The organism is Micromonospora lutea (genome assembly GCF_016863535.1).
Lineage (GTDB): Bacteria > Actinomycetota > Actinomycetes > Mycobacteriales > Micromonosporaceae > Micromonospora > Micromonospora lutea.
Genome location: NZ_BOPB01000003.1, coordinates 56,543 through 171,590, shown reverse-complemented (window position 1 = coordinate 171,590; position 115,048 = coordinate 56,543). Strand labels below are relative to the sequence as shown.

The window sequence follows — 115,048 nt, the reverse complement described above, 5'->3', positions numbered from 1 at the left end:
CGTCGGCCTTGAGGTCAGCCAGCGTCCGGCCCGCGAGTTCCTGCCGCCAGGCCAGGTCGGCCCGGCGCATCGCACCGGAGACGAGACACACCTCGCGGTAGTCCACGTCCGGCCGGCCACCGGGCCCCGCGCGCAGGATCTGCTCGCACCGAAACAGCGGGTCCGATCCCTCGATGGCGACCACGATGTCCAACAGGGAGATGGCGGCCGGCCCACGGGCCAACGAGAAGCCGCCGCGCCGGCCGGGCGTGGACGCCAGGATCCCGGCGCGCACGAGACTCTGCAGCTGCTTGTTCAGGTACGCCGGCGGCAGCTGATAGAACTCTGCCAGCCGCGCGGTCGACACACCGCGCTCCGCGCCCAGCCAGGTGAGGTTCAGACAGGTGTGGATCGCCCACTCGACACCCTGACCCAAACGCATATCAGGATGTTACATGTCCAGGTTAAGGTCTGGCAACGCGTCGACCTCACAGCCGGCGAGGGCCGGTGTCGGGGCGTGGCACGGCGGCGGTGCCGATCCGGACGGAGGCGTGCAGCACGGACAGGCCGTCAGGGCGGGCGAGCACCGGGTTCAGCGCCAGTGCCCGTACCCGGGGCTGGTCGTCGGCGAGGCGACCGACCCGCAGCAGCAGATCGGCCAGGGCGGTGCGGTCCACCGGCGCGGCCCCGCGATGGCCACGCAGCAACGGCGCGGCCCGGGGCGCGTCGACCAACTCGGCGGCGTCCCGGTCGGTCAACGGCACCGCCCGCCACGCCCGATCGCCGAGCAGCTCCGTGGCCACCCCACCGAGCCCGAACCCGACCACCGGCCCGAACGCCGGATCCTCGACGAGCTCCACGACACACGCCACCCCGGGCGGCACCATCGGCTGCACCAGGACGTCCGCCCCGAAGGCCACCGTCAGCTCCGTACCGGCGCGGCGCACGGCCGCGGCGTCCGGCAGGTCGAGGCGGACCGCACCGAGGTCGAGGCGATGCCGCAGCCCCGGTGCCGCAGCCTTGAGCGCCACCGGAAACCCGAGCCGGGTGGCCGCCTCGACGGCTTCGTCGACCGAGGCGGCCGGCACCGACTCGACCACGTCGATGCCGTACGCGGCCAGCAACGCCTCCGCGTCGGTGTCCTCCCCCCGCAGCGCCGCCTGCGCCGCCGTCGGGTCGACGTCGGACAGCTCCGGCAGGATTCCGGTGGGCCGGCGTAGCCACTGCGCGTACGCGGTGACCCGGGCCAGTGCCCGAACCGCCTCCTCCACGCTCGGATACGAGGGCACCCCGGCCGGGGCACGACCGACGAGGAAGGTGGCCACCGCCGGCTTGCCGCCGGACAGCGCTGCGGGCAGGGCGGCGCTGAAGTCGGCCTCGGTGCCGGTGAACTGGCCGGGCAGCGGCGGGGCGAAGAGCGCCACCAGCGCGTCGACCGACTCGTCGGCGGCGGTGGCGGCGAGCGCGTCGGCGAACTCGGCGGCGCTGGCCCTCGGCCCGACGTCACGCGGGTAGCCGTCGGCGACGGTGAGACCCTGGGCCGCACAGGCGGTGGCCGCGAGCCCGGTCAGCGCCGAGGAGTTGCCGACCACGCCGATCCGGTTGCCGGCCGGCAGCGGTTGGTTGGCCAGCAGCACACCGGCGTCGAGCAACTCGCCGACGGTGTCCACCCGGATCACCCCGGACTGGGCGAACAAGGCGCTGACGGCGGTGGCATCCGGGCCGGTGGCGTCACCCACCCCCGGCGGGCGGGCCGGTGAGGCCAACGCCACCACCGGCTTGTCCCGGCCGATGCGCCGGGCCAGCCGGGCGAACTTGCGCGGGTTGCCGAAGGTCTCCAGGTACAACATGATCACGTCGGTGCCGGGATCGTCCTGCCAGTACTGCAGAAGGTCGTTACCAGAGACGTCAGCCCGGTTGCCTGCCGAGACGAAGCTGGACAGGCCGAGCCCTCGCCGATCCGCCTCCGCCAGCAGCGCCACGCCGAACACGCCGGACTGGCTGAAGATGCCGACCCGGCCCGGCACCGGCAGTCGCGGGGCGAGGGTGGCGTTGAGGCGTACCGACGGGTCGGTGTTGGCCACCCCCAGGCAGTTCGGGCCGATCACCCGCATGCCCGCGGCGTGGGCCGCGCGGACGAGGGCACGCTGCGCGGCGGCGCCCTCGACGCCCGCCTCGGCGAAGCCGGCCGAGATCACGACCAGGCCGTGCACCCCGGCCGCCGCGGCGTCAGCGACCACCGCCCCGGCGGCCTCCGGAGGCACCGCCACCACCGCCAGGTCGACCGGCAGCCCGGCATCGGCCGCCGACGGGTACGCGGGCAACCCGGCCACCCGCGCGGCGCTCGGGTGCACCGGCACCACCGACCCGGTGAACCCGCCGTCACGCAGGTGCCCGAGCACTGCCGCGCCGACCCCCTGGCCGGTGGCGCTGGCACCGTAGACGGCGACGCCACGCGGGGCGAGCAGCCGGGCGATGGACCGCGCCTCGGTGCGGTGTTCCCGCCCGCGCTGCACCTCCAGGGTCGCCTCGGTCGGCGCGATCGGGAAACTCAGGTGCACCACCCCGTCGGCGAACTGACGCTGGATCTGGTACCCGAAGTCAGCGAAAACCCGCAGCATCTGACCGTTGCTCGGCAACACCTCGGCCACGAAGTTGACGATCCCGGCCCGGCGGGCGGCGTCCGCGAGGTGCTCCATCAGCACCGAGCCGATGCCCCGCCCCTGGTACGCGTCCTCGACGACGAAGGCCACCTCGGCATCGGGTGACTGCGGACCGAGCCGCTCGTAGCGGCCGACGGCGACGATCCGGTCGCCGGCCAGCACCACGAACGCCTCCCGGTCGTGATGGTCGACGTTGACGAAGCGGTGCAGGTCCCGCTCCGGAATCCGCGGGTACGGCGAGAAGTAACGCAGGTAGCGGGTGCGCTCGGAGAACCGGGAATGCATCGCCACGATCGCGGGGGCGTCGGATGGCTCGATGGGTCGCAACTGGACCGTACTGCCGTCGCTGAGCAACACGTCCACGGTTTGTTCTGCTGTGCTCACCTCGGACGGACCTCCCCGGCCGGCTCAGTCAGTCGCGCGGATCGTGCGGATCGAGGCCGAGCAGCGGGAAGACCGCCTTCCGGGTCGCCGCGATCGCCCGGTCCACCGCGCTCGGCTCCCCCGTGGGCTGCCACGGTTCGTACCCCGGGTCGACGTCGTCAGTCATCCGCAGCGGCACGTCGAAACCGGGCCGGCGCGCCATGGCCAGTTCCCGCCAGGCCGGCGGGGTCAGCGTCGCCGGTTCCAGCGGCGCGCCGGTGGCCACCGCCAGCAGATGCGTCCAGGCCCGGGGCACCACCTCGACCAGTGCGTACCCGCCACCACCGGTGGCCACCCAGCGGCCGTCGCACAACTCGTCGGCGAGCGCCCGCAACGCCAGGTAGGTGGCGCGCTGCCCGTCCACGGACAGGTGCAGGTCGGCGAGTGGGTCGACGCGGTGGGCGTCCGCCCCGCACTGGGTGAACAGAAGTTGCGGGCGGAACGCCCGCAACACCGACGGCACGACCGCGTGGAAGGCCCGCTGCCAACCGGCGTCCTCGACCCCGGGGGGCAACGCGATGTTGACCGCGGTGCCCGCGGCGTTCGGACCGCCGGTCTCGTCCGGGAAGCCGGTGCCGGGGAAGAGGGCCAGCGGAGTCTCGTGCAGGCTGACGGTGAGTACCCGTGGGTCGTCCCAGAAGATCTGCTGCACCCCGTCGCCGTGGTGCACGTCGACGTCGACGTAGGCGATGCGCTCGGCGCCCAGGTCGAGCAGCCGGGCGATGGCCACCGCCGGGTCGTTGTAGACGCAGAACCCGGCGGCTCGGGCGGGCATCGCGTGGTGCAGGCCGCCGGCGACGTTGACCGCCCGGCGGGCCGTGCCTCGCCACACCGCCTCGGCGGCGATCACGCTCGCCCCGGTGACCAGCGCGCTGGACTCGTGCATCCCGTCGAAAACCGGGTTGTCCGAAGTGCCCAGACCGAACCCGGCGAAGAGCGGGTCGCGCGGCGCGATCCGCACCGCGTCCAGGTAGCGCGGATCGTGCACCCGGGTGAGCAGGTCGTCGTCGGCGGGCGTCGGCGGCAGCAGCCGCACCCCGGCCCGTTCCAGGATGCCGAGTTCCCGCGCGAGCGCGATGGTCAACTCCACCCGGACCGGATCCAGCGGGTGGTCACCGAGGTCGTAGGCGAGCAGCGAGGGGTCCCAGACCACCACCGTGTCGTCGGACATCCACCCATGGTCGCACGAGGACCGACTGGCGGCCCGCCCACCAGGCCGGATGCCGGCCAGGCACCGGGCCGCTCACGCGTCGGACCGGTCAGGCTCGGGGCCGGTGGCCACCGGCCGGTCCGGGTCGGCGACCCAGTGGCTCCATGATCCGACGTAGAGCGCGGCGTCCGCCCGGCCGGCGAGATGCAGCGCGAGCACCGCCTGGGCCGCGGTCACCCCCGAGCCGCAGTACGCAGCGACCGGAGCCTCGCCGGTCACGCCGACAGCGGCGAAGCGGTCCCGCAACGCCTCGACGGTCGGGAACCGGCCCTCGGTGACGTACTCGGGTGCGGGCAGGTTTACCGCGCCGGGGATGTGACCGGCAACGGGGTCGATCGGCTCGTGCTCGCCCCGATAGCGGGGCGCGGCCCGCACGTCGATCAGGACGCCGTCACCGGCCGCCAGTCGGGCGGCGTCCGCCGCGTCCAGCACCGGGAGCGCCCCCGGGCGGACCGTCACGTCGCCCTGCGCCACGACGGGCGGGTCGATGCTCACCGGCAGGCCGGCCGCCGTCCAGGCCGGGAAACCGCCGTGCAGCAGCCGGACGGATCGGTGCCCCGCCCAGCGCAGCGTCCACCAGGCCCGGGCCGCCGACATCCCGTCACCGCCGTCGTACACCACCACGGGGTGACCGGCCCGCACGCCGGCCGCCCGCAGTGCCGCCTCCAACTCGGCCGGATCGGGAAGCGGATGGCGCCCGGCCGGGCCGGGAGCGCCGCACAGCGCGGTGTCCAGGTCAACGTAAGCCGCGCCCGGCAGGTGCCCCTTCCGGTAGTCGTCCCGGCCGGGCGGCCCGGCCAGGCGCCAGCGGACATCGAGCAGGGTCGGCGGGTCGATGGCGTCGAGTTCGGCGGCGAGCCGCTCGGCTTCAACCAAAAGATCATCAGTAGCGGACATGGCCTTCAGTCAACACCATGAGTGACATTGCCGACGGCTCGGAGACAGACGTCGGGGGTGCGGCAGGGTACCATCGGCCTCTGGAGGGCCGCTGACACCATGAAGTCTCACGACCTGGTCGATACGACCGAAATGTACTTGCGTACGATCCTCGAACTTGAGGAAGAGGGTGTGCCTCCCCTGCGCGCCCGGATCGCAGAACGGTTGCGCCAGAGCGGCCCGACGGTCAGCCAAACCGTCGCCCGGATGGAACGCGACGGCCTGCTCACGGTCGAAGGTGACCGGCACCTGAGCCTCACCGAGCGGGGGCGCAGCACCGCCGTCTCAGTGATGCGCAAACACCGCCTCGCCGAGCTGCTGCTGGTCAACGTGATCGGAATGCCCTACGAGGAGGCCCACGAAGAGGCCTGCCGCTGGGAGCACGTGATGAGCGACGCGGTCGAGAAGCGGGTCTACGACCTGCTCAACCGGCCCACCCGGTCGCCGTACGGCAACCCGATCCCGGGCCTGGAGGAGTTGGGCTCACCCGGTCATCCCGAGCCCGAGCCGACCGACGGCGAGCGCAACCTGGCCTTCCCCGGCCTCACCGGCCCAGTCGTCGTACGCCGGATCTGCGAGAGCGTGCAGACCGACGCCGAGGTGCTCCGGCAACTGCACGCGGCCGGTGTCGACCCGGGTGCCACGGTGACCGTGGCGCAGGAGCGCGACGCGGTGTCGATCGACCGCTCCGGCGAGAGCGTCCGGCTGCCCCGCGAGATCGCCTCCCGGGTCTTCGTCGCCGCCGCCTGACCACCGAGGGACCGCGCCTGGTGCGGTCCCTCAACTCACGTACGGGCAGTGGCGACAGCCCCGGCCGCAGCAGGTGCCGCGGCGGGCGAGGAATCCGGCGGTGAGGACGAACAGTCCGCTGTCCGGGTCAAGGTAGCCGGCGTCGCCCGCGGCCAGCGCGGCGGCGTGCACGGCGAGGATGCGCTGCCGGCCGGGGTGGTCGAGCGACAACCGCGACGGGTGCGGCTCGGTCAGAGGCCGTGCCGCCCGAGGTCGTCCTTCTCCGCTCATCCCGGGCAGTCTAGATTTCCCCCGAATGGTGTCCGTCCGCACTGGCCCCGCCCATCGACGGGACAGCGGATGACGTCGATGAAGGAGACAGCATGGCGCAGTACGCAGTCCTCATCTTCTCGCCGGCGCCGGCCGACCCGATGGACCTCACCCCCGACTACCTCGCCCTGCTGGAGCGGTACCCCGCGCAGGTCACGGAGTTGGGTGGGCGGATCGTCACGGGCTTCGCGCTGCAACCGAGCACCACCGCCACCGCGGTACGTGGCGACCTCGTCACCGACGGCCCGTTCATCGAGGCCAAGGAGGTCGTCGCCGGATTCTTCGTCCTGGAAGCGCCCGACCTGGACACCGCGGTACGGATCGCCAAGCTGAACCCGGCCACCATTCACGGCGGGGTGGAGGTCCGTCCGCTGTTCACGCCGCCCGTCGAGTGAGCGGCGGCGAGCGCAGCACCGTGCCGGCCACAACCGCCGAGGTCGAACGGGCAGTGGCGGAGGCGCACCGCCACGAATGGGCCTTGGTGCTCGCCGCCACGGCCCGCGTCGCAGGTGACTTCGACCTCGCCGAGGAAAGCGTCCAGGAGGCGTACCTGGCGGCGCTCGGCGCGTGGGCCCGAGACGGCGTACCGGACCGACCCGGTGCCTGGCTCACCGCGACGGCCCGACGAAAGGCCCTCGACGTGCTGCGCCGCCGGCAGGTGCTCCGCGCGAAACTGCCCCTGCTGCTCGAACCGGACGCCACCGAACCAGACGTCCCGGACGAGATCGCCGTGCCGGACGACCGGCCGCGGCTGGTCTTCACCTGCTGCCATCCGGCGCTTGCCCGGGAAGCCCAGGTGGCGCTCACTCTGCGCCTGGTCTGCGGGGTCAGCACCGGCGACATCGCTCACGTCTTCCTGGTTTCCGAACCGACGATGGCGGCACGCATCACCCGAGCCAAGAAGAAGATCACCGCCGCCCGGATTCCCTACCGGATCCCCGAAGCCGCCGAACTGCCCGAACGGCTGGACTCGGCGCTCGCCGTCGTACACCTGCTCTACACCACCGGACACACCGCGCCCGCCGGCGGCGACCTGGTCCACGCCGACCTGGTCGACCGGGCGCTGCACCTGGCCCGGATGCTGGCCAGCCTGATGCCCGACGAGCCGGAGGTACGCGGACTGCTCGCGCTGCTGCTGCTCACCGACGCCCGGCGGGCCACCCGCACCGACACCGACGGCCGGCTGGTGCGACTGGAGGACCAGGACCGTTCCCGATGGGACCGGGACGCCATCGCCGAGGGCCGCCGCCTGGTCCTCGGCGCGTTCCGCACCGGACGGCCCGGCCGGTACGCGTTGCAGGCCGCCATCGCATCGCTGCACGCCCTCGCGCCCCGCTACGAGGCGACCGACTGGCCGCAGATCGTCCGGCTCTACGACGCCCTGCTGGACCGCTGGCCGTCACCGGTGGTCGCGTTGAACCGGACCGTGGCGGTGTCGATGGTGGACGGACCGACCGTGGCGCTGGCCGAGGTCGACGCTCTCGCCCAGGACCCGCGACTGGCCGGCTATCACTACCTGCCGGCGATCCGAGCCGACCTGCTGCACCGGCTCGGCCGCGACACCGAGGCGGCGCAGGCCTACCGGACCGCGATCGACCTGGTCGACAACGACGCCGAACGCGACTTCCTCGCCACCCGCCTGGGCGAACTCACCCGCTGACCGCCAGCCCCGGGGGCCGGAAGGTCGCCCGGTAGTCGCGGGGGCTGACGCCGACGAGTTGCCGGAAGCACGTTCGGAAGGCGGTCGGCGAGGTGAACCCGACCAGTTCGCCGATCCGCTCGACCGGCTGGTCGCTGCGTTCCAGCAGGTGCTGGGCCCGACGGACCCGGTGCCGGCTGAGCCACCGCATCGGCGTGGTGCCGGTCTGCTCGCGGAAGTGCCGGCTCAACGACCTCGGACTCATCGTCGCGTACGCGGCGATCTCGGCCAGGGTCAGCGGGCGGTGCAGGTTCTCGGTCAACCACTCCAGCAGCGACGCCAGGTTGTGCCCGGCCGGTGCGGGTGGCTCGTACGCGATGAACTGCGCCTGCCCCCCGGCCCGTTCCAGCGGCATCACGCAGCTACGGGCGGTCTCGGCGGCGACGGCCGCACCGTGGTCGCGGCGTACCACGTGCAGGCAGAGGTCGAGCCCGGCGGCCGCACCGGCCGAGGTGAACACCGACTCGTCCTCGACGAACAGCACCTCCGGGTCGACCACGACAGTCGGGTACCGGCGGGCCAACTCGGACGCGGCCGCCCAGTGGGTGGTGGCCCGCCGGCCGTCGAGCCGACCGGCAGCGGCCAGCACGAAGGCACCGGTGCAGATCGAGAGCAGTCGGGCCGGGCTGCCGGCCAGCGCCGCGCGGAGCGGCTCCGGCAGCGGCGTGTCCAGGTCGGCCATCCCCGGCACCACCACCGTGTCCGCCTCGGTGAGCAGAGACAGGTCGTACGGCACCCGCAGCCCGAGCGCGCCGGCCCGGACCTCGTCGGTCGCCCCGCAGACCCGAACCTGGTACGCGGCACCGCCGTCGGCCAGCCGGGCGCGGCCGAACACCTCGACCGGCACAGACAGGTCGAACGGGACCACACCGTCGTACGCGACAACCACCACCCGGTGCATCCGCCCATTCTGGCGAGAACCCGTCGGTCGATGGCTCGCCGGCCCCTGCTCGACACCGCCGCCGGCACCTAGATTCACCGCTCATGAACATCGTCGTGCCGCTGCTCATCGGCGTCCTCTACGTCTGCCTCAACTCGTTGATCCGGGAACCGCACCGCCGCCGCTTCAACGCCATCATGATCGCGGGGGCGGGCGCGGCGTACCTCAGCGGTGGAGGGCTCGGTGCGTGGGAGTTCCCGTTCGTGGCCGTGCTGGCCTACGTGGCCTTCCGGGGGCTGGAGTCGTGGCGGTGGATCGGCGTCGGCTGGCTGCTGCACACCGGCTGGGACATCGTGCACCACCTGAAGGGCAACCCGATCATCCCGTTCGCCCACGATTCGTCGTTCGGCTGCGCGATCTGCGACCCGGTCATCGCCCTGTGGTGCCTCACCGGTGGCTGGTCGGTGCGGGACCTGCCCCGCCTGCTGTCGGCACCGCCCGTCGTCGCTACCCGAACCAGGTGATCCCCTGCCCGGGACGTGGATCACACGTGGACCACAGCAATGCGCTGGTCCTTCGGCCGGTCCGGCTCCTCGACGAGTCGGCACAGGTCGTCCGGGTCGCTGGTCAGCAACACCACGGGACGCGTCAACTCCAGGGCCGTCGCGGCCACCACCGCATCGATGGCGCACCGATGCCCCGACAGGCCAGTTGCGCCGAGAAGTTCGCCCGCACGACGACCGAGTTCCGCACTCACCGGCTGCACGGTGATCCGAAACAACACCCGGTGCACGGGAGCGTCGCGAGGGCCGCCTCGCAGCACTTCGGTCAGGGCCAGCGCGCTGGCGATCACTTTGGCGCGGCGTTCGTGGGCGGTCTGCAGGTCCCCGACACGCACCAGGGTGACGGAGTGCCCCGAGGGCGCTACCTTCTGGCATGGACTGCTACGTGTGCCGCAGCGAGGAACGGTTCGACACTCTGCCGCCGCGGGAACGCGTTGACGCCGACCAGCACTGGCGGGTGGCGCACGCGTTCGACAGCCGGCTGCCCGGCTGGCTGGTGCTCGTACCCCGCCGGCACGTCACGTCGATCGCCGAACTGACCGACGCCGAGGCGGCCAGCCTCGGCACCTGGCAGGTCCGGCTCTCCCGGGCGCTGACCGCCGTCACCGGTTGTGTGAAGACCTACGTGATGCAGTACGCCGAACAAGCCGGCTTCGCGCACGTCCATTTTCACGTGGTTCCGCGCCTGGCGGACATCCCACTCGATCACCGTGGCCCGCGCGCCTTCGCCTACCTCCACGCGCCACCCGACGAACGTGTCCCCGAGTACGACATGGACGCCGTCGCCGTCGAGGTGCGCGCACACCTCACTACCGAATCCACCCCATGAAGCGCGGTGCAGCACACCAACCGGCACCTCACGCGCTCAGCAATAAGCGGACTAGAAGAATCTTGGTACGGAAGCGCCCTTGGGAGGGCAGTTTCGGTCCATGATCTCAACGAACGACAGAGCCCCGGGCGGTGATCGCCCGGGGCTTGTCGCTTTCGTCAGCTGCAGCCGCTGGTGGAGCCGCAGCCCTCGCAGACGTAGCAGCTACCGGCCGGGCGCATCTTCGTACCGCAGGTGAAGCAGAGCGGTGCGTCGGCGGCCTTGCCGATCACGGCCTCCAGCAGCTCGGTGCTGGAACCGACCGACGGTGCCGGCTTGACGGCGGCGACGTCGGCGAGTTCCTGAGCCGGCTGGGCGACCGGGCCGGGCTTCGGCTCCTCCGGCTTGCTCTCCACCGGGGCGGAGGCGGCCATCGCGGTCAGGTCGGTGCCGTTCGCCTCGGCCTCGGCCTCGGCGGCGAGCTGGGCGGCCCGCTCCTTGGCGGTGAAGATGCCCAACTCGGCACGACGCTCGTAGGGCAGGAAGTCCAACGCCAGGCGACGGAAGATGTAGTCCATCACCGAGGCGGCCATCCGCACGTCCGGGTCGTCGGTCATGCCGGCCGGCTCGAAGCGCATGTTGGTGAACTTGCTGACGAACGTCTCCAGCGGCACGCCGTACTGCAGGCCGATGGAGATGGCCACCGAGAAGGCGTCCATCACCCCGGCCAGGGTGGAACCCTGCTTCGACATCTTGAGGAAGACCTCGCCGAGACCGTCGTCCGGGTACGACGAGGCGGTGAGGTAGCCCTCGGCCCCGCCCACCGAGAAGGAGATGGTCTCCGACGGGCGCTTCTTCGGCAGCCGCTTGCGCACCGGGCGGTACTCGACGACCTTCTCCACCACCGGCGCGACGGCAGTGGCGGTCGTCTCCGGTTCGGCGGCCTTCTTCTTCGCCGCCGAGAGCGGCTGGCCGACCTTGCAGTTGTCCCGGTAGATGGCCAGCGCCTTGAGACCGAGCTTCCAGCCCTCGAAGTAGATCTTCTCGACGTCCTCGACGGTGGCCTGCTCCGGCATGTTCACCGTCTTGGAGATGGCGCCAGAGATGAACGGCTGGACCGCCGCCATCATCCGCACGTGACCCATCGGCGCGATGGAACGCTCCCCCATGGCGCAGTCGAAGACCGGGTAGTGCTCCGGCTTGAGGCCGGGAGCGTCCACCACGTGACCCTGGTCGGCGATGTGCTCGACGATCGCCTCGACCTGCTCCTCCGGGTAGCCGAGGGAGCGCAGGGCGCGCGGCACGGTCTGGTTGACGATCTGCATCGAGCCGCCGCCGACCAGCTTCTTGAACTTGACCAGCGCCAGGTCCGGCTCGACACCGGTGGTGTCGCAGTCCATCATCAAGCCGATAGTCCCAGTAGGTGCGAGTACTGCGGCTTGGGAATTGCGCCAGCCGAACTTGTCACCGATCTTGTTGCCTTGGGTCCACTGCTTGGTGGCCTCCCGCTGGATCGCGGTCGCCACGGTGCCGGCCGGCTTGATCTCGTCGTTCGCAGCGGCGTGCTTGCGCATCACCCGCTTGTGCGGCTCGGCGTTGCGGGCGTAGCCGTCGTACGCGCCGACGACACCGGCCAGCTCGGCCGAACGACGGTACGCCGTGCCGGTCATCAGCGAGGTGATCGCCGCAGCGACCGAGCGTCCCTGGTCCGAGTCGTACGGCAGGCCGGAGGCCATCAGCAGGGCACCCAGGTTGGCGTACCCGATGCCGAGCTGCCGGTACGCCCGGGTGGTCTCACCGATCTTCTCGGTCGGGAAGTCGGCGAAGCAGATCGAGATGTCCATCGCGGTGATGACGAACTCGACGCTCTTGACGAACTTCTCCACCTCGAAGCCACCGTCGGCGCGGAGGAACTTCATCAGGTTCAGCGAGGCCAGATTGCACGAGGAGTTGTCCAGGTGCAGGTACTCCGAGCAGTTTCGGACAACGACGCCATTGGCAATGTACGAGTGGTTGCGCGGCTCGGACAGGTTATACGTGGTCTCGACGCCGTCGAACTCGCGCTTCACCAGCGTCGCAGTCTGGTCCGTGCGGTAGAAGCGGTGCTCTCGCAGCCAGCCAGCGAGCCGCTCCGCCTTACGCGGGTGGGTGAACCCGATCGCGGCGACGAAGGTGGGGATGTTCGCTCCGGAAATCCGGAGATCGTAGAGCTGCCCGCCCGTGTACTCCCGTGACTCGCCCTGCACCGTGGTGTAGCTGAACCCGGTATCCCCCGGCCGACGGGTCGCGTAGATCCGACTGCCAACCCCGAAGCAGCTCAGCATCCGCTGCACGTCGCGAAGCAGCTCGATGGAGACCGAGCCGAGTCCGACGTAGCGGGTGGCGTTCGCAGTCTCGCCGGCACAGCCATCCGCGTCGAACAAGCCCCGGAGGAACTCCGCCTGAATCTCCACTGGGGCTTCCAGAACGGCCGCCGGGATCCGCTTATCGGCGGCCTTGCCGGTGCTGACCCCGAGCCCGCCCAGAAAGTCCACCACCGCTGCCCGACCGGCGCGCAGCTGGACGGTGCCGTTCGGCTGCTCTGACGGCTTCGGCGTGAACCCAAGGATCTCTGCGAGTTGCGCCTGGTGCCGGGGCAGGACCGCATCCCGGTCCTCGCTGCTGTAGATCCAGGTGGCGACCGGGTTGTCACCACGTGTCTGACTCCCGAGGCGCAGGCAGCCGTCACCGGTGAGCCAGCCCAACAGGTGAGCGAAATCCTCGGTCCACTTCTCCGGCAGCCGGGACTCCCGCTGCCACTTGGTGGCCACGACATCGCCTGGGGTAACCGACGTGCCGGGTCGCATGGCGAACGCGCGGGAAGCGGCTACCGCCGGGGTGGGTAGGTTGAGCGGCAGGATCCGATCCTCGCTGGTCAACTCCCGCGCCTCAACGTAGCCGCGGTTGGTGGTCCAGATCCGGTGGTTCGGCGTGCAGCGCAGTACCATGCCGTTGCTGAACTCCAAGCGCAGGATCTCATTCGTACCCGTGATCATCAATGCTTCGGGAGTGGTCAGCTCAATCCGATCGGCGGGTGCCTCGGGGTTGGTCGCGTCGTGGGTGTAAACACCGAACGTCTCCCCAAGTCGCGCCCGGTCGATCAGTGCGTCGAACCGGATGAGGCCCTTGTCGGTGTGTACGAGCGTGTCTGCGGTGAAGCACGGGTTCGACGCGGTGATCCGGCCGGTTTCCGGGCAGGTGTGCCAGTCGTTGATGGTGTCGTCGTACTGCAGGCCGGGGTCGGCGCACTCCCAGGCGGCCTGGGAGATGGTGCGGAACAGCTTCTTCGCGTCGACGGTGTCGATCACCGAGCCGTCGAGCCGGCCACGCAGGTCGAACGGGCCGTCGTTCTCCACCGCCGACATGAACTCGTCGGAGACCCGGACCGAGTTGTTGGCGTTCTGATACTGAACGCTGACGATGTCGGAACCGCCCAGGTCCATGTCGAACCCGGCGTCGCGCAGCGCGCGGATCTTGTCTTCCTCGCGGGCCTTGGTGATCACGAACTCTTCGATGTCGGGGTGGTCGACGTCGAGGATGACCATCTTGGCCGCGCGCCGGGTGGCACCGCCGGACTTGATGGTGCCGGCGGACGCGTCCGCGCCGCGCATGAAGCTGACCGGGCCGGAGGCGGTGCCGCCCGAGGAGAGCAGTTCCCGGGAGGAGCGGATCCGGGACAGGTTGACCCCGGAGCCGGAGCCGCCCTTGAAGATCAGCCCCTCCTCCTTGTACCAGTCCAGGATGGAGTCCATCGAGTCGTCAACGGAGAGGATGAAACAGTTGTGCACCCGCAGGTTGCCGGCGAGGAACTCGCCGCTCTCGGTCTGGATGTCGTAGACCTCCATCGAGCCGAGCGGCTCGATCCGGTCGATCTCCAGCCGCTTCACATCGGCGGCGGGCCGGCCCGGCTTGGCGAAGCTGGCTTCGAGCTTGGCCATCTTCTCCGCGCCGACGAAACCGATGTGGGTGGCGAACAGGTCCCGGTCACCGTCGTTCTGGATCCGGACGGACCAGCAGCCCTTGCGGTCCGGGCGCGGGTCGGCCTTGAACGACACCCGGGAGAAGATCCCGAAGCGCAGCAGCAGGCTCTGCACGCCGCGGATCAGTTCTTCCGAGATCATGTCCACCGCGACGAGCGTCGACCGCTCGCGCGCCGCGACGTAGCCCTCGGCCTGGAAAATGCTGCGCAGGTACGCCGCGACGACCGGCAACGGCGCAGTGAAGAGCCGCTCCGGCACCTCCATCTCGGTGCCACGGGTCAGCAGGTCCCACTTCTGCACGAACGGGCGCAGGTGCTCGCCGTAGAGGCGGGTACGCCGGCAGTCGAGGTTCTCGTCCTGGGTGGTCACCGGGCGTTCCTTGCGGTGCGCGTCGGGGAAGACCTCGTCCAGGGTGGTGGTGACCCAGTCCAGCTCGTCGTCGTCGACGGTCATCGCCTCGATCGTCAACGACCGGTTGGTGCCGTGGTCGTACTGGCCGACGAACCCATCGAACTGGAGCCATCCGGCGAGCGCGGCCTCGCGGATCTCCCGCAGGTCCAGTTCGCTCTCGCCGTAGGCGTACGTGCGGTGCCAGTCGAGCTTGTCGCCGGGATTGAGGGTGCCGGCCTCGACCCAGTGTCCGGTGCCGGGGCCAGTGCTCTTCCACACCACGTGGTCGGGCGTGACGTCGAGCGTGTAGCCCGCCTTGGTGTGCAGCCGGAGGACCTCGCGCACCCCGTTGGCCTTGACGGCGACGATGCTGGTCAGACCGTTGGCGTCGTACACCTTGGTCCCGACGGCGTTCTCCTCGACCAGCTTGCCGATCGGCACCAGCCCGGCCGGCGTGCTGACCAGGGAGTCGTACGGGAGACACGCGCTGACCTGCTGCGGCGAGGGCGTGCCGACGTTGAACCAGACCGGGGAGTTGAAGCTGAACACCTGGTGCAGCAGCATCCAGGTCAGCTCGTGGGCGAAGACCTCGGCGTCGGCCGGGGAGGCGAAGTAGCCGTACTCCTCACCGGCGGTGCGGTAGGTGGTGACCACCCGGTCGATCAGCTGCTTGAGCGACCACTCCCGTTCCGGGGTTCCCACCGCCCCCCGGAAGTACTTGGTGGTCACGATGTTGGCCGCGTTGACGCTCCAACTCTCCGGGTATTCCACCCCGCGCTGCTCGAAGTTGATCGAGCCGTCCCGCCAGTTCGTCATCACGACGTCGCGGCGTTCCCAGGCGACCTCGTCGTACGGGTGCACGCCCTCGGTCGTCCAGACCCGCTCGATCTTGAGCCCCGCGCCTGCCTTGCTTCGTGACCTGCTTGTCGTCACACCATCCCCCGGCATCTCATCCGCCCCCTCGTCCGCGCGGGTCCGCCGCGCGATCCGACTGTCACTGGTACTGCTCAGACATTCACTGCGCGCCGGCCGGCTCGGCTCCGGCACCGTCGCGGGCGCGCGCGGCTGCTCTCAGCGTCTCGATCTCCCGCTCGAAGTCGGCGAGTGAGTCGAACGACCGGTAGACGCTGGCGAACCGCAGATAGGCGACCTCGTCCAGGTCCCGCAGCGGGCCCAGGATGGCCAGCCCCACCTCGTGGCTGGGAATCTCGGCGGCCCCCTTGGCCCGGACGGTCTCCTCGACCCGCTGCGCCAGCAGCGCGATCGAATCCTCGTCGACCGGCCGGCCCTGGCACGCCTTGCGCACCCCGCCGATGATCTTCGTCCGGCTGAACGGCTCGGTCACACCGCTGCGCTTGACCACGGCGAGCACCGCCTCCTCGACGGTGGTGAACCGCTTGCCGCACTCGGGACAGGCCCGCCGTCGCCGGATCAGCTGGCCGTCGTCGGCCTCCCGCGAGTCGACCACCCGGGAGTCGGCGTGCCGGCAGTACGGACACCGCATCGCGCGACCTCCTTGATCGACCAGGGTCCAGCCGACCCACTCCCGGGCACGCCTCAGCAAGCCGGACCCATCCCCGCAGGATGGCCCCGGCTCGGCGGTGCGGGAGTGCGGTCGGTAGTCGAACCCAACCTGTAGGCAACTTACGCCCATGTGACTACTACATCTAGGGGTTGACCGTATGTCGCTGACGATCCGGGGTCAAGTTGGCCGGCGTGTCCGGCGCGTCACGGTGAACCTCACCGGCACCAGCATGGTTTCGCAACCGGAGAGCCCAACGCGGACCGGCGGCGCGGGTTACCACCCACCGGTCGCCGCGCCGACAATTCCTTTCGACTCGAACAGTCGTACTATTTGTCAGGCAGGCCGGAGGAGGTGCTGGATTTCCGCGCCAACACGCCACAACAGGTCGTACAGATGTTTGAAAAAGACCGATCTCACCTATACGGTCATGAACAGCCGGAGGCGACCATGGTCGACCCACCGGTCAACAGATCACCGTGCGCACCACGAGCCGCCGAGGCACTCAGCGCCGACCAGGGAGGACGGACGTGACCGAGGACCGGGCCAACCGGCCACAGAGCCCGCAGCAGAGCATCGAGGCGGGTCCCCAGGCCGCCCGACGCCGCAGCGTCGCCCGCGCCCGTTCCGGCCAGCCGGCGGTGCGCCCGGTGACCTCGGTGGTCAGCGGCTTCCCCGAACCGGCCACGGTAGATCTGACCGCTCGACAGCGGCGCATCCTGGACTTCATCCGCACCTGGGTCGAGCGCCACGGTTACCCGCCGAGCGTGCGCGAGATCGGTGAGGCGGTCGGGTTGGTTTCCCCCTCCAGCGTCGCCTACCAGCTGAAAGAGCTGGAGAAGAAGGGCTTTCTGCGGCGCGACCCGAACCGGCCGCGCGCGGTCGACGTCCGTTCTCCGAGCGACGTGGACGACGAGCTCAGCCGCTCTCAGCGGCCCACCCCGGCCTATGTGCCGATGCTCGGCCGCATCGCCGCCGGTGGGCCGATCCTCGCCGAGCAGTCGATGGAGGAGGTCTTCCCACTCCCCCGCGAGCTGGTCGGCGAGGGCGAGGTCTTCATGCTTCAGGTCAAGGGTGACTCGATGCTCGACGCGGCGATCTGCGACGGCGACTGGGTGGTCGTCCGGCAGCAGCCGACCGCGGATTCCGGTGAGATCGTCGCCGCCATGCTCGACGGCGAGGCGACCGTGAAGACCTATCGCCGCCGTGACGGCCACGTCTGGCTGATGCCGCAGAATCCGGCTTTCGATCCGATCCCCGGCGACGACGCCACCATCATGGGCCGGGTGGTGGCGGTGCTACGCCGCATCTGACCCGGCCGATCCAGGACCGGTGCTGACCCGAGGTCGGTACCGGTCGCCAGGTCAGTACCGGTCGCCCCGGTAACCGTAGTTGCCGCCACGCACCTGGCCGTGCGGCTCGCCGTCGTCCTCCCGGTAGCGACCGGAACGTCGCCCCCGGTAGTCGGGCTCGGCCGGGCCACCCCGTCGAGGTGGCTCCGCGCGGCCGCTCCCGCCCGGCTGTCCGCCGGCGCGTCCACCGCCGCCGCCGTAGACACCGCCACCGGAACGTCCGCCGCCGCTGGCCGGTCGACCGCCGCCGGGCCTGCCGTAGACGGGGGCACCCTCGCCGGGCCGGCCACCGCCGTACACACCACCACCGCCGCCCTGACCTGGGCGGGCACCGTTGCCGCCGTAGACACCGCCCGGGCGGGCGCCACCACCGGGCCGTTCGCCGGCCGGCGAGCCGCCGTAGACGCCATTGCCCGACGCCCCGCCGTACACCCCGCCCCGGCCCGGCGCCGGGCCGTTTCCGTCGCCTTTGCGGCCCGGAGCATCGGCGTCATCGTCACCGTCGCGCTTCCGGCCGCTGGGTGCCGGACGCTTGCGGGCGCGCAGGATGCCGAAGATGCCCGCGCCGACCAGCAGGGCTCCGATCACACCGACCCCGGCGATCAGGTACATGATGTCGGTCGGGGTCAATCCGTCGAGGAACGACTGCCCGGATTTCCGCGCGGCGTCAGGGTCGTTGGCCAGGGCCTTCGGACCCTCCGTGGAGGGGGTGTAGCTGAGGATGTTGACAGGGTCGTCATCCTCCAGATGGCCGGCGTCGGAAACGGTCAGGAACGTCTTGCCGTCGGTCGAGTAGGCGATCGCCTCGCCGAACGGGTCGGCCAGGGCGGTGACCCGAGGCGTGGCGGTGGTGATGGCGCCGACGATGTCGCCGTTCTGGACGTCGTACTCGAAGGCGTCGGCGTAGGTACGCAGGACCACCCGCGAACCGTCCAGGGATCGGGCCGCACCGGTGATCGCGACTCGACCGAAGGTGCTCAACGGGTTCTCGGTGTCTGTCCTCGGCAGTTCGACGTCGCCGAGCTTCTTCATCGGCACCGGCTCGGTGTCGCCGGTCTTGAGCGGCCCGTCCGGGGTGAAGATCTCGGCCTTGCCGGCGGTGACCTTGGTAATGATCAACGGCATCTTGTCGTCGCCGATCAGCAGCGCCTCGGCGTCGCGCGGCTTGCCGTCCGGGTAGGACAGCCGGTGCAGCTTCGGTTGGCTGCCACCGCCGACCGGCATGCTCCAGACCGCCACCTGCTTGCGACGCTCACGGCTGGTCACGTTGTCGCCGGTGTCGGCGATCCACAGCGTCTTACCGTCCGGTGAGACGGCGAGATCCTCGGTGTCGTACGGTCCACCGCCGGAGTAGGGGACCTCGCGAACGACCTGGCAGTCCTTGTTGAGGTAGAAGACGCGCTTACGGTCGTCCCGCTCGCTGCTGTCATTGATGACGATGTAGCCGTTCTTGGTCACCACCAGGCCGGAAAGTTCACGCAGCCGCGGGTCGGTGATCGAGCACTGCTTCTTACCCGCCGCCATGACCGGAGGCCCCATGACGGCGGCCGGAGGGGCCGCCGCCACGGGAGATGCTGCCTTGGCGGGCGTCGAGCCGGGCGCGACGAGCGCGGCACCGGCGACCGCCACGGTGGCCCCGACCAGGCCGAGGGCAGCCGTGACGGAGGAAACAGTGCGGAGCATGAAAGAAGTGTCGCATGCCGCAGGTTTCCTTCGGGTGACGCGGCAGTCCGGTCACGACTGACGGTCACCCGGCGGTACGGACCGCCTGCGCTGTGTCGTGGTACGGGGCCAGTTCGGCCGCGAGTGCCTCGTTGACCCGTACGTGCAGCATCGTCCCCTCCGGTAGGTGGGCGGTGCTGAGCACCTCGCCCTGCCGGTGCAGCCGGGCCACCAGGTCGCCCCGGTCGTACGGCAGCACCACGCGTACCTCGACCGCCGGGCGGGGCAACCGCCGCTCGATCGTCTCACGGAGGTCGTCGAGGCCCCGGCCGCTGTGCGCGGAGACGAAGACCGCCTCGGGCCAGAGACGCTTGAGTCGGAGCAGGGTCTCCTCGTCGGCAGCGTCGATCTTGTTGACGACGAGCAGCTCTGGCAGCCGGTCGGCGCCGACCTCACCCAGCACTTCGCGGACGGCCCGGACCTGCTCCTCCGGATCGGGGTGTGCGCCGTCGACCACGTGCACGACCAGATCCGCCTCGGCGACCTCTTCCAACGTCGACCGGAACGCCTCGACGATCTGGTGCGGCAGGTGCCGGACGAAACCCACCGTGTCGCTGAGGGTGTAGACCCGCCCGTCGGAGGTGGTGGACCGGCGGGTGGTCGGGTCGAGCGTGGCGAACAGCGCGTCCTCCACCAGCACACCCGCCCCGGTCAGGCGGTTGAGCAGGCTGGACTTTCCGGCGTTGGTGTAGCCGGCGATCGCCACCGCGGGCACCGCGTTGCGGGTACGGCGGGCGCGCTTGGTCTCGCGTACCTTCCGCATGGCCTTGATCTCCCGACGGAGGCGGGAGATCCGATGGCGGATGCGCCGCCGGTCGGTTTCCAGCTTGGTCTCACCTGGGCCACGCACGCCCACGCCACCGCCGGCGCCGCCACCCCGGCCGGACCCGCCGGTCTGCCGGGACAGCGTCTCACCCCAACCGCGCAGCCGGGGCAGAAGGTATTCCAGCTGGGCCAGTTCGACCTGCGCCCGGCCCTCCTTGCTCTTGGCGTGCTGAGCGAAGATGTCGAGGATCAGCGCGGTGCGGTCGACCACCTTGACCTTGGTGCGCTGCTCCAGGTTGCGTAGCTGGGACGGGGACAGCTCACCGTCGCAGATGACCGTGTCGGCACCGGCGGAGAGCACCACCGCGCCGAGGTCGTCGACCTTGCCGCGACCGATGTAGGTCGCCGGGTCGGGACGGTTGCGCCGCTGGATGAGCCCTTCGAGCACCTGCGACCCGGCGGTTTCCGCCAGCGCGGCCAGCTCGGTGAGGGAGTTCTCCGCGTCGGCCTGGGTGCCCTCGGTCCAGACGCCGACGAGGACCACCCGCTCCAGCCGGAGCTGCCGGTATTCGACCTCGGTGACGTCGGTCAGCTCGGTGGAGAGGCCGGGGACCCGTCGCAGCGCCTGCCGTTCAGAGAGCTCGTACTCGCCGGTGGTGGTGTCGAGCTCGTCGTCGGGGATGGGAACGTAGGTCTCCTGGTCTCGCAAGCGATCTCTCCTGTCCGTTCTGTGCACGTACCGAGCAATCCTGACATGTGTCAACGCCCGCTGCACCTGGTATATGCCCACCTGCGAACCGACGGGGAGTGGGGGCGGCTACCGGCTGCCCGCAGCGGGCGGGTAGAAATGCGGACGAGCCGTTCAGCGCCGACGGAGGGACCTGCGTGGCCACCACCCGACTGCCCAGTGCCGGATTCTCGATCACCATCCGGATCGCCGTGCCCGCCGATGCCTCCTCGATCGGCCGACTCACCACCTCGGTCGGTGAGGCCGGCGCGGTCGTCACCGCGCTGGACGTGGTCGATTCCGACCCGACCTGTGTGATCGTCGACCTGACCTGCGACACCGCCGACGCCAGCCACGCCGACCAGGTGGTGATCGCGCTCCGGGCGCTCGACGGTGTCGACGTGCGCAAGGTTTCCGACCGCACTTTCCTCCTGCACCTCGGCGGCAAGATCGAGGTGAGTCCGAAGGTCGCTCTGCGGAACCGGGACGAGCTTTCTCGCGCGTACACCCCGGGGGTGGCCCGGGTCTGCCAGGCGATCGCCGACAACCCCGCCGACGCCCGCCGGCTGACCATAAAGCGCAACACGGTCGCGGTGGTCAGCGACGGCTCGGCGGTGCTGGGGCTGGGCAACCTCGGTCCCGCCGCCTCGCTGCCGGTGATGGAGGGCAAGGCGGCGCTGTTCAAGCGCTTCGGCGGGGTGGACGCCTGGCCGGTGGTGCTCGACACGCAGGACGCCGACGAGATCGTCGCGATCGTCAAGGCGATCGCCCCTGCGTACGGCGGGATCAACCTGGAGGACATCGCGGCACCGCGTTGCTTCGAGATCGAGGCCCGGTTACGCGAGGCGCTGGACATTCCGGTCTTCCACGACGATCAGCACGGCACCGCCATCTGCGTGCTGGCCGCACTGACCAACGCGCTGCGCGTCGTGGGCAAGCAGTTGGCGGACGTGCGGGTCGTGGTTTCCGGGTGCGGCGCGGCAGGCACCGCGATCATGAAGCTGCTGCTGCGCCAGGGCGTCGGTGACATCGTCGCGTACGACCGGAAGGGCGCCCTGCACCGTGGCCAGGCCGACCTCAACCCGGCGTGGCGGTGGCTGGCCGAGAACACCAACCGGGACGGCTACTCGGGTGACCTGCCAGGTGCGTTGGCCGGTGCCGACGTCTTCATCGGGGTGAGCGCCCCGAATCTGCTCAGCGGCGACGACATCGCCACGATGGCGAAGGACGCCATCGTGTTCGCGCTGGCGAACCCGGACCCGGAGGTCGACCCGCGGGAGGCTCGCCAGCACGCCGCGGTCGTCGCCACCGGCCGCTCGGACCAACCGAACCAGATCAACAACGTGCTCGCCTTCCCCGGTGTCTTCCGCGGCATGCTCGACGCGCACGCCGAGGAGTTCACCGAGGAGATGGCGATCGCCGCCGCCCAGGCCATCGCGGACGTGGTGGGCGAGGACAAGATCAACCCGACGGTCATCGTGCCCAGCGTCTTCGACGTCCGGGTGGCTCCGGCGGTCGCTGCGGCCGTACGGGCTGCCGCCCAGAACCCGACCCCGCCGCCCGCCGCCGACCCGGGCCCGGCCGACCTCCCCGAGATCGCCGCCTCCGCCTCCGCCACCCCCTGATCCTCCCCGCACCCAACTGGGTGGGGTGGGTCAGGGGCGCAGGGCCGGGAGGGTGAGCTGACCGGTGGCCACGAGGACGGCGGGGCCGGAGAGCCAGCAGGAGTTGGGCGTGACGGTCACGGTGAGACGGCCGCCGGGGACGTCCACGGCGACAGTGCCGGTCTCCCGGTCGATGTCGCGCAGCGCCACGGCGGCGACGGCGCAGGCGCCGGTGCCGCAGGACAGCGTCTCGGCGGAGCCGCGCTCGTAGACGCGCATCAGCGCGTGCGCGTCGACACCGGCAACTGGCGCCCCGGCGGTGGTGAACTCGACGTTCACCCCGTTGGGGAAGACCGTCGGGTCGACGTCAGGGGCCCGGGTCAGGTCCAGCCCGGCCAGGTCCAGCCCGGCGGGTACCGGGCAGACCAGGTGAGGGTTGCCGACGTCGACCGCCGTGCCGGGCAGGGTCAGCCCGCCCAGGGCGGCAGCGGAGGCGGCGTACAGCCGGGGGCGCTGCATCTCGACGGCGATGGCGTCGCCCTCGACCGTCGCCCGCACCAGGCCGGCCCGGGTGGCCACCGGCAGGGCGGAGTCGGCCGGTACGGCCAACCCCATCTCCACCAGGTACCGGACGAAGACCCGGGCACCGTTGCCGCACATCTCGGCGAAGGAGCCGTCGGAGTTCCAGTAGTCCATGAACCACTCGGCCTCACCGGCCAGGTCGGCGCCGTCGGCGTGCTTCGCGGCGCGGACCACCCGCAGCACGCCGTCCCCGCCGAGGCCACGTCGCCGGTCGCAGATCGTCGCCACCAGCTCCGACGTCAGGTCGAGCACGCCATCCGGGTCCGGCAGGATCACGAAGTCGTTGCCGGTGCCGTGCCCCTTGGTGAACTCCACTCCCCCATCATCGCGCAGTCTCACCGAGAATCCGCACGGCGGCCCCGACCACACCCGGGTCAGCCGAGTCGAGCCAGTGCACGCGCGGATCACGCCGGAACCAGGAACGTTGGCGACGGACGAAGCGTCGGGTCGCGCGGATCGTCTCGTCGTGCGCCTCGGTCTCGGTCAGCTCCCCGCTCAGGAAACGCAGCACCTGCTGGTAGCCGAGCGCCCGGCTCGCGGTACGCCCCTGCGACAGGCCGCGCCCGACCAGTTCCCGGGTCTCCGCGACCAGCCCGTCGGCCCACATCCGATCCACCCGGACCGCGATCCGCTCGTCGAGCAGGGCAGTGTCCAGGTCCACACCGATCTGCACCGCCGGGTAGTAGGGCGTGGGCTCCGGCAGCGCCGCGGTGAACGGCTTACCGGTCAGCTCGATCACCTCCAGCGCACGCACGATCCGACGGCCGTTGCCCGGCAGGATGCCGGCCGCCGCGGTCGGGTCGGCCTCGCGCAGTCGCGCGTACAGCGGCGCCGGCCCGAGCACCGCCAACTCGCTTTCCAGGCGCTGCCGCAGCGCGGGATCGGTGCCGGGAAACTCGAACTGCTCCAGCACCGCCCGGACGTAGAGCCCGGACCCACCGACCAGCAGTGGTACTCGGCCCCGGGCGAGGATGTCGTCGACCGCCTCCCGGGCCAGCCGCTGGTACTCCGCGACGCTGGCCGGCTCGGTGACCTCCCAGATGTCGAGCAGGTGATGCGGCACGCCGTCGCGTTCCGCAGCGGTGAGCTTCGCCGTACCGATGTCCATGCCCCGGTAGAGCTGCATCGAGTCGGCGTTGACCACCTCGCCGTCGAGCGCGTGCGCAAGCGCGATGCTCAGGGCGGATTTGCCCGCCGCCGTCGGCCCGACCACCGCGACCACGACGCCCGGGATGCTCACGGCCGCTCCCAGCTCGCCACGAGGTAGCCCACTCCGTAGGGCGCGGCGTGGTAGCGCAGCTCACCGCGCCACGGGCCGCCCGCCGCCCGCGCCGCACCGGCGAGCACCTGCCACGGCGCCCGCCCCGCGACCCGGAGCTGCGCCGACAGGCCCGGGTCCAGGCCGAGCAGGGCGTCGAGGTCCGCGTCGGCCAGGGCCCGCGCGACCGTCTCGTCGTACGCCTCGGCGCGCGGATCGGAGTACCCGGGTGCCTTCTCACCCCGGCAGGCCGAGCCGTCCCCCATCACCAGCAGCGCCCACGGCTCGTGCGAACCGAGCCGGGCACCGAGGTCGGCACAGGTCTCGACCGGGTCGTCCGCCCCCACCGTCTTCATCCGCCAGGTCATGCCGCCGGTCCCGGCCACCGAACGCCGGCCGAGCAGCCAGGCGCCGACCAGCAGGCTGAGCGGGAGGTGATCGGTGCCCACCAGCCCGTCGGGGTGGTTCCCCAGGCGTACCTCCAGTGGCATTCCCCAGGGGGCGAAGCTGCCCCGGAACGGAAAATCGAGATCGGCCCTGTGATCGCCGGCGCCGATCACCAGGACGCTCTGCGCTCCCGAGTCGAGCAATCGGGCGACGGCGACGTCACAGGCGGTGCGCAGATCGTCCAGCTCGGACGCGGCGGCACCGGCGATCTCGGGAACGAGTAGCGGCGGATGGGGGCAGACGGCGGCGGCGACCAGTGGCACCAGGCAACCGTAGCGGCCTGCCTACCGCCGCGTGCCGCGCCACCCGACGGGACAAACCGCGCGTACGTTGGGTCGTACGGGCCAACGCGGCACGCCGCTCGGATGGTGCAGACCGCCCCTAGGACACCGTATGGTCACGGTCGGCGATAGGCGCTCGACGCGGACCGGGGCGCACCTGTGACAATGCCCGGAGAAACTTGGCTGCGCCGTGGCGGCATCCGGGAGACTGCTCCCTGGTGCCGGGAGAACGAGGATGGGCACATGAGCGACTGGACTGCCTTCGGACGGGTGGACGCGGACGGCACCGTTTACGTCAAGACCGCCGAGGGCGAGCGGGTGGTCGGATCCTGGCAGGCAGGGGCACCGGAGGAAGGACTGGCACACTTCGCACGCCGCTTCGCCGACGTCGTGACCGAGGTGGACCTGACCGAGGCACGGCTCAAGTCCGGGGCGGCGGACGCCAACCATTCGCTCGCCACCATCCGGCGGATCCGCGCCTCCCTCGCCGAGGCTCACGTCGTCGGTGACATCGATGCCCTGGCGACCCGGCTCGACAAGCTCGCCACCGTGGCCGAGGAGAAGGCCGGCGAGGCGCGGGCAGCGAAGGAAGCCGCCCGCGTCGAGGCTCTCGCCCGCAAGACCGCTCTGGTGGAGGAGGCCGAGAAGCTGGCGGCCGAGTCGACGGGCTGGAAGACCGCCGGGGATCGGCTCAAGGAAATCCTCGACGAGTGGAAGACCATCCGGGGGGTCGACAAGAAGACTGACGGCGAGCTGTGGAAGCGCTTCGCCGCCGCACGCGACGGCTTCACCCGCCGCCGAGGTGCCCACTTCGCCTCACTGGACGCGCAGCGCAAGCAGGCGCAGACGGTCAAGGAGGAGTTGGTCGCGGAGGCCGAGAAGATCGCCGAGTCTACCGACTGGGCGGCGACGGCCAACCAGCTCAAGGACCTGATGACCCAGTGGAAGGCGGCGCCGCGCGCTTCGAAGGAGGCCGAGCAGCGGCTCTGGGAACGGTTCCGCGCCGCCCAGGACGCCTTCTTCAGCCGGCGTAGTGAGGTCTTCTCCGCCCGCGACAACGAGCAGCGCGCCAACCTGGAGCGCAAGCAGGCGCTGCTCGCCGAGGCCGAGGCGCTCGACATCGACGGCGACCCGAAGGGCGCCCAGGCGAAGCTGCGGGAGATCCAGGCGCAGTGGCACGAGGCCGGCCGGGTGCCGCGCGAGGCGGCCGCCGGTCTGGAACGCCGGCTGCGCGCGGTCGACGAGAAGGTCCGCGAGGTGATGGACTCGGCGTGGCGGCGCACCAGCCGGGAGGACAACCCGCTGTTGGCTCAGATGCGTTCGCAGGTCGCGGAGGCTGAGGAGCGGTTGGCCCGGGCGCAGGCTGCCGGCGACGCCCGGCGGATCAAGGAGGCCGAGCAGGCGCTCGCCTCGAAGCGCCAGTTCCTCCAGTTGGCCGAGCAGGCCGGCTGACCTGTCTGGCCGATGCCCCCGGTTCTCCCTCACAGGAGGCCGGGGGCATCGCCATTTTCGCAGGTCCCGGCGATGTTAGCGTACGACATTTACATCGACGTGGATCTGTGGTTACCTGGGAAAGCGCTTGCCCTCTCGTCGGGTGAGGCGCGGGAGCCAATCCGACCGATTCAGCAACGGCAGGGCGCATCCTGCGACCGCCACGGCCTCGCTGCCGCCGGGCACGGCAGCCCACCGTCGTGGCGCACCCCTCTGCCGACCGCACCAGGTGACACATGCGGGCGTCCGCCACGGGCACGCCATCCGCGGTGGCCGCCCACGTCATGGGCGGGCCTTCCTCGCCGGTCCCACGGTGCGCCGACCCGCCACCTGATCCGTCCCACTTACCGATGAGGAGAACGACCGTGCTTGCAGACGTCAAGCCGCGCCTGGCCCGACGGCTGGCGGTGCTGGCCGCGACGGCCGTCGCGCTGCCCGCCGCCGCCGTCGCGGTGACCGTCACCCCGGCCGCCGCAGCCACCGTCGACACCGGTGCCTACTACGTGTTCGTCAACCGCCACAGCGGCAAGGCCATGGACCTCTGGAACTGGTCCACCGCCGACGGCGGAGAGATCCGGCAGTTCACCCGCCTCGACGGCAACAACCAGCAGTTCCAGTTCGTCGACGTGGGCAGCGGCTACTACCAGCTGCGCAACCGGCACTCCGGCAAGGTCGTGACGGTGCCCAACTCGAACGACGGGGTGCAGATCACCCAGGTCACCGCGAGCAACGACACGAAGCAGCACTGGGCGCTGCGCGACTCCGCCAACGGCGACGTGCGGTTCATCAACCGGCACAGCGGCAAGGCGCTCGACCTGTGGGAGTGGTCCACCGCCGACGGCGGGATGATCTCGCAGTACGCCGACCTGGACGGCACCAACCAACGGTGGCAGTTGGTTCGGCTGGGCGGCGGCACCACTCCCCCACCCAACCCCGCCCCGCAGACCGGCCTGGTCGGCTGGGCCACCCAGAACGGCGGCACCACCGGCGGCGGCAACGCCGGCACCACCACGGTCACCAGCGCCTCGGCGCTGACCAGCGCGCTCAACTCCAGCAGCGCGGCGGTGATTCGGGTCTCCGGCACCATCAACTGCTCGGGAATGCTGCGGGTCCGCTCGAACAAGACGATCCTCGGCAACTCCGGCGCCACGATCGCCGGCTGCGGATTCACCATCAACGGTGACCGCAACGTGATCATCCGGAACCTGACCTTCCGGAACTGGAGCGACGACGCGATCAATGTGGAGCAGTCGGCCACCAACATCTGGATCGACCACAACACCTTCACCGCCGGATACGACGGCGCGGTCGACATCAAGCGCGGTTCCGACTTCATCACCGTGTCCTGGAACCGCGTCTACGGTCACGACAAGACGATGCTGCTCGGGCACAGCGACGACAACGCAAGCCAGGACGTCGGGCGGCTGCGGGTGTCGTACCACCACAACTGGTTCGACGGCAGCAACCAGCGCAACCCGCGGGTCCGCTTCGGCAACCCGGTGCACGTCTACAACAACTACTACAGCAACGTGCGCGGCTACGGCGTGGCGTCCACGATGAACGCCGGGGTGCTGGTCGAGGGCAACTACTTCGAGAACACTCCCGACCCGTACCACCTGGGTGAGGGCAGCTCCGGGCCGGGCTCACTGGTGGCCCGCAACAACCACTTCGTCAACTCCGGTGGCGGGCAGACCGGCGGCAGCGTGGCCGGCATCCCCTACTCGTACACCCTGGACAGCGCGAGCAGCGTCAAGTCGATCGTGACGGGCGGCGCGGGCGCCGGTCGGATCTCGGTCTGACCGCGCGGTAAGGGCCTGTGTCGAAGTCCTCGGTCGAGCCGAGGCGGCGCCCGGTCGGTGCCGGCCAGGCGGCGCGCGAGCCCGCCGACAGGCCGGCCCCGGACTTCGACACAGGGCCCCGGGCTGCGTGGGCGCGGCCCGCATTCGGGGCCCGCCGGGTGTGGGTGGTGGACCCTTTGCTCTGCTTCACTCCACGCAATGGTTTGCCGCCTCACCCATTGCTTGGGTTGAAGCAGAGCAAAGGACGCCAAGTGGTGGGTGGTTTGCCCGGCCCGACACGCCGCCGGACAGCAGCACTCGGAGCCTGCGGGTCTCGTGGGTCAGGGTTGTCGGGCCAGGCCGACGATGGTGGCCAGGCGTGCGACGTCGGCCGCTGCCGGTCCGCGTTGGACGACCTGGGCGAGGAGAGTACGGGCGACCGGACGGCCACGGGCCTCGGCGGGCGCGATCCGGTCGGTTGTCCTCTCGACCGACGTGACCGCCGAACCTGCGGGCGCTCAAGCCGGAAGAACGGCCCGACCTGACTCAGTGCGTGACGGTACAGCCGGTGGTCGGCGCGGGCGTCGCGGCCGGGACGCCGAGCGTGGGCAGCCCGAGCAACACCCCTGGGGTACGCGGTGACCGCCCGGCCTCGGCCGCGTCACCGGCCCGGGTACGCCGGTGCGACAGCGGCTCGCCGTCGGCGTTGAGGTGGTGCGGCGCGGCGTAGGTGACCGTGGTGTGCACGATGTCGCCCGGCCGGATCGCTCCGGCGAACGAGCCGGCGTCGCCGGGCTGGCCGTTCGCTGCGGCTGCGCCCGTCGCGAAGTGCACCAGGCGGCCGTCGCGGGCCCGACCCGACATCCGGCCGGTCCGCTCGTCCTTGCGGCCCTCGCCGACGGCGACCAGCACTTCGACCGGCTTTCCGACGAGCTTCTTGTTCTCCGCCCAGGTGATCTCCTCGACGCAGGCGATCAGCCGCTCGTAGCGCTCCTGCACGACCTGCTTGGGCAGCTGACCGTCCATCGTCGCGGCCGGGGTGCCGGGGCGCTTCGAGTACTGGAAGGTGAAGGCGGAGGAGAATCTTGCCGCGCGGACCACGTCCAGGGTGCGCTCGAAGTCGGCCTCGGTCTCGCCGGGGAAACCGACGATGATGTCGGTGGTGATCGCCGCGTCTGGCATCGCCGCGCGGACCTTCTCGATGATCCCGAGATACCGGTCCGACCGGTACGACCGGCGCATCGCGCGCAGCACGTCGTCCGAGCCGGACTGCAACGGCATGTGCAGCGAGGGGCAGACGTTCGGCGTCTCCGCCATCGCCGCGATCACGTCGTCGGTGAAGTCCTTCGGGTGCGGGCTGGTGAACCGGACCCGCTCCAGCCCGTCGATCTCGCCGCAGGCGCGCAGCAACTTGCCGAAGGCGTACCGGTCGCCGAACTCGACGCCGTATGAGTTGACGTTCTGCCCGAGCAGGGTCACCTCCAGCACGCCCTCGTCGACGAGCGCGCGGACCTCGCTGAGGATGTCGCCGGGTCGGCGGTCCTTCTCCTTGCCGCGCAGCGACGGCACGATGCAGAAGGTGCAGGTGTTGTTGCAGCCCACCGAGATCGACACCCAGCCGGCGTACGTCGACTCGCGGCGGGTCGGCAGGGTCGACGGGAAGACGTCGAGGGCTTCGAGGATCTCCACCTCGGCCGCGGTGTTGTGCCGGGCGCGCTCCAGCAGCACCGGCAGCGAGCCGATGTTGTGGGTGCCGAACACCACGTCCACCCAGGGTGCCCGGCGGACGATGTCGCCGCGGTCCTTCTGGGCCAGGCAACCGCCGACGGCGATTTGCATCCCCGGGTGCCGGTTCTTGACCGGACGCAGGTGACCGAGGTTGCCGTACAGTCGGTTGTCCGCGTTCTCGCGGACCGCGCAGGTGTTGAACACCACCACGTCGGGGGTGTCGTCGGCCTCACCGGCGCGGACGTACCCCGCCTGCTCCAGCAGGCCGGAAATGCGCTCGGAGTCGTGCACGTTCATCTGGCAGCCGTAGGTGCGCACCTGGTAGGTGCGCGGGCCGCTCGCCGCTGCGGTAGTCATGACGTGCACAGCGTAGCCGGGTCCGGAAATCCGACGGAACGAGGAGAAGCCATGTGCCGCAGCATCAAGACCCTCCGTGAGCCGTACACCCCCGAGGTCACCGACGCGGACGTGCGAGCCGCGGCGTTGCAGTACGTCCGCAAGATCTCCGGATTCCGGGCACCGGCCGCGCACAACGCCGAGGCGTTCGACGCCGCGGTGGCCGCGGTGGCCACTGCCACCCGTACCCTGCTCGACGACCTGGTCGTGCGCGGCGGCACGCGACCGTCCGCCGCGTCGTAGGACGCCTCAGGCGGCGGCGAGGGCGGGGTTGACCGAGTCGGGGGCCCAGCGGGAGCGGTGGCAGCGCGACCAGCCTCGGCAACGCGGATCAGCCTCGGTGCAGAGCCGCCGGTCGCTGAGCACCTCGCCGTCGTCGGTCTCCCGGACGTCGAAGTGCACCGGGCGGATGCTGCCGTCGGGAGCGACCAGCAGGTGCCGGGTCTCGTCGAGCGTGTCGTCACGCAGCAGGCAGTTGCGGCCGAGCAGCCGGGCCAGCGCCGCGATGCTGGGCAGTTCGGGCAGTTCGTCAGGCACCCCGTAGCAGTCCACGATCGTGGCGAACTCCCCCGGCGCCTGCCAGACGTCGCAGACCACCGCGTACGCCGGCAGTCGGAGTGGATCCGCCACCGCCAGCGGCATCACCACCCGACCGAGCGCATCGGCCAGCGCCGGGTAGACCTCCACCGGTCGTACCTGGTCGATTCTCCAGTTCCACAGCTCGGTCATGCCGTCTCCTCGCTGTGCTCGTCCCTACTGGCCTCCGGATCGGGCCTTACCGACGATGGTGCGGGGCATTTGCCCCCAGGAGTGGGCAAGTTACCGGTCTGTGACCATTCTGGCCTAAATTTCCCCGAGCATCATCGCTCTGGGTAGCAGGAAGATGACAGTTTATCGGGTATGGTGCGCGCACCCACGCAGCGGCACGCGCGCTCGAACGTCGGATCAGCGCAGCACGATCCGGTGCTCGCCCCCGGGCAGCAGCTCACCGATCACCGGAGCACCCGGAATCTCACCGGCCACCAGCAGCCCACCAGAGGTCTGCGCGTCAGCCAGCAACAGCCGGTCCGGCTCGGCCGCCGCACCGAAATCGGTCCACGGCGTCACCCACTCCAGGTTGCGGCGGGAACCGCCGCTGACGTAGCCGTCGCGGACCGCCTCACGGGCACCGGCCAGGTACGGCACCCGAGCGACGTCGATCGCCACGGTCACCCGGCTCGCCCGAGCGAGCTTCGCCGCGTGACCGAGCAGCCCGAAGCCGGTCACATCGGTGCCGCAGCGCACACCGGCCGCCACCGCCGCCTGGGCGGCGTCCCGGTTCAGGGTGGTCATCGCCGCCACCGCCTCCGGGAAACTCTCGCCGGTGCTCTTGTGGCGGGTGTTGAGCACACCGACGCCGAGCGGTTTGGTCAACGACAGCGGCAGCCCGGGCCGCCCGGCGTCCAGGGTGATCAACTCTTCCGGCCGGACCAACCCGGTGACGGCCAGGCCGTACTTCGGACCGTCATCGTCGACGCTGTGCCCGCCGGCCAGATGGCAGCCCGCCGCGCGCGCCACGTCCAAGCCGCCGCGCAGCACCTCCCGCGCCAACTCCAGTGGCAACGCTTCCCGGGGCCAGCAGAGCAGGTTGAGCGCGACCAGCGGGTTGCCGCCCATCGCGTACACGTCGGACAGGGCGTTGGTGGCGGCGATCCGACCCCAGTCGTACGCGTCGTCGACCACCGGTGTGAAGAAGTCGGCGGTGGTGACCAGGCCGGTGCGCTCGTCCAACCGGACCACCGCGGCGTCGTCGCCGTGGTCGAGCCCGACCAACAGCTCGGCGGTGCCGGCAGCGGGCCCGAGACCGGCGACCATCGCCTCCAGTTCACCGGGCGGGATCTTGCAGGCACATCCGCCGCCCCGGGCGTACCGGGTCAGCCGCACAGGCTCGGTCACCCCCTCATGATCTCCATCCCGAGGGCGGGACGCCAGCCGGACGAGTCAGGTTCGGACGCCGGAGTCGGATCGTCGATGGTGTTACCGCTCCGTGACCATCTCGGTTGTGTTCTGCCACGTCACCCCGCTTACAGTGGCCGCTACCGGGGGTCGACCGACTCCCGACAGCGACGAGGAGGACAGGCCACGTGGCGACGGGCGAACCGCTCATCGTGCTGGACTCGGTCAACAAATGGTTCGGGCCGTTGCACGTACTGGACGACGTCTCGCTGTCGGTGGGGCGGGGCGAGGTGGTCGTGGTGATCGGCCCGTCCGGCTCCGGCAAGTCGACGCTGTGCCGCACCATCAACCGGCTGGAGCCGATCAATTCCGGCACCATCACCTTCAACGGTCGGACGCTGCCGGCCGAGGGCAAGGCGCTGGCCAAGCTGCGCAGCGAGGTCGGCATGGTGTTCCAGTCGTTCAACCTCTTCGCGCACAAGACGATCCTGGAGAACGTCACCCTCGGTCCGATCAAGGTCCGCAAGGACAAGCCGGCGGCGGCCCGCGAGCGGGGTCTGGCCCTGCTCGACCGGGTCGGCATCGCCAACCAGGCCGACAAGTACCCGGCCCAGCTCTCCGGCGGCCAGCAGCAGCGCGCCGCGATCGCCCGGGCGCTGGCCATGCAGCCCAAGGCGATGCTCTTCGACGAGCCGACCAGCGCGCTCGACCCGGAGATGGTCGGCGAGGTGCTGGACGTGATGACCTCCCTCGCCCGCGACGGCATGACGATGGTCGTGGTCACCCACGAGATGGGTTTCGCGCGGCACGCAGCCAACCGGGTCATCTTCATGGCCGACGGCAAACTCGTCGAAGATGCCGCTCCGACGGAGTTCTTCGCGAACCCGCGCAGCGAGCGTGCCAAGGACTTTCTCTCCAAAATCCTCACCCACTAGGCGTCCGGTAGTGGAGCGGGCCGTGACCCGGCCGGCTCCAGTCGAAGAAGGAGAACAGGTATGCGTATGAAGCGGATGGCGGCGATCGCCGCCGTTGCCGGCCTCGCGGTCGCGATGGCCGCTTGTGGCGGGGACAGCGACGAGGGCGGTTCCGGCACGGGCGCCAGCGGCATCGTCGGCAAGGCCGAGAACCAGAAGAAGCTGGTCATCGGCGTCAAGGCCGACCAGCCGGGCCTGGGTCTGCAGACCGGCAGCCAGTACGAGGGCTTCGACATCGAGCTCGCGAAGATCATCGCGAAGGGTCTCGGCGTCGAGGAGGGCAACATCGAGTGGAAGACCACCGTGTCGGCCAACCGTGAGCCCTTCATCGAGCAGGGCACCGTCGACTTGGTGCTGGCCACCTACACCATCAACGACGAGCGTAAGCAGAAGGTCGGCTTCGCCGGCCCGTACTACCTCGCCGGCCAGGACCTGCTGGTGCGCGCCGACTCCGACATCACCGGGCCGGAATCGCTGGAGGGCAAGACGGTCTGCTCGGCGACCGGCTCGACTCCGGCCAAGCGGATCCAGGAGGATTACCCGAAGGCCCGGCTGCAGCAGTTCGACGCGTACTCGAAGTGCCTGCCGCTGCTGGAGAACGGCCAGGTCGACGCGGTGACGACCGACGACATCATCCTGGCCGGTTACGCCGCGCAGGACCAGTACGCCGGTAAGTTCAAGGTCGTCGGCAAGACCTTCTCGGACGAGCCGTACGGCATCGGCATCAGCAAGAACGACACCGCCGGCTGCGAGAAGGTCAACGAGATCCTCAAGGCCGCGGCCGAGGACGGCAGCTACAAGGCCGCCTGGGATGCCACCCTGGGCAAGAGCGGCACCCCCGCGCCCGAGCTGGACACCACCAAGCTGACCCACTGCGGCGCAGCCTGACCGGCACCGGAGCCGGCACCCCGTGCGGGTGCCGGCTCCGGCCTGTCACCGGCCGCCGCCCCGTGCCCCGGGAGCCGAAGCATGCACGTATTCACTGATCCGGACAACTTCGACGCGTACGTTTCGGGTTTCCTCTGGATCCTCAAGCTGACCGGTGCGTCCGCGGTCTGCGCGCTGGTGATCGGCGTACTGCTGGCCGCGATGCGGGTCTCCCCCGTACCCGTGCTGCGCGGCTTCGGCGCGGCCTGGGTCAACATCTTCCGCAACACCCCGCTGACGCTTGTCATCTTCTTCTGCTACTTCGGCCTCTACGCCACCCTCGGCCTGAGCCTGTCGCAGGACCTGGACCTCAACATCTACTGGCTCGGTGTCATCGGCCTGTCGACGTACACCGCCGCCTTCGTCTGCGAGGCGGTGCGCTCCGGTATCAACACGGTGCCGACCGGTCAGGCCGAGGCGGCCCGGGCGATCGGGCTCTCCTTCGCGCAGACCCTGCGGATCGTGGTACTGCCGCAGGCGGCACGGTCGGTGATCGCGCCGCTTGGCAGCGTCCTGATCGCCCTGTGCAAGAACGCCACCATCGTCGGCACCATCGGGTTGCTGGAGTCCTCGAACATCATGAAGGACTTGATCAACTCCAACGGTGACGCCGTCATCGTGATCTTCCTGGTCTTCGCCGGCACGTTCGCCGCACTGCTCATCCCCACCGGCTACTTCTTCGGCTGGCTGGCCAACCGTCTGGCGGTGAAACGCTGATGAGCACCAGCAACGTCCTCTACGACCACCCCGGCCCCCGGGCCAAGGTCCGCAACGCGGTGCTGAGCGTCCTCTTCGGCATCGCGCTGCTCGGCCTGCTCTACTGGATCTACACCAAGTTCGACCAGGCGAACCAGTGGGAGCCTCGGCTCTGGGAGCCGTTCACCCGGTCGACCACCTGGACCCAGTTCATCCTGCCGGGCCTGTGGGCCACCCTGAAGGCAGCCGGCGTCGGCATGGTGCTGTCACTCGCCTTCGGCATCGTCTTCGCTTTTGGCCGGCTCTCCGACCGGTGGTGGATCAGCGTGCCGGCCGGCGTGGTGGTGGAGTTCTTCCGCGCCGTACCGCTGCTGCTGATGATCTTCTTCATCTTCTACGGCGTGCCGTTCCTCATCAAAGGACCGGTGACCGCCTTCTGGGCCGTGGTGATCGGCCTGACCCTCTACAACGGCTCGGTGCTGGCCGAGGCATTCCGGGCCGGCATCCGGGCCGTGCCCGGCGGGCAGTCCGAGGCGGCGTACGCGGTCGGTATGCGCAAGAACCAGGTCATGCGGCTGATCCTGCTCCCGCAGGCGGCCCGGGCCATGCTGCCGATCATCGTCAGCCAACTGGTGGTGCTGCTCAAGGACACCGCGCTCGGCTACATCGTGGCCTACCCGGAGCTGCTCCAGCGCGGCGTCAACGACCTCGCCGCGAACTACGGCAACATCATCGCCGCCGCGATGGTGATCGCGGTCATCTACATCGTCCTCAACTCGCTGCTCACCTGGTTCGCCGGCTGGCTGGACCGGCGCACCCGCGTCCGGGCCTTCCGGATGCCGAGGCAGACCGGGCCGGTCGCCGCCGCCGATGCCACGCCCGGCGGCGACGGCACCGCCGTGGAACCGCAGGGCTGACCCGATGGCACGCGGGCGGCGCCGGCCAGGTTGGCCGGCGCCGCCCGCGTCTCCGCCGTTGCACCCCTCGCCGGTTCGTGCGCCAGTGCCCGATGAACGGCGTCGCCGGCTCGGACCGGGCGATGTTAAGAAGGGGCCCCTGCTATGCACGAGACGTTAAGCAGGGGCCCTTCCTTACTGCCTCAGCGGGCGATCTCGGTGACGCGGGACTCGCGGACCACCGTCACCCGGATCTGACCCGGGTAGGTCAGCTCCTCCTCGATCTGCTTGGCCACGTCCCGGGCCAGCACCGCCGCGCCGATGTCGTCGACGTCGTCGGGCTTGACCATCACCCGGATCTCCCGGCCCGCCTGCATGGCGAAGACCTTCTCCACCCCGAGCTTGCCGGCGGCGATCTCCTCGATCCGCTCCAGCCGCTTGACGTACGCCTCCAGGCTCTCCCGCCGTGCCCCCGGCCGCCCGCCCGAACAGGCGTCCGAGGCCTGGGTCAGCACCGCCTCAACGGTCTGCGGCGGCACCTCGTTGTGATGCGCCTCGATGGCGTGGACCACGTCCTCGCTCTCGCCGTACTTGCGGGCCACGTCCGCACCGATGATGGCGTGGCTGCCCTCCACCTCATGGGTGAGCGCCTTACCGATGTCGTGCAGGAACGCCGACCGCTTGATCAGCGGCACGTCCAGGCGCAGTTCCGCAGCCATGATCCCGGCGATGTGCGCGGTCTCCACCAGATGCTTGAGCACGTTCTGCCCGTACGACGTGCGGTAACGCAACCGGCCCAGCAGGGTCACCAGCTCCGGGTGGATCTCGGTGATGCCGACCTCCACCAGGGCATCCTCGGCGGCCCGGTGGCAGAGCTGGTCCACCTCCTGGCGGGCCAGCTCGTGCACCTCCTCGATCCGGTGCGGGTGGATCCGGCCGTCCAGCACCAGCTTCTCCAGGGTCAACCGCCCCACCTCCCGGCGTACCGGGTCGAAGCAGGAGAGCAGCACCGCCTCGGGGGTGTCGTCGATGATCAGGTTGACCCCGGTGACCGATTCGAAGGCCCGGATGTTGCGGCCCTCCCGGCCGATGATCCGCCCCTTCATCTCGTCGCCCGGGAGGTGCAGCACACTGACCACGCTCTCGGCGGTCTGCTCGCTCGCCACCCGCTGGATGGCGTCGACCACGATGTGTCGGGCCCGCTGCTCGGCGGTGGACCTCGCGTCGGACTCGATGTCCCGGACCAGCAGGGCGGCCTCCCGCTTCGCCTGGCCCTCGATCGCCTCGACCAGCTCGGCCCGCGCGGCGTCGGCGGTCAACTCGGCGACCCGCTCCAACTCACGTCGCCGCTGATTTTCCGCCTCGGCGAGCTCCGCCTCCCGCTCGACCAACGCCGCCTCACGGGCGGCCAGCGCGGCGGTCGCCGCCGTGAGCTGGCGTTCCCGTTCCGCGAGCCGCTCCACCTCCTCGGTGTGCAGCCGCTCCCGCTCGTCCATCCGGGTAGCCCGCCGCTCCACCTCGGCGGCCTGCTCACGGGTGGTCGCGGCGAGCACCGCCACCTCCCGTTCGCCGCTGCGCCGAGCCGCGGCACGCAACTGCTCGGCATCCGCCTCGGCCTGCTTGTGCGCCCGTTCGAGTACCGTGTCCGCCTCGGCGCGGGCGTCGTCGAGCACCCGGCGGGCCTCCGCCCGGGCCGCCTTCGCCTCGGCCTTGGCCGCCGCCGCCTCGGCGCGGGCCGCCGCTGCTGCGGACTTCGCCACATCGATGGTGCTGTTGACTTCGTCAGCGGCGGTACGCAGCGCGGCCAGCGACTGCTCCTGCCGGTCCTTCTCCGCGACGTACGCGGGATCCTCCGGTGCCGGACGCGTCAGCAGACCCCGCACCACCCGCAACCCGACGACGACCGCGCCGAGCACCACGAGGGTCAGCACCAGCACGGCGGTCAGGATCACGACATCGAAGGCGCTCATACGGCGGCCCCGCCCGGCCCGGCACCGACCACGGTGGCACCGGCGGTCGCCTGGTGATCAGCGGACGATCCCGAACCCTGCTCGCCGTCGTCGGTGCCCTCCGACGTCGCCGCGCCGGGAACGCCGCTCCCCCCGCTCATGCCGGCGCTCCGTTCCGCGCGCCCCTACCGGACAGCACCGAACGGAGCCTCAAGGTCGGCTCGCTCCGCTCGATCCGCTCGCTCATGCCGGGACCCCGGTGAACCTGTGCCGCCTCGCCATGGCGCGCCTCCCCTGAACCGTCGCGCCGCAACAGCGTGCCGGGTGGGCATGCTCCTGCGACTCTGGACGCCCGACCGGAGCGCATGGCCGTGGGTTGGCTTCCTCCGCCGACGTCCTGACAGCCGTCGGCGGGCCGGGTGCAGTGTCACGCGAGCCCGGACCGGCCTGTCCGAAGCTGACGTACGCGGCCGATGGTGCCGGCCAAAGTGATGCTGTTCTGTTACGGGATCTATGTTGTGCGCTTAGCCTGCGCTGGGTCGGGCAATGTGAGCCTTTATGGCGAGGCTAGGTCCCAACCGGCCTCCGGTCAAGAACAGATGATCAAACCACCCAGACGGAGGGAAGTTGAATCGTCACCCTCCGCCAATGAATACTCGGACGCCAGCGGGCAAAAAAGACGAACAATCAGCGCCGAAGTGACACATCCGGGCTGGTCAGTCGACAGGGGCCCATGGCGCACGGAGCCGAGCTCGCACGGTCAGGACGCGGCACCCGCCGCCCCGACGATCTGCTCAGCGGTCGATCTCGCCCTCGGCGTCGGCGAGGGCGTCGGCGTCGATCTGCTCGGCGAACTCGGCCGCCTCGGCGCTCTGCGCGGCGATCGCGTCCTTCACCGCACGGATCGCGACACCGGCCGGGTAACCCTTCCGGGCCAGCATGCCGACCAGCCGCCGGAACACCGCGTCCGGCTCGCCTCGGGCGGTACGCAGCTTTCGGTCCACCAGCGCGCGGGCGGTCTCCGCCTCGGTGGTCTCGTCCAACTCGTCCAACGCCTCGCTGGCCGTGTCACCATCCACGCCCCGCTGGCGCAGCTCGTTGGCAAGTGCCCGGCGGGCCAACCCACGGCCGGCGTGCCGACTGCTCACCCAGGCCCGGGCGAACGCAGCGTCGTCGATGATGCCAACCTCGTCGTACCGGTCGAGAACCTGGTTCGCGGTTTCCTCGGAGATGCCCCGCCGAGCCAGGGCGGTGGCCAACTCGGCACGGGTACGCGGACGCACCGCGAGCTGCCGCAGACAGATTTCCCGGGCCACCTCGGCCTCCTCGCGAGGCGCGGATGCCGGGTCACCCGGGTCGGAGGCGTTCCCGGAGGCGCGGCGGCCTCGGCGGGGGCGCGGTGTGGTGTCACCCGCACGGGGCGGGCTGGCATCCCAGCCTCGCCCCGTGCGGGCACGTCGTCCTGCCATGGGTCTTCGATCAGAAGTCGACCGGCGGCAGCTCCGGGCCGCCAGCGGCGTCGCCCGCGCCGGCCCCGACGCCGAGCTTCTCCAGGATCCTCTTCTCGATCTCGGCGGCCACGTCCGGGTTCTCCCGGAGGAACTCGCGGGCCTTCTCCTTGCCCTGGCCGAGCTGGTCGCCCTCGTAGGTGTACCAGGCGCCGGACTTGCGGATGATCGACTGCTCGACGCCGACGTCGATCAGTGAGCCCTCACGGGAGATGCCCTTGCCGTACATGATGTCGAACTCGGCTTGTTTGAACGGGGCGCTGACCTTGTTCTTCACGACCTTCACCCGGGTGCGGTTACCGACCACATCGGTGCCGTCCTTCAGACTCTCGATGCGCCGCACGTCGAGCCGGACCGAAGCGTAGAACTTCAACGCCCGGCCACCAGTCGTGGTCTCGGGACTGTTGTGCACCATGACGCCGTCGACGAAGTAGTTGTGGTTGCCCTCGACCTCGATGTCGAACCGGTTCATCGATCGAGTCTTCGGCTTGACCCGGACATCGATGACCCGTGCGGGCACCGGCATCAGCTCCGCCGGGACGAACTGCGGCTCGACGGCGCACTGGCCCCGGAAGCGCGGCAGCAGCTTGGCCTCCATCGCCACCGGAACGTAGGGAGCAACCAGCTCCTGGAACCTCGCCGAGGACTCCGTGGTGAAGATGATCGACGCCGTCTGCCGAGTGCCCCGGGAGACCAACTTCACGTCCATGCCGTACGCGTCACGCAGATGCTCCACCAAACGGTCGCGGCTGCCCTCCGCCATCGCCTCGACGCAGATCTCGATCCGACCGGAGCCGCCGGCCGTACGCTCCTGCAGGCCCTTGGAGCGGACGGTGAAGCAGCCATCGTCCATGTACCACACGGCGAGAGCGAGCGGGGTCAACGCCTTGAGGTAATCCCAGCTGAGGTGCTTCTTGCCGTCGCCGAGGTAGACCGCGCGGCGCAGCTCATCCAGCTCCGGCAGCGGGGTGAAGTCGACGAACGCCGCACCTCGTGCGTCGGTACGCCGAGAGTGGCCGATGTTGCCCAGCAGCGAGATCTTCCAGTCGAGGTAGTCGACCTGCTGTGCACCGTGGCCGAGACGGAAGCGGACACCGGAGCGATCCTGACGGTTCGGCGACAGGGCACCGTCGCCCATCAGCGAGCCGAGCACGACCTGCCACTGCTGCTCACTGAGGCGGCGTGACTCGGCGAGCATCACCCGGTCACCGGCGATCAATTCGCCCGCTTCCCGCCAGCCGCCCGGAGTGCGCACCAGGTGGTTGGGGGTGGCTGCGAACTGCGCCCGCCCGTTGCCGCCCGACTTGGCGACGGTGAACTGGAGGAACTGCTCTGCCGGACCGTTGTTGAACCAGTTGGTGATCCGCTTCGGCTCCACCCGGTCGGTGTCCGGGTTGTAGGCGAGAACCTCGACGTCCATCCGCTGGTTGACGATCTTGCCGATCTTCTCCTGCGTGCCGTCGGCCAGGGTGACCCTGGTCGAGTACGACATGCAGCCGAACATCACCCCGATCTTCTCGCGGAGCTGGTTGATGAAGATCGCGGTGGTGCCGGTGTTGTTGAGCACACCGGTGATCTTCCGCAGCGCCTGGCTCATCAGCCGGGCCTGCAGACCGACGTGGCTGTCGCCCATCTCGCCCTCGATCTCGGCGCGCGGCACCAACGCGGCGACCGAGTCGATCACGATGATGTCGATCGCGCCGGAGCGGACCAGCATGTCCGCGATCTCCAGCGCCTGCTCGCCGGTGTCCGGCTGGGAAACCAGCAGGGCGTCGGTGTCGACGCCGAGGGCCCTGGCGTACTCCGGATCGAGCGCGTGCTCGGCGTCGATGAAGGCGGCGATGCCGCCGGCCCGCTGGGCGTTGGCCACCGCGTGCAGCGCGACCGTGGTGTTGTGGGACAGCACTCCGTTCGCCAGGAAGCTGTGCGTTCCCGGGAGCATCACGTCGAAGGTGGGTTGGGTGCCCGCGTCGGCAACCTCGACGACCTTCTCGTAGGTGTAGGCGGAGGTCGCCAGGTGCCTGAGGTGCGCCAGAATTGCCTGACCCGACACCGACAGGCGGTCCGCGCGCCGATCACCCCACTCCACGATCTTCATCAGGCGGCTGCGGGAACAGGCCAGCTCGGTGTCCGCGCGGAAGAGGTCGCCAGCGGCCCGGTCGAACGCCCGGTCACCTCCGCAGTCGTCGCGAAGGTCCCGGATGAGGCCCTTGAGATGAGGGATGTTCTCGAACTGGGCGTCGCGGCTACTGAGCCGGAAGCAGCGCTCGACCTGCGCGCGACGCCGGGCGGAGCGGAACCCGACCTCGTTGACGAACCGGTGCGCGACCGACGGATTGACCGTCACGGTCCAGTAGTCGCGCTGATATTTCTCGTTCCACTTCGCGGAGACGGTGTTGGGGATGTTGAGCCCGTAGAGCAGCAGCTGAACCTCACGGGCCAGTTGCTCGGAGGCGGTGCCGAGCCCGATCGTGGAACTTTCGTCGATCCACCCGTCGCCCTCGAACAGCGCCGACAGGAAAGCGCGTTGCATCTTGTGACCGGCGGTACGCACCCGGTAGGGCACGCTCTTGCCGTGCGCAGTCACGTAGTCGAGGCCGTATTCCTCGGAAAGGCGCTTGCGGAACGCCCCACCCGAGACGACGAACTCCCTGTTGTCGTAGTTGCGGACGTCGACACCGAACGTCTGTTCCATGAGGCGGCAGTACTCACCGCTCACCTCGGGATCCCAGTTGGTGAACCGGACGCTGTGCTGATAACTCAGCGAGCCCTCGGCAACGAGATAGCCCAGGAGCACGGCCTCGTCCTCGGACAGACCGTCGCCGTGAGCGGCCTCCGATGCGCCGAAGGTGGCCGATACCAGGTAGTCACCAGGTTGAATGTTCCCGACCGTCCGCCAGGCGATGAATCCGCGCTCGGTGATCACCCGCAGTGGGTGGTTCTTCGTCGCCGTCACGGTCCGCCCGGAACGCAGCCTGAGCTTGGTCACCGGTTTGCGGTTGTTGTGCGTCAACGCCGCGACAGGTTCGAGCTCGCCACGCTCGTTGACCATCCGCACACCGAGTTCGCGGATGTCAGTGACCCGGCTGGTGCAACTTGCCGGCTGACCGCACCGCGCAAAAAGCTCCTCGACAGTCTCGAGGCCCCGGTCCGTCCAGACGTGCGTGTCAGCGGTGAGGCACTTACCGCTGCTCTCCGGGCCGTACACCTCGACGACCCGGCCGCGGGGCAGACCACCCACGCCGAGCGCGACGTCGAGCGCGATGGAGCCGGTCGGAATGACCGAGGTCTGGATGACCGGCCGATCCCCCAGCCGCATCACCGAGCCCTTGCCGAACTGCTTGTCGATCTGAGCGAGAGCAAGGTCGAGCGCCTTCTCCCGGTCAGGACCTGCCGCCATCGTTGCCACCCCTGCCTTCGCCGGCGTCTTTCCTGAGCTTCGCGTCACGCGGGACACGCTAGGCGCTGGGTCCGACAGAAAACCAGCCGACCGGCCGTGGCCTGTGGACGAGCACCTCGCTGTGGACAATAGCCGAACAGGTGTACGACTCGGCAAGAGACACGCGGAAGTAACGAATCGGCTGCTCAGCGTAGCCGGGCAGGCACCCGGTCGGGATAGGCGGCGACCACGGCACGCCACACCACATGCGTCTCCACGCCGGCCGCGAGGGCCTGCTCGATGGTCCGGCCGCCGAGTTCCGACAGCACCTGGTCGCGGGCGATGCTCGCCGCGTACGCCGGCCCGAACGCCTCGCCCAGGCGCGTCCAGAAGTCGGTCAGCCGCACGTGATCAGTCCTCCCTGTCCGGTGCACCCACCGGCACCGGACGCAACGCTAGCGCCAGCAGGGGCGCCACCGCGACCGCGGCGAGCAGGGTCAGCACCGGATAGCCCGCCAGTTGCATGACAAACCCGCTCAGCGCCCCCGCCAGCGCTCCGGCCAGCCCCATGAGCAGGTCGGACAGCCCTTGCGCGCTGGGGCGCACCGCGTCCGGCACCGACTCCGACAGCAGGGTGGAACCGGCCACCATGGTCGCCGACCAGCCGAGCCCGAGCAGGATGAGCCCGATGGTGAGCCGGGGAGTGTGGTGCCCGGCGGTGCCGGCGACCGCACAGGCGGCCAGCAGCGTCCCGATCCCGCCGAGGATGACCGGGCGTCGGCCGAACCGGTCGGCGAGCCAACCGACCACCGGTGCCAGCGCGTACATGCCGGCGATGTGCAGGCTGAGCACCAGCCCGACCACCGGCAGCACCTCGTCGACCGGGTAGTACTCCCGGAGGTGCACCGGGGTCATCGCCATCACCGCCACCATCACCAGGTGACCCACGGCCACGGCGGCGACGCCGAGCCGGGCGGCCGGTCGGGCGCGTACCACCGACCAGGCGGCGCCCATGCCCTTGCCGCGCCGGGCCGACGGTGCCGCGACCGGCGCGGTCGCCGCCGGAGCCGTGGCCGCCGGAGCGAGCGCAGACGCGGCCGGCGCGGGATCGGGCGTCGCCGAGACCGACGTGGCCTCGCCCGCTCGGCCCGCCGCCAGCCGGCGCGCGGTGAGCAGCGGATCGGGCCGCAACCACAGCAGCAGTACGCCGGCGGCGAGCACGAACGCGACGGCGCTGAACGCGAACGGGCCGGACAGCGCCGGCAACCCCCAGCCGCTCGTGGTGCGGTCGGCGAGCGCGGCGAAGTTCGGCGCGGCCACCGCGCCGATGGTGGTGGCCCAGACGATCAGCGACAGCTGCCGGGCGCGCCGGTCCGGTTCGGCGAGGTCCACAGCGGCGTAACGGGCTTGGAGGTTGGCGGCGGAGCCCCCGCCGAAGAGAAGCATGCCGAGGAAGAGCAGCGGAACCCAGCGGGTCGCCGCGGCGACCACGACGAGCGCCCCGCCGAGCGCCCCTACCACGTACGCAAAGGCCAGGCCGGGGCGGCGACCGTACCCGGCGATGATCCGGGTGACCGGCACAGCGAGCAGGGCGGCACCGATCACGGCGGCGCTCTGTGCCAGGCCGGCCACGGCGGTGCCGGCGATCTCGGCGGCGAGCAGGGCGCCGACCGCGATGCCGATGGTCACCCCGATGCCGCCGACGATCTGGGTGGTGAAGAGCAGCCGGAGGGTGCGCCGCTGGATCGGCGCGACCTCCGGATGCGCCGCCGGCGAGGGCGTCAGGTCAGTGGCCAACGGGAGGCTCCTTGGTAAGGGGTGGCCATCCTTTCGCACCCGACCGGTCGCCGGCAGCCCGGTTTTCGTCACAGCCCCAGGCCGCGACCGATGATCTCCTTCATGATCTCCGTGGTGCCGCCGTAGATGGTCTGCACCCGGCTGTCCAGCCAGGCCCGCGCCACCGGGTACTCCAGCATGAAGCCGTAGCCGCCGTGCAACTGCACGCACCGGTCGGCGACCCGGTTCTGCAATTCGGTGGTCCACCACTTGGCCTTGGCCGCGTCGGTCACCGACAGCCGTCCGGCGTTGAACTCGGCGACGCAGTGGTTGACGAAGGTCCGCGCGATGGTGACCTCGGTGTCCAGTTCGGCGAGGAGGAACCGGTTGTGCTGGAACTTTCCGATCGGCCGGCCGAAGGCTTCCCGGGTGCGTGCGTGGTCGAGGGTGAGCGCGAGCAGCCGTTCCGCGGCGGCGACCGCGGCGACCGCGATGCTGAGCCGTTCCCGGGGCAGGTTCGCCATCAGGTGGTAGAAGCCGTGGTTCTCGGTGCCGATGAGGTTGGTGGCCGGCACCCGGCAGTCGTCGAAGAAGAGTTCCGCGGTGTCGTTGGCCTTCAACCCGACCTTGGCCAGCCGGCGGCCCCGGGTGAAGCCGTCGGTGCCGGTCTCCACCGCGATCAGGCTCACCCCGTGGGCGCCCTCGTCGGCGGTACGGGCCACCACGATCACCAGGTCGGCCATCTCGCCATTGGTGATGAACGTCTTCTGCCCGTTGAGCACGAAGTTGTCCCCGTCCCGGACGGCCGTGGTGCGGACGCCGGCCAGGTCGGAGCCGGCCCCGGGTTCGCTCATCGCGATGGCGGTGACCAGGTCGCCGGAGCAGAAGCCGGGCAGCCAGCGTTTGCGCTGCTCCTCGGTGGTCAGCTCGGTGAGGTACGGCGCGACCACGTCGTTGTGCAGGCCGAAGCCGAGGCCGGAGCAGCCCGAGTTGACGATCTCCTCGACGAGGACGGCGTTGTACCGGAAGTCCCGCTGTCCGCCGCCGCCGTACTCGGGGTCGACGTCCATGCCGAGCAGGCCGGCGGCACCGGCGGTGCGCCACACCTCACGGTCGACGATGCCGTCGGCCTCCCAGCGGTCGTGGTGCGGTACGGCTTCGCGGACGAGGAACCGTCGGCACAGGTCACGGAACTCGTCGTGGTCTGACTCGTAGAGGTGCTGCTGCATGGCGGCAAGTGTGGCACCGCCTCGGCGGGGGCGTCAGCCGGCGAGGGCGCGAGCCACGACGGTCAGGTCGGCGACCAGCCCGTCGTACGCGACGTCCTGGTTGTCGGCGCGCAGCACGGCGGACGGGTGGATAGTGGCGAGCAGTTGCGCCGATGGCGCGTCGGTGGTGGCTCCGGCGCTGTCCACCGGCACCCGCTGGAAGTCCTCCGGGTGTTGTGCGGCAGCCGGCCAGGGCAGCAGTTCGCCGCGCTGGCGGGTGACCCGGAAGGTCGGGCCGAGCAGCGCCTTCGCGGCGGTCGCGCCGAGCACCACGATCACCTCCGGGTTGAGCTGGGCGAACTCGGCGACCAGCCAGGGTCGGCAGGCGGTGATGTGCACCCGGTCCGGGGTCTGGTGGATGCGCCGCTTGCCGCGTAGCTCGAACCGGAAGTGCTTGACCGCGTTGGTGAGGTAGATGTGTTTCGGGTCCAGTCCGGCGTCGTCGACCGCCTTGCGCAGCAGTCGTCCGGCGGGGCCGACGAAGGGCAGTCCTTTCTGGTCCTCCATGTCACCGGGCTGCTCGCCGACGAAGACCACCCGGGCGCTGGCGTCGCCCCGGCCGAAGACGGTCTGCGTGGCATCCCGGTGCAGCTCGCAGCCCCGACAGTCGGTGGCGGCGACGCGCAGCTCGTCGAGCGTGTCGGCCTGCGGCGGAATGAACTGCTGGGCACCTGGTGCGGTCTCGGCCATGGCGACTGTTATATACCCGTTGAAAGCAGGATGCCCGAGTAGGGTGCTGCCGTGCCGGAGTGGTCGACCCGGGGGTCGACCATGTCTGTCGCGGCCCTGTCGAGCTAAGAGCGGCAACGGATCGCAGTGACCGACCGCCACCGCGGTGGGCCGATGCCGCACGCCATCCACTGACCGGCCCGCCGACGGCGACAAACGCGAGGGCGTACGCGGCTCAGCTCGACAGGTCGATCCGATAATCCAAACTCACCCTGTCGGCAGGGATCGTAATGTCGGCGACCTCCACCACCCGATCCCCGACGTACGTCTGGCGGGTGATGACAACGACCGGCACTCCACCGGGAATCTTGAGCGCCTCCGTTTCATCTGCCACCGGCATTCTCGCCCGCACCTGTTCCCGAACGGAGGTGATCGTGTACCCGAGGCTGTGTAGCTGGGACGTGTTTCCGCCTGGCCATGGTTCGTTGGCCGGGTCGGCAACCGGCGTTCCGGCCACCATCTCCAGCAGGAGGTAGGAGGTCGACATCTGTTGCGGTACGCCGTGAGCGCGGAAGACGAAGCGCCGCTCCAGCAGAGACGTCCCCGGCTGTACTCCGAAGAGTTCAGCTGTCGCGTCGGTGGCGGGCACCTCACGGAACTTCTTGTCCAGGGTGTACGCCGACCATCCGATCCGCTGATCGGCGGTGAAGGAGGTGCCCAACTCACCTGAGCGAACCTGGTCCAGTTCCTTGCGGTAGCGGTCGGAGCCGAGACGGCGCACGGGCATTACCGGACGCGCGTACGTCCCCCGGCCCATCTCGGTGACCACCAGTCCTTCAGCCCGCAGGAGGGCCAGTGCCTCCCGGACCGTTCCCCGCGCCACCGAAAACTCGGCCATCAGGGTCGATTCGCTGGGAAGTAGTGAGCCAGGCGGGATCGCGCCGGCCATGATCCGGCGGCGCAGTTCATCTGCCACCAGCCGATACCGGCGGGGCTCCGGGTGCGGGGCAGGCACGCTCGCCACCGTACCGCCGATCCCCCGGAGACTCCTCCTCCTCGCCGCGCGGGTGGCAAGCCTGTCTAGACAGGTTGCCTAGACATGTCTATCGTTGTGAGACAACCGGCACAGAACGTGACCTAGGGGTAGGTGCCTGTGCCGGTTGCCCTACGGACCCAGGGAGGCATCCGTGTCCCAGTGGAAGTGGTTCCACCGCCCAGCCGAACCGATCGATGTCGTGCAGCCGGCGACCAGGTACGGCCGACAGGACGGGCAGCCTCGCCCCCCGGTGGCACAGGACGGCCCGGCGCAGGCGCTGCGTAAACATGGGCGGTCGAGCAGAGCGGCATCGGGGCGCTCACGCTTCGCGCTCTGTCGGCGCGAGGGGAGGAGGCGCGGTGGCGCTGCCTCGGATCCGGCCTGAGGTTCCCTTCCGTGTCCAACTCGCCTGGTCGGTCATCGACGCCCATCACGTCACGGTCTGCTCACGGTGTCGGCCGGCCTCGGTCTGCCCCAGCCTCGCCGACGCGGCAGCGGTCATCAACGCCTGGCGCACCTCGGTCGGGAGATCTGTTGTGGCTGACCCGAGCGGCAAGCCCGCAGTTCCACCGACCCATCCGATTCCGGGTGATCAGGGAGCTTGATCTGAGCACCTACGACGGCTGGATCTGGTTGGAGGGATACCAAATCGACGACCGGGGCGACGCGATCGCTCGTCGCGCGGTCTTCGTCTGGTTGCAGGGCCTTCGGAAACTCTAGCCAGTGGTACGCCCACAGCCCCGCAGCTCGCACTCCCCTTCTCAACCAGCGCACGCTGCACCGTCTGCCAGCCATTCTTGGACAGTTTCCGTTAGCGGCTAACAGGAACTGTCCAAGATTTCACGTTCCAGGTCTCGCCCGGCGCCGCGCACGGCGTGCCAGCGTCGTGCCGATCAGGGCACGGCCCCTGCCGGTCAGGCGGTGAAGCCGGGTGCTGGGGTGGGACGGGCCGCGCGGGCGACCGCCTCGGCGAGCACCGGGATCTCCTCCTCGTGCAGGCCGCTGACGGTGATGCGCAGTCCGGGTGGGCCGGCGAGGCGGTAGAGCACGCCGGGCGCGACCGCCCAGCCGGCGTCACGCAGGGCGGTGAGCGCGCTGGTCTCGTCGTCCACCGGCACCCAGACGTTGATGCCGGTGCATCCGTGCGCGGGCAGGCCCCGGTCGGCCAGGGCGGTGATCAGGGCCTTGCGTCGCCGTTCGTAGCTCTCTGCCGCCCGGTCGACCAGGGCGGCCGTCGCCGGGTCGCGCCAGAGTGACAGCACGAGCCGTTGCAGCACGGTGGAGACCCAGCCGGCGCCGACCCGGGCCCGGCCGGCAACCCGCGCCACCGTGGTCTCGTCTCCGGCCAGCACGGCCAGGCGCAGGTCGGGGCCGAAGGGCTTGCTCACCGACCGGAGGAAGGCCCAGTGGGTGGTCGCTCCGGCGAGCGGGTGCAGCGGTACGCGGGCCAGCTCGGCGGCGTGATCGTCCTCGATCAACAGCAGATCGGCTCGTCCGGCGAGCAGGGCGCGCAGGGCTCTGGCCCGGTCGGCGGAGACCGCCGCGCCGGTGGGGTTCTGGGCCCGGCTGGTCACGATGAGCGCTCGTGCTCCGGCGGCCAGGGCCGCCGCGACTCCTGCGACGATCGGCCCATCGTCGTCGATCGGCATCCCGATCGGCCGCAGCCCGAGGGCGGCGAGCAGGTCGAGCAGCCCGGCCCAGCCCGGGTCCTCCACGGCGACCGCGTCACCGTGGCGCAGGTGCGCGCCGAGGAGGCGCTCGATGCCGTCCAGTGCGCCGCCGGTGAGGGTCAGCCCGGCGGCGGGCACCCCGTCGGCACGCAGCCGCGCCCCGGCCAATTCGGCCATCTCGGGGAGTACGCCGAGGTCGGGATAGGCCACCGGGTCGCCGACGACATCGGCGAGGGCGGCCAGGTGTCGACCCAACGGCGGCAGTAGTCGCCGGTCGGGTTCACCTCGGGACAGGTCGCGCAGCCCGGGTGCGGGCGGCGGGCGCAGCGCGGCCCGGCGGGCGGCGACCGGCGGGCGGGGACGTACCCGGGTGCCGTGCCGGCCGGCGGTGACGACGAGCCCACGACGACGCAGCTCAGCGTAGGCGCGGGCGACGGTGGCCGGGCTGACGGCGAGGTCTGCGGCGAGGGTGCGGACCGGTGGCAGGGAGTCGCCGGGGGCGAGGGCCGCCTCGCGGATGCCGGACTCGATGCTGGCCGAAATCTCGACGGCTGTCGCGCCGGTGACCTGATAGCGTGCTGACACAAACAATATTCTGTACTAGAACAAAGGTCGAAGCAAGCATGTACCCGCAGACCACCCGCACCACCGCCAGCCGGTCCCGGGACCGGATGAGTTACGACCGGACGGCCACGCACGCGGTGCTCGACGAGGCGTACGACTGCGCACTCGGGTTCACCGTGGACGGCGAGCCCCGCGTCCTGCCCACGCTGCACGTGCGCATCGGCGACACGCTCTACCTGCACGGCTCCACCGGTAGCCGACCGCTGCTCGCCGCCCGCGCCGACGGTCTGCCGGTCTGCGTCGCGGTCACGCTGCTCGACGGGCTGGTCTACGGTCGCTCCCAGTTCCACCACAGCGCCAACTACCGTTCGGTGATCGCGCACGGCATCGCCCACCTGGTCACCGACCCGGCCGAGAAGGCCGACGTGCTGACCGCCCTGGTGGAGAAGGCCGGCACCGGTCGCGCGGCGGACAGCCGCCCGGCGAACCGGCGGGAACTGGCCGAGACCGCCGTGCTGGCACTGCCGCTGGTGGAGGTGTCGCTGCGCACCCGCACCGGCCAGGTCCGCGACGACCCGGCCGACCTCGATCTGCCGCACTGGGCCGGGGTGGTGCCGCTGCGGCTGACCCCCGGCCTGCCGGAACCCGATGCCGCAGTCACCGCACCGCTGCCCGGCTATCTGCGCCCGAACCACTCGCCCTGGCACGAGCCGGCGGTGCTGCGCGGCGCACACGTGCTGCTGGAGCCGCTCGATGTGTCACACACCGACGAGTTGTACGCCGCCACCGCCGAGGCCGAGGTCTGGCGGCACCTGAGCCGACCGCTGCCGACCGGGCCGGAACAGGTACGGGACGTGATCGTCGCCGCCCTGACCGAGCAGCAGCGCGGGGACCGGGTCGCCTGGGTGCAGCGGTGCGCGGTCACCGGGGCGGTGGTCGGCACCACCTCGTATTACGGAATCAGCTCCGAACGGCGTTCGGTGGCGATCGGGCACACCATGCTCGGCCGCTCGTGGTGGCGTACCGGGATCAACACCGAGGCGAAGCTGCTGCTGCTCACCCGCGCCTTCGACGAGCTGGGCGCGGTGCGGGTGGTCTGGCACACCGACATCCGCAACGAACGGTCCCAGCGTTCCCTGGAGCGGCTCGGCGCACGCCGGGAGGGGGTGCTGCGGATGGATCGGCAGCGTCCGGACGGCTCCTGGCGGGACGCCGTACAGTATTCGATGATCATCGACGAGTGGCCGAAAGCACAGGTCAGCCTCCGGGAAAGGCTTCGTGCTCAAGCCACCTCGCCCCGATGATGTCGGGCGTGCTGGGAATCACCGACATCTGGACGTACGTGCTGGGCACCGTGGCCATCGTGCTGCTGCCCGGCCCCAACTCGCTGTTCGTCCTCGCCACCGCCGCACGGCGTGGGGTCGGCGTCGGTTATCAGGCGGCGAGCGGTGTCTGGGTCGGCGACGCGGTACTCATGTTCCTCTCCGCCGCCGGGGTGGCGTCGCTGCTCAAGGCATACCCCCCGATCTTCCTCGTGATCAAGTACGCGGGTGCCGCGTACCTGGGCTATGTGGGGTTGACCATGCTGCGCGGAGCCTGGCGGCGCTGGCGGGACCGCAACGACCCGAACACCCCGCGGCTGATCGACGCCGCGGAGCCGGCGGCGATGCGCAGCCCGTTCCGCAAGGCGCTGGTGATCAGCCTGCTCAACCCGAAGGCGATCCTCTTCTTCGTCTCGTTCTTCATCCAGTTCGTCGACCCGACCTACCCCTGGCCCGCGCTGTCGTTCCTGCTGCTCGGCCTGATCGCCCAGGTGACCAGTGCGCTCTACCTGACCGCGCTGATCTTCGCGGGCACGTTCCTGGCCGCTCAGTTCAGTCGGCGACGACGGTTGGCAGCCGGCGCGACCAGTGCCGTGGGTGCCCTCTTCCTCGGCTTCGGTCTCAAGCTCGCCCAAGGGTAAGGAAGGGCACCCTGTTAACGCCTCCGGTAGTAAAAGGGGCCCTTCCTAACACCGCACCGGCGTCCACCGCGCCGGGCGGGTCAGGTGCCGTCGGAGCCGCCGCCACCGCTGCCGCCGGCCGCGCCACCGCCGCTGCTGCCGGTCCCGCCGGAGGTGTCGAGGTCGGAACCCGGCGGCACGGGGTGGTCGGGCGGACGGCTGACGTGGGCCGACTCGGTGATGGGGGCCGACCAGTCGGCGTGCGCCGCCGCGGCGGCGTGCCGGTTGATCGCCTCACGCAGCCAGCCGTCCACGGTGCTCACCCAGTCCCGCTGGTCGGCGCCGACGTGCCAGATCCGGAACCGGCTGATGCTGGTGTGGGTGATTCCGGCCAGCGCCAACCGCCGGTCGCACCAGAGGATCACCTCCAGGCCGGCGGAGTTGGCCACGAAGATCACCTCCAGCTCGGTGATCGGCCCGGCGTAGAGCGGACCGACCCAGAAACCCCACCGCTGGTGCAGGGGCAGGGTCTGCGCCACACCGGGCAACCGACCGTCGACCAACCCTGACTGGCGGACGGTGAAGCCGAGCGTGTCCAGGGCGGCCAGCACGTGCTGCTGGGTCGGCAGCGGATGGACGAAGATCGGCACCAGGGCGCCCTGGTCCAGGGTGGCCTCGATCGCCACCTCGGTACGCAGCCCCATCCGCAGGCTGAGCAGCGGCACCCCGCCCAGGGTGGTCACCGGCGTCTCCCACGGCACCGGGAACTCGAACGGAATCGACCGGGCCCGGCCGGCCCGCAGCACCAGCGCGCCGGTCACCTGCGCCTGATGGAACTGCACCAGTCGGCGGGGCGCCTCCGGATCGTCCGGCTCGGCCGTGCTGAGCAGGCCGAGCCGGACGTGCAGGACCGGCACGTCGACGGAACCGGCGACGAGGTTCACCCGCCCGGGCAGTCGCAGGCCGGGGCGGGTGCTCGGGTTGGCCAGCGCGGTCTGCACCGTCAGGCCCGTGCCGCCTGCTCCCGGTGACACCCCCGTCAGCCGCACCCGCATGCCCCTATCTGAGCCGGCGGACCGCGCGCGGAATCGAGTCGGTCTCGTCGTCGAACTCCCCGATGACCTCTTCCAACAGGTCCTCCAGGGCGACGAAGCCGACCGGCCTGGTGGGACCACCACCGTTCCGGACCAGGGCGAGTTGTGACTGGCGGGCCCGCATCACGGCCACCGCCTCGGTCACGGTGGCGGTGTCGCGGATGGTGATGGCGTCGTTCATCAGGTCGGCCGCGGTGGCATCGGGTCGGCCGGCCATGGCCCGCACCGCCTCCCGGACGTGCACCAGACCGCAGACGTCACCGGCGGCGTCCAGCACCGCCAACCGTGACCGGCCGCTGTCCCGGCTGACCTGCTCGATACGGCCCGCCGGGTCGTCGCGGCGGACGGTCACGATCCGGTCGAACGGTTCCATCACCTGGGCAACCGTCGTGCCCTGCAACTCCAGCATGCTGGTGAGCAGTTCGTGCTGGGCGGCTCCGAGCAGCCCGTGTTCTCGGGACTGCTCCAGCAGCATCCGCAGCTCGTCGGGGCCGTGCACCTGGGCCAGCTGGTCCTGCGGGTTGACCTTCACCAGCCGCAGCAGCGCGTTGGCCACCGCGTTCAGCAGCGACAGCACCGGACGGGCGACCCGGGCGAAGGCCCGGAACGGCAGTGCCAACAGCAGCGCGGACCGCTCCGGGTGGGTGATCGCCCAGGACTTCGGGGCCATCTCGCCGACCACCAGGTGCAGGAAGGTGACCAGGCTCAGCGCGAAGATCAGCGCGATCACATGGCTGGCGCCGTACGGCAGGCCGACGGCGTGCAGCAGCGGACCGACCAGCCGTTCGATCGCCGGCTCGGCGAGGGCACCGAGGCCCAGCGTGCACAGGGTGATGCCGAGCTGCGCACCGGCCAACATCAGCGACAGCTCGCGTACGCCGTCGAGGGCCGCCCGAGCGGCCCGACCGCCATTGACCGCCGCCTGTTCCAGGCGGTAGCGCTTGCTCGCCACCAGGGCGAACTCGGCGGCGACGAAGAAGCCGTTGAGCGCCAGCAGGATCACGGAGGTGATCAGGGCGAAGCCGGTGCTCATGCCGTCACCTCCGCAGGCCCCTCGGTGAGCTGGAGGCGGACCGAATCGGCCACGTGCCGGTCCACCGCGAGCACCTCGACGAGGGCACGCGGCGGGACCTGGCCGTTGTCCCCGTCGGCCGGCAGGCTGATCTCCAGCCGGTCACCGACCTCGGGTACCCGACCCAGCTCCCGCATGACCAGCCCGGAGATGGTGTCGTACTCGGGGCCTTCGGGCAGGGCGATGCCGGTGCTGTCGGCGACCTCGTCGATGCGCCAGCGGGCGGGCACCACCCATGATCCGTCCTCCTGCCGCGCCGGGGCCCGCTCCGGCGGGTCGTCCTCGTCGCGGATCGGACCGACCAGTTCCTCGGCGATGTCCTCCAGCGTGATGACACCCGCGAAGCCGCCGTACTCGTCGACCACACAGGCGAGCTGCCGGTGCCCCGAGCGGAGCCGGTCCAGCACCGTGGGCAGCGGCAGCGTCTCGGGCACCAGCAGCGGAGGTACGGCCACCGCGCTGACCGGGGTGGTGGCGCGTTCGGCCGGTGGCACCTGGAGTACGTCGGCGATGCCGATCACGCCGACCAGGTCGTCGACGCCCTCCGCACCGCGTACCGGGAATCGGGAGCGGCCGGTGTCGAGCAACTCGACCACCCGACTGACCGGCTCGTGTGCCCGCACGGTGTGCACGTCGACCCGGGGCACCATGGCCTCGCCGGCGGTCAGCTCCCGGAAGTCGAGCCCCCGGTCCAGCAGGGTCGACATGTCCGCGTCGAGGTGCCCCTCCAACCGGGACTCGGCGATGATCTGTTCCAGATCCTCCGGGGTGGCGCCGCTGGGCAGTTCCTCGATGGGCTCGATGCCGACCCGCCGCAGCAGTCGCACCGCGGACTTGTCGAAGAGCTTGATCAGGGGGCCGGCGATGGCCAGGTAGACCAGGGTGGACCGGGCCAAGGCCCGAGCCACCTGTTCGGGACGGGCGATGGCCAGGTTCTTCGGGGCCAGCTCACCCACGACCATCTGCACCACCGTGGCGATGACCAGGGCCAGGCCGACCGACAACGGCAGGCTGACGCTGCTGGAGACGCCGGCCACGCCGAGCAGTTCGGCCAGGCCGGCGCCGAGGTAGGGCTCGGCGGCGTAACCGACCAGCAGGGCGGTCACGGTGATGCCGAGCTGCGCGCCGGAGAGCATGAACGACAGCCGCCCGGTCACCTCCAGGGCCCGGGCTGACGCCTGGTCACCCTCGGCGGCGCGTTGCTTCAGCTTGCCGCGGTCGACCGCGACGTAGCCGAACTCCTGCGCGACGAAGTACCCCGTCGCGACGGTCAAGACAGTGATCAGAAGAAGACCGGCGAGGATCAACACGGGAGGTTCAGGGCTCCCGGGGTCGTCGGTCTGCGGGGATGCCGGGGCCTACCCGGCTGGCTACTGCTGCCCTCCTGGGCAGAGGAGTCGATCATGCGGTCATTCTACCGGGGTCGGGACCCGGGCCGGGCGCGAGTGCGTACTGATTGTGTCCGCCCGAGCGGAGAGCACGTTCAGCGGTCAGCGAGTTCGTCGGCGTCGAGCAGGCGCCGGTCAACCCGCCCGGCGCGGTACGCGGCCCGGCCGATCATCTGCGCGGCCACTGGAGCGGTAGCCAGTTGAAAGATCCCGATGAGCACCACCATGCCCAGGTCGGCGGGGCTGCGCAGCCGGAAACCCACGCCCAGCAGCAGGAGCAGCACGCCGAGAACCTGTGGCTTGGTGGCCGCGTGCATCCGGCTCAACGTGTCCGGGAAGCGCAGCACCCCGATGGCGGCGGCCAGGCTCAGCAGCGCACCCGCGATCAGGCTGACCGCGCCCAGCCAGTCGGCGACGGTACCCAGTGTCACGGTCGGTCCCGCACGGCGAACCGGGCCAGCGACACGGATCCGACGAAACCGAGCAGGCCGAGCACCACCAGCACCGGCAGGGTGGTGGCGTGCCGGTTGACCGCCGCCTCCGCGCCGACGGCGCCGACCATGGTGGCCAGCAGCATGTCGGCGGCGACGACCCGGTCCAGCAGCGACGGGCCCCGATAGAGGCGGACGAGGGCGAGCAGGGCGGTCATCGACAGCAGGCTGGTCAGGGTGATGACGAGGAAGGTGGTCACGGTGGCTCCTTGGCTACGGTTCCGGTACGCACCAGGCGCAGTTCGTCGTCTGAGCCGACCGCCGCGACGATCCGCTGCTCCAGGTCACGGATCTGCTCACGGCTGGCGGCGAGGGCGGCGGGGCCGCGTACGTCGAGCACGTGCACGTAGAGGATTCCGGCGTCCCGGTCCACCTCCACGATCAACGTGCCGGGCACCAGGGAGAGCGCCTCGGCGGTGAGGGCCAGGTTGAGGTCGGTGGGCACGCGCAGCCGGACCGCGATGATGGCCGAACGGGGCGTGAAGCCGGGCTGCACCGCGATCCGGGCGACGTGGGCGCTGGCTCGGACCAGCTCGACGACGAATCGGCTGCCGAACGCCAGCACACCCCACAGTCGCAGCCGACCGTGGAAGGTCACTGGCGGCAGTGGGAAGAACAGCAGCACCACGGCGGCGATCAGCAGCCCGCCCAGCAGATTGCCCCAGGTGAACTCCCCCCAGAACAGGTTCCAGGCCAGCACCAGCCAGCCGTAGGCGATCATCTGGTCACGCCATCGGCCGAAGCGGGTCCGCCGGTCCGGCGGCACTGCGCCCGGCGCCGTCATGACGCCCCGCCGGGCAGGACGGCGCGCACGTACGGGGTGCGTTCGATCAGATCCGTGGCTGCCTGCCCGGTGTACTCGAACAGCGGACCCGCCACCACGGTCAGCCCCACCCCGACCACGACCAGCGCGACCGTGGCGCCGACCATCAGCGCCGGCAGTGGTGGGGTCGACGGGCGCGACTCGCAGGGGGAGCGCCAGAAGGCGATGTTCCACACCCGGCTCGCCACGTAGAGGGTGAGCAGGCTGGTCGCGGTGCCCACGGCCACCAGCGTCCAGGGCAGGGGTCCGCCCACGGCCACCCCGGCTCGCAGCAGGCCGAGCTTGCCCAGGAAGCCGGAGAAGGGCGGGATGCCCGCCAGGTTCATCGCCGAGACGAAGAAGAGCACACCCACCATGGGTGCCATCCGAGCGAGTCCGCCGAGGCGGCGCAGATCGGTGCTGCCGGTCCGCTGCTCGACCAGTCCGGCGATCAGGAACAGGGTGGTCTGGATGGTGATGTGGTGGACCACGTAGAAGATCGCGCCGACCAGGCCAGCGGCCGTGCTCAAACCCACCCCGAAGATCATGTAGCCGATGTGGCTGACCAGCGTGAACGACAGCAACCGCTTGATGTCCGACTGGGCCACCGCGCCGAGGATGCCGACCAGCATGGTCAGCCCGGCCGCCACCAGCAGCAGTTCGTCGGCCTGCTGCCCCGGGAAGAGCAGGGTCTGGGTCCGGATGATCGCGTACACGCCGACCTTGGTGAGCAGGCCGGCGAAGACCGCGGTGACCGGGGCGGGGGCCGTCGGATAACTGTCCGGCAGCCAGGCGGACAGCGGGAAGACCGCCGCCTTGATACCGAAGGCCACCAGCAGGATCAGTTGAAGACTCAGGCGTACGCCGTCCGGCAGCGCGTCCAGCCGCGCGGCGAGCTGTGCCAGGTTGAGCGTGCCGGTGGCCGCGTAGACCAGGCCCACCGAGATCAGAAAGATCATCGACGCCAGGATGTTGACCATGACGTAGGTGGAGCCGGTGCGGATGCGCAGCCGGGTGCCGTTGAGGGTGATCAGGACGAAGCTCGCGGCGAGCAGCATCTCGAAGCCGACGAAGAGGTTGAACAGGTCACCGGCGAGGAACGCGTTGCACACACCGGCGGTCAGCACCAGATAGGTGGGGTGGAAGATCGCCACCGGGGTGCTCTCCCCGGTTTCGGCCTGCCCCTGCCCGATCGAGTACAGCAGCACGCAGAGGATCACCGCCGAGGAGACCACCAGCATCAGCGCGGCAAGTTGGTCGGCGACGAGCACGATGCCCACCGGCGCCGGCCAGCCGCCGATCTGCGCCACCAGCGGTCCCTGCCGGTACGCCTGCACCAGCAGCACCGTCGCCACCACCAGGCTCGCGCTGAGGCAGCCCACGCTGACCGCCCGCTGGGCCTGCGGCCGGCCGCCCAGCAGCAGGGTCAACGCGGCGCCCACCAGGGGTAGCACCACCGGCAGCGGCACGAGCGTACTCATCGCCACCACCGGTCCGACGTGGTCCGCGCGTACCGGCTCATTCCCGGCCCTCCCCTCGGGGTGGGGCCGGCGCGTCGATCTGCTCCGGGTCATCGGCCGCCGGTTCGGTGGCCAGGTCGGTGGCGGACACCTCGCGCCGAGCGGCCCGGCGGACGATCTCCTGGTCCTCAAGGTCGTCCGGGACCTCGTCGTCGCCGTTCAGGTACCAACTGCGGTAGCTGATGGCCAGCAGGAAGGCGGTCAAGCCGAAGGTGATCACGATGGCGGTGAGCACCATGGCCTGGGGCAACGCGTCACTCATCGCGGCCTCGTCACTGATGCCGACCACCGGCGCTTCCCCGCTCCGGCCGCCGAAGACGATCAACAGGTTGACGCCGTTGCCGATCAGGACGACGCCGAGCAGGATCCGACTCAGGCTGCGTTCCAGCAACAGGGTCACGCCGCAGCCGACGAGCACGCCGATCGTGACGAAGGAGACCAGGTTGGCTCCGGCGCTCATGGCTGCGCCTCCCCTCGTCGACCGGCCAGCCCGCCCCCGACCCCACCGCCGGTCTCGATGTGCCGGTCCACCTCGGCACCGAGGCTGCGCAGCACGTCGAGCGCCAGCCCGATCACCACCAGGTACACGCCGACGTCGAAGAAGAGGGAGGTGACCAGGTAGAAGTGACCGATCAACGGCAGCCACAGGTCGATGATGGTGCTCTCCAGCACGGCACCCCCGAGGATCAGGGAGACCACCCCGCTGCCGACCGCGAGCACCATGCCGGCACCGAGCACCGTGCCGGCACCGATCGGCGCCGCCTCGACCAACTCGTACCGGCCACCGGCGAGGTACCGCATGGCCAGCGCGAGGCTGGCCACCAGCCCACCGGCGAAACCGCCGCCGGGTGCGTTGTGCCCGGAGAAGAGCAGGTAGAGGGAGAAGAGCACCGCGGTGTGGGAGATCAGCCGGGTGATCACCTCCAGCACGATCGACCGTTGCCGCTGGTGCAGCGTGACCCCGCCGCGCAGCCAGACCGCCCGGCCCGCGGGTGTCTCGTCCTCGACGACCTCCCGTCGACGGGGACGGGGCCCGGTGCGGGACTGGAGGAAAACCAGACTCGCCACTCCGGTGGCGGCAGCCACCAGCACCGCCATCTCTCCCAGGGTGTCCCAGGCGCGGATGTCCACCAGGGTCACGTTGACCACGTTGCGCCCGTGCCCCTCCTCCACCGCCAAGCGCGGAAAGTCCTCGGAGATGGAGCGCGCCTGCCGGGCCGCCGCAGCCCCGACGGCCAGCGCGGCCACGGTCGTACCGACGACCGCCCCGATGGCCCGTCGGATCCAGCGACTGCGCCGCAACGGCCGCATCGAGAACCGCTCGGGCAGCCGACGCAGCACCAGCACGAAGATCGCGATGGTCATCGTCTCCACGAGGAACTGGGTCAGCGCCAGGTCGGGTGCGCCGTAGAGCACGAACAACATGGCAGTGCCGTAACCGGTCACGCCGACCAGGAGCATCGCGGTCAGTCGCCGGGTGGCGGTCACCGCGAGCAGCGCGGCAACGCAGACCACCAGGAGCACCACCGGCTGTGCGGGGGTGGCCCACAGGTCCAGCGGCTGCTCCCAGGGCCGGACGAGGAAGAGCGCCCCACCCGGCACGGCGGCCAGGACGATCAGGATGAGACCGAGGTACTGCGGCAGCGACCCGCGCTGGGTGACGCTGGTGACGTCCACCGCGACCCGGTCGAAGCCATGCGTGATCCACTCGTACCCCTGGTGGCCGGTGACCGGCGAACGCAGCCTGGCCAGCACCGGGGCCAGCGGGCCCCGCAGCGCGAACATCGCCGCGCCACCCACCAGAACCAGCGCGGACAGACCGAGCGCCGGGGTGAGGCCGTGCCACAGGGCCAGATGTTCCCCGACGGTGCCGAAGAGTTCGGCGTCCGGGCGGAGCAGGTGATCCAACGCTCCCGCTGCCGGACCGGTGACCAGCCCGACGACCGCCAGCAGAGCCGGCGGGACCAGCAGCGACGGTGCGATCCGTCCCAGATCCGTGGTGGCGACACCGGGGCGGGTGGCGAAGCCACCCCAGACGAACCTGATGCTGTACGCCACCGTGAGCACGGTGCCGGCGACGAGCACCGCCAGCACCAGTGGCTGATCGGTGAAGGCGGCGAACACGGCCTCCTTGGCGACGAAGCCGAGCAGGGGTGGCAGTCCGGCCATCGAGGCGGCGGCGAGCACGGCCACCCCGGTCAGCACCGGAGCGGTACGCCCCAGCCCGGACAACTGGCGCAGGTCCCGGGTGCCGGCGCCGTGGTCGATCACGCCGACCACGAGGAACAGCGCCGCCTTGAACAACGCGTGAGCCAGCAGCATGGCCGCACCGGCGAGCGCGGCGTCCGCGGTGCCCATCCCGACGACCACGGTCAGCAGGCCGAGTTGGCTGACCGTGCCGTACGCCAGCAGCAACTTCAGGTCGGTCTGCCGCAGCGCCGCCCAGCCGCCGACCAGCATGGTGGCCAGGCCGGCGACCAACACCACCGGCCGCCACGGACCGACCACCGCGAGCACCGGGCCGAGCAGGCCGAGCAGGTAGACGCCGGCCTTCACCATCGCCGCCGCGTGCAGGTACGCGCTGACCGGCGTCGGTGCGGCCATCGCCACCGGCAGCCACGAGGTGAACGGCAGCACCGCCGACTTGGACAACGCGCCGAGCAGGATCAGCAGAACCGCGACGACCAGGTACGCCCCGCCGGGCAACGGTTGCTGCGCCAGCTCCGACCAGCGGTAGGTGCCGGCGTGGTGGCCGAGCATGAGGAACCCGACCAGCATGGCCAGGCCACCGAAGGTGGTCACGGTCAGCGCCTGGACGGCCGCCCAGCGGCTCGACCGCCGCTCGGTGCTGTGGCCGATCAGCAGGTACGAAAAGACCGTGGTGAGTTCCCAGCAGACGTAGAGCAGCAGCAGGTCGTCGGCGAGAACCAGGCCGAGCATCGCCCCGGCGAAGGCGACCAGCACGCCCGCGAACCGCGAGTTGCCGAGCGCGTCCGGCGGGAAGTACCGAGCGCTGTAGACGAGTATCAACGCGCCCACGCCGCCGATCAGCAGGGTCATCAGCCACGACAGGGTGGTCATCCGCAGAGCCAGGTCCAGCCCGAGGTCCGGGATCCACGGGTACGTCTCGACCACCGCACCGCCGTGGGCCACGTCGGGTGTGCGTACCAACGCCCAGCCGAAGGCCGCCGCCGGCACCAACGCCAGCAGGTAACAGGCGCGCGGACCCCACCGGCGTACCAGCAGCGGCGCCACAATGGCCGCCACGAGGTGCAGGATCAGCAGTACGAGCACGCGCGCTCCCGGTCGAGGTGGCCGAGACGCCCCACGGGGGTTGGGGCACCTAGCAGCGATCAGACGACAGTTCAGCGCGCTATGGGTGCTTTTCCTGAAATGAACACACTTTCGCCGTCAATGCGGCGAACCAGGGGTGCTGACCGAATCAGCTGTGCGTAGCGACGTCCGTGGCGGCGCTTCCGCTGCCGCGGCCCGGGCGCCCCTCGACGACCAGATCCTGCCGGCCCAGTTGCGACGCGGCCCGGTTGACCAGTCGCTGGGCGGCGGCCAGCGAGCGCACGGACAACAACCGGCCACGGCTCTCGCGACGCAGGACGAAGTAGTGCACCGCGGCCCGCACCTGGGCCCGGTCGGCGGCGCTGGCCTGCGCGGTGGAGAGGACCAGCTCGCGTAGGCAGCTGGCGAGCCGCTCGGCCAGTTCGAGATCCGGACCGTGCAGCCCGGCACGCAGGGCGGTGACATGGCTGTCGACCTTGCGGATCAGGACGTCAGTGCCAAACCCCGCACTCCGCTCCTCGACGGCCATCCGACTCCCTCCACGGCTCGCGACGACCCGGGTGAAGTTACTTTAGGTTGCCCATCAAGAGCAAGCAGTTAAGTAAGACTTAACGGATTCTAGGAGCAAGTCGCCCTTAAGGTCTTAACAAGACATACCGCACCCGAGTGCGCGGTGCACGAATGTCGGTACCCGGGGGCAGGATGGGTTCGTGGCGGATTCCAGCACGGCCCCCGGTGAGCAGGTGCTCTCCCGGTTCGGCGCGGCGACCCGGGAGTGGTTCGCCGCGGCGTTCGCCGCGCCGACGGCAGCGCAGGCAGGCGCGTGGAACGCGATCGCTGCCGACCGACACGCCCTGGTCGTGGCACCCACCGGCTCCGGCAAGACCCTCGCCGCGTTCCTGTGGTCACTCGACCGGCTGTCCCGCGAGACAGTCCCGACCGACCCTCGGCGGCGCTGTCGGGTGCTCTACGTCAGCCCCCTCAAGGCACTCGCGGTCGACGTCGAACGCAACCTCCGTGCTCCCCTCACCGGTATCCGGCACGCCGCCGCCCGACTCGACCTGCCCCCGCCGGACATCACCGTCGGGATGCGTACCGGTGACACCCCCGCGAACGAGCGGCGGGCCTTCGCCCGGACCCCGCCAGACATCCTGATCACCACGCCGGAGTCGCTGTTCCTGCTGCTCACCTCGGCGGCACGGGACTCGCTGCGCGGGGTGGAGACAGTGATCGTCGACGAGGTGCACGCCGTCGCCGGCACCAAACGCGGCGCCCACCTGGCGCTCTCCCTGGAACGACTCGACGAGTTGCTGCCGGCCCCGGCGCAGCGCATCGGGCTCTCCGCCACCGTCCGGCCGCTGGACGAATGCGCCCGCTTCCTCGGCGGTGCCCGCCCGGTCGAGGTGGTGGCTCCGGTGACCGCCAAGACGATCGAGGTCAGCGTCCAGGTGCCGGTGGAGGACATGACCCGCCTCGACGAGCAGGCGGCACCGGAGGACGACCTCGCCGGTGGCCGCACGGCGTCCATCTGGCCGGCCGTCGAGGAACGGGTCCTCGCCCTGATCAGGGCGCACCGTTCGACGATCGTCTTCACGAACTCCCGACGCAGCGCCGAACGCCTCTGCGCCCGGCTCAACGAACTCGCCGCCGACGAGGCGGCTTCGGCGCCGCCCACGGCCGGTCCGGCCGCTCGGCCACCGGCCGAGATGATGGCCCAGGCCGGCGCGGTGTCCGGCGCCCCGCCGCTGATCGCCCCGCCGCTGATCGCCCGGGCGCACCACGGCAGCGTCTCCCGGGAGGAACGCCGGCAGATCGAGGAAGCGCTCAAGGCGGGCCGGTTGCCGGCCGTGGTGGCCACCTCCAGCCTCGAACTCGGCATCGACATGGGCGCGGTCGACCTGGTCGTGCAGATCGAGGCACCGCCGAGCGTGGCCGCCGGCCTCCAGCGGGTCGGTAGGGCCGGGCACCAGGTCGGCGCGGTGTCGCGGGGCGTGGTCCTGCCCAAGCACCGGGGTGACCTGCTTTCCTGTGCCGTGGTCGCCGAGCGGATGAGTGAGGCCGCGATCGAAGAGCTGCACCATCCCCGCAACCCGCTGGACGTGCTCGCCCAGCAGGTCGTCGCGATGGTCGCGCTGGACGAGTGGCGGGTCGGTGATCTGGCGACCGTCGTCCGTCGGGCCGCCCCCTTCGCCGAGTTGCCCGACTCCGCGTTGCACGCCGTGCTGGACATGCTCTCCGGCCGCTACCCGTCGACCGCCTTCGCCGAGCTTCGCCCGCGACTCGTGTGGGACCGCGCCACCGACGTGCTGACCGGCCGGCCGGGTGCCCAACGGCTCGCGGTGACCAGTGGCGGCACCATCCCCGACCGGGGCCTGTTCGGCGTCTTCCTGGCCGGCGCGGAACGGGCCGCCCGGGTCGGCGAGCTGGACGAGGAGATGGTCTACGAGTCCCGGGTCGGTGACGTCTTCCTGCTCGGTTCCTCATCCTGGCGGATCGAGGAGATCACGCCCGACCGGGTGCTGGTCTCCCCCGCTCCCGGGCAGGCGGCGAAGATGCCGTTCTGGAAGGGCGACCAGCCGGGCCGGCCGGTGGAGCTGGGCCGGGCGATCGGTGCCCGGTTGCGGGCCCTGCTCCGACAGGACGCCGGGGAGGCCACGGCCACGCTGCGGGCCACCGGGTTGGACGACTGGGCCGCCGGAAACCTCCTGACCTACCTGCACGAGCAGCGGGCGGCGACCCGGGCCCTGCCCGACGACCGGACGGTGGTCGTCGAACGCTTCCGCGACGAGTTGGGTGACTGGCGACTGGCCGTGCACAGCGTCTTGGGTGCCCGGGTCAACGCACCCTGGGCACTGGCCATCGGCCGCCGGCTCACCGAACGCTACGGGGTCGACGCGCAGGTGATGCCCGCCGACGACGGAATCGTGATCCGGCTGCCGGACACCGCCGACACCCCGCCCGGCCCCGAGGTGGTGACCTTCGATCCGGAGGAGATCGCCCAGGTGGTGGAGGAGTCGGTCGGCACCTCGGCGCTGTTCGCCGCCCGGTTCCGGGAGTGCGCCGCCCGGTCGCTGCTGCTGCCCCGCCGGGATCCGCGCCGCCGCCAGCCGCTCTGGCAACAACGGCAACGCGCCGCCCAGCTCCTCGACGTCGCCCGCGAGTACGCCGACTTCCCGGTCACCCTGGAAGCGGCCCGGGAATGCCTGCAGGACGTCTTCGACCTGCCCGCCCTGACCGAGGTGATGCGTGACCTGGCCGGCCGCCGGGTGCGCCTGGTCGAGGTGGAGAGCGCCCGACCGTCGCCGTTCGCCCGCTCGCTGCTCTTCGGTTACGTCGGTGCCTTCCTCTACGAGGGTGACGCCCCGCTCGCGGAACGTCGGGCCGCGGCCCTCACCCTGGATTCGGCCCTGCTCGGTGAGCTGCTGGGCCGGGTCGACCTGCGCGAGTTGCTCGACCCGGCGGTGCTCGCCGAGACCGAGCGGCAGCTGCGCTGGCTCACGCCGCAACGCCGCACCCGCGACGCCGAGGATGTCATCGAGCTGCTTCGGCAGCTCGGTGACCTGAGCACCGCTGAGCTGGCCGAGCGCGGGGCATCGGAGGCGTGGCTGACCGACCTGGCCGCCGCACGGCGGGTGCTGCCGGTCCGCATCGCCGGGCAGGAACGCTGGGTCGGTGTCGAGGACGCCGCTCGGCTGCGTGACGCCCTTGGCGTGGCCCTACCGGTCGGCGTCGCCGAGGCGTACCTCGAACCGGTCGCCGACCCGCTCGGCGACCTGGTGGCCCGGTACGCCCGCACCCACGCCCCCTTCACCGCCGCCGGCTGCGCGGCCCGGTTCGGGCTCGGGGTCTTCGTGGTCGAGCAGGCGTTGCGGCGGCTGGCCGCCACCGGCCGGGTGGTTTCCGGCGAGTTCACCCCGGACACCGCCGGCACCCAGTGGTGTGACGTCGAGGTGCTGCGCCTGCTGCGTCGCCGTTCCCTCGCCGCGCTGCGCCGGGAGATCGAACCGGTGCCGCCGCGCGCCCTGGCCACCTTCCTGCCCCGCTGGCAGCAGGTGGGTTCCTCGGCTCGCGGGGTCGAGGCGGTGGCGGCGACGATCGAGCAGTTGCAGGGCGCCTCGGTGCCCGCGTCGGCGCTGGAACGGCTGGTGCTGCCCGCCCGGGTCGCCGACTACTCCCCCGCGCAGTTGGACGAGCTGTGCGCCAGCGGCGAGGTGCTCTGGGCCGGCGCGGGGCCGATCTCCGGTGGGGACGGCTGGGTCAGCCTGGCGTACGCCGACTCGGCTCCGCTGCTGCTCCCGCCACCGGATGAGACGCTCGCGCGGACGCCCCTGCACGACGCCGTGCTGGACGCGCTCGACGACGGGCAGGCGATGTTCTTCCGGCCACTGGCCGACCGGGTCGGCGCCACCGACGACGCCGAGCTGACCGCTGTCATCTGGGACCTGGTCTGGGCCGGTCAACTCACCAACGACACCCTGGCACCGTTGCGGGCGCTCCTCGGCGGCGGCGGCGCGCATCGCGCCCGACCGGCCGCCGCCCGGAGTCGATACCGACGTCCGGGACGGGTGGCGCTGCCGAGTCGCGGTGGGCCGCCGACGGTGGCTGGGCGCTGGTCGCGGCTGCCGGCGCGGGACACCGACCCGACCCGACGCGCCGCCGCGCTCGCCGACGTCCTGCTGGAACGGCACGGCGTGCTGACCCGGGGCGCGGTCGTCGCCGAGCAGGTGGCGGGAGGTTTCGCCGCCGTCTATCCGGTGCTCGCCGCGATGGAGGAGCGCGGCGCGGCCCGGCGGGGATACTTCGTCGACGGGCTCGGCGCGGCGCAGTTCGCGGTCCCCGGCGCGGTGGACCGGATCCGCGCCGGTGCCGAGCCGCTCGACGGTGTCCGGCGACCGGGTGGGTCCTCGGTGGTGCTGGCGGCCACCGATCCCGCCAACCCGTACGGCGCGGCGCTGCCCTGGCCGGATCGCGCCATCGACTCCGGCGACGCGACGTCGCCGCCGGTCACCGGGCACCGGGCGGGCCGCAAGGCCGGTGCGCTGGTGGTGCTGGTCGAAGGCGAGTTGGCGCTCTACGTGGAGCGGGGTGGGCGGACCCTGCTCTCCTTCACCGACGACGCCGACGCGCTGGGCGCGGCCGGCAAGGCGCTGGCCGACGCCGTCCACTCCGGCGCGTTGGGTCCGATCTCGGTGGAACGCGCCGACGGCGAGTCCGTGCGCTCGTCACCGCTGCGCGACGCGCTGACCGCCGCCGGCTTCCGTACCACCCCTCGCGGTCTCCGGCTGCGCGCCTGAGCGCTCCCGGCAACACCTTCCGCTCAGCGGAGGGCGTCGAGGACCTTCGCGTAGCGAGGACGGTCGGCGGGCGGGGTCGGCCCCTCAAGGTAGTTGAGTACCACGGTGCCGCTGCGATAGGCGGCTCCGCTCCACCGCTCGGCCAGGTCACCGGCGCTGCTCTCGTCGGGAAAGACGTAGACGGCCACGTTGTCGGTCACGACGATTTCCGAGCAGCCCAGCCCCAACCCGTCCGGTCCACAGTCGACTGAGCGGTCGCGGGCGTTGGCCGCTTTGAGCCCGGCTTTCCGGAATGCCGCCACGACCTCCCGGCCGGTCGGTGCGTCCGCCTGGCGCGGTGGCAGCACCACCGGTGGCGGGCTCGACGGCCGCCGCTCGGTGGTGCCGCCGGCGTCCGGACCGGCTGGCGTGGGCCGTGCCGCGGCGCTGCTCGGGACGGCTGCGGCACTGCTCGGGGCGACGAGACCTACCTCGCCGGTGGGCGATGGCACGGGGTCCGGCGCGCTCGGTGCGGACGGGTCGACCGACGGCACGACGACCGTCGGTGTCGGAGCGGCGGCGGGCGACCCCTCCGGGTCCGCGCCACAGGCGGTCAGGACGACCGTGACCACGAGCAGGACAACGGCTGGCAGAATCCGGTGGCTCACCCCGGCAGTCTGCCCAACCGGGGCGGTCGCAGGCAGTGGCCGGTCGGTCAGCCGTGCTGTCGACTATCCGGCACAGTGGACGCCGACCGGATCGCGACGCCGGCAGCAGTGACGAGCACCGGCCCTGCCCCCGCCGCCGACGCCGTGATTCCCCGGAGCGACGCGAGCGGGCGTACGATCCGGTGCCGTGACCAGCAGTATCGCCCGCGAGTCGCAGGCACCCGGGATCGTCTCGCTGACCACCGACTACGGCCTCGCCGACGGTTTCGTGGCGGCCTGCCACGGGGTGATCACCCGTCTCGGGCCCGCACTGCGGATCATCGACGTGACGCACCTGGTCCCGCCGGGTGACGTCCGGCGAGGCGGTGCGGTGCTGGCCCAGACCGTGCCCTACCTGCCGCCGGGGGTGCATGTGGCGGTGGTCGACCCGGGGGTCGGCACGAACCGTCGGGGTGTCGCGCTGAGCACCCCTGCGGGAACGTTGGTGGGCCCCGACAACGGCCTGCTGTTGGACGCCGCCGAGGCACTCGGCGGGTTGACCGGGGCGGTGGAGCTGACCAACCCACGGTGGCTGGCGCCACGGGTGTCGGCCACCTTCCACGGGCGGGACGTCTTCGCACCGGTCGCGGCCCGCCTGGCCCTCGGCGCACCGCTGGTCGAGGCCGGCCCGGCGATCGATCCGGAGTCGCTGGTGCGGCTGCCGGCACCGCTGGTCCGCCGGCTGCCGGACGGGTTCGTGGCCGAGGTGCTGACGGTGGACCACTTCGGCAACGTCCAGTTGGCCGCCCCGGCGGAGTTGCTGGATCCGCTGCCCGCGCGGGTCCGGGTGAGCCCGGAGACCGGCGACCGGACGGCGTGCGGCCTGGCCGCTGAGAGCGGCCCGAGGGATGGGGGCGGGTGGGAACGGGAGGTGGTGCACGGACGTACGTTCGGCGACGCTCCGGTGGGTGCCCTGGTGGCGCATGCCGACTCGGCCGGGCGGGTCGCTCTCTCCGTCAACGGTGGACACGCCGCCGAACTGCTCGCGGTGGCCCCGGGTACGCTGCTGCGGGTCCGGGGTTCCGGCGTCGTGGGGGACGCTCCCGGACAACAGGCATGAGGCGTCTACTGTGGAAAGCTGTCGAGGTGGATGATCGCTGGGTTCCCGCCGCTTGTCCCTGCTGCGCTTACCGGACCGGCGGCGGCACCTGCCCGGTCTGTTTCTGGACGGATGACGGTCAGTCCGATGCCGACGCGGACGTCGTCCGCGGCGAGGCGAACGGGGACCTGAGCCTGTCGCACGCCCGCCTCAACTTCGCCGTCTACGGCGCCTGCCACCCTCGGTACCAGGAGTTGGTGCGGGCACCGAGACCGGAGGAGATGCCCTGAGCCGGGCGAGCCGGGCCGGCCTGGGAGGACGCCGACCCGGCTCGGGGTGCCGGTCTCAGCAGACCGGCACCGACTCACCCCAGACCGTCGAGATGTACGCGTGACTGACGAACTGCCCGCTGGCCAGGCGGTTCCACCGGTTGGTGGTGCGGTAGGGCCCGACGATCGTCTGCCCGGTCACGTAACACTGGATCGGCACGTTGGCGTACTGGGCGGCGAGACCCCGGGACTGGTAACCGGTGCCCGGGCCGGCCCGCACGACCAGCGGCCCGTCACCGACCACGCCACGTGAGCCGGTGCCGGTCCACAGGTACGCCACGTCGACCCAGGCGTTCGTGGTCAACTGCAACCCGTCCCAGAACGTCCCGTCGGCCAGGTCGATTCCCGCCGGATTGAGCACCACCCGACCGAACTGGTCCCGTCCGCCGTTGTAGCCGTCCTGGTAGGCGGCCTGCGCCTGCGGCCTGCCCTGCGGCAGGGCCTTCCAGTTCTCCCGTACTCCGCTGATGTTCCAGTAGTCGTCGCGGGTGTTCCACGGGCCGACGTCCCAGACCGGGGCGTACTCGCAACGGCTGCCGGTGACGGTGCAGACCCGCACGGTGTAGTCGCCGGAGTTGCGCGGGGACAGCCCTCGGCGAGAGGGCAACGCCACGAAATGGTCCCGGACACGGACCGTGTGCCCGTTGGCGGTCACCTCGCCGACCAGTCCGATCCGGGTCGCGAACACCCGGTAGGTCAGGCCGGGGGTGGCGGCAGTGGTCGAGGCGACGGTGTCGGCGGCGAACCGGACGGCGCGGACCACGGCGCTGGCACCGGAGCGGCTGCCGGTGAGCACCACCCGGGCCTGTACCCGGCGAACCGGCTGGTCGAAGACGGCTGCCGGCAAGGCGTCGCGCCACTCGGTCCAGCCGGTCGTCCGCCAGCCGCGGACCTGGACGGTCGCGGTGGCACCGGGTCGGGCGACGGTGGTGACCTCGGCGCGGATCCGGCTGGCCGGGCGGCTGAGGGTACGCGGTGCGATCACCAGCATGCCCTCGGCGACCGCACTACGCCGGGCCGGTACGCCGGGCGGCCGAGCGTCGGCCAGTCGCAGGCCCACGCGGGTGTGTCGCACGTTGACGTCGTCGGCATCGACGACCGACAGGTCGGCGTTCCATCGGTCGGCCCGTGCGGCCGAGGAGGCGGAGTTCGGATGAAGGGCGATGACGAGGACGGTGGCCAGAACGACAGCCAGGACGGCATTACGAGGATGTTTCATCAGCATTCTCCTCAGATCTCCCCGATAGTGCCTATATCTGTAGATCGAAGAGAAGCGTCCTACAAATAGCGATACATGTGAATTGCGCTCGGGTGAGGGAGAATAGGCGCGTGCCCGAAGGTGACACCGTGTGGAACACCGCCCGCGTCCTGGAACGCGCGCTGGTCGGCACCCGACTGACCGGCAGCGACTTCCGGGTGCCCTCGCTGGCCACCACCGACCTCTCCGGCTGGGCGGTGCGCGACAGCGCGAGCCGGGGCAAACACCTGCTGCTCCGGCTGGACGCTCCCGCGGGCACCGGCGAGTCGCGCTGGACACTGCACTCGCACCTGCGGATGGACGGCACCTGGCGGGCGTACGCCCCCGGTCAGCGGTGGACGGCCCGGCCGGCACATCTGATCCGGGTGATCCTCCGCGCGCCGGTCGCGACCGCCGTCGGCTACCACCTGCACGAGGTGGCGCTGGTGCCCACCGCCGACGAGACGCGCCTCGTCGGTCACCTCGGCCCTGACCTGCTCGGCACCGACTGGGACCCGGCCGAGGCGGTCGTTCGACTCGCCGCCCACCCGGACACCCCGATCGGGGTGGCCCTGCTCGACCAGCGCATCCTGGCCGGCGTCGGCAACCTCTACAAGTGCGAGGTGCTGTTCCTCCGCGGCGTCCACCCCCGCACGCCGGTCCGAGAGGTGCCCGACCTCATCGGCCTGGTGACCCTGGCGCAGAAGTTGCTGGCCGCCAACCGGGGACGCTGGACGCAGAGCACCACCGGTTCGCTGGGGCGCGGCCGGACCAGCTACGTCTACGGTCGACGGGCACAGCCGTGCCGGCGCTGCGGCACCCCCGTCCGCAAGGAGGAACTGGGCGAACGGGTCACCTACTGGTGCCCCGCCTGCCAGCCGGGCAACCCGGCCTGACCCTCGCGCAGCGGACACCCACGGCCTCCCCGCCACCGCGCATCTTCCACGCGGCGGTCAGGCCCTCTCCCGTGCATCTTCCACGCGACGGTCAGGGTCGCTCCGCGCATCTTCCACGGGGTGGTCCGGGCAGGTCGGAGCTGGTTGGCGGCCGGTCATACGAGTGACGCGGAGTGGCGGCGACGACACGCCGGCAGCTCGACAGATTCGCACGAAAGGGGACTTCCTAACCGGCCCACTTCCGTCGCATGCTGCGGTTGAGGGCTCACGGAACGTCAGCACGCGCGTCCGCGCCGCCACGTCGGGGTGGTGGCCGCCGCGCCCCGATCACCGGGAGAGCCATGGCCGTGTTCCGCAGACTCCGGTCGACCTGGCTGGACCGCGCCGCCCGCACCGACCAGCCGGGCCCGCCGAGCGCCGTCCCCGCCACCCGAACCGGTCCGGACGCGGAGAACGCCACCCCGGCCCACCCTGATCGCGACATTCCCGCCGGGCCGGACGACACCGCCCCGGCCACCCCAGCGCGGACACCATCCGCGCCGCCGCGTCCAGCAGCCGGGCCGTCGCCGTACCCGACGCCGACCAGTCTCGATCCGACGGCGACGCCCCGCTGCTTCGGTCCGGTGCCGAACCACGCCTACAGTCCACTGCCCGCCCACGACGAGGACGGGCAGGTGATGACCGGCACCGGGCTGCGCAAGTTCGTCGACCCGCTGCCCGGCCTCGGCCCGATGGGACGTACCCCGCTCGGTGCCCACCTGCCGGTGGCCGTACCCGACACGATCACCCACCCCGGCTGCGACTACTACGAGATCGGGCTGCAGGAGTACGCCCAGCGGCTGCACCGGGATCTGCCGCCGACCCGGCTGCGCGGCTACCGCCAACTGAATCTGGGCACCGACCAGGACGGACACAACACGATCGCCCCGCCACCGCGACCCTGGCACCTCGGTCCGGTCGTACTGGCCCGACGCGGTCGGCCGGTACGCATCAAATTCATCAACCAGCTACCCGCCGGCCCGGCCGGCGACCTCTTCCTGCCTGTCGACCCGACGGTGCCCGGCGCCGGCCCGGGGCCCCTCGACGGACCGGCGCCCTACCCGCAGAACCGGGCGGTGCTGCATCTCTGTGGCGCGTCGACCGGCTGGATCAGCGCCGGCACTCCGTGGCAGTGGATCACACCGGCGGGTGAGATCACCCCCTACCCCGACGGTGCTGGCCTGGCCCACGTGCCGGACATGGCCCACCCGGGGCAGGGTGCCACCACCCTCTACTACCCCAACGACCAGAGCGGGCGGCTGCTCTGGTTCCACGACAACACCGTCGGACTGTCCCGGCTGACCGTCTACTCCGGTCAACTCGCGCTCTACCTGCTCACCGACGACGTACAGGAACGGTTGATCGCCGACGGGACGCTGCCGGCCGAGCAGCTGCCGCTGGTCTTCGAGGACAAGACGTTCGTACCCGACGACGCCCAGCTCGCCGCGCAGGACCCGACCTGGGACCGGGACCGGTGGGGTGCCCGGGGGTCCCTCTGGCACCCGCACGTCTACCAGTCCCGCCAGAACCCGTACCGCCACGACGGGATCAACCCGACCGGCCGGTGGGACTACGGGCCCTGGTCGCGTACCGCCGTCCCGGTCGGTCCCGAGGCACCCGCCGCCGTTGTGCCCAACCCGCACCACGACCCGGTCACCGACCCGGACGAGCCACCGGAAACCCCCGGTGTGCCCAGCCCGAGCGCGGTGCCCACCGCCTACGGCGACACCATCCTGGTCAACGGTGCCGCGTACCCGTACCTGGAGGTGCAGCCGAAGCTCCACCGGTGGCGCATCCTCAACGCCTGCGCCGATCGCTGGCTTAACCTCCAGCTGTACCGGGCCGCCTCGGACGCGCCGATGTGGACACCGGAGGGTCGTCTCGCCGACGCCGCCGCCGGCGAGGTGCCGATGGTCGACGCGGTACGCGCGCCGGACCGGCCAGCGGAATGGCCCACCGACGGACGGTCCAGCGGCGTGCCGAACCCGGCCGCCGCCGGCCCGCGGATGATCCAGATCGGCAACGAAGGCGGCCTGCTGCCGGCCCCCGTGATCGTTGCGAACCGGCCGATCGGCTATCGCTACGACCGACGCGATCCCACCGTGCTCAATGTCGACGGCCACGCGCTGCTGCTTGCCCCCGGCGAACGGGCCGACGTGCTGGTGGATCTCGCCACCGTCGCCCCCGGCACCACCCTGATCCTCTACAACGACTGCCCCGCCCCGCTGCCCTGCTTCGATCCCCGCTACGACCACCACAGCGGCGGCCCCGACCGCACGACCGAGGGCGGCGCGCCACCGACCGTGCCCGGGTACGGCCCGAACACCCGAACTCTGGTGCAGCTACGGGTGACGGGCACCGGTACCGGTGCCGCGCCGTACGACCTCGATCGGCTGCGGGACCGGCTGCCCGGCGCGTACGCGGCCAGCCAGCGCCCCCCGGTCGTCCCGCAACCCGCCTACGACCCCTGCTTCGGCACCGCCAGCGCGGCGACCCGGACGCCGCTCCACGCCACCACCGTGGAGTTCACTCCGCCCGGCGGCGCGCCGGTGAGTCTGCCGCTGATCGTCAAATCCGTGGGGCAGGTATTCGAGCCCGACTTCGGTCGGCTCACCGGCCGCCTCGGCGTGGCTCACCCGCACGGCGGCCCCCGAGGCGACGCCACCCTGCCGCTCGGTCCCACCGAGCCGGCCACCGAGGTGGTGTACGCCAGCGACCCAGCCCTGGCGGTCGGCACACCGGGCGACGGCAGTCAGCTCTGGCGGGTACGCGGTTGGGGACGGCAGAGCCATCCGGTGCGGTTCGACGGGCTGGACGTCCAGGTGGTCGGCCGGGTCGGGCGGGACGGCGCGATCCGACCGCCGCACCCCGGTGAACTCGGCTGGAAGCAGGTGGTGCGGGTCGATCCGGGAGAGGACGTCCTGCTCGCGCTGCGCCCGGAGGCTCCGCCCCTGCCGTTCAAGATCGGCGACAGCGTACGGCTGCTCGACCCGGCCCGACCTGCCGGCGTCCGGCTCGATTCCACCTCGATCAGCCCCATCGACGGGCGGCCCGCGACGGTGGTCAACCAACTGGTCAACCTGGGCTGGGAGTACCGCTGGGGCAGTGCGGCGGCCGGCCACCGGGACCAGGGCATGAGCCGGCCGCTGGTGGTCCGGGTATCGCCCCGGGCACCGACCGGGCTCACCGCCGCTCCGGTCCCGGGTTCGGCGACCGCGCTGCCGGCGATCACCCTCGCCTGGACCGGAAACGGCAGCCGCTCACCGGCCACCAGTCACCTGTTGCAACGGGCCACCGACGCGACCTTCACGAACGGGCTGACCCCCATCACCGTGGCAGCCACGGCGACCCGCTACACCGACGCCACCGTCACCCCCGGCGTCACCTACCACTACCGCATCCGCGCCGAGAACGCGGCGAGCTGCTCCACCTGGTCGAACAGCGTTCCCGCCTCGGTACAGCTCACCGCGCCCGCCAAGCTGACCGCGAGCATTCCACCCGCCGCACCGCTACGGATCGCGCTGCGCTGGGTGAACCGTTCCTTCGCCACCGGCATCGACGTGCAACGCGCGACCAACCCGACCTTCACCAGCGGGCCGGGCACCACCGCGATAAGCGTCGGTGACAACCATCTGGACTCGGCGGTCGCACCCGACACCACGTACTACTACCGGGTACGCACCACCTACCTGGGTGCCGCCTCCCCGTGGTCCACCGTCGCCACGGTGACCACTCCACCCGCACCGGGCACACCGACCGCGGTCAGCGTGGCCGCCACCGTCCCCGGCCCGGACACCGCGACCGTGGTGCTGAGCTGGTCAGCGAGCACACCCACCGGTCCAGGCACCGGCTTCACCGTGGAGCGGGCCCTGGATCCGGCGTTCACCCGGGACCTGGCCACGTTCACCGTCACCGGCCGTGGCTTCACCAACACCGGTCTGGCCCGGGGCGTCACCTACCACTACCGGGTGCGCTCGTTCAACGTGGTCGGTGCCTCCGCGTACACCGGTCCCATCCCGGTCACCATCCCACCCTGACCGTCCCGGTCATCGTGGTCGCGCTCGATGATCAGCTCGACGGAGCGGGGCGGGAGACGGCGCGTAGTTCGGAGAGCGCCGAGGCGAAGCCGTGGAGAAGATCGGTGGCCTCGGTCAGGCGGGCGGCGGCCGGGTGCTCGGTTGCCGGGCGGTACTCCTCGGCGAGGTAGCCGGCGGCGGCGACCACCAGGCGCTCGTACGCCTCCACTCCCGTGTCCAGTTGCCCGGCGAGCGCCCGGTGCGCCTCGACCAGCGGCGGCTTGGCGTCAGCGGGCGCCAGACGTACCGCGCGTTCCACGCTGGCGACCCGGTTGGCCAGTTCGCGGAGCGACTGTTCGGCGGCGGAGGCTTCGGCGACCGCCGGCTCGGCGAGGCCGGTCAGCCGACCCACCATCGAGTTCATGGTGGCGGCGGCCCGGTCCAGGCGCTCCCACGGCTGGGCGGCGGCGGTGCCGCGCAGCGCGGTGCGGGAGCGGACCCGACGCACCTCGGCCAGCACGCCGGCCCCGGCGGGCAGTCTTTCCACGGCGGCGACCAGCCGGGCCCGGTTGCGGGCGGCGACCTGGGCCGGGTCGAGCGGTGGCGGTGCCGGCTGGGCAGCGAGGGCCCGCAGGTCAACCCAGCGCCACGCGGCCAGTGCGGTGCTCGCGCCCGCGGCGGCAGCCCAGGCCGCGTCCGCCAGACCGATCCCTGCGTACGGGGTCAGCACCGCTGCCGCGCCACCGAACCCGCCGGCCAGGACGCTCCACCGGCGGGCGGAGCCGCGCAGCCGACTCAGCCGGCGGAAATACCGGGTGCGCTCGTCCACTGCCACCGTCGCCTCCTCGATTCTCCGCTCAGCCGGCGGCCGTGGTGTCGCCAGTGCCGCGTTCACGGCTCATGCTGGCGCGGATCTCGTCGAGCCGGGCCACCGCCGGGTCGGCCGTGGCCGGCTGATCGGCGACGGCACCCCGATCGGCGCCCGCGCCGAGCTGATCGCCGGCCATGCTGGCGCGGATCTGGTCCAGCCGGGCGGAACCGGCCGAGTCCAGGGTGGCCTTCTGAATCTCGAGCATCCGGCCCTCAGCCGAGTTGCCGGCCAGTTCGGCGCGGCCCATGGCGTTCGCGTAGCGACGCTCGATCCGGTCACGTACCTCGTCGAGGGTGGGGGTGCTGCCGGGAGCGGTGAGCGCCGACATCGACTCCAGCGAGGCGGCGACGCTCTCCTGCATCTTGGCCTGCTCCAGCTGGCTGAGCAGCTTGGCGCGCTCGGCGAGCTTCTGCTGGAGGATCATGGAATTGTTCTCCACCGCCCGGCGAGCCTGCCCGGCGGCGGCCAGTGCCTGGTCGTGCAGGGTCTTCAGGTCCTCGGCGGACTGCTCGGCGGAGACGAGTTGGGTGGCCAGGGTCTGCGCGGACTGCTCGTACCGCCCGGCCTCGGCCTCGTCGCCCTTGGCCCGTGCCTGGTCGGCCAGGACGAGCGCCTGGCGGGCGTTGGCCTGCAACCGCTCGACGTCGGACATCTGCCGGGAGAGCTTCATCTCCAGCTGACGCTGGTTGCCGATCACTGCGGCGGCCTGCTGGACGAGCGCCTGGTGCTGCCGGTGCGCCTCGTCGATGGCCTGCTGGAGCTGCACCTTCGGGTCGGCGTGCTCGTCGATACGAGCGCCGAAGAGCGCCATCAGGTACTTCCACCCCTTGACGAACGGGTTGGCCATCTCCGCGGTATCCCCTCAATCACGTCGCTGTGCCTGCCCCACCCCGGTGACCGGGTCGGCTGCCGGCGATGGTGAAGTCCATCGTCCCAGCCGGGCGCCAACACGGCATCCGTACCGGCGAGAGGGGACGTCCGCGATCAACCCTACGCGGCGGGAGCTACCACGACCATCGGCCGCGAGGCTCAGGCGGCGTAGACCACGTCCCGGTCGCTACGGTCGGCGGGCCGGACCCGGGCGCTGCGCAGCGTGGCCTTCAGTGGGGAGTCCTGCCGTACGGAGACGGCGACGTTGCCGTCCGAGCTGACCTGGCGTACCCCTCGCCCGGTGGGCCTGTGCACCGATGCGGCGGCCACCGGCGTCGACTCGGCCGACTCGTCCTGCATCGGCACCAGCACGCCCGGGATCTGCTCGGCGAGCGCTACCGTGTCGCTGACCTCGCGCAGCAGCTCGGAGAGACGGGCACCCAGCGCGTCGCAGATCGCCGCGAGCAGCTCACTGGAGGCCTCTTTCTGACCTCGTTCGATCTCCGACAGGTAGCCCAGGCTGACGTTGGCTGCGGACGAGACCTCGCGCAGCGTGCGGTGCTGCCCCTGCCGGCGCGCCCGTAGTGCGTCACCGATCACCCGGCGTAGCAGGACCATCGCACCTCCCCTGGGGGACACAGTTCGCCCGGCCGACCGGCCTGCGGGAGCACCGGCTGTCGGAGCTTTCCCGCAACCGTACCCGCTGCGCGCCGCCGCGACATCCCACCCCGCCCGGTCTTCCCACAGCCGCCGCTGACCGCCTGGGTGGGTATGTCACGGATCAGGTGACGTCGAAAGCCTGGATGTGGTCGGCCAGCAGGCGCAGGGCCTCGGTCACGGCGGCGCCCCGGATGTGGTCGCGACCGCCGGCGAGATCGAGTTGCCGCACCTCGGTGTTGTCCGGACCGGCGACCGCGACGAAGACCAACCCGACCGGCTTGCCGTCCTGGGGCTCCGGCCCGGCCACTCCGGTGGTGGCCAGGCCCCAGTCAGCGCCACACCGGCGCCGCCCACCCTCGGCGAGCGCCTTCGCCACGTCGGCATCGACCGGGCCGCGCTCGGCCAGCAGTTCCGCCGGTACGTCGGCCAACCGTTCCTTCAGCTCGGTGGCGTAGACCACCAGGCCACCCCGGTAGACGACGCTCGCCCCGGCGATCTCCACCACCGTGGCGGCCAGCAGCCCTCCGGTCAGCGACTCGACGGTGGCGAACGTCTCCTGCCGCTCGGCGAGGCGGTGCACCACGCCAGCCGCCGCGGCACCCATCGAGCCCTCGGCCTCTCGCACACCCATGATCTGCATCCTTCCCGGACCTGGCGCGGTCTACGCGTCACAACGCCGGTCGTCGCCCCGACGTGGTCTCACCTCTGCGTGCGGCGCAGGCGGGTGGCCTGAGCGATGTAGTCCAGCCCGGTCACGAGGGTGATCGCGACCGCCGCGCCCATGATCCAGGGCCCGATGGGGGTGAGGGCGGCCGGCATCGGCCACAGGTACCAGGTGATGGCCAGTATCTGGAGAGCGGTCTTGATCTTTCCGCCCCGGCTCGCGGCGATCACACCACGCCGGATCACCCAGAACCTCAGGGCGGTGATGCCCAGCTCCCGGGCGAGGATGACCACTGTCACCCACCACGGCAACCGGTCGTACCAGGACAACAGCAGCAGGGCGGCGCCGGTGAGCGCCTTGTCGGCGATCGGGTCGGCCACCTTGCCCACGGCGGTGACCAACCCGAACCTCCGGGCGATCCACCCGTCGACCAGGTCCGTGACCGAGGCCACGGCGAAGATGACGCAGGCGATGACCTGCCATCCGGCGTGCGTCATCCCCGACATCACCACCGAGGCGGCGAAAACCGGCACAAGCAGCAGCCGCAGCGCGGTCAGGGCGTTGGCGGCGTTGACGACGGGCACCCGGGGCACCACCGGCACCGGCGGCGATTCCGTCGCCCCCGTCATCGAGTCGCCCCGCGTCGAGTCGCCCCGTTCGAATGGCGCACCCGGCACCACACCTCGCGCCCCCTCCGCCTCGTCCCAGCCCACCGTCACCGCGCCGCGCCGGGCGCGGCGGAGATCATCTCATCCGGTACGGCGAGCAGGTCGACTCCCTCGGTGCCGGTCACCGTGGCGCGGACCAGGTCGCCGGGACGCAGGGCAGCCAGGTCGACACCGCCACCGTCCGGGGCGACGAGCGTGGTCGACCCGTCCACCTCCGGTGCCTGGTGCGCGGCCCGCCCCTCGACGATCCCACCGTCGATCGCGTCGACGAGCACCTCGACCGTCGACCCGAGGCGGTCCTCGGCTCGCTGCGAACACAACTCGTCGGCGAGCGCGCTGAGCTTGTCGTACCGACGTTTGATGGTGGCGGCGGACACCTTGCCCGGCAGTCCGGCCGCCTCGGTGCCGTCCTCGTCGCTGTAGTCGAAGACCCCGATCGCGTCGAGTCGGGCCTCGGTGAGGAACCGCACCAGTTCGTCGACGTCGCGTCGGGTCTCGCCGGGGAACCCGACGATGAAGTTGCTGCGCGCCCCGGCCTCCGGTGCCAACTGCCGTGCGGCGGCGAGCAGTTCGAGGAAACGGTCGGTGGAGCCGAAACGACGCATTCGGCGCAGCACCGGCTCGCTGGAGTGCTGGAACGACAGGTCGAAGTAGGGTGCCACCCCCGGTGTGCTGGCGATCGCCTCGATCAGCCCGGGCCGGGTTTCGGCCGGCTGAAGGTAGCTGGCCCGGACCCGGACGATGCCGTCGACAGCGGCGAGTTGCGGCAGCAGCTTCTCCAGTGCGCGCGGGTCGCCCAGGTCCTTGCCGTAGGAGGTCGAGTTCTCGCTGACCAGCACGAGTTCCCGGACACCGCTCTTGGCCAGCCACTCGGCCTCGGCGAGCAGCTCGTCGGGGGTGCGGGAGACGAAGGCACCCCGGAAGGCGGGAATGGCGCAGAACGCGCAACGCCGGTCGCAGCCGCTGGCCAGCTTGAGCGAGGCCACCGGGCCACTGTCCAGCCGGCGACGCAGCACCGTACGCAGGTGTGCCGGGGTGTGCTCGTCGACGTCGTTGCGACCGTGCCCTGGCAGGGACACCGCGCTGTCGCGTCGGGCGACCGGGGTCAGCGGCAGCAGTTCCCGCCGGTCGCGGGGGGTGTGCGCGGCGAACTCCCGGCCGGCGACCACCGCGTCCAGCCGCGCGGCGATGTCCGGGTAGTCGTCGAAGCTGAGCACCGCCTGCGCCTCGGGAAGGCTGTCGGCCAGTTCCCGGCCGTACCGCTCGGCCATGCAACCGGCGGCGACCACCTTGGCGCCGGTGTCGGCGGCGGCCAGCAGCGTCTGGATGGAGTCCTGCTTGGCCTTCTCCACGAACCCGCAGGTGTTGACGACCACCACATCGGCGCCTTCGCCGTCGGTGGTCACCTGCCAGCCGTCGGCGTGCAGGCGGGCGGCCAGCTCCTCGGAGTCGACCTCGTTGCGGGCACAGCCCAGGGTCAGCAGCGCGACCCGACGACCATCAGGGGAAGGTGAGGAGGTGGCAGACACCACCCGAGGGTACCGGGCGACAGTGCCCGTACCGGCGACGGCGGTGTGAGCCGGGCCGCCTAGACCGCCGTGGCGAGAATCCGGATGACCCGGTCGAGCAGGAAGACCTCGGTGCCGGCCAGGCCGACTGAGCAGAAGACCGAGATCTGGTCCGCGCCGGTGCGGCCGGGTGCCGTGCCGGCCAGCACCGCACCCAGGTCACGCAACCGGCTGGCGTACGGCGGCTGCGCGGCGAGCATCGGCGGGGCGTACGCCATCGCCTGCGCCACCGAGTCACTGGCCAGCACGGCCGCGACGTCGAGCAGGTCGGTGCCGAACTCAGATCGGTCCAGCTGCTTGAAGCCGACCGCGTTGACGTGGGTGCCGGGACACAGGTCGGCGGCGCTCAGCACCGGTGTCGGGCTGGTGGTGGCCAGCACCACCACGTCCCGGTCGCGTACCGCCTCCCGGGCGGTCTCCACGGCGCGGGCCGGGATCCCGAGTTCGGCCCGCACCCGGGCGGCGAACGCCTCCCGACGCGCGGTCGAGCGGCTGTGCACGGTCACCTCGCGCAGGCGGCGCACGGCGGCGGCGGCCCAGACCTGGGTCCATGCCTGGCCACCGGAACCGATCACGCCGACGGTGGCCGCGTCCGCACGGGCCAGTGCGTCCACCGCCACCCCACCCAGCGCGCCGGTACGCCGCGAGCCCAGCTCCTCCCCCACGGCCACGGCCCGCACCGCGCCGGTCTGCCCGTCGTGCAGCACCACCACCTGTTCGGCCTCGGGATGCCCGAACGTGTCGTACGCCCGGTATCCGTACCACTGCCCGAGAAGGTGTCCGGCGGTGAGCACCAGCCGGCCGGCGCCGAGCGACGCGGCTGCCCGGGGCGGCGCGACGAGCTGCCCGTCGTAGGCGGCGAGCAGGGCCTGACGCATCGCGTCGACCGAGGTCGCTGCGTCCAGCGCGGCGGCGACCTCGGAATCAGAGATGAGCACGGTCACGGATCAATGGTGCAGCTTGAAGCAAGCTTGAGGTCCATCCCGGGTGACCCGTCTCACCGAGGCAACCATCGACCAGGTGCTACGGTCGGTTTCGGCGGCCCACGTGGCCGCCCCGGACGAGTCGTGGGCGTACCCGGTCAGGCCAAGACGCCCCGCGTGATGGACCGACTCGTCCCGGCCCCCGATGGCCGGGGCCCGTGAAAAGGTGACTCGATGGCCTGGATCGTGCTGGTGCTCTCCGGTCTGCTCGAAACGGCGTGGGCGATCGCCCTGGACCGCTCCGCCGGATTCACTCGACCCGTCGCCTCGGCGGTCTTCGTGGTCACGCTGGTGCTGAGCATGGCGGGGCTGGCGTACGCGCTGCGGGAGATCCCGGTCGGCACCGGTTACGCGGTGTGGGTCGGCATCGGAGCGGTCGGTACCGCGATCGTCGGCATGGTGGCGCTCGGCGAGCCGGCCAACCTGCTCCGCCTGATCTCCCTCCTGCTGGTGGTGGCCGGCGTGATCGGGCTCAAGCTCTTCCACTGACGCAAGCGTGGCAACCTCCGCGCGGGGTGGGCGTGGCGATCGTCCGTAGTGGGTAGAGACCGGACGGCAGACATGAGACGCACCCCCTTGGAGGAAGAGATGGCCACCAGCACCGTTCGCTCGACCAGCGCCGCCCGCATCTGCACCATCGTGGGCTTCGTGTGCGCGGTCCTCGCGCTGCTGCTCAACCCGATCCTCTTCGGAGTCATCGGCCTGGTCCTCGGCGTCGTCGGCGCGGTGCTCGGTGACAAGCCACTCGGCTGGTACGCCGCCGCGGCCAACGTGGTCGCCATGGTGCTGAGCATGCTGATCCTCAGCGCACTCTGATCCCCTTCCCCGAGCAGGCGGCCCGCCGCGTATCCGCGGCGGGCCGCCTGCTCATACCGCCAATTGGCCCGCTCCCAACTCCGCAGAGCACCGCAGAGCACCGCAGAGCACCGCCGAGCACCGCAGAGCACCGCAGAGCACCGCAGAGCACCGCAGAGCACCGCAGAGCACCGCCGAGCACCGCTACGGAGAGCAGCCCCCACCTAGGGTCACGGTGCGTAGCGTCACTCGCCACCATCCCTCATACCTCTTTCGCCGCTTTGCTCTGCTTCAACCCACGCAACATCTCGCGAGCTGCGATGACGCAGTCCCTCCCGGCAGTCCCTCCCGGCGCTACATAAAGAAGCGGCCGTCACCCACAGCGAACGTTGCGTATATTGAAGCAGAGCAAAGGATGCGGGAGGGTTGGTCTGCTTCGGCTGAGATCTCACGCTGTGTCATGACAGCAGGTTCGATGGGGGTGGTGGCACAGCTCGCTCGGCGGGCCGGCTGCTCAGCCGTCGCCACCCCGCAGGCCGTCCAGGACCTCTTCCAGCTCATCCGGCTTGATCAGCACGTCGCGCGCCTTGGAGCCCTCCGACGGGCCGACCACGCCCCGGGTCTCCATCAGATCCATCAGCCGGCCCGCCTTGGCGAAGCCCACCCGCAACTTGCGCTGCAGCATCGAGGTCGAGCCGAACTGCGAGGTGACCACCAGTTCCACCGCCTGCACCAGCAGGTCCAGGTCGTCGCCGATGTCCTCGTCGATCTTCTTCTTGCTGTCCTGCGCGGGGGTCAGCACGTCCGGGCGGAACTCCGGCTCACGCTGGTCCTTGCAGAACTTCACCACGTCGTTGATCTCGCGCTCGGTCACCCAGGCGCCCTGGATCCGGACCGGCTTCGAGGCACCCATCGGCAGGAACAGCCCGTCGCCACGGCCGAGCAGCTTCTCCGCGCCCGGCTGGTCGAGGATGACCCGGGAGTCCGCCAGCGACGAGGTGGCGAAGGCCAGCCGGGACGGCACGTTGGCCTTGATCAGGCCGGTCACCACGTCGACCGAGGGCCGTTGGGTGGCGAGCACCAGGTGAATGCCGGCGGCCCGGGCGAGCTGGGTGATCCGCACGATGGAATCCTCCACGTCGCGCGGGGCGACCATCATCAGGTCGGCCAGTTCGTCCACGATCACCAGCAGGTACGGGTAGGGGCGCAGCTCGCGCTCGCTGCCCGGTGGTGCCTTGATCTCTCCGTTGCGTACCTTCCGGTTGAAGTCGTCGATGTGCCGGACCCCGTTCGCGGCGAGGTCGTCGTAACGCATGTCCATCTCGCGGACGACCCACTCCAGCGAGTCGGCCGCCTTCTTGGCGTTGGTCACGATCGGAGTGACCAGGTGCGGGATCCCCTCGTAACCGGTCATCTCGACCCGCTTCGGGTCGATGAGCAGCAGCCGCACCTCGTCCGGCGTCGCCCGGGTCAGGATGGACATGAGCAGGCTGTTCAGGCAGCTCGACTTGCCCGCACCGGTGGCCCCCGCGATCAGGATGTGCGGCATCTTCGCCAGGTTGGCCACCACGTAGCCGCCCTCGATGTCCTTGCCGAGGGCGACCACCATCGGATGGTGGTCGCTGGTGGCCGCGCGCGAGCGCAGCACGTCACCGAGCGCCACGTTCTCCGGGTCGGTGTTCGGGATCTCCACACCCACCGCGCTCTTGCCCGGGATCGGGCTCAGGATGCGTACGTCCGGCGACTTCACCGCGTACGCGATGTTGCGCGACAGCTGGGTGATCCGCTCGACCTTCACCCCGTGCCCCAGCTCGACCTCGTAGCGGGTCACCGTTGGCCCCCGGGTGAAGCCGGTCACCGCCGCGTCCACGTCGAACTGGTCGAAGACTCCGGTGAGGGCGGCGATCACCTCGTCGTTGGCCTTGCTGCGGGTCTTCGGCGCGGCCCCACTGCCGAGCATGTTCGACGGGGGGAGCGTGTAGTCGCCGGCCAGACCGGTCAGCGCGAGCTGCTCGGCTCGGGTCGGCGCGGGCGAGTGCTCCGGCGGTTCAGCGGGCTTGCGGCTGGCCGGCACCCGGGACGGCGTCTTGCGCGGCAGAACCATGGTCTCCTGGAGATCCGCGCCGTCCAGGTCGTCGAAATCGTCCGGGTCCACCGGCGGTGCCGCCCGTTTGGTGGGCCGTCGCCGGGCCGATGTTGCGGACGCCTCCGTCTTCTCCGCGCCGTCCGGCCCGACCACGCCGCCGGCCAGCAGACCGAGCCGCTCGGGGATCTTGTTGATCGGTGTCGCGGTGACCACCAGCAGCCCGAACACCAGCAACAGGACCAGCAACGGCACCGCCACCCACGCGGTGACCGCGCGCTCCAGCACGCTGCCCACGCCCGCGCCGATCAGGCCACCGGCGAAGTCCCGCTCGCCCGGGCCGCCCGGCTGCTGACCGATGTGCAGCAGCGCGGCGGTGGAGACCAGCATGGAACCCCAGCCGACCAGTCCGCGCCCCCGGTGCTCGGGGTCACCGGGCTGACGCATCAGCCGCCACGCACCGATCCCCAGCAACACCGGCACCACAATGGAGATGGCACCGAGGAAGAGCCGGACCGTGTCGGCCAGTCGGGCACCGACCGGACCGGCTGCCGAGAACCAGATCGCGCCCGCACCGAGCAGGGCAAGACCGATGAACAGCAGACCGGCGCCGTCGCGGCGGTGCTCCGGGTCGAGGTCGCGGGCCGAGGCTGCCTGCCGGCCGGCGGCGCGCACCGCCCAGCCGACCCCGTGGGCCAGCCCCATCCACAGGGCCTGGAGCGCCCGACCGACGTACGCGGCAGGGCCCGGCCCTCTCGTCGAGGTGCGACGACGCGCCGGTGCACGGGTCTTCTTGGCCGGCTGGCGGGCACGACTGTTCGTGCTGCCACGCGGCGACGCGCCGCGCCGCCGACTCGCCTGAGGGGTACGGCCCGCCATAGCATCACCGTAACGGCGTGCCGGGTGATTGGCCGGTCATCCTGGTCGCTCCGCGTGTCGCAACGCGGTACCCGCCGCCTGCCGTGATATCCGCCCTCGCAAGGGAGTGTCCGATGGGGTCGCCGGAGTTCGAGGACCGTACCGGCGACCCGCTGGCGGGTCATCCGTCGACGCTACGGCCGTTGACCCGTGATCTCATCGCCGCCGTGCTGGCCCACCGCGCACCCGCGGTGACCTGCGACGCCGACGGCGCGCTGGTGGGCAGGTGGGCAGCGGGTCACATCTGGTTCCTCCGGGCCGGAGACGCCGGAGAACTGCTCCAGGTACGCACCGTCGCCACCCACGCCTTCGCGGTGGAGGAGGTGCCGCGGCTGCACGAGTTCTGCAACACCTGGAACCGTGACCGGTACTGGCCGAAAGCGTTCGTGCACGTCGACGACGCCGGTCAGGCCCGGGTCTGCGGCGAGGTCATCACCGACCTGGAACGGGGTGTCACACCGCACCAGTTGGACCGGCTGCTCGACCGGGGCATCTCGGCCGGCTGCCTGCTGGCTGACGAGGTGGGCCGGCTCGTGGGAACGGCGCGCCCGTGACCGGGCCGACCCTGGGCGGTGGCAGAAGCCGTGGCCGGGCACGCATCAGCGGCCGGGCAGCGGACGGGGTACGCGTCGACCGGCGGCTCACCACCGCCCTCGCCGACGCCCGCGACATGCCCGACGGTGAGGTACGCGTCGGCGAGCTGGAACGGGTTGCCGCCCTCGCCGGGGCGGACGGCGATCGGCGGACCGCACTGGACGCCTGGTCCGAGTTGGTCGAGACGCACCTGCGTGGCGGCGAGCGGTGGCGGCTGTTCGAGCCCGTCCAACGATGCCTGGACGTGACGGGGCCGGACGACGACACGCTGCGCCACTACCGGCGGTACGCCGTCGAGGCGCTGCTCGGCACCCCTCGCATCGGCCTGGACCAGGCGCGCGGCGTACTGGACGGGCTCGCCGGGGAGACCGGCGAGGTGAACGCGGCGCTGGTGGCACAGCTGCGGTGCCGGATCGCCGATCACGTGGGCGACGAACCTGCCGCCCGACGTTGGCTGGCACGATGGCGGGCCGCCGCACCCGATCCGGCCGCCGGTTGCCCCGACTGCCTACCCGTACGGCAGGCGGAGCTGCTGGCCGGCTGGGGTGACTGGGCTGCGGCGCTCGACGTGCTCGATCCCCTGCTCCACGCACCGGCCGGCTGCACCGCTCAGCCGGAGGCGGCCCTGACCGCGGCGCTGCTGCCCTGGCTGCGGGCAGGCCACGCGCAGCGGGCGGGCCACGCCCACGTGCGGGCGTACCGGCGGCACCGGACGGAACCGGGCGGGTTCGGGTACCTCGCCACCCACCTGCGCTTCTGCGCACTGGCAGGGCATCCGGACCGCGGTTTGGAGATCGTCGTCGAGCAACTGCCTCGGCTGGACCACCCGCACGAGGATCTGTCCGTGCTGGAGTTCGCGGCGGCGGGCGCGCTGGTCTGCGCACTGGTGGGCGAGACGGCCCCCGATCGAGTGGTGCGCCGGCCGGCGTACCGTGGGCGACCGGCCGCCGAGGTGAGGGTGAGTCAGCTCGGGGCCGAACTGCTCGCCGTGGCGACCACGCTGGCCGGGAGCTTCGACGCCCGTAACGGCACGGGGCACCAGTCCGGCCGGATCGCCGCCTGGCTCGCCGAACGTCCGCTCGCCTCGGCGGTGCCGTTGCCTACCGACGAGGATCTCGGACCGGACGGGGAGCCCGGTTCGGACGGGGTGCCGGGTTCGGACGGGGTGCCGGGTTCGGACGGCGGGACCGTCGAGTTGGCCGTGGACGAGATCGGCACGCTGACCGTGGCCATGATCACGGACGCGCTGGACCGGCGGGGTGACGGGTACACCGTGGACGCCGCCGGCACGGTGCTGGGGCGCTGGGGCGAGGCGGTGATCCAGTTCCGGCGGGCCGGTGACCGCCACGACATCCTGCACGCCCGGGTGGTGGCCGGACGTCGACTGGTGGCGACCCGGCGCACCGAGGCGTACGCCTTCTGCAACGCCTGGAACCGGGATCGGCTGCTGCCCAAGGCGTACGTGCACGATCCGGGCGACGGCGAGCTGGTGCTGGCCGGCGAGGTGACGACCGATCTGGCGTACGGCGTCGCGCCGGATCAGGTCACCGTGCTGATCGATGCGGCGGTCCGCACCGGTGTCGCGTACGCGGAGGCGGTCGCTGCCCTGCCCTGACTCCCACGCGCTCCCGGCCGGGTCGGGACATCCACCCGGCCGGGAAGGCGGATCAGCGTCGGCTGCCCAGGGCGCGGAAGTTCTGCGTGGTGAGCAGGGTCAGGTTGTTGCGCTGGAGGATCTCGTTGACCGGCTGGTAGAACGTGGTGCCACCGCGGGCGCAGTCACCCGATCCACCGGAGGTCACGCCCTGCGCCTGGTTGCCCGAGATCCACGATCCCCCGGAGTCACCCGGCTCGGCGCAGACGTTGGTCCTGACCAACCCGCCGACCAGTCCCTGCGGGTAACGGACGGTGGCGTTGCGGGCCTGGACCGTGCCGCACCTGACTCCGGTGGTGGAGCCGGAGCGGCAGATCGACGAGCCGACCGGCACCTCCTGTGAGCCGGCCACCCGGGCCACCCCGCCCCGGAAGTCGGTTACTTCCGGCAGCACCCTGGTGTTGTTGTTGACCTGCACGAAGGCCCAGTCGTCGCCGGGGAACGACGAGGCTCGGAAGACGCCCTGTGGCGCCCGGTCGGCACCGGTGGTGCGGTCACCGACCCGCCCACAGTGGCCTGCGGTGACGAAGCCACCAGTCACCGCGAAGCCGACCGAACAACGGCCGTTGCCGATGAAGAAGGGCTCGCCGCCGCGTACGTCGGCGAAGAGCCGTGGCTGTTCCTCGGTAGCCATCCGCACCGCGGATCGCGGCACGCCGGCACGGGCCACGAACCGCCAGCCGGCAGCTTCGGCACCCGGCTCCGCGAGAACCACGAGGGTGTTCGACGCGACGTCGACGTACCAGCCGGAGACCTGCTTGGCGCGGGCGGCGGTCCGGTCCATCCGGCTCTTGAGGGTGTCGAGCTGGCCGACTCCCCGCTCGACCACCTTCGGTACCGCCCCGGCGGCCCGGACCCGCTGTGCCTGGGCCGCGTTGGCCACCGCCACGTTGAGTTCGCTGCCGTCGGCGCTGAGCCAGCTGCCGCCGTAGGCCGCGCCGAGGTCCGACCGGAGCTGGTCGACCACACCGGAGGCCCAGCGCTCGGTCTTCAGTCGGGCGGCCACCTGCGACTCGTTCAGCCGTAGGTCCCGCCGCATCGCCTCGACCACCTCCGGGTCGGCACCCTCCACCGCGCCACCGGTCGGCGCGCCGACCGGCGCGCCACCGTCACCGGCGAACGACGGCAGGGCGACGGCCGCCGCCGCGCCCAGGGCCGCCACCACGACACCGATGGCTGTCAATCGTCTGCGGTCCATCCGCCATGCTCCTCCCGGCGGGCGTGGGTACGCCTGCCGGCCCGGAGTACGGGCAAAAGGCTCGAACGGTTGAACTCGAACGTCGACTAATCGATGTACTGCCGCCGATGGGCCACCATCTGGCGGGTCTGGCGACCCAGCGGCATCGGTCTGCTACTCGCGGTGTTCAGACCTCGACGACAGTGGGCACGATCATCGGGCGACGACGGTAGGCGTCGTTGACCCAGCGACCCACGGTGCGCCGGACGATCTGCTGGAGCTGGTGCGGATCGCTGATCCCGTCCGCAGCCGCCCGGTTGAGCGCCTCGGTGACCAGCGGGATCACCGCGTTGAACGCGCCCGGGTCCTCGGAGAAGCCCTTGGCCGAGACGGTGGGACCGGCGACCACCTTGCCGGTGACCGAGTCGACCACGACGGTCGCGGCGATGAAGCCACCGTCGCCGAGGATGCGCCGCTCGGTGAGCAGTGACTCGCTGACGTCGCCGACGGCCAGGCCGTCGACGTAGACGTACCGGCTCTTGACGTGGCCCACCAGGCTGGCCCGCCCCTCCACCAGGTCGACCACGTCGCCGTCCTCGCAGAGCACCACCCGGTCCGCCGCCACGCCGGACTCGATGCCCAGCCGGGCGTGCGCGCGCAGGTGCCGCCACTCACCGTGCACCGGCATCAGGTTGCTGGGCCGGACCACGTTGAGCAGGTAGAGCAGTTCCCCGGCCGGAGCGTGTCCGGAGACGTGCACCTTCGCCACGTCCTTGTGCACGACCACCGCGCCGGCTCGGGCCAGCCGGTTGATGACGCGGTAGACGGAGGTCTCGTTCCCCGGCACCAGCGACGAGGCGAGCACCACGGTGTCACCGGGTGCGATGGTGATGTGCCGGTGGTCGCCGCTGGCCATCCGGCCGAGGGCGCTCATCGGCTCGCCCTGCGAGCCGGTGGACATCAGCACGATCTGCTCGGGCGGCATCGAGGTCGCCTCGTCGAGCCCGACGACCAGGCCGGGCGGGATGTTCAACAGGCCCAGATCCCGCGCAATGCCCATGTTGCGGACCATCGACCGGCCGATCAGGGCGACCTTGCGGCCGTGCTCGGCAGCCGAGTCGAAGACCTGCTGCACCCGGTGTACGTGCGAGGCGAAGGAGGCCACGATGATCCGGCCCCGGGCCTTGGCGAAGATCGAGTCGAGGACCGGGCCGATCTCCCGCTCGGGGGTGACGAAGCCCGGGATCTCCGCGTTGGTGGAGTCCGACAGCAGCAGGTCCACACCCTCAGCGCCGAGCCGGGCGAAGCCGGCCAGGTCGGTGATGCGGCCGTCCAGCGGCAGCTGGTCCATCTTGAAGTCGCCGGTGTGCAGCACCAGCCCGGCCGGGGTCCGGATGGCCACCGCGAGCGCGTCGGGAATCGAGTGGTTCACGGCGAAGAACTCGCACTCGAACGGGCCGAGTCGCTCCCGGCCGCCCTCCCGCACGGTCAGGGTGTACGGCTGGATGCGCCGCTCGGCCAGCTTCGCCTCCACCAGCGCGAGGGTGAACTGCGAGCCGACCAGTGGGATGTCCGGCTTGTGCGCGAGCAGGTAGGGCACCGCGCCGATGTGGTCCTCATGGCCGTGGGTCAGCACGATCGCCTGGATGTCGTCGAGCCGGTCGAGGATGGGACCGAAGTCCGGCAGGATCAGGTCGACACCGGGCTGCTCCACGTCGGGGAAGAGCACCCCGCAGTCGACCACCAGCAGCTTGCCGTCGTACTCGAAGACGGTCATGTTCCGGCCGATGGCGCCGAGCCCCCCGAGCGGTATGATCCGCAGTCCGCCCTCCGGCAGCGGCGGTGGAACCTGGGCCTCCTCGTTGTGCGCCTCGGTCACGCGTTCACCTCATTCTGCGACGCCGTCACCCGGCGTCCGTCGTGTCGTTTGATCATTCGGGGAGCGGCAGGCCCGCCGCCGCGCAGTCGGCGCGCAGCTGAGCGATCTCGCCGTCGGTGGCGGCCACCAACGGCGGTCGGACCGGCCCGGCCGGCAGGCCCTGCACCGCCAGGCCAGCCTTGACCAGGATCACACCCTGGGTACGGAAGATCCCCGTGAACAGCGGCAGCAGCCGGCGGTGCAGTGCCAGCGCGGTTGCCGTGTCCCCCGTGTCGTACGCCTCGATCATCCGCTTGGTCTCGGCGCCGGTGAAGTGCGTGGAGGTGCCCACCACACCGACGCAGCCGACGGCGAGAGCGGGCAGGGTGAGTGAATCCTCACCGCTGTAGTACGCCAGCTCTGCCCGGCTGGTCACCCAACTCGTCGCCGTCAGGTCGCCCTTGGCGTCCTTCACCGCGACGATCCGGCCGTGCTCGGCGAGCTGGACCAGGGTCTCGGTCTCGATCGCCACACCGGACCGGTGTGGGATGTCATAGAGCATCACCGGCAGCCCGGTGGCGTCGGCCACCGCGGTGAAGTGATGCAGCAGACCAGCCTGCGGCGGCTTGTTGTAGTACGGCGTGACCACCAGCAGCCCGTGCGCGCCGGCCTTCTCCGCCGAGGTCGCCAGCTCGATGGTGTGCCGGGTGTCGTTGGTGCCAACCCCCGCCACCACCCGGGCCCGAGCACCGACGGCCTCCACCACGACCCGGATCAGGCTCTCCTTCTCGGCGTCGGTGGTGGTCGGTGACTCGCCGGTGGTGCCGTTGACCACCAACGCGTCGTTGCCCTGCTCGGTGACCAGATGATCCGCCAGCTGTGCCGCGCCGTCGAGGTCGAGCGCCCCGTCAGCGGTGAACGGGGTCACCATGGCCGTGAGCACCCGACCGAACGGACGGGATGCCGTTCGGACCGGAGCGTCAAGGTGGTCGTGCGTCATGGTGACAACCTATCGGACGGCCTACGGCCGGCCATCGGGGAAGGGCCTCACCACCCCCGGGCGTGCGGCCCTACGCCGTTCAGGAGGCCTGGGCGTGCGGGCTCTGCGCCACCTCCGTGCCGTCGGGCAGCGTGGAGATGGTGAAGTCGGCGAAGACGTTCGGCGCGACCCGCTGCAACTGTCGCAGGCACTCCACCGCCAGCTCGCGGATCTCCACGTCGGCGTGTTCGGTGGCACGCATACCGATGAAGTGCCGCCAGGCCCGATAGTTGCCCGTCACCACGATGCGGGTCTCGGTGGCGTTCGGCAGCACCGCCCGGGCCGCCTGGCGGGCCTGCTTGCGCCGCAGCGTCGGGTTGGTCACGTCGGCGAAGCGACGCTCCAGCCCCTCCAGCAGCTCGTTGTAGGCCCGTACGCTCGCCTCGGCGGCCTCGACGAAGCGCTTGTGCAGTTCCGGGTCCTCGGCGATCACCGTCGGCTCCACCATCGCGGCGTCCCGCTCCGGCACGTACCGCTGGGAGAGCTGGGAGTACGAGAAGTGCCGGTGCCGGATCAGCTCATGGGTGAACGAACGGGACACACCGGTGAAGTAGAAGCTCACCGAGCCGTGCTCCAGCACCGAGAGGTGGCCCACCTCCAGGATGTGCGCCAGGTAGCCGGCGTTCGTGGCGGTCGCCGGATTCGGCTTCTTCCAGCTCTGGTAGCAGGCCCGCCCGGCGAACTCCGCGAGCGCCTGCCCGCCGTCGGCGTCGGTCGACCACGGGACATCCTCCGGCGGATCGAAGTGAGTCCACGCGATGAGCTTGACCTGGGGCTGCACCATCTCCGGCATTCCTGGGACTGTACTGGACCGGGCAACGGGCAACCGGCAACGGGCGGGCGCGACCGGCCGGACCCGTCCCGACCGGACCGAGGACCGTGAAGGCAGCGGCACTAGACGTAGAGGGCGGTGAAGGGCGGCCAGGGGAGGTTGCGGATCACCGAGAAGGCGAACCAGGCGGCGAGGAACCCGCCGACCAGCTTCGGGCCGACCCGCAGCTCGGGCAACCGCCAGCCGAACGCCTGCCGGCCCGCCCAGGCGATGAAGAGGTACGCCAGGAACGGCAGCGCAAAGACGAAGAGGAAATGGTGCCGGGCCGCGGCCGGCAGGTCGGCGTGCAGCACGTACCAGAGGGCACGGGTGCCGCCGCAACCCGGACAGTCCAGCCCGGTGGTGAGCTTGAGCAGGCAGGTCGGCAGCGCGTCGGGTGCCGAGCGGGTGGGATCGCTGAGCAGCGTGTAGCCGATGCCGGCAGCGACACAGCCGACCGCGGCCAACGGCACCACCCAACGCGGCGTACGCGCGTGGAGCCGCTGCACGAACCGGGTGAACCGGTCCGACTCGACCGGGTAGCCGCCGGGTGGTCCGGCCGGCCAGCCGCCCTGCGGTGCGCCACCCGTCGAGCCGCCATGTGAATGGTCGGTGTGCAGGTCAGCGTGCGGGTGCGGCTGAGCAGCGTCGGATCGGTCAACGCTCGTCACGAGCCTCACCGTACACCGGCCACGCCCACCAGCGCGGCGGCCAGCGGCGCCGCCAGGTCACCGGCGGCGGGTGGCGCCACCGTGTCCAGGCCGAGCCAGCCGGCCAGGCGGTACAACTCCGCGGCGAGGGCGACCGCCGTCTCCCCCGGGTCGACGTCCGGCTCGACCCAGGCGGCCGGCACGAGCAGCACCCTGGCCTTGCGGTCCGCCTTGAGGTCGACCCGGGCGGTGAAGCGTTCACCCTGACGGAACGGCAGCACGTAGTAGCCGTACACGCGTTGCCGCGCGGGCACGTAGATCTCGATGCGGTAGCTGAGGCCGAACAGCCGCTCGGTGCGGGCGCGTTCCCAGATCAACGGGTCGAAGGGGCTCACCAGGCCGTTGCCGCGTACCCAGCGAGGTAGTCGGGCCTCGGCGTGCAACCAGGCCTGCTGCCGCCAGCCCGGCACGGTGACCGGTCGCAACCGACCCGCCTCGACCAGCTCGGCGATGGCCTGTCGGGCACCGGCCACCGGGAGCCGGAAATAGTCCCGCAGCTCCGGCTCCGCGGCCACCCCGAGCGACCGGGCCGCAATGCCCACCAGCGTGCGGTACGCCTCCGCGTCGGTCGGCGTCGGCGTGTCCAGCACCGCTGCCGGCAGGACCCGCTCCGGCAGGTCGTAACGACGGGCGAAGGAACCCGTGCGTTCTGCCGCGCACACCTCGCCGGCCCAGAAGAGGTATTCCAGGGCCTGTTTCACCGCCGACCAGTTCCATCCCCAGTTGCCGGTTTGGCGGGGCCCGTCGTGCTCGATCTCCGCCGCGGTCAGCGGCCCACGGGCAGCCACCTCGTCGCGCACCCAGGCGACCAGGCCGGGTTGCTCGGCGACGATACGGCGCATTCCACCCCAGGCGTCGGTCTGCGCCCGGGCCATCCGCCAGCGCAGCGCCGGATGCAGGGTGACCGGCACCAGCGACGCCTCGTGACCCCAGTATTCGAAGAGGTCGCGGGGGCGGCGGTAGGCGGCGGAGTCGAGCAACCCGGTCGGGTAGGGCCCGAGCCGGCTGTAGAGCGGCAGGTAGTGCGCCCGTTGCAGCACGTTCACCGAATCCATCTGGATCAACCCGACCCGGTCGAGCACCCGACGCAGGTGCCGGCGGGTGGGTGCCCCGCTGGGCGGTGGGTCGGCGAAGCCCTGCGCGGCCAACGCCACGCGGCGGGCCTGGGCGAGCGAGAGCGATTCCGGTGTGGCCATCGCAGGCAGGCTACGACAGGCGTACGACATCGGTGCGGACGCTGGACCTGCCGCCCCTGGCCGCCTAGAACTACTTCCATGCCCAGCATCCGCCGCGAGGAGCCCGACGACGCCGAAGCCGTCGCCCGGGTGCACGTCCGCGGCTGGCAGACCGGTTACGCCGGAATCATGCCGGACGAGGTGCTGAACCGGCTCAACCCCGTCGCCTGGGCACAGCGCCGCCGGGCCCTCGGCACCGCCGACCCGGACCACCCGTTCACCACGCTGCTCGCCGAGGAGGACGGCGCGCTCGTCGGGTTCACCACCTTCGGGCCGTACCGCAACAACCAGGACCGGGGCGACCTCGACCCGGCGTACGGCGAGGTGGTGAGCCTCTACGTCCTGCCCGCCCACTGGGGTGACGGCACCGCGCGGGCCCTGTTCGCGGCGGCCCGGGCGGGCCTGCGGCAGCGGGGCTGCACGGAGTACCGCCTCTGGGTGCTCGCGGACAACGACCGGGCCCGCCGGTTCTACGAGCGGGCCGGGTTGTCACCGGACGGTGAGCGGTCGACCTATCCGGTGCCGTTGTCCGGCGGACGGCCGGCGATCGGGCTGGTCGAGCTGCGGTACAGCGGTCGGCTCGACGGCGACTGAATCCGACGGTGACCGGGATGCGGCCGGGCGGCACACCGGCAAAAAGGCCAGCAGCGCCAGGCTGATCCAGACGTAGGTGTTGCTGAACAGGAAGCCGTCGAGGCCGGTGAAGTCCTCCTCCCAGGCCCAGACGATCCGGCTGATCAGGAACGCGTACCCGATGGCCGCGCAGCCCAGCAGGACCCGTCGCCGGCGACCTCCCGCCGGCGCGGCCATGCCCCGGTCCACCAGCAGCAGCAGGCCCGGCAGCAGCCAGACCAGGTGGTGCACCCAGGTGACCGGGCTGACCAGGCACATCACCGCACCGGTCAGGGCCAGGCCGGTGGCCTCGTCGCCCGCGGACGCCGCGACCCGGGACCGCCACACCCAGAGCACCAGCGTCACGGCCACCAGCAGCAGCCAGGCAACCGTGCTGGGGCTCTGCGGGTCGAGCCGGGCCACCACGCCCCGCAGCGACTGATTGGAGACGAAGGCCAGCTCACCGACCCGGCCGGTGTTCCACAGCGCGCTGGTCCAGAACTCCCGGGAGGCGTCCGGGAAGAGCGCGGCGGCGAGCAGGGTCGCGGCGGTCGCAACCCCCGACGCGGTCACCGCCGCGCGCCAGCGTCGCGTCACCAGCAGGTAGACGATGAAGATGCCCGGGGTGAGCTTGATCGCGGTGGCCAGGCCGATGCCGATCCCGGCCCACCTGCTGCCGCCTGGCAGCAGCCGGAGCAGGTCCACCGCGACCAGGAAGAGCAGCAGCGTGTTGACCTGACCGAAGTTGATGGTCTCGCGCATGGGTTCATAGGCCGCGACCAGGCACAGCGCCACCGCGAAGGCGAACCAGCGGGTCCAGCCGGCCCGCCGCGACACCGGATCCAGCAGCCACCAGATCAGCACCGCACTGGTCGCCACGCCGGCGGCCACGCTCACCACGATCGCCGCGTGCCAGGACAGGTACGCCATCGGCAGCATCACCAGGGCAGCGAACGGTGGGTAGGTGAAGCCGTACTGGGTGCCGGGCTTGAGGTAGTCGTAGATCTCCCCGCCGTCGTGCACCCACCAGACCAGGGCGCCCCGGTAGACGTGCAGGTCGAAGAAGCCGTGCCGGACCGCCGCCACGGACAGGAACCCGGCCACCGCGACGGCGAGCACGACCACCGCGGCGACCTGTCCGACCGTCCGCCTGGCACCCTGCGCCACCGTCGCCTCCCTCACCCTGCGTAGGCTGTCGTCCCATGAGTCTCGGGTACGTCCGCCCGGCGCGTCCGGAGGACGCCGCCGAGATCGCCCGCATCCAGCTCGCCACCTGGCGGGTCGCCTACCGGCGGCTGCTGCCCCGGGACGTGCTGGACGACCTCGATGAGGCGTCGCTGGCCGAGCGCTGGGACGCCGCGGTGCGCCAGCCACCCAGCGACACCCACCGGGTGCTGGTCGCCGTCGAACAGGCCGAGCAATCGTATCTGGTGGGCTTCGCCGCCTCCGGTCCGGTCGACGCCGAGGCGCTCGCTCCGAACGAACCGGCCGACGCGCTCGGCGCGGACGTGGTGGCCGTGACCGACCTGCTGGTCGAGCCCCGGTGGGGTCGGCGCGGGCACGGTTCCCGGCTGCTCGCCGCCAGCGTCGACCTGTGGCGGGAGTCCGGCTTCGACCGGGCGGTGGCCTGGGTGTTCGAGGGCGACCAGGCGTCCCGGAAGTTCCTCACCACCGCCGGCTGGGAGCCCGACGGCGCGGGACGCGCGCTGGACGTCGACGACATGCTGGTCCCCCAGCTACGCCTGCATGTCGCGGTCCCCACCGAACCGCCGCCGGCCGGCTGACCGGCGGCAGCCCACGCACCCGGCGTATGTCGGCGCGGCCGCGTACGTGGCCGCACGGCCCACTCAGTCGAGCAGGGCGTCCAGGCCGAGGGTCAGACCCGGACGGTCACCCACCGCGCGCACGGCGAGCAGCACGCCGGGCATGAACGAGACCCGGTCGTACGAGTCGTGCCGGATGGTCAGTGTCTCGCCGGTGGCGCCGAAGAGCACCTCCTGGTGGGCGACCAGTCCGGTGGCCCGCACGGCGTGCACGCGTACCCCGTCGACGTCGGCACCGCGAGCACCGGCGAACTCGTCCTTGGTGGCGTCCGGCACCGGACCGAGGCCGGCCTCGGCGCGGGCCGCCGCGATCAGTCGCGCGGTGTGCATGGCGGTACCGCTGGGTGCGTCGAGCTTGCGCGGATGGTGCTGCTCGATGATCTCGACCGACTCGAAGTATCGGGCGGCGCGTGCGGCGAACTGCATCATCAGCACCGCGCCGAGCCCGAAGTTGGGAGCGATCACCACTCCCACGTCGGGACGGTCGGTCAACCAGCCGCGTACCTGCTCAAGCCGTTGCTCGGTGAAGCCGCTGGTGCCGACGACCGCGTGGATGCCCTGGTCGATGCACCAGCGCAGATTCTCCAGCACGACGTCGGGGGTGGTGAAGTCGACGAGCACCTCGGCCCCGGTGGCGTCGCTCAGCGAGTCGTCCTGGTCGACCGTCGCCACCAGTTTCATGTCGGCGGCCGCCTCGACAGCCCGGCACACCTCGGCACCCATCCGGCCACCGGCGCCCAACACGCCAACCTTGATCGAACCCGGCGCGCCCGTCTCCTGCTCCTCAGTCACGCGGCACAACCTATCCCAACGGGATCCGATCGCGTCGCGTGATCCACCCCGTTGCCGCGCGGTGGCGGTGCCAGCCGGGCTCGCTGCCCCGCTCCCGCTCCCGCTTCCGCTTCCGCGACGAGCGCGGGCGCGGGCGGCGCGGGCGGCTCAGCCGGTGAACTGTCGGCCGCTGAACGGGCCGACGACCGCCAGGGACATCGGGCGGCTCAGCAACTCGGCGGCAAGGGAGTTGACGTCGTCGAGGGTGACCGCGTCGACCCGGTCGAGCAGCTCGTCGACGGGCACCAGGTCACCGTAGAGCAGCTCGCCCTTGGCCAGCCGGCTCATCCGGGAACCGGTGTCCTCCAGGCCGAGTACGAAGGAACCCTTGCTCATTCCCTTGCCCCGGGCCAGTTCCACCTCGGTGATGCCGTGCGCGGCGGTACGCGCCAATTCGGCGCGGGTCAGTTCCAGCACCTCGTCGACGCGACCCGGGGCGCAGCCGGCGTAGACGCCGAACAGGCCACTGTCGGCGTACTGGCTGGCGTAGGAGTAGACGGAGTAGGCGAGGCCACGGCGCTCCCGGATCTCCTGGAAGAGCCGGCTGGACATGCCGCCACCGAGCACGTTGTTCAGCACGCCGAGGGCGAACCGACGCTCGTCGAGCCGGTCGATGCCCGGGCAGCCCAGCACGACGTGTGCCTGCTCGGTCTCCTTCTCCTCCACCACTGTGGAGGCGGCCCGGGTGCGTACGCCGGGAGTGGCCGGCCGGTACGGAGCGGGCGCCGCCGGATCGGTGTCCAGCGGGGTGCCCCGCAGCGCCTGGCGGACCAGCCGCACCACGGCGGCGTGGTCGAGGTTACCGGCGGCGGCGATGACGATCTGCGGCGCGACGTAGCGTCGCCGGTAGAAGCTCTGGATCTGCCGGCGGGTCATCGGGGTGACGGTGTCCGCGGTGCCGGAGATCAGCCGGCCCAGCGGGTGGTCACCATAGACGGCCTGGGCGAACAGGTCGTGCACCTCGTCGCCGGGCTCGTCGTCGTGCATGGCGATCTCTTCGAGGATCACGCCGCGCTCGGTCTCCACGTCGGCCGGCTCCAGCACCGAGTCGGCGACCAGGTCGCACATCACGTCGATGGCCAGGGGCAGGTCCTCGTCCAGCACCCGGGCGTAGTAGCAGGTGTACTCCTTCGTGGTGAAGGCGTTGGTCTCGCCGCCCACGGCCTCGATCGCCGAGGAGATCTCCAGCGCGTTCCGCTTGTGGGTGCCCTTGAACAGCAGGTGTTCCAGGAAGTGGGCGGCGCCGGCCTGCGGTCCGGTCTCGTCCCGGGACCCGACCGCCACCCAGATGCCGAACGAGACGCTGCGCATCGCCGGAATCGCCTCGGTCAGGACGCGCAGCCCGCTCGGCAGCACCGTGCGGCGTACCGTCCCGCCCAGCGGATCGTCGCTCAGGGTCCGGGTCACCGCCCGGGTCGACCCCGCGGCGGCCCGAGCGGTCGCGGTGACCTGTCGACCGGTGCGCGGCGTCGGCCCCGATCGGGCCCCGGGGAAAGACGAATGCCGGGTCCCGCTCACGGCCACCTGCTTCCAGTACGACGAAGAGTGTTGGGTTACGAACCGGCCGGGCGACGAGTGTCGCCCGGCCGGTCAGCGGATCAGTACGGCTGCGCTGGGATCAGCTGTGCCGGGTGCGGCGCCGCGGGCGGGAGTCGCCGCCGCCCTCACCACCGTCGCCGCGCTCCGGTCCCCGGCCACCCCGGTCGCCACCACGCTCACGGTCGCCCCGGTCACGCGGACCCCGGTCGCCGCCCCGGTCACGGCTGGCGGGCCGCTCCTCGCCGGCTTCGGCGGCCGGCGCCTCGGCGCCCTCCGGGCGGACCTTGTCCAGGTAGATCTTGCCGCGCTGGTCGATGTCCGCGATCTCGACCTCGACCCGGTCGCCGACGTTGAGGTAGTCCTCGACCTTCTCGACCCGCTTGCCGTCGCCCACCTTGGAGATGTGCAGCAGACCGTCGCGGCCCGGCAGCAGCGAGATGAACGCGCCGAACGGGGCGGTCTTGACGACGGTGCCGAGGAACCGGTCGCCGGCCTTGGGCAGGGTCGGGTTGGCGATCGCGTTGATCCGCTCGACCGCGGCCTGCGCCGACGGGCCGTTGGTCGCCCCGACGTAGATGGTGCCGTCGTCCTCGATGGAGATCTCGGCGCCGGTCTCGTCCTGGATGGCGTTGATGGTCTGACCCTTCGGGCCGATCACCATGCCGATCTTGTCGACCGGAATCTTGACCGTGGTGACCCGCGGCGCGTAGTCGGACATCTCGGCCGGAGCCTCGATCGCCCGCTGCATCACGTCGAGGATGGTCTGCCGGGCCTCGTAAGCCTGCTGGAGCGCGGCGGCCAGCACGTCGGACGGGATGCCGTCGAGCTTGGTGTCGAGCTGGAGCGCGGTGACGAAGTCCGGGGTGCCGGCGACCTTGAAGTCCATGTCGCCGAAGGCGTCCTCGGCACCGAGGATGTCGGTCAGCGTCACGTACCGGGTCTTGCCGTCGACCTCGTCGGAGATGAGGCCCATGGCGATGCCGGCGACCGGTGCCTTCAGCGGCACACCCGCGCTGAGCAGGCCCAGCGTGGAGGCGCAGACCGAGCCCATCGAGGTGGAGCCGTTGGAGCCGAGCGCCTCGGAGACCTGCCGGATGGCGTACGGGAACTCTTCGCGGGACGGCAGCACCGGGATCAGTGCCCGCTCCGCGAGGGCGCCGTGCCCGATCTCGCGGCGCTTCGGCGAGCCGACCCGGCCGGTCTCACCGGTGGAGTACGGCGGGAAGTTGTAGTTGTGCATGTAGCGCTTGGACTTCTCCGGGGAGAGAGTGTCCAGCGCCTGCTCCATGCGCAACATGTTGAGCGTGGTGACGCCGAGGATCTGGGTCTCACCGCGCTCGAACAGCGCCGAGCCGTGCACCCGGGGCAGCACGCCCACCTCGGCGCTCAGCGGGCGGATGTCACGCGGACCCCGACCGTCAATGCGGACCTGCTCGCGCAGCACCCGGCTGCGAACCTCGGACTTGGTCAGCGAGCGGAACGCGGCGGAGAGTTCCTTCTCCCGGCCCTCGAAGCGGGAGCCGAGTTCTTCCTGCACCCGCAGCTTGATCGCGTCCAGGGCGCCCTCGCGGTCCGCCTTGCCGGCGATCTGGAGCGCCTCGGCGACATCGGCACGGGCCAGTTCGACGACCGCGTCGTACGCGTCGTCCTGGTAGTCCAGGAAGACCGGGAATTCGGCGACCGGCTTGGCGGCGACCTCGGCCAGTTCGCTCTGTGCCCGGCACAGCTCACGGATGGCGGGCTTGGCGGCCTCCAGGCCGCTGGCCACGACCTCCTCGGTCGGTGCGGGTGCCCCACCGGCCACCAGCTTCACGGTGTGCTCGGTGGCCTCCGCCTCGACCATCATGATCGCGACGTCGCCGTCGGGCAGGGCCCGGCCGGCCACCACCATGTCGAAGGTCGCCCGAGCCAGCTCCTCGTGGGTCGGGAAGGCGACCCACTGGCCGTCCACGTGGGCCATCCGGGTGGCCCCGATCGGGCCGGAGAACGGCAGGCCGGAGAGCTTGGTCGACATCGACGCGGCGTTGATCGCGACAACGTCGTACGGGTGCTGCGGGTCGAGCGCGAGGATCGTCTCGACGACCTGGACCTCGTTGCGCAGGCCCTTGACGAACGACGGACGCAGCGGCCGGTCGATCAGGCGACAGGTGAGGATGGCGTCCTCGCTGGGCCGGCCCTCACGACGGAAGAACGAGCCGGGGATCCGGCCCGCGGCGTACATCCGCTCCTCCACGTCGACGGTCAGCGGGAAGAAGTCGAACTGCTCCTTCGGCTGCTTGCCGGCGGTGGTGGCGGAGAGGACGACCGTCTCGCCGAGCTGGGCGATGACGGACCCGGCCGCCTGTCGGGCCAACCGGCCGGTGGAGAAGGTGATCTCACGGGTGCCGAACGACCCGTTGTCGATCACGGCGGTGCGGATTTCGGTGCCGAGTTTGGTCTCGGTCATGCTGTTTCGATGCTCCTTCGCGTCGGGAGCCACGACGCGGGAGCTGTGCGGACGGCCGGTCTTCGATCGAAGCGCCCGGGACCGCCGGCGGGATGCCAGGGTGCCCGGAGGCCACTACCGGAGACCGGTACGCCGACACTCCCTTGTCTGGGTGGTCGTGGCCCGTTTCTCGGGTGGGACGCCGACGGGGGAGTGACCTGGTGGGCCACTCCCCCGTCACGTCACCGGCGCAGGCCGAGCCGCTCGATGAGCGCCCGGTAGCGGTTGATGTCCTTCTTCTGTACGTAGTTGAGCAGCCGACGGCGACGGCCGACCAGCAGCAGCAGCCCACGGCGGCTGTGGTGGTCGTGCTTGTGCACCTTCAGGTGCTCGGTGAGATCGGCGATCCGCTTGGTGAGGACCGCGACCTGCACCTCGGGCGACCCGGTGTCACCCTCGGCGGTCGCGTACTCCTCGCGGATCTTGGCCTTGGACTGCTGGTCGAGCGCCATGTTCTCCCTGTTCTGGTGGGTGTCTCGATGATGTCCGTCGGACCGGGCTATGGCACCGGTGACGGATGGCCCTCGCACCCGCGGCGTCGAGCAGGCAGGCGAGGCCCCACGTCGGTCAGCCGACGTCTCGGTCAGCCTACCAGCACCCGCCCGAAGCGGCCGGTCAAGGGCCGCAGGCGGGTTGATGGCGCTCAGCCCAGCACCCGGCGGGTCCGCTCGACGTCCTGGGCTATCTGAGCAATCAGCGGCTCGATCGAATCGAAGCGGGCCTGCCCGCGCAGATGCGCCACGAAGTCCAGCGCCAGCCGCTCGCCGTAGAGGTCGCCGTCGAAGTCCAGCGCGTACGCCTCGACCCGGCGTTCCCGGCCGGAGAAGGTCGGGTTCGTGCCGATCGACACGGCTGCGGCGAGCGGCTCCCGCTGACCCCGGCGGACCATCCGGGCGGCGTAGACGCCGTCGGCCGGGACCGCGGCGTGCCGATGGCAGAGCAGGTTCGCGGTCGGGAAGCCGAGTTCACGCCCGCGCTGGTCACCGCGGACGACCACCCCCTCCAGCCGGTGCGGACGGCCGAGCGCGTTGGCCGCCGCGGTCACGTCACCCGCGTCGACGCAGGACCGGATGTACGTCGAGGAGAAGACCGTGCCGGACTCGGCCACCAGCGGAGCCCCCTCGACGGCGAAGCCGAAGGTACGCCCGAGCCGCTCCAGCAGCGCCACGTCCCCGGCGGCCCGGTGGCCGAACCGGAAGTTCTCGCCCACCACCACGTGCGCGGCGTGCAGATGCTCGACCAGCACGTCGTGCACGAACGCCTCGGCCGGCAACCGGGAGAGCTCGGGGGTGAACGGGATCACACAGAGCACGTCCACCCCGAGGGCCTCGATCAGTTCGGCCTTGCGGGCGGGCTCGGTCAGCACCGCCGGGTGGGAACCGGGTCGCACCACCTCGGCCGGATGCGGGTCGAAAGTGACCACCACCGACTGCACGTCGAGTTCCCGCGCGCGGGACACCGCGTGCCCGATCGTCGCCTGGTGCCCCTTGTGCACACCGTCGAAGACACCGATGGTGACGACCGACCGTCCCCAGCCACCGGGCGCCGCGTCGTACCCCCGCCACCGCTGCATGCTGCTCCTCCGCTGTCGTTCGTCCCGACCGTCGACGGTCGGCCGTCCGGCACCCGACATCAGGCCGGGGCGAGCACGATTTCCGCGCGGGCCCGGCCGGCCCGCTCGCTGACGATAGCGATCAGCCCGCCGGCCGGATCGAAGACCGCGTACGGCCCGGAGTGGCCGACCGGGTCGAGCGGCCCGCCGTGGGAGAGCACCTTCGCCTCCTCGTCGGTGGCGTCCCGGCGGATGAAGAACCGTTCGGCCGCGACCGCGAGGGGCAGGCCCACCACGTCCGGTGCGCGGTGCTCCAGCTCGTCGAGAGTGACGGCCTCCGCCAGATCGAACCCGCCCACGACGGTACGACGCAGTGCGGTCAGGTGGCCGCCGACCCGCAGTGCCAGGCCCGCGTCGCGGGCGATCGCCCGGATGTACGTCCCGGTGGAGCAGGCCACGTCGACGTCGACGTCGACCACGTCGGGCTGATCTCGCCGGATCGCCAGCACGTCGAGCCGGAAGACGGTGACCCGTCGGGCCGGCAGGTCGACGCTCTCCCCCTCGCGGACCCGCTTGTACGCCCGCTGTCCATTGATCTTGATGGCGCTCACCGCGCTCGGGACCTGGTCGATCTCCCCGGTCAGCCCGGCCAGAGCACCCTGGACCGCCTCGTCGGTGAGCGTCCCGGCGGGCGTGCTGGCGATCACGTCGCCCTCCGCGTCGTCGGTGACGGTGGCCTGACCGAGCCGGATGGTCGCCGTGTAGCTCTTGTCCGCACCGATCACGTACGTCAACAGCCTGGTGGCCCGGCCCACCCCGATCACCAGGACCCCGGTGGCCATCGGATCGAGCGTGCCGCCGTGACCGACACGCCGGGTCCGGGCCAGCCGGCGGATCCGGGCCACCACGTCGTGCGAGGTCATACCGCCGGGCTTGTCCACCACGATCAGGCCGTCTGTGCTCACGACGTGCAAGCCTGCCAGACCCACCGGAGGGCCTGAGCACCGGACAGGCCGTGGAAAACGGATATCCAGGTTGGAATGTCCCTGCCACGATGAACGCATCGGCGGCGGTGAAAACCGCGTCAGACCACGGGGAGAACGAGATGGCCACGGACCGCGTTCCCGATCGAACACCACGGCCCGATGATCCGGTCCGCCTGCGTACGCCCGGCCAGCCCAGCGCGCTGCCGGACTGGATGCTCAATCCGCCACCGGCGAGGCGTACCCTGGGCGTCCGGATCGGCGAGGGTGTCGCCGCCCTGCCCGGCGTCGGGGCGCTCCGGCGCCGCTGGTGGGCCTGGCAGGGACGACAGCGCCTACGCGAGCGCTACCCGAACACCATCAAGGTCATCGCCATGCTCTTCTCCTTCGCGGCGAGCCTGGCCCTGGTAGTCCTCATCTACGCGCTCTACGGCAACACCTGATCAGGCCGCGACGCGCTCGTCACCGCGGACCGCGCCGGTCACCGCCCAGGCACCGCTGCGCAGCCGCAGCAACAGCCCCACCAGGCGGACGACGGTGAACAGCATCAGCCCGGCCCAGATGCCACCGAGACCCAGATCAAGGGCGTACGCCAACCAGATCGCCGGCAGGAAACCGCCGAGCGCGCCGGCCACGGTGAGGTTGCGCAGGAAACGGATGTCGCCCGCGCCGATCAGCACGCCGTCGAGCGCGAACACCACCCCGGCCAACGGCAGCATCGCGGCGAACCAGGGCCAGGCCACCAGCGCCTGCTCGTGTACCGCGGAGTCGGAGCTGAACCAGGTGGGCACCACACCGGCGCCGGCCGCCGCGAGTACGGCGAATGCCGTACCGCAGAGCGCGCCGAGGCGGCCGATCCGGCGAGCCAACGCCCGGGCCGACGCGTCGTCACCGCCGCCGAGGGCCGCCCCGACCAGCGCCTGCGCGGCGATGGCCAGCGCGTCGAGCACCAGCGCCGCGAAGAACCAGAGCTGCACGGCGATCTGGTGGGCACCGACCGTGGCGGCACCGAACCGGGCGGCCACCGCCGTGGCGGACAGGAAACTGGCCTGGAAGGCCACCCCCCGGATCAGCAGGTCCCGGCTGAGCACCAGTTGCTGGCCGATGACCCGGGGGCGCGGGCGCAACGCCACCCGTTCGGCCACCAGGGCGGCGGCGAAGAGCACACCGGAGAGGGTCTGCGCGATCACATTCGCCACCGCTGAGCCGATCAGCCCCATGCCGACCGGATAGACGAGCACCGGGCAGAGCACCGCGGAGAGCAGGTTGGGTCCGACGACGAAGAGCAGTGGCCGGCGGGTGTCCTGCACACCGCGCAGCCAGCCATTTCCGGCGGCGGCGAGCAACAGCCCGGGGGCACCGAACGCGGCGACCCGCAGCCACTCGCCGGCGGCGACGGCCACCTCACCTCCGCCGGCCAGGGCACCCGCCAGGGCACCTCCACCAATTTGCATGCCGACGACGACCGCCAGCCCCACGCCAAGGGCCGTCCAGGACGCCTGGACACCCTCGGCCACTGCGGCGGCGCGGTCTCCGGCACCGAATCGGCGAGCGGCGCGGCCGGTCGTGCCGTACGCGACCACGGTCCCCAGCCAGGCGGTGAGGGTCATCACGGTGCCGCCGACGGCTACCGCCGCCAGCGGCACCCGGCCCAGATGGCCGACCACGGCGGTGTCGACGAGCACGTAGAGGGGTTCGGCGGCGAGCACCACGAGGGCGGGCAGGGCGAGCGCGGCGATTCGACGCGGCGACGCGACCCGGTCGGTGGCGGTGGCGGGCTGGCTCATCGCCGCCGATGGTGGCACGCGGAACGTAAGGGGAGCAAGGCGGTACACCACTTACCCGGGCGGACGTTCAGCCCGGCGGTGGGGGTCCTGCCGATCCGGCTCCGGCGACGCGGGACGGACGGGCGGACCGGAGGTGACGCCGTACGCTTCGACGGCTCGACGTCACCGCCGGCCAGAGAGGCTCACTGACGGGTGTCCATGGAGGTTTGCAGGGCGCGGCGGGCCTGCTCACGGGCCTCGTCGGTGGTTTCGGGCTTGGGCTTGGCGGCCATGGTTGGTCCCTTCCAGGGCACGCGTCACCGGGCGCGGCGGCGCGTCGTGGGCGGTGCGAGGACTGTCGCCCCCGAAGCCGGTTCCGGGGTCGCCGGAGCGGCGGATGGGCGGCCTGGTGGCCCGGGTCGGTCGACCCTGGAACGAGGCGGCACCGGGTACGGCTCCGCCCCTGACCTGCGCCAAAGCGGCGCCGACCGTTTCCCAAGTTATCGTTCAGGTCCACATGGTGCGCGCTGTTCCCGCGATCTGGACACGTCGGGTTTTCCGTCAACGAGCCAGGAAGTGCCAGCCGATCCACCACCAGAAGCCGAACAGACCGATTCGGCCCACCGGCACCGGACCCACCTCGTACCGCATCACGTAAGCGCAGAGTTCGCCGAGCGTCGGAATCTTCGAGCCCTCCCGCCGGGCCAACCACTCGACGAGCCCGAACAGCGCCAACCCGACCAGGAACCCGCCGATCGCCAGTGCCCGCATCATCGCCGCACCAGCCCCCAGAACGCCGACAGCCACACCAGCCAGGCCGCCGAGCGGACCAGGCGGTCCTCCAGCAGTGGGTCGGCCAGCCGGGAGAAGGTCGGAAAGTCATCACCCGCGGCCGCGAAGAAGGTGGCCCCCTCGAAGATCCCGAAGACCACCACCGGCAGCGCCCACCAGACCGCGCCGGATCTCAGTCGCTCAGGTGCCGGGCGAGCCTGCACCCGCTTGGTCAGGCCGAGCCAGATCAGCACCCCGCCGGCACCGAACACATAGACGTTCGCCTCGGTCGAGAAGGACGGGAAGCGGCCACCGACCAGTGACAGGGCCACCAGGACCGGTACGCAGACGATCGGCCGCTCCCAGGTACGAGGGGCGTCGACGGTCAGATCGTGGGGCTGCTCCATCATCCGATTCTCCCCATCCTGTCCAGGCATCGAAGCGGCGACGCCCCGGAACCGAGCGCCAAATCACCCCGGCTGATCGGTGCCGCTCTCCATGGTGCCTGCCCGCAGCTGGGCCCGGATCCCCTCGACGACCTCGTCCACCGTGCCACGGCCGGTGAAGCCGGCGGCCAACCGGTGACCACCGCCACCCAGCGCGACGGCCACCCGACTCACGTCCGTCGCGCCCTTGCTGCGCAGGGACACCGCCCACACGTCCGGCGCGGTCTGCTTGACCACGCAGCTCACGTCGGCCTCGGCGGTGCAGCGCACCGGATCGATGAGTGCTTCCAGCACGTACGGCCGCTGCTCGTGGCGGGCCAGGTCGTCCAGGGTCGCGTACGTCCAGACCAGGCCCCGTCCGCCGGCCTCCCCGGGCTCCAACCGGGCTCGCCCGAGCACCTCGCCGAAGAGCCGCACCGCGCCGAAGGGCCGGCTGTCGAACACCCGCCGCGAGATGTCACCCGGCCGGATCCCGGTGGCCAGCAGCCGGGCCGCCATCTCGTGCACCGCCGGGGTGGTCGCGTCGAACCGGAACGACCCGGTGTCGGTGCTCAGCGCCACGTACAGGCACTCCGCGATGCCGGCGTCCAGTGGCACGCCGAGCCGGTCCAGCAGCTGCTCGGCCAGCACGGAGGTCGCCGCCGCAGCCGGGTCGACCAGGTTCACGTCACCGAATCCACTGTTCGAGGCGTGGTGGTCGAGCACCAGCGCGGTGCCCTTCCCCGCCAACCGGCCGGCCAACTCACCGAGCCGCGACTCACTCGCCGCGTCGAAGCAGATGACCAGGTCCGGCTCGGACTCCGCCTCCGTCTCCGGCACCAACAGCTCCAGGCCGGGCAGGCCGCACAGCGGCTCGGGCACCTCCGGTGGGCCGGGAAAGGTGGCCTGCAGTCGGCGTACGCCGAGCCGCCGCAGCCCGAGCGCGAAGCCGAGCATGCTGCCCAGTGCGTCGCCGTCCGGGTTGACGTGACAGATCAGCAGCACCCGGCCGTCAGCCGGCAGCTCGCGTACCGCTGCCACCGCGGCGGCCCAGTCGGCCTCGGTGGGACCGGCGGACACCGGCGCGCCGCCAGTCGGGGCCACCGGACCGACGGAGCCCGCCGGACCGGTCCGCCCCGGACCGGACTGCCGCAGCACGGCGGCGTCCGACCCGGTGAGGGCACCACCGGAGGAAGCGGTCACCGCCGTTCCCCGCCCCGGGCGTCCTCGACGTTGTCGTCGGTGTCCGGCTCGTCGGTCTCGTCCTCGTCGGTCTCGTCCTCGTCGAGGCGGTACGGCTGCGCCTCACCGGCGTACTCGGCACGAGCCGCCAGGCGCTGCACCTCGGCATCGGCGTTACGGGCCGCGGCGAGCAGATCGTCGATGTGCTTCACCTGATCCTGGACGTCGTCCAGAACGAAGGTCAGCGTCGGCGAGTGCCGTAGCCCGAGCGCCTTGCCGACGGTGCTGCGCAGCATGCCCTTGGCGCTCTCCAGCGCGGCGGCGGTGTCCGCCTGGGCCGCCGCGTCACCGAGCACGGTGTAGAAGACCGTGGCGTCACGCAGGTCGGCGGTGATCCGGGCGTCGGTGATGGTGATCATGCCGAGGCGAGGGTCCTTGATCTGACTCCGCACCACCGACGCAACCAGTTCGCGCACCCGCTCCGCGTGCCGGCGTACCTTGGCCGCATCCGTCATCTCCGCACCTCCACGGCGTCCCGCTACCGACCGGGACCGGCGACGCGGCGTCACCGGAGCCCCGACCGACCCCAACACTCGAACCCTACCCGCGCCGTCCGCCCGAGCGTGCGGGGCGGCTGCCACCCGGCTCAGTCGTCGTCGCCGTGCAACCGGCGAAGCACCGACAGCAGTTCGACCTCCGGACGGCTCGCGACCAGCCGCTCGCAGGAGTCGAGCACCTCGCGGGCATGTGCCGCCTCGGCGGCCACCACCGCCACGCCTATCTCCGCTCGCCCGTGCAGGTCAAGCGCTCCCACCTCGGCGGCCGACACGTCGAACCGGCGAAGTGCCGCGACGATCGGCCGTACGTACGACCTCTTGGCCTTCAGCGACCGGGAGTCCCCCGGAAGCAGCAGGTCGAATACTGCGGTTGCGGTGTACATCGTCTGGGGACACTACCCGCACCCCACCCCACATGATCAAGGGGTTTACGCCGACCGGCGTAAACCCCTTGATCAGTGCGTCACCGCAGGATCAGGCGCGAGCCTTCTCCCGCATCTCGAAGGTCTCGATCACGTCGCCGACCTGGACGTTGTTGTAACCACCCAGAGTCAGACCGCACTCGAAGCCCTCCCGGACCTCCGTCGCGTCGTCCTTGAACCGCTTGAGCGAGCTGATCGTGAGGTTGTCCGCCACGACCGTGCCGTCGCGCAGCAGGCGCGCCTTCGCGTTCCGTCGGATGACACCCGACCGGACGATGCAACCGGAGATGTTGCCGATCTTGGACGAGCGGAACACGTCGCGGATCTCCGCGGTGCCGAGCTCGACCTCCTCGTACTCCGGCTTGAGCAGGCCCTTGAGCGCCGCCTCGATCTCCTCGATGGCCTGGTAGATGACGGTGTAGTACCGGATCTCCACGCCCTCGCGGTCGGCCATCTCGCGGACCTTGTTGGAGGCCCGCACGTTGAAGCCGATGATCGTGACCGGCTCGGACGACGCGCTCGCGAGCATGACGTTGCTCTCGGTGATCGCGCCGACACCCCGGTCGAGGACCTTGAGCTGGACCTCCTCGGGGATGTCGAGGTTGAACAGCGCGTCCTCCAGGGCCTCCACCGAACCGGAGACGTCACCCTTGAGGATGAGGTTGAGCGACGTCTTCTCGCCCTCCTTGAGCTGCTCCATGAGCGTCTCAAGGGTGGCCCGGCCACGGGAGTTGGCGAAAGCCGCCGCCCGTCGACGTGCCTGCCGCTGCTCGGCGATCTGCCGCACCGTGCGGTCGTCCGCCGCAGCGAGGAAGGTGTCGCCGGCCCCCGGCACCGCGGTCAGACCGAGGACCATGACCGGACGCGCCGGACCCGCCTCGGTGACCTGGTTGCCGTTCTCGTCGAGCATCGCCCGGACCCGGCCGTGCGCCCCACCGGCGACGATCGAGTCGCCCGCCCGCAGGGTGCCCTTCTGCACCAGCACCGTCGCCACCGCACCGCGGCCCTTGTCCAGGTGCGCCTCGATGGCCACACCCTGCGCCGGCCCGTCGATCGGAGCGGTCAGCTCCAGCGACGCGTCGGCGGTGAGCAGCACCGCTTCGAGCAGATCCTCGATGCCGATGCCGGGCTTCGCGGCCACGTTGACGAACATGGTCTCGCCGCCGTACTCCTCGGCGACCAGGCCGTACTCGGTCAGCTGCTGGCGGACCTTGTCCGGGTTCGCCTCCGGCTTGTCGACCTTGTTGACCGCGACCACGATCGGCACCTCTGCCGCCTTGGCGTGGTTCAACGCCTCGATGGTCTGCGGCATGACACCGTCGTCGGCCGCGACCACCAGGATCACGATGTCCGTCACCTGGGCACCACGGGCACGCATGGCGGTGAACGCCTCGTGACCCGGGGTGTCGATGAAGGTCACCGCGCGGTCCTCGCCCTCGTGCGGCACGTGGACCTGGTAGGCACCGATGTGCTGGGTGATGCCTCCGGCCTCACCGGCGACGACGTTCGCCTTGCGGATCGCGTCGAGCAGCTTGGTCTTACCGTGGTCGACGTGACCCATGACGGTCACCACCGGTGCCCGGCTGACCAGGCGGTCCTCCGCGACCTCGGCGTCGAGGTCGATGTTGAACTGCGCGAGCAGCTCGCGATCCTCGTCCTCCGGGCTGACGATCTGCACGTTGAAGCCGAGGTGCTCACCCAGCAGCAGCAGGGTGTCGTCGGAGCACGACTGGGTCGCGGTGACCATCTCGCCCAGGTTGAACATCTCCTGGACGAGCGAACCCGGGTTGGCGTTGATCTTGTCGGCGAAGTCCGACAGCGAGGCACCACGGGAGAGGCGTACCGTCTGCCCCTGACCCCGGGGAGCACCCGAGCTCATGGTCGGGGCCGACAGGTTGTCGAACTCCTGTCTGCGCTGCTTCTTGGACTTGCGGCCACGGGTGGGCTTGCCACCTGGACGCCCGAAGGCACCCGCGGCACCACCACCACGGCCACGACCGCCGCCACCTGGGCGACCGCCGCCACCGGCCGGCGCACCCGGGCGGAATCCACCGCCACCGGCGCCACCACCGGGACCGCCACGGTAGCCACCGCCACCGGCACCACCACCGGGACCGCCACGGTAGCCACCGCCACCGCCGCCACCACCGGGACCGCCACGGTAGCCACCGCCACCGCCGCCACCGGGACGACCGGCGCCTCCACCGGCACGCCCGGCACCCGGACCACCCGGACGACCCGGACGCTGGCTCGGCATCGACGCCGGACTCGGCCGCGGCGGCATCGAGGCCGGGCTGGGCCGCGGCGGCATCGAGGCCGGGCTGGGACGGGAACCACCGGCACCGGCGGCCGGCGGTCGCTGCTGGCTGCCCTGGATACCGAAGGGATTGTTACCGGCGCCACGCGCCGGCGGGCGACCCTGCCGGCCACCCGGACCCGGGTTGGTAGCGCCGGGACGACCCGCGGCCGGAGAACCCGGGCGGGGCGGCATCGTGCCCGGACCGGGTCGGGGACCCGGACGGGCAGCACCGTCGGCCGGAGGCTCCCGGCGAACGTTCTCCCGCTGCTGCTGGCGGGCGGCCTGCGCGGCCTTGACCGCGGCCTCCTGCTCAGCCTTCAGCGCGGCGGCACGCGCCTCAGCGGCGGCCACCTCGATGTCGTGAGCACTCGCCGGCTTGGCGACCGGGGCCGCCGCTGGCGGCGGACCGGGCACCGGTCCCTTGGGCTTCGGCCCAGGCACCGCCGGACGCCGTGGCGGCGTCGGCTTGGCGGTGACCCGAGGCTCGCCGGGGGTCGGCGACGGGGTCGGTGCCGCCGTCGGAGCTGGTGCGGCCGACGGCGCTGCCGACGGGGCACCGGAGCCGCCGGAGGCGACGAAGGCGCTGCGCAGCCGTCGGGCGACGGGCGCCTCGACGGTGCTCGACGCGGACTTGACGAACTCGCCCATCTCCTTGAGCTTGGCGAGTACGGTCTTGCTTTCGACCCCGAGCTCTTTTGCAAGCTCGTGTACGCGGGCCTTACCTGCCACTGCACTCCTCACTCCGAGGTCGTGCGGGCAGCACCCGCAGCGACCTCACTCGTGCACTTGAAGCCTGATCATTTCTGGGACTTCATCGTGTGCTCATGTCGGTCGTCCTACCTTGCTAGCGGCCCTCGTCCGATCGGGTGACCGGACGTGGTGGTTGACGCGTCAGGTACTCCGCGAGGGCCCCGTCATCCGGAACCCCGGCGACGCGCAGCGCGCGCCCGAAGGCACGACGCCGCACTGCCTGCGCGAAGCAGGCCGGATCCGGGTGCATGTTCGCTCCCCGACCCGGCAACCTGCGGGTCGGATCGGGTCGGAGACTGAAATCAGTCTCATCGCCAACCGCGACGATCCGCAGCAATTCACTGGCCGGTGCGCGCCGTCGGCAACCCACACAGGTGCGCTCCGGCAGCGCGCGTCGTGCCACTGGTGGAAGTCTACCCCTAGCTACCCGACACCGCTCCGCCCGGTTCCCGGACCTGATCGGTCCCGGACCGCGCGGCGGAGCCGGTTTGTTCGGCGTCGGAGCGAATGTCGATCCGCCAACCGGTCAGTCGGGCGGCAAGCCGGGCATTCTGCCCTTCCCGCCCGATGGCGAGCGACAACTGGAAATCCGGAACTGTCACCCGGGCGGCCCGGTTGGCCAGGTCGACCACCTCGACACGCAGCGCCTTGGCCGGAGAGAGGGCGTTACCGACGAAGGTCGCCGGATCTTCCGACCAGTCGATGATGTCGATCTTCTCGCCGTGCAGTTCACTCATCACCGCGCGGACCCGCTGCCCCATCGGACCGATACAGGCACCCTTGGCGTTGACTCCGGCCGTGGTGGAACGTACCGCGATCTTCGTGCGGTGACCCGCCTCACGGGCGATCGCGCTGATCTCGACGGTACCGTCGGCGATCTCCGGCACCTCCAGCGCGAAGAGCTTCTTCACCAGGTTCGGGTGGGTCCGGGACAGGGTGATCTGCGGGCCACGCATGCCCTTGGCCACGTGCACCACCACGCAGCGGATCCGCTCACCGTGGGTGTACCGCTCGCCGGGCACCTGCTCCGACTGCGGCAGCACCCCTTCCAGCTTGCCCAGGTCGACGGTGACGATGCCCTTCTCGGCCCGCGCCTCGTGCGCCTGCACCACCCCGGTGACCAGGTCTCCGTCGCGGCCGACGTACTCACCGAAGTGCACCTCGTCGGTGGCCTCCCGCAACCGCTGGAGGATCACCTGCTTAGCGGTCATGGCGGCGATCCGGCCGAAGTCGTGCGGGGTGTCGTCCCACTCCCGCTCCACGGTGCCCTCGTCGCTCAACTCCTGGGCGTAGACAAGTGCCGCGCCGGTCTTTCGGTCGATCTCCACCCGGGCGTGCGACTCCGCGCCCTCGGTGTGCCGGTACGCGGTCAGCAACGCGGTTTCGATCGCCGCGAGGATCGTGTCGAACGGGATCTCCCGCTCGCGCTCCAGTGCGCGCAGCGCCGCGAGGTCGATGTTCACCTCTCCTCGTCCTCCACATCGTCATCGTCGTCGACGTCTTCTGATTCGGTCAGTTCGTCGAGGCGGGTGAACTCGACCTGCACCCGGCCCGGTCCGAGATCGGCGTAGACCCACTCCGCGCGGTCCGCGTCGATCTCCAGCACCACCCGCTCAGCGTCGGCGTCGACCACCCGCCCGGTGACCTGTCGGTCGCCGCCGGACTGCCCGGCGGCACCGCGCACGGTCACCCGAACCAGTCGCCCGACGTTGCGACGCCAGTGCCGGGGCAACGTCAACGGGCGGTCCACGCCCGGCGAACTGACTTCGAGCTGGTACTCCCCGGCGAGGATGTCGCCGCCGCTCTCTTCCGCCGTGTCCAGGGCGGTGGAGACGGCCCGCGACACGTCGGCCACCGCGTCCAGGTTGATGCCACCGTCGGCATCGACGATCACGCGCACCACGTGCCGGCGGCCGGCCCGGGAGACGGTGAGGTCCTCCAGGTCGTAGCCGGCGGCCTGCACCACCGGCGCGATCACCGAGCGCAACCGTTCGCGGCGGGCCGTGAGGTCACCGCGGGAGGTCTGACCCACCCGTGCCGCCTGGCCGCGGGGTCGCCCCGTCGTCCTGGTGGCACGGCCACGCTGTGTCATGCGAAGAAACCCTTCCGCTGCTCGCCGACGCCATGCCGGCACGCCACCGGTGCGGACGCGCCGGTGGCTGCGCAGAGCGTAACGCGCCGCCGGTACGACAGCCCGGGCGGCGCACCGACGCCACCGCCGGACACGGATCGCGGCGATGGTGTTGACTTGTCCGGTGGCGATGGGCAGAACGAATCGGCAGGACGAATCGTCCCAGCTTCCCCGACGCGCGGTACTACGGGCCGGTGCGCTGCTGGCGCTCGGCGGAGCCGCCGCGCCGCTGACCGGTTGTGGCCTGTTCGACCGCGACGAAGAACCTCCGCAGCCCGATCCGCTCGCGCCGCTGCTGGACGAGTCGCTGCGGCTGGCGGCCGGTCTGCGAGCCGCCGCCACCGTCCATCCCGACCTGGCCGCCCGGCTGGTCCCGCTGGCCGAGTCACACGAGGCGCACGCCGCGGAGCTGGCCCGGCTGACCGGTGTCACGACCGCCTCCGCCACGCCGACGGCCTCCCCGTCCGGTCCACCTCCGGGCGATCAGTCGGCCGTACTGGCCGCCCTGCGGCAGTCCGAGCGCGCCGGCCGGGAGTCGGCGATCCAGGCCTGCTCCGCAGCTCCGGCCGAGCGCGCCGCGCTGCTCGGCTCGGTCGCCGCCGCACGCGCCACCCACCTGGAGGCGCTGCGATGAGCGAGCGTTGCGAGCGAATCATCAGGCTCAGTGCCGCCATGCCTCATGACGGCACGCAGCGAAGCGGAGTGCGGTCATGAGCGAGCGTTGCGAGCGAATCATCAGGCTCAGTGCGGCGGTGCCTCATGACGGCACGCAGCGAAGCGGAGTGCCGTCATGAGCGAAACCTTTGCGGCGCTCGCCGACGCCCTCACTGCCGAATACGCCGCGATCTGGGCCTACGGCCCCATCGGGGTACGACTCAGCGACGCCGAACGCAAGGCCGCGGTGGCTGCGGAAGCTGCCCACCGGGCCCGCCGGGACGCCCTGGTGATGCAGCTGAGCACCGGCGGCGGCACCGTCCCGCCGGATCGGGCCGGATACGCGCTGCCCTTCCCGGTGACCGACCGGGCCAGCGCCCTGCGCCTCGCCGTGCAGGTGGAGGAGCGGACAGCGGCCTTCTGGCGCGCGGCGCTGCCGG

100 protein-coding genes, 4 pseudogenes and 1 riboswitch (2 of these 105 cut by a window edge) are annotated in these 115,048 nt (G+C 71.2%); of the genes and pseudogenes, 31 read left to right on the top strand and 73 right to left on the bottom strand.

All coding sequences use genetic code 11. The features are described 5' to 3' along the window. The 4 genes from Vlu01_RS04530 to Vlu01_RS04515 all read right to left on the bottom strand — a co-directional run. Positions 1–421: the 5' portion of an RrF2 family transcriptional regulator gene (locus tag Vlu01_RS04530; protein WP_239095691.1), read on the bottom strand. 68 nt of this gene lie to the left of the window's left edge; only the first 421 of its 489 coding nucleotides appear in the window; the start codon lies at positions 419–421; its stop codon lies off the left edge, out of view. Between the two features lie 46 nt (positions 422–467). Continuing rightward, entirely contained in the window at positions 468–3,026 is a 2,559-nt protein-coding gene (locus Vlu01_RS04525) for a bifunctional acetate--CoA ligase family protein/GNAT family N-acetyltransferase (protein WP_203994252.1), read from the bottom strand. Between the two features lie 28 nt (positions 3,027–3,054). Further along, a complete protein-coding gene (locus Vlu01_RS04520; RefSeq protein ID WP_203994238.1) occupies positions 3,055–4,236 on the bottom strand; it encodes an acetoin utilization protein AcuC in 1,182 nt (393 codons plus the stop codon). A 72-nt stretch (positions 4,237–4,308) separates the two neighbouring features. Continuing rightward, complete coding sequence (locus Vlu01_RS04515) at positions 4,309–5,172, bottom strand: sulfurtransferase (protein ID WP_203994235.1); 864 nt, start codon at positions 5,170–5,172, stop codon at positions 4,309–4,311. A 99-nt stretch (positions 5,173–5,271) separates the two neighbouring features. Here Vlu01_RS04515 and Vlu01_RS04510 point away from each other — a divergent pair, with 99 nt between their 5' ends. Continuing rightward, positions 5,272–5,961 (top strand): iron-dependent transcriptional repressor DtxR, encoded by a 690-nt coding sequence (locus tag Vlu01_RS04510; protein WP_203994232.1) that lies wholly within the window; start codon positions 5,272–5,274, stop codon positions 5,959–5,961. Between the two features lie 30 nt (positions 5,962–5,991). Here Vlu01_RS04510 and Vlu01_RS04505 read toward each other — a convergent pair whose 3' ends face one another. Further along, positions 5,992–6,231 (bottom strand): DUF5522 domain-containing protein, encoded by a 240-nt coding sequence (locus tag Vlu01_RS04505; protein ID WP_203994229.1) that lies wholly within the window; start codon positions 6,229–6,231, stop codon positions 5,992–5,994. Between the two features lie 92 nt (positions 6,232–6,323). Here Vlu01_RS04505 and Vlu01_RS04500 point away from each other — a divergent pair, with 92 nt between their 5' ends. Both Vlu01_RS04500 and Vlu01_RS04495 read left to right on the top strand, forming a co-directional pair. Further along, positions 6,324–6,665, top strand: coding sequence for a YciI family protein (locus tag Vlu01_RS04500; protein ID WP_203994226.1), 342 nt, complete (start codon positions 6,324–6,326; stop codon positions 6,663–6,665). 86 nt (positions 6,666–6,751) lie between these two features. After that, positions 6,752–7,930 (top strand): RNA polymerase sigma factor, encoded by a 1,179-nt coding sequence (locus tag Vlu01_RS04495; RefSeq protein ID WP_203994508.1) that lies wholly within the window; start codon positions 6,752–6,754, stop codon positions 7,928–7,930. Here the strand turns inward: Vlu01_RS04495 and Vlu01_RS04490 are convergent. Further along, on the bottom strand, positions 7,920–8,870 hold the full coding sequence (locus Vlu01_RS04490) for a GlxA family transcriptional regulator (RefSeq protein ID WP_203994223.1): 951 nt from the start codon (positions 8,868–8,870) through the stop codon (positions 7,920–7,922). The genes Vlu01_RS04495 and Vlu01_RS04490 overlap by 11 nt on opposite strands. An 83-nt stretch (positions 8,871–8,953) precedes the next feature. Here Vlu01_RS04490 and Vlu01_RS04485 point away from each other — a divergent pair, with 83 nt between their 5' ends. Continuing rightward, complete coding sequence (locus Vlu01_RS04485) at positions 8,954–9,373, top strand: DUF6010 family protein (protein WP_203994220.1); 420 nt, start codon at positions 8,954–8,956, stop codon at positions 9,371–9,373. A 20-nt stretch (positions 9,374–9,393) separates the two neighbouring features. Here the strand turns inward: Vlu01_RS04485 and Vlu01_RS04480 are convergent, their stop codons facing one another. Next, the gene (locus Vlu01_RS04480) at positions 9,394–9,747 is read right to left on the bottom strand and encodes a PIN domain-containing protein (RefSeq protein ID WP_203994217.1); all 354 of its coding nucleotides are present in this window, start codon (positions 9,745–9,747) and stop codon (positions 9,394–9,396) included. 38 nt (positions 9,748–9,785) lie between these two features. On the opposite strand from Vlu01_RS04480, the gene Vlu01_RS04475 reads away from it, so the two are divergent. Beyond that, the gene (locus tag Vlu01_RS04475; RefSeq protein WP_203994213.1) at positions 9,786–10,241 is read left to right on the top strand and encodes an HIT family protein; all 456 of its coding nucleotides are present in this window, start codon (positions 9,786–9,788) and stop codon (positions 10,239–10,241) included. A gap of 158 nt (positions 10,242–10,399) precedes the next feature. Here the strand turns inward: Vlu01_RS04475 and Vlu01_RS04470 are convergent, their stop codons facing one another. Both Vlu01_RS04470 and nrdR read right to left on the bottom strand, forming a co-directional pair. Continuing rightward, complete coding sequence (locus Vlu01_RS04470) at positions 10,400–15,577, bottom strand: vitamin B12-dependent ribonucleotide reductase (RefSeq protein ID WP_239095690.1); 5,178 nt, start codon at positions 15,575–15,577, stop codon at positions 10,400–10,402. A 67-nt stretch (positions 15,578–15,644) separates the two neighbouring features. After that, positions 15,645–16,133, bottom strand: a complete 489-nt coding sequence (nrdR, locus tag Vlu01_RS04455; protein WP_203994210.1) for a transcriptional regulator NrdR — start codon at positions 16,131–16,133, stop codon at positions 15,645–15,647. Between the two features lie 548 nt (positions 16,134–16,681). On the opposite strand from nrdR, the gene lexA reads away from it, so the two are divergent. After that, on the top strand, positions 16,682–17,464 hold the full coding sequence (gene lexA, locus Vlu01_RS04450; protein ID WP_203994206.1) for a transcriptional repressor LexA: 783 nt from the start codon (positions 16,682–16,684) through the stop codon (positions 17,462–17,464). A 51-nt stretch (positions 17,465–17,515) separates the two neighbouring features. Here the strand turns inward: lexA and Vlu01_RS04445 are convergent, their stop codons facing one another. Both Vlu01_RS04445 and hflX read right to left on the bottom strand, forming a co-directional pair. After that, positions 17,516–19,186: an SMP-30/gluconolactonase/LRE family protein gene (locus tag Vlu01_RS04445; RefSeq protein ID WP_203994203.1), complete on the bottom strand. Its 1,671-nt coding sequence runs from the start codon at positions 19,184–19,186 to the stop codon at positions 17,516–17,518. 64 nt (positions 19,187–19,250) lie between these two features. Then, positions 19,251–20,699, bottom strand: a complete 1,449-nt coding sequence (hflX, locus tag Vlu01_RS04440; RefSeq protein WP_203994200.1) for a GTPase HflX — start codon at positions 20,697–20,699, stop codon at positions 19,251–19,253. Positions 20,700–20,875: 176 nt separating this feature from the next. Here hflX and Vlu01_RS04435 point away from each other — a divergent pair, with 176 nt between their 5' ends. Continuing rightward, a complete protein-coding gene (locus tag Vlu01_RS04435) occupies positions 20,876–22,342 on the top strand; it encodes an NAD-dependent malic enzyme (protein WP_203994184.1) in 1,467 nt (488 codons plus the stop codon). Between the two features lie 30 nt (positions 22,343–22,372). Here Vlu01_RS04435 and dapF read toward each other — a convergent pair whose 3' ends face one another. From dapF to Vlu01_RS04420, 3 genes are read right to left on the bottom strand one after another with little or no spacing between them, the layout of a single operon-like run. Continuing rightward, a complete protein-coding gene (dapF, locus tag Vlu01_RS04430; protein ID WP_203994504.1) occupies positions 22,373–23,218 on the bottom strand; it encodes a diaminopimelate epimerase in 846 nt (281 codons plus the stop codon). Positions 23,219–23,225: 7 nt separating this feature from the next. Then, the gene (gene miaA, locus Vlu01_RS04425) at positions 23,226–24,155 is read right to left on the bottom strand and encodes a tRNA (adenosine(37)-N6)-dimethylallyltransferase MiaA (RefSeq protein WP_203994501.1); all 930 of its coding nucleotides are present in this window, start codon (positions 24,153–24,155) and stop codon (positions 23,226–23,228) included. After that, positions 24,140–24,871: a class III extradiol ring-cleavage dioxygenase family protein gene (locus Vlu01_RS04420; protein WP_203994181.1), complete on the bottom strand. Its 732-nt coding sequence runs from the start codon at positions 24,869–24,871 to the stop codon at positions 24,140–24,142. Before Vlu01_RS04420 ends, miaA begins: the two co-directional genes overlap by 16 nt. A 261-nt stretch (positions 24,872–25,132) precedes the next feature. On the opposite strand from Vlu01_RS04420, the gene Vlu01_RS04415 reads away from it, so the two are divergent. Then, positions 25,133–26,341, top strand: coding sequence for a DUF349 domain-containing protein (locus Vlu01_RS04415; protein WP_203994165.1), 1,209 nt, complete (start codon positions 25,133–25,135; stop codon positions 26,339–26,341). Between the two features lie 404 nt (positions 26,342–26,745). Beyond that, positions 26,746–28,179, top strand: a complete 1,434-nt coding sequence (locus Vlu01_RS04410; RefSeq protein ID WP_203994162.1) for a pectate lyase family protein — start codon at positions 26,746–26,748, stop codon at positions 28,177–28,179. A gap of 525 nt (positions 28,180–28,704) precedes the next feature. Here Vlu01_RS04410 and miaB read toward each other — a convergent pair. Beyond that, entirely contained in the window at positions 28,705–30,243 is a 1,539-nt protein-coding gene (gene miaB, locus Vlu01_RS04405; protein WP_203994160.1) for a tRNA (N6-isopentenyl adenosine(37)-C2)-methylthiotransferase MiaB, read from the bottom strand. 51 nt (positions 30,244–30,294) lie between these two features. Between miaB and Vlu01_RS04400 the strand changes: the two genes are divergently transcribed. After that, the gene (locus Vlu01_RS04400) at positions 30,295–30,525 is read left to right on the top strand and encodes a DUF2277 domain-containing protein (RefSeq protein ID WP_203994157.1); all 231 of its coding nucleotides are present in this window, start codon (positions 30,295–30,297) and stop codon (positions 30,523–30,525) included. Positions 30,526–30,531: 6 nt separating this feature from the next. On the opposite strand, the gene Vlu01_RS04395 is transcribed toward Vlu01_RS04400, so the two are convergent. Next, the gene (locus Vlu01_RS04395) at positions 30,532–31,011 is read right to left on the bottom strand and encodes a hypothetical protein (protein ID WP_203994144.1); all 480 of its coding nucleotides are present in this window, start codon (positions 31,009–31,011) and stop codon (positions 30,532–30,534) included. A 216-nt stretch (positions 31,012–31,227) separates the two neighbouring features. Then, the gene (selD, locus tag Vlu01_RS04390) at positions 31,228–32,217 is read right to left on the bottom strand and encodes a selenide, water dikinase SelD (RefSeq protein WP_203994140.1); all 990 of its coding nucleotides are present in this window, start codon (positions 32,215–32,217) and stop codon (positions 31,228–31,230) included. Positions 32,218–32,405: 188 nt separating this feature from the next. On the opposite strand from selD, the gene Vlu01_RS04385 reads away from it, so the two are divergent. From Vlu01_RS04385 to Vlu01_RS04370, 4 genes are all read left to right on the top strand, one after another. After that, positions 32,406–33,152: an amino acid ABC transporter ATP-binding protein gene (locus tag Vlu01_RS04385; protein WP_203994137.1), complete on the top strand. Its 747-nt coding sequence runs from the start codon at positions 32,406–32,408 to the stop codon at positions 33,150–33,152. A gap of 60 nt (positions 33,153–33,212) precedes the next feature. Continuing rightward, entirely contained in the window at positions 33,213–34,079 is an 867-nt protein-coding gene (locus Vlu01_RS04380; RefSeq protein ID WP_203994134.1) for a glutamate ABC transporter substrate-binding protein, read from the top strand. Positions 34,080–34,160: 81 nt separating this feature from the next. Next, entirely contained in the window at positions 34,161–34,835 is a 675-nt protein-coding gene (locus Vlu01_RS04375) for an amino acid ABC transporter permease (protein ID WP_203994131.1), read from the top strand. Continuing rightward, a complete protein-coding gene (locus Vlu01_RS04370; protein WP_203994128.1) occupies positions 34,835–35,731 on the top strand; it encodes an amino acid ABC transporter permease in 897 nt (298 codons plus the stop codon). Before Vlu01_RS04375 ends, Vlu01_RS04370 begins: the two co-directional genes overlap by 1 nt. Before the next feature lie 182 nt (positions 35,732–35,913). On the opposite strand, the gene rny is transcribed toward Vlu01_RS04370, so the two are convergent. The 12 genes and pseudogenes from rny to Vlu01_RS04325 all read right to left on the bottom strand — a co-directional run bounded on the left by rny (position 35,914) and on the right by Vlu01_RS04325 (position 47,274). Further along, positions 35,914–37,680 carry a ribonuclease Y gene (rny, locus tag Vlu01_RS04365; RefSeq protein ID WP_203994125.1) on the bottom strand — a complete coding sequence of 589 codons (1,767 nt, stop codon included), beginning with the start codon at positions 37,678–37,680 and terminating at the stop codon, positions 35,914–35,916. After that, positions 37,677–37,820 carry a hypothetical protein gene (locus Vlu01_RS04360; RefSeq protein WP_203994114.1) on the bottom strand — a complete coding sequence of 48 codons (144 nt, stop codon included), beginning with the start codon at positions 37,818–37,820 and terminating at the stop codon, positions 37,677–37,679. The genes rny and Vlu01_RS04360 overlap by 4 nt, the downstream gene beginning before the upstream one ends. 633 nt (positions 37,821–38,453) lie before the next feature. Further along, positions 38,454–39,128 (bottom strand): regulatory protein RecX, encoded by a 675-nt coding sequence (locus tag Vlu01_RS04355; protein ID WP_203994112.1) that lies wholly within the window; start codon positions 39,126–39,128, stop codon positions 38,454–38,456. A 10-nt stretch (positions 39,129–39,138) separates the two neighbouring features. Further along, the gene (locus Vlu01_RS27755; RefSeq protein ID WP_275409246.1) at positions 39,139–39,639 is read right to left on the bottom strand and encodes a hypothetical protein; all 501 of its coding nucleotides are present in this window, start codon (positions 39,637–39,639) and stop codon (positions 39,139–39,141) included. Between the two features lie 171 nt (positions 39,640–39,810). Then, a pseudogene (locus Vlu01_RS27750) lies at positions 39,811–40,317 on the bottom strand (LAGLIDADG endonuclease); the annotation flags it as partial. Between the two features lie 108 nt (positions 40,318–40,425). Then, positions 40,426–42,336: pseudogene (locus tag Vlu01_RS27740) on the bottom strand (LAGLIDADG family homing endonuclease); the annotation flags it as partial. Further along, a pseudogene (locus tag Vlu01_RS27735) lies at positions 42,337–42,567 on the bottom strand (hypothetical protein); the annotation flags it as partial. A gap of 185 nt (positions 42,568–42,752) precedes the next feature. Beyond that, positions 42,753–42,953: a DUF3046 domain-containing protein gene (locus tag Vlu01_RS04345; RefSeq protein ID WP_203994106.1), complete on the bottom strand. Its 201-nt coding sequence runs from the start codon at positions 42,951–42,953 to the stop codon at positions 42,753–42,755. A gap of 4 nt (positions 42,954–42,957) precedes the next feature. Then, positions 42,958–44,343: an MFS transporter gene (locus Vlu01_RS04340; RefSeq protein WP_203994103.1), complete on the bottom strand. Its 1,386-nt coding sequence runs from the start codon at positions 44,341–44,343 to the stop codon at positions 42,958–42,960. A 68-nt stretch (positions 44,344–44,411) separates the two neighbouring features. Next, positions 44,412–45,551 (bottom strand): acyl-CoA dehydrogenase family protein, encoded by a 1,140-nt coding sequence (locus tag Vlu01_RS04335; protein WP_203994100.1) that lies wholly within the window; start codon positions 45,549–45,551, stop codon positions 44,412–44,414. Positions 45,552–45,584: 33 nt separating this feature from the next. After that, positions 45,585–46,280 carry a UdgX family uracil-DNA binding protein gene (locus tag Vlu01_RS04330; protein WP_203994097.1) on the bottom strand — a complete coding sequence of 232 codons (696 nt, stop codon included), beginning with the start codon at positions 46,278–46,280 and terminating at the stop codon, positions 45,585–45,587. A gap of 214 nt (positions 46,281–46,494) precedes the next feature. Next, a complete protein-coding gene (locus Vlu01_RS04325; protein ID WP_203994094.1) occupies positions 46,495–47,274 on the bottom strand; it encodes a GntR family transcriptional regulator in 780 nt (259 codons plus the stop codon). Between the two features lie 609 nt (positions 47,275–47,883). Between Vlu01_RS04325 and Vlu01_RS27730 the strand changes: the two genes are divergently transcribed. Continuing rightward, positions 47,884–48,015 carry a hypothetical protein gene (locus Vlu01_RS27730; protein ID WP_275409244.1) on the top strand — a complete coding sequence of 44 codons (132 nt, stop codon included), beginning with the start codon at positions 47,884–47,886 and terminating at the stop codon, positions 48,013–48,015. A 194-nt stretch (positions 48,016–48,209) separates the two neighbouring features. Here the strand turns inward: Vlu01_RS27730 and Vlu01_RS04315 are convergent, their stop codons facing one another. Continuing rightward, positions 48,210–49,550 (bottom strand): aminotransferase class I/II-fold pyridoxal phosphate-dependent enzyme, encoded by a 1,341-nt coding sequence (locus Vlu01_RS04315; RefSeq protein WP_203994091.1) that lies wholly within the window; start codon positions 49,548–49,550, stop codon positions 48,210–48,212. Positions 49,551–49,588: 38 nt separating this feature from the next. Between Vlu01_RS04315 and Vlu01_RS04310 the strand changes: the two genes are divergently transcribed. Continuing rightward, positions 49,589–50,833, top strand: a complete 1,245-nt coding sequence (locus Vlu01_RS04310; RefSeq protein WP_203994088.1) for a bifunctional pyridoxamine 5'-phosphate oxidase family protein/GNAT family N-acetyltransferase — start codon at positions 49,589–49,591, stop codon at positions 50,831–50,833. Continuing rightward, positions 50,830–51,492, top strand: coding sequence for a leucine efflux protein LeuE (gene leuE / locus Vlu01_RS04305; protein ID WP_203994085.1), 663 nt, complete (start codon positions 50,830–50,832; stop codon positions 51,490–51,492). Before Vlu01_RS04310 ends, leuE begins: the two co-directional genes overlap by 4 nt. Before the next feature lie 80 nt (positions 51,493–51,572). Here leuE and Vlu01_RS04300 read toward each other — a convergent pair whose 3' ends face one another. From Vlu01_RS04300 to Vlu01_RS04255, 10 genes are all read right to left on the bottom strand, one after another. Continuing rightward, on the bottom strand, positions 51,573–52,526 hold the full coding sequence (locus tag Vlu01_RS04300; protein ID WP_203994082.1) for a sporulation protein: 954 nt from the start codon (positions 52,524–52,526) through the stop codon (positions 51,573–51,575). Positions 52,527–52,530: 4 nt separating this feature from the next. After that, a complete protein-coding gene (locus tag Vlu01_RS04295) occupies positions 52,531–53,598 on the bottom strand; it encodes a hemolysin family protein (RefSeq protein ID WP_203994079.1) in 1,068 nt (355 codons plus the stop codon). Next, positions 53,595–54,947: a hemolysin family protein gene (locus Vlu01_RS04290; RefSeq protein WP_203994076.1), complete on the bottom strand. Its 1,353-nt coding sequence runs from the start codon at positions 54,945–54,947 to the stop codon at positions 53,595–53,597. The genes Vlu01_RS04295 and Vlu01_RS04290 overlap by 4 nt, the downstream gene beginning before the upstream one ends. A 173-nt stretch (positions 54,948–55,120) precedes the next feature. Continuing rightward, positions 55,121–55,456 carry a monovalent cation/H(+) antiporter subunit G gene (gene mnhG, locus Vlu01_RS04285; protein ID WP_275409243.1) on the bottom strand — a complete coding sequence of 112 codons (336 nt, stop codon included), beginning with the start codon at positions 55,454–55,456 and terminating at the stop codon, positions 55,121–55,123. Continuing rightward, complete coding sequence (locus Vlu01_RS04280; RefSeq protein ID WP_373307278.1) at positions 55,453–55,674, bottom strand: MrpF/PhaF family protein; 222 nt, start codon at positions 55,672–55,674, stop codon at positions 55,453–55,455. Before Vlu01_RS04280 ends, mnhG begins: the two co-directional genes overlap by 4 nt. A gap of 38 nt (positions 55,675–55,712) precedes the next feature. Then, positions 55,713–56,300 (bottom strand): Na+/H+ antiporter subunit E, encoded by a 588-nt coding sequence (locus Vlu01_RS04275; protein ID WP_203994063.1) that lies wholly within the window; start codon positions 56,298–56,300, stop codon positions 55,713–55,715. Next, a complete protein-coding gene (locus tag Vlu01_RS04270) occupies positions 56,297–57,799 on the bottom strand; it encodes a Na+/H+ antiporter subunit D (RefSeq protein ID WP_203994060.1) in 1,503 nt (500 codons plus the stop codon). The genes Vlu01_RS04275 and Vlu01_RS04270 overlap by 4 nt, the downstream gene beginning before the upstream one ends. Positions 57,800–57,836: 37 nt before the next feature. Further along, on the bottom strand, positions 57,837–58,298 hold the full coding sequence (locus Vlu01_RS04265) for a Na(+)/H(+) antiporter subunit C (protein WP_203994057.1): 462 nt from the start codon (positions 58,296–58,298) through the stop codon (positions 57,837–57,839). Then, positions 58,295–61,132 carry a Na+/H+ antiporter subunit A gene (locus Vlu01_RS04260; RefSeq protein ID WP_203994054.1) on the bottom strand — a complete coding sequence of 946 codons (2,838 nt, stop codon included), beginning with the start codon at positions 61,130–61,132 and terminating at the stop codon, positions 58,295–58,297. The genes Vlu01_RS04265 and Vlu01_RS04260 overlap by 4 nt, the downstream gene beginning before the upstream one ends. A gap of 148 nt (positions 61,133–61,280) precedes the next feature. After that, the gene (locus Vlu01_RS04255) at positions 61,281–61,661 is read right to left on the bottom strand and encodes a hypothetical protein (RefSeq protein ID WP_203994051.1); all 381 of its coding nucleotides are present in this window, start codon (positions 61,659–61,661) and stop codon (positions 61,281–61,283) included. A gap of 181 nt (positions 61,662–61,842) precedes the next feature. On the opposite strand from Vlu01_RS04255, the gene Vlu01_RS04250 reads away from it, so the two are divergent. Continuing rightward, entirely contained in the window at positions 61,843–66,426 is a 4,584-nt protein-coding gene (locus Vlu01_RS04250) for an ATP-dependent helicase (RefSeq protein WP_239095688.1), read from the top strand. A 23-nt stretch (positions 66,427–66,449) separates the two neighbouring features. On the opposite strand, the gene Vlu01_RS04245 is transcribed toward Vlu01_RS04250, so the two are convergent. Next, positions 66,450–67,073, bottom strand: a complete 624-nt coding sequence (locus tag Vlu01_RS04245; RefSeq protein ID WP_203994048.1) for a hypothetical protein — start codon at positions 67,071–67,073, stop codon at positions 66,450–66,452. A gap of 226 nt (positions 67,074–67,299) precedes the next feature. On the opposite strand from Vlu01_RS04245, the gene Vlu01_RS04240 reads away from it, so the two are divergent. Together Vlu01_RS04240 and Vlu01_RS04235 are read left to right on the top strand one after the other, a co-directional pair. Further along, a complete protein-coding gene (locus Vlu01_RS04240) occupies positions 67,300–68,172 on the top strand; it encodes an SAM hydrolase/SAM-dependent halogenase family protein (protein WP_203994490.1) in 873 nt (290 codons plus the stop codon). Positions 68,173–68,198: 26 nt separating this feature from the next. Then, positions 68,199–68,441, top strand: coding sequence for a CPCC family cysteine-rich protein (locus tag Vlu01_RS04235; RefSeq protein WP_203994045.1), 243 nt, complete (start codon positions 68,199–68,201; stop codon positions 68,439–68,441). Positions 68,442–68,496: 55 nt separating this feature from the next. Here the strand turns inward: Vlu01_RS04235 and Vlu01_RS04230 are convergent, their stop codons facing one another. Further along, positions 68,497–69,699, bottom strand: a complete 1,203-nt coding sequence (locus Vlu01_RS04230; RefSeq protein ID WP_203994042.1) for a DUF8814 domain-containing protein — start codon at positions 69,697–69,699, stop codon at positions 68,497–68,499. Positions 69,700–69,809: 110 nt separating this feature from the next. Between Vlu01_RS04230 and Vlu01_RS04225 the strand changes: the two genes are divergently transcribed. Together Vlu01_RS04225 and Vlu01_RS04220 are read left to right on the top strand one after the other, a co-directional pair. Further along, positions 69,810–70,613, top strand: coding sequence for a DNA-formamidopyrimidine glycosylase family protein (locus tag Vlu01_RS04225; protein ID WP_203994039.1), 804 nt, complete (start codon positions 69,810–69,812; stop codon positions 70,611–70,613). Positions 70,614–70,954: 341 nt separating this feature from the next. Further along, positions 70,955–74,689 carry a hypothetical protein gene (locus Vlu01_RS04220; RefSeq protein WP_203994036.1) on the top strand — a complete coding sequence of 1,245 codons (3,735 nt, stop codon included), beginning with the start codon at positions 70,955–70,957 and terminating at the stop codon, positions 74,687–74,689. A gap of 31 nt (positions 74,690–74,720) precedes the next feature. Here the strand turns inward: Vlu01_RS04220 and pspM are convergent, their stop codons facing one another. From pspM to Vlu01_RS04185, 7 genes are all read right to left on the bottom strand, one after another. Continuing rightward, on the bottom strand, positions 74,721–75,497 hold the full coding sequence (pspM, locus tag Vlu01_RS04215) for a phage shock envelope stress response protein PspM (RefSeq protein WP_373307277.1): 777 nt from the start codon (positions 75,495–75,497) through the stop codon (positions 74,721–74,723). A gap of 28 nt (positions 75,498–75,525) precedes the next feature. Continuing rightward, positions 75,526–76,386, bottom strand: a complete 861-nt coding sequence (locus Vlu01_RS04210) for a PspA/IM30 family protein (protein ID WP_203994030.1) — start codon at positions 76,384–76,386, stop codon at positions 75,526–75,528. 182 nt (positions 76,387–76,568) lie between these two features. Continuing rightward, the gene (locus Vlu01_RS04205; RefSeq protein ID WP_203994027.1) at positions 76,569–77,027 is read right to left on the bottom strand and encodes a helix-turn-helix domain-containing protein; all 459 of its coding nucleotides are present in this window, start codon (positions 77,025–77,027) and stop codon (positions 76,569–76,571) included. A gap of 163 nt (positions 77,028–77,190) precedes the next feature. Continuing rightward, positions 77,191–77,700, bottom strand: coding sequence for a CinA family protein (locus Vlu01_RS04200; protein WP_239095687.1), 510 nt, complete (start codon positions 77,698–77,700; stop codon positions 77,191–77,193). Between the two features lie 68 nt (positions 77,701–77,768). Continuing rightward, positions 77,769–78,362, bottom strand: a complete 594-nt coding sequence (pgsA, locus tag Vlu01_RS04195; protein WP_203994024.1) for a CDP-diacylglycerol--glycerol-3-phosphate 3-phosphatidyltransferase — start codon at positions 78,360–78,362, stop codon at positions 77,769–77,771. 86 nt (positions 78,363–78,448) lie between these two features. After that, positions 78,449–79,933 carry a 30S ribosomal protein S12 methylthiotransferase RimO gene (rimO, locus tag Vlu01_RS04190; protein WP_203994021.1) on the bottom strand — a complete coding sequence of 495 codons (1,485 nt, stop codon included), beginning with the start codon at positions 79,931–79,933 and terminating at the stop codon, positions 78,449–78,451. Between the two features lie 56 nt (positions 79,934–79,989). After that, the gene (locus Vlu01_RS04185) at positions 79,990–80,913 is read right to left on the bottom strand and encodes an ornithine cyclodeaminase family protein (RefSeq protein WP_203994007.1); all 924 of its coding nucleotides are present in this window, start codon (positions 80,911–80,913) and stop codon (positions 79,990–79,992) included. Between the two features lie 90 nt (positions 80,914–81,003). Next, a riboswitch (guanidine-III (ykkC-III) riboswitch) is annotated at positions 81,004–81,070 on the top strand. A gap of 56 nt (positions 81,071–81,126) precedes the next feature. Here Vlu01_RS04185 and Vlu01_RS04180 point away from each other — a divergent pair. Both Vlu01_RS04180 and Vlu01_RS04175 read left to right on the top strand, forming a co-directional pair. Continuing rightward, a complete protein-coding gene (locus Vlu01_RS04180) occupies positions 81,127–81,441 on the top strand; it encodes a DMT family transporter (protein ID WP_203994004.1) in 315 nt (104 codons plus the stop codon). Positions 81,442–81,513: 72 nt separating this feature from the next. Next, positions 81,514–81,768 (top strand): hypothetical protein, encoded by a 255-nt coding sequence (locus tag Vlu01_RS04175; protein ID WP_239095686.1) that lies wholly within the window; start codon positions 81,514–81,516, stop codon positions 81,766–81,768. Positions 81,769–82,261: 493 nt separating this feature from the next. Here the strand turns inward: Vlu01_RS04175 and Vlu01_RS04170 are convergent, their stop codons facing one another. Then, positions 82,262–84,709, bottom strand: coding sequence for an FtsK/SpoIIIE family DNA translocase (locus Vlu01_RS04170; RefSeq protein ID WP_203994000.1), 2,448 nt, complete (start codon positions 84,707–84,709; stop codon positions 82,262–82,264). 113 nt (positions 84,710–84,822) lie between these two features. Here Vlu01_RS04170 and Vlu01_RS04165 point away from each other — a divergent pair, with 113 nt between their 5' ends. After that, positions 84,823–85,302, top strand: coding sequence for a YbjN domain-containing protein (locus tag Vlu01_RS04165; RefSeq protein ID WP_203993970.1), 480 nt, complete (start codon positions 84,823–84,825; stop codon positions 85,300–85,302). Next, positions 85,299–86,957: a type III secretion system chaperone family protein gene (locus Vlu01_RS04160; RefSeq protein ID WP_373307271.1), complete on the top strand. Its 1,659-nt coding sequence runs from the start codon at positions 85,299–85,301 to the stop codon at positions 86,955–86,957. Before Vlu01_RS04165 ends, Vlu01_RS04160 begins: the two co-directional genes overlap by 4 nt. Before the next feature lie 52 nt (positions 86,958–87,009). Here Vlu01_RS04160 and Vlu01_RS04155 read toward each other — a convergent pair whose 3' ends face one another. From Vlu01_RS04155 to Vlu01_RS04130, 6 genes are all read right to left on the bottom strand, one after another. Then, positions 87,010–88,194 carry a S1 family peptidase gene (locus tag Vlu01_RS04155; RefSeq protein WP_203993967.1) on the bottom strand — a complete coding sequence of 395 codons (1,185 nt, stop codon included), beginning with the start codon at positions 88,192–88,194 and terminating at the stop codon, positions 87,010–87,012. Positions 88,195–88,360: 166 nt separating this feature from the next. Next, on the bottom strand, positions 88,361–90,052 hold the full coding sequence (locus tag Vlu01_RS04150; protein ID WP_203993964.1) for a ribonuclease J: 1,692 nt from the start codon (positions 90,050–90,052) through the stop codon (positions 88,361–88,363). Between the two features lie 52 nt (positions 90,053–90,104). Continuing rightward, positions 90,105–91,031, bottom strand: coding sequence for a 4-hydroxy-tetrahydrodipicolinate synthase (gene dapA / locus Vlu01_RS04145; RefSeq protein ID WP_203993961.1), 927 nt, complete (start codon positions 91,029–91,031; stop codon positions 90,105–90,107). 79 nt (positions 91,032–91,110) lie between these two features. Then, positions 91,111–91,854 (bottom strand): FAD-dependent thymidylate synthase, encoded by a 744-nt coding sequence (gene thyX / locus Vlu01_RS04140; protein WP_203994482.1) that lies wholly within the window; start codon positions 91,852–91,854, stop codon positions 91,111–91,113. A gap of 110 nt (positions 91,855–91,964) precedes the next feature. Further along, on the bottom strand, positions 91,965–92,501 hold the full coding sequence (locus Vlu01_RS04135; RefSeq protein WP_239095697.1) for a DUF2752 domain-containing protein: 537 nt from the start codon (positions 92,499–92,501) through the stop codon (positions 91,965–91,967). A gap of 56 nt (positions 92,502–92,557) precedes the next feature. Next, complete coding sequence (locus Vlu01_RS04130; protein WP_203993955.1) at positions 92,558–93,787, bottom strand: winged helix-turn-helix domain-containing protein; 1,230 nt, start codon at positions 93,785–93,787, stop codon at positions 92,558–92,560. A gap of 78 nt (positions 93,788–93,865) precedes the next feature. Here Vlu01_RS04130 and Vlu01_RS04125 point away from each other — a divergent pair, with 78 nt between their 5' ends. After that, the gene (locus Vlu01_RS04125) at positions 93,866–94,420 is read left to right on the top strand and encodes a GNAT family N-acetyltransferase (RefSeq protein WP_203993952.1); all 555 of its coding nucleotides are present in this window, start codon (positions 93,866–93,868) and stop codon (positions 94,418–94,420) included. On the opposite strand, the gene Vlu01_RS04120 is transcribed toward Vlu01_RS04125, so the two are convergent. Next, positions 94,316–95,605, bottom strand: a complete 1,290-nt coding sequence (locus Vlu01_RS04120; RefSeq protein ID WP_203994479.1) for a glycosyltransferase family 87 protein — start codon at positions 95,603–95,605, stop codon at positions 94,316–94,318. The two genes, Vlu01_RS04125 and Vlu01_RS04120, sit on opposite strands and share 105 nt — an antisense overlap. A 35-nt stretch (positions 95,606–95,640) precedes the next feature. On the opposite strand from Vlu01_RS04120, the gene Vlu01_RS04115 reads away from it, so the two are divergent. Next, positions 95,641–96,222: a GNAT family N-acetyltransferase gene (locus Vlu01_RS04115; protein ID WP_203993949.1), complete on the top strand. Its 582-nt coding sequence runs from the start codon at positions 95,641–95,643 to the stop codon at positions 96,220–96,222. 63 nt (positions 96,223–96,285) lie between these two features. On the opposite strand, the gene dapB is transcribed toward Vlu01_RS04115, so the two are convergent. From dapB to truB, 6 genes are all read right to left on the bottom strand, one after another. Further along, positions 96,286–97,053, bottom strand: a complete 768-nt coding sequence (dapB, locus tag Vlu01_RS04110) for a 4-hydroxy-tetrahydrodipicolinate reductase (protein WP_203993946.1) — start codon at positions 97,051–97,053, stop codon at positions 96,286–96,288. A 147-nt stretch (positions 97,054–97,200) separates the two neighbouring features. Continuing rightward, complete coding sequence (locus Vlu01_RS04105; RefSeq protein ID WP_373307270.1) at positions 97,201–98,610, bottom strand: M16 family metallopeptidase; 1,410 nt, start codon at positions 98,608–98,610, stop codon at positions 97,201–97,203. A 100-nt stretch (positions 98,611–98,710) separates the two neighbouring features. Continuing rightward, positions 98,711–101,077 carry a polyribonucleotide nucleotidyltransferase gene (locus Vlu01_RS04100; RefSeq protein ID WP_203993940.1) on the bottom strand — a complete coding sequence of 789 codons (2,367 nt, stop codon included), beginning with the start codon at positions 101,075–101,077 and terminating at the stop codon, positions 98,711–98,713. 221 nt (positions 101,078–101,298) lie between these two features. Further along, positions 101,299–101,568 (bottom strand): 30S ribosomal protein S15, encoded by a 270-nt coding sequence (gene rpsO / locus Vlu01_RS04095; protein ID WP_203993937.1) that lies wholly within the window; start codon positions 101,566–101,568, stop codon positions 101,299–101,301. Positions 101,569–101,759: 191 nt separating this feature from the next. Next, positions 101,760–102,689: a bifunctional riboflavin kinase/FAD synthetase gene (locus tag Vlu01_RS04090; RefSeq protein ID WP_203993920.1), complete on the bottom strand. Its 930-nt coding sequence runs from the start codon at positions 102,687–102,689 to the stop codon at positions 101,760–101,762. Positions 102,690–102,748: 59 nt separating this feature from the next. After that, positions 102,749–103,633, bottom strand: a complete 885-nt coding sequence (gene truB, locus Vlu01_RS04085) for a tRNA pseudouridine(55) synthase TruB (protein ID WP_275409242.1) — start codon at positions 103,631–103,633, stop codon at positions 102,749–102,751. Between the two features lie 140 nt (positions 103,634–103,773). On the opposite strand from truB, the gene Vlu01_RS04080 reads away from it, so the two are divergent. Next, complete coding sequence (locus tag Vlu01_RS04080; RefSeq protein WP_203993914.1) at positions 103,774–104,094, top strand: hypothetical protein; 321 nt, start codon at positions 103,774–103,776, stop codon at positions 104,092–104,094. Here Vlu01_RS04080 and Vlu01_RS04075 read toward each other — a convergent pair whose 3' ends face one another. From Vlu01_RS04075 to rimP, 10 genes and pseudogenes are all read right to left on the bottom strand, one after another. Then, entirely contained in the window at positions 104,095–105,438 is a 1,344-nt protein-coding gene (locus Vlu01_RS04075) for an MATE family efflux transporter (RefSeq protein WP_203993911.1), read from the bottom strand. Positions 105,439–105,978: 540 nt separating this feature from the next. After that, positions 105,979–106,188, bottom strand: coding sequence for a DUF6186 family protein (locus Vlu01_RS04070; RefSeq protein ID WP_203994473.1), 210 nt, complete (start codon positions 106,186–106,188; stop codon positions 105,979–105,981). Continuing rightward, positions 106,188–106,595, bottom strand: a complete 408-nt coding sequence (locus Vlu01_RS04065; protein WP_203994476.1) for a hypothetical protein — start codon at positions 106,593–106,595, stop codon at positions 106,188–106,190. The genes Vlu01_RS04070 and Vlu01_RS04065 overlap by 1 nt, the downstream gene beginning before the upstream one ends. Positions 106,596–106,658: 63 nt before the next feature. Continuing rightward, positions 106,659–107,693, bottom strand: a complete 1,035-nt coding sequence (locus Vlu01_RS04060; RefSeq protein WP_373307276.1) for a DHH family phosphoesterase — start codon at positions 107,691–107,693, stop codon at positions 106,659–106,661. A gap of 119 nt (positions 107,694–107,812) precedes the next feature. After that, the gene (gene rbfA / locus Vlu01_RS04055) at positions 107,813–108,310 is read right to left on the bottom strand and encodes a 30S ribosome-binding factor RbfA (RefSeq protein ID WP_203993908.1); all 498 of its coding nucleotides are present in this window, start codon (positions 108,308–108,310) and stop codon (positions 107,813–107,815) included. 131 nt (positions 108,311–108,441) lie between these two features. Continuing rightward, complete coding sequence (locus Vlu01_RS04050; RefSeq protein WP_203993905.1) at positions 108,442–108,735, bottom strand: DUF503 domain-containing protein; 294 nt, start codon at positions 108,733–108,735, stop codon at positions 108,442–108,444. Positions 108,736–108,826: 91 nt separating this feature from the next. Beyond that, entirely contained in the window at positions 108,827–111,802 is a 2,976-nt protein-coding gene (gene infB / locus Vlu01_RS04045) for a translation initiation factor IF-2 (protein ID WP_203993902.1), read from the bottom strand. A 93-nt stretch (positions 111,803–111,895) separates the two neighbouring features. Further along, positions 111,896–112,226 (bottom strand): annotated as a pseudogene (locus tag Vlu01_RS04040) (YlxR family protein). A 16-nt stretch (positions 112,227–112,242) separates the two neighbouring features. Then, entirely contained in the window at positions 112,243–113,286 is a 1,044-nt protein-coding gene (gene nusA / locus Vlu01_RS04035; RefSeq protein ID WP_203993896.1) for a transcription termination factor NusA, read from the bottom strand. Then, positions 113,283–113,915 (bottom strand): ribosome maturation factor RimP, encoded by a 633-nt coding sequence (rimP, locus tag Vlu01_RS04030; protein ID WP_203993893.1) that lies wholly within the window; start codon positions 113,913–113,915, stop codon positions 113,283–113,285. The genes nusA and rimP overlap by 4 nt, the downstream gene beginning before the upstream one ends. A gap of 169 nt (positions 113,916–114,084) precedes the next feature. Between rimP and Vlu01_RS04025 the strand changes: the two genes are divergently transcribed. Together Vlu01_RS04025 and Vlu01_RS04020 are read left to right on the top strand one after the other, a co-directional pair. Next, complete coding sequence (locus tag Vlu01_RS04025; RefSeq protein ID WP_203993890.1) at positions 114,085–114,588, top strand: hypothetical protein; 504 nt, start codon at positions 114,085–114,087, stop codon at positions 114,586–114,588. A 156-nt stretch (positions 114,589–114,744) separates the two neighbouring features. After that, on the top strand, positions 114,745–115,048 hold the 5' portion of the coding sequence (locus Vlu01_RS04020) for a ferritin-like domain-containing protein (protein ID WP_203993887.1). Its footprint extends 128 nt past the window's final position; 304 of the gene's 432 nt are visible here — the first part of the coding sequence; it begins with the start codon at positions 114,745–114,747; its stop codon lies off the right edge, out of view.

Coding starts and splice junctions, on each gene's coding strand:
- leuE (WP_203994085.1), top strand. CDS start 50,830: ATGATGTCGGGCGTGCTGGGAATCACCGACATCTGGACGTACGTGCTG.
- Vlu01_RS04070 (WP_203994473.1), bottom strand. CDS start 106,188: ATGCGGGCACTGGCGATCGGCGGGTTCCTGGTCGGGTTGGCGCTGTTC.
- nrdR (WP_203994210.1), bottom strand. CDS start 16,133: ATGCGGTGTCCGTACTGCCGGCACGCCGACTCCCGGGTGGTCGACTCG.
- Vlu01_RS04165 (WP_203993970.1), top strand. CDS start 84,823: ATGGGGTCGCCGGAGTTCGAGGACCGTACCGGCGACCCGCTGGCGGGT.
- Vlu01_RS04130 (WP_203993955.1), bottom strand. CDS start 93,787: ATGGCCACACCGGAATCGCTCTCGCTCGCCCAGGCCCGCCGCGTGGCG.
- Vlu01_RS04065 (WP_203994476.1), bottom strand. CDS start 106,595: ATGGAGCAGCCCCACGATCTGACCGTCGACGCCCCTCGTACCTGGGAG.
- Vlu01_RS04520 (WP_203994238.1), bottom strand. CDS start 4,236: ATGTCCGACGACACGGTGGTGGTCTGGGACCCCTCGCTGCTCGCCTAC.
- rimP (WP_203993893.1), bottom strand. CDS start 113,915: ATGACACAGCGTGGCCGTGCCACCAGGACGACGGGGCGACCCCGCGGC.
- Vlu01_RS04395 (WP_203994144.1), bottom strand. CDS start 31,011: ATGACCGAGCTGTGGAACTGGAGAATCGACCAGGTACGACCGGTGGAG.
- Vlu01_RS04180 (WP_203994004.1), top strand. CDS start 81,127: ATGGCCTGGATCGTGCTGGTGCTCTCCGGTCTGCTCGAAACGGCGTGG.
- Vlu01_RS04175 (WP_239095686.1), top strand. CDS start 81,514: ATGAGACGCACCCCCTTGGAGGAAGAGATGGCCACCAGCACCGTTCGC.
- Vlu01_RS04075 (WP_203993911.1), bottom strand. CDS start 105,438: ATGAGCCAGCCCGCCACCGCCACCGACCGGGTCGCGTCGCCGCGTCGA.
- Vlu01_RS04445 (WP_203994203.1), bottom strand. CDS start 19,186: ATGCTCCGCACTGTTTCCTCCGTCACGGCTGCCCTCGGCCTGGTCGGG.
- Vlu01_RS04210 (WP_203994030.1), bottom strand. CDS start 76,386: ATGGCCAACCCGTTCGTCAAGGGGTGGAAGTACCTGATGGCGCTCTTC.
- Vlu01_RS04330 (WP_203994097.1), bottom strand. CDS start 46,280: ATGGCCGAGACCGCACCAGGTGCCCAGCAGTTCATTCCGCCGCAGGCC.
- Vlu01_RS04380 (WP_203994134.1), top strand. CDS start 33,213: ATGCGTATGAAGCGGATGGCGGCGATCGCCGCCGTTGCCGGCCTCGCG.
- Vlu01_RS04300 (WP_203994082.1), bottom strand. CDS start 52,526: ATGCGGGTGCGGCTGACGGGGGTGTCACCGGGAGCAGGCGGCACGGGC.
- Vlu01_RS04155 (WP_203993967.1), bottom strand. CDS start 88,194: ATGGACCGCAGACGATTGACAGCCATCGGTGTCGTGGTGGCGGCCCTG.
- Vlu01_RS04355 (WP_203994112.1), bottom strand. CDS start 39,128: ATGGCAGGACGACGTGCCCGCACGGGGCGAGGCTGGGATGCCAGCCCG.
- Vlu01_RS04515 (WP_203994235.1), bottom strand. CDS start 5,172: ATGTCCGCTACTGATGATCTTTTGGTTGAAGCCGAGCGGCTCGCCGCC.
- Vlu01_RS04280 (WP_373307278.1), bottom strand. CDS start 55,674: ATGACCGCCCTGCTCGCCCTCGTCCGCCTCTATCGGGGCCCGTCGCTG.
- Vlu01_RS04295 (WP_203994079.1), bottom strand. CDS start 53,598: ATGAGCACCGGCTTCGCCCTGATCACCTCCGTGATCCTGCTGGCGCTC.
- Vlu01_RS04170 (WP_203994000.1), bottom strand. CDS start 84,709: ATGGCGGGCCGTACCCCTCAGGCGAGTCGGCGGCGCGGCGCGTCGCCG.
- Vlu01_RS04115 (WP_203993949.1), top strand. CDS start 95,641: ATGAGTCTCGGGTACGTCCGCCCGGCGCGTCCGGAGGACGCCGCCGAG.
- Vlu01_RS04200 (WP_239095687.1), bottom strand. CDS start 77,700: ATGGGTGTGCGAGAGGCCGAGGGCTCGATGGGTGCCGCGGCGGCTGGC.
- Vlu01_RS04360 (WP_203994114.1), bottom strand. CDS start 37,820: ATGAGCGGGGGGAGCGGCGTTCCCGGCGCGGCGACGTCGGAGGGCACC.
- Vlu01_RS04415 (WP_203994165.1), top strand. CDS start 25,133: ATGAGCGACTGGACTGCCTTCGGACGGGTGGACGCGGACGGCACCGTT.
- dapA (WP_203993961.1), bottom strand. CDS start 91,031: ATGACGCACGACCACCTTGACGCTCCGGTCCGAACGGCATCCCGTCCG.
- Vlu01_RS04490 (WP_203994223.1), bottom strand. CDS start 8,870: ATGCACCGGGTGGTGGTTGTCGCGTACGACGGTGTGGTCCCGTTCGAC.
- Vlu01_RS04205 (WP_203994027.1), bottom strand. CDS start 77,027: ATGGTCCTGCTACGCCGGGTGATCGGTGACGCACTACGGGCGCGCCGG.
- rny (WP_203994125.1), bottom strand. CDS start 37,680: ATGAGCGCCTTCGATGTCGTGATCCTGACCGCCGTGCTGGTGCTGACC.
- pgsA (WP_203994024.1), bottom strand. CDS start 78,362: ATGACGGGGGCGACGGAATCGCCGCCGGTGCCGGTGGTGCCCCGGGTG.
- rpsO (WP_203993937.1), bottom strand. CDS start 101,568: ATGGCGCTCGACCAGCAGTCCAAGGCCAAGATCCGCGAGGAGTACGCG.
- Vlu01_RS04375 (WP_203994131.1), top strand. CDS start 34,161: ATGCACGTATTCACTGATCCGGACAACTTCGACGCGTACGTTTCGGGT.
- thyX (WP_203994482.1), bottom strand. CDS start 91,854: ATGGTGCAGCCCCAGGTCAAGCTCATCGCGTGGACTCACTTCGATCCG.
- Vlu01_RS04265 (WP_203994057.1), bottom strand. CDS start 58,298: ATGAGCGCCGGAGCCAACCTGGTCTCCTTCGTCACGATCGGCGTGCTC.
- Vlu01_RS27755 (WP_275409246.1), bottom strand. CDS start 39,639: ATGAACCGGTTCGACATCGAGGTCGAGGGCAACCACAACTACTTCGTC.
- Vlu01_RS04125 (WP_203993952.1), top strand. CDS start 93,866: ATGCCCAGCATCCGCCGCGAGGAGCCCGACGACGCCGAAGCCGTCGCC.
- Vlu01_RS04510 (WP_203994232.1), top strand. CDS start 5,272: ATGAAGTCTCACGACCTGGTCGATACGACCGAAATGTACTTGCGTACG.
- Vlu01_RS04100 (WP_203993940.1), bottom strand. CDS start 101,077: ATGACCGAGACCAAACTCGGCACCGAAATCCGCACCGCCGTGATCGAC.
- Vlu01_RS04050 (WP_203993905.1), bottom strand. CDS start 108,735: ATGTACACCGCAACCGCAGTATTCGACCTGCTGCTTCCGGGGGACTCC.
- Vlu01_RS04505 (WP_203994229.1), bottom strand. CDS start 6,231: ATGAGCGGAGAAGGACGACCTCGGGCGGCACGGCCTCTGACCGAGCCG.
- Vlu01_RS04335 (WP_203994100.1), bottom strand. CDS start 45,551: ATGCAGCAGCACCTCTACGAGTCAGACCACGACGAGTTCCGTGACCTG.
- Vlu01_RS04485 (WP_203994220.1), top strand. CDS start 8,954: ATGAACATCGTCGTGCCGCTGCTCATCGGCGTCCTCTACGTCTGCCTC.
- Vlu01_RS04220 (WP_203994036.1), top strand. CDS start 70,955: ATGGCCGTGTTCCGCAGACTCCGGTCGACCTGGCTGGACCGCGCCGCC.
- Vlu01_RS04475 (WP_203994213.1), top strand. CDS start 9,786: ATGGACTGCTACGTGTGCCGCAGCGAGGAACGGTTCGACACTCTGCCG.
- Vlu01_RS04080 (WP_203993914.1), top strand. CDS start 103,774: ATGGCCACGGACCGCGTTCCCGATCGAACACCACGGCCCGATGATCCG.
- Vlu01_RS04470 (WP_239095690.1), bottom strand. CDS start 15,577: ATGCCGGGGGATGGTGTGACGACAAGCAGGTCACGAAGCAAGGCAGGC.
- Vlu01_RS04370 (WP_203994128.1), top strand. CDS start 34,835: ATGAGCACCAGCAACGTCCTCTACGACCACCCCGGCCCCCGGGCCAAG.
- Vlu01_RS04400 (WP_203994157.1), top strand. CDS start 30,295: ATGTGCCGCAGCATCAAGACCCTCCGTGAGCCGTACACCCCCGAGGTC.
- Vlu01_RS04230 (WP_203994042.1), bottom strand. CDS start 69,699: ATGAAACATCCTCGTAATGCCGTCCTGGCTGTCGTTCTGGCCACCGTC.
- Vlu01_RS04500 (WP_203994226.1), top strand. CDS start 6,324: ATGGCGCAGTACGCAGTCCTCATCTTCTCGCCGGCGCCGGCCGACCCG.
- Vlu01_RS04255 (WP_203994051.1), bottom strand. CDS start 61,661: ATGGCCGTCGAGGAGCGGAGTGCGGGGTTTGGCACTGACGTCCTGATC.
- miaB (WP_203994160.1), bottom strand. CDS start 30,243: ATGACTACCGCAGCGGCGAGCGGCCCGCGCACCTACCAGGTGCGCACC.
- Vlu01_RS04310 (WP_203994088.1), top strand. CDS start 49,589: ATGTACCCGCAGACCACCCGCACCACCGCCAGCCGGTCCCGGGACCGG.
- Vlu01_RS04090 (WP_203993920.1), bottom strand. CDS start 102,689: ATGCAGCGGTGGCGGGGGTACGACGCGGCGCCCGGTGGCTGGGGACGG.
- Vlu01_RS04270 (WP_203994060.1), bottom strand. CDS start 57,799: ATGAGTACGCTCGTGCCGCTGCCGGTGGTGCTACCCCTGGTGGGCGCC.
- rbfA (WP_203993908.1), bottom strand. CDS start 108,310: ATGACGGATGCGGCCAAGGTACGCCGGCACGCGGAGCGGGTGCGCGAA.
- Vlu01_RS04025 (WP_203993890.1), top strand. CDS start 114,085: ATGGGCAGAACGAATCGGCAGGACGAATCGTCCCAGCTTCCCCGACGC.
- Vlu01_RS04275 (WP_203994063.1), bottom strand. CDS start 56,300: ATGACGGCGCCGGGCGCAGTGCCGCCGGACCGGCGGACCCGCTTCGGC.